Genomic DNA, 115,343 nt, shown 5'->3' with positions numbered 1-115,343 from the left:
CTGCAATATACCGCGCTATTACAGTCATGACATCGCTTTATTACAGCACGATCCGGTACGCCGGGTAGGTTTGCAGGCGATATTCTATACTGTATTCAGCCATCACGGTTCTTCAGCCTCCGGTAACCGCAATGCTCGCAAAAATACCCGGAATACGCTGAATTTCACAGATTACAAAGTCCTCCTCCCCTTTGCTGCATCGGGCGCAGACCCGAACCCGCGGCATGATCAGGTAAAGATCACTGTGTGCACCCTCCGGCAGAATGTGAAATTAAGACAACCCCTCACAGACATCCGGAAGTAAAGAAAATATTGTTTTGTCAGCGAGTTATGTCTAAGACCTCTGATTTAAAAGCTGAAATTTCACTTTCCAACACTAAGGCACATTCATATGATGGACTATCTGCTTCTGGTAATAGCCATACTTCTGGTGATCGTGGCCGGCGTACTTCTGATCTCCTATCTGCGGGATAAAAGTAAAACCACGTTCTCCCGGGGCAATAAACGTCGTTAGTTCGGTAATAACATGAATTCAGAGGCCGTATTCTGCAATCTTAAGTGGATACGGCCTTTTCTGTTGGCTCACAGGATCGGTTATTTCCCGTTCGGGGTTTCCGGGCGAAGTTCATACGCTTTTTGTACCAGCGGATCCCGCTCTGCGCGACCCGTCACTTTTCGCTCCCATATTTCATCCATCTGGCGGCGCGTATCGTCGGTAATCTCTTGCGGAACAACATTCCGGTAATGTGTTTCTTCACCGGTCACGACTTTTACAATCAGTTCAGAGACCTGATGTGGCTGATATTGTTCATGCGGGAAAGCAATTTCTGAATAGTCGAAGACCGTATCTTCTTTGTCTTCCGGCCACCAGTGTTGCCACGCTTCAAACATACGGTCATTAAATCCGGTCAGAATCGGCCCCGGGTTTACCGTTGCCACCTGAACACCAAACTCGCGCAATTCTTTGTGTAACGCTTCGGCAAAGGCCTCCAGCGCATGTTTACTGGCCGAATAAGCACCGGCAAAAGGATCCGTGGTGATCCCCGCGACAGAAGAAACAAACACAATTTTGCCCTCTTTCCTGTCGATAAACTGTCGGGCAAACAACTGGGTCAAAAGTATGCTGCCGAAAACATTCACCTCAAACTGGCGACGTAGTTTTTCTTCGGGGAGATCTACCACCGCCCCGCCTTCGGATATCCCGGCATTATTCAGCAGAATATCGACCGGCCAGGTGGCGGCCAGCAGGCGGTCATTCTCATCAGTGATGTCCAGCTTTTCCACCCGTAACTCCAGTCCCTGCTGCCGGGCTGTCTCTTTCAGCGGCTGGATTTGAGCAACGGTTTCCGTCGCGGCAATGACCTGATAGCCGGCCTTAGCAAGCAGCAGCGCACTTTCTTTGCCGAATCCGCTACCGGCACCGGTAATAAGTACAGTCTTCTGTGGCATAACGTTTTCCTCTGCTGAATCGTGTTGCTTACAGTTCAGTATAGAACATCCTTGTTTTCCGGCAGAGATAACGCCTTTTGCCCGCACGCTCTGAGCCATTATTGCTGACCGGAGGTCTCGCGGTCCCGGAGTTTATCTGCCTGTGAAATGGCCTGTAACTGATGGTTCGCAGTATCAATCGCATTCAGTAGCGGGTAGATCCACAGCACAGCCTGACAATAGCTCAGATGTCCGGCGGTAACGGTACCGGCACGGGTTGCAACAGCGCCGCCGGCAGGGGCTGGCATTGTGCCGGCACGTAAATCTTGTGTGTAGCGGTACAACCGCTGAGCAATAGCATCAGGCACAGGGAGATCACAGGTTTTCTGACGGCGGAGAAGAGTCCGGAATTCATTAATATTTTCCTCATTTTGCGCACTGGCGCGTAAATTCGTTTGCAGAGCTTTTTCAGAAAGTGCGTTCAGTTGCTGCCACTGCCCATTCTGCATTCTTATAATCTGCGCCTGATACTGCTGTTCTTGCTCTGCCTGATGTTGTGCAGCAACAGCACTTTTATAGCGGTAAGCCACCACGGCACTCATCACCACCGTCAGTAACCAGAAGATGCCGATCAGGATGGCCAGAATTGATTTCAGTTTCATTATTTACACCTGCTGCAATGCAGTCAGTGCGGTCTGCAAACGCACAGCCCTGTCAGCGAGACCGTTACTGCCACCGTTGATAATTTCCGTCACTTTCACAAGATCTCCGGAACACGCCAGGCATCCCTGTGAGGCGAAGTACCATGCCGCGGAAAGTGCTGCGGCCGTATCGCTTGCCAGAAGATCCGGGTGGCTGAGCAGTGGCAGGTCAATGCCAGAGGCACAACGACAATAATTATCCCGGCCGGTGACCTGAATCAGCCCCCTTCCACGATAAATCCAGCCTTCCATCGGTGACAGGTTACCCAGCCGCTGCCCATAGAGTCGTTCTGCAATTTGCGGTTGCTGTGCAGGCTGCTCTGCGGTCCGTCCCAGCGCCGTAGCCTGCTGCGGGGTAAAATAAGCCGGAAAGAGTTGCTCTAACGCCTGCGGGGTATAGTTAAAACTTTCTGTCAGGGTGGTAAACCCTTCTGACTCATGAGCGGTCTGAGCAATAAACATGGCCTGATCCATGGGATGAATAATGGAAAAACGTTCCATCGCTTCTGTTACCGGCTCAAGCCAGCGTGATGCCAGTTCCGCGCTGATACCGGCGGCAGCGGCAAATTGTTCTGATTGCATCATCAAAAGACTCCTGCTTCATCGCGACCCTGAGGGGTCAAAAATAAGGTGAGCCCTGACAGTAAATCTCCAGCCAACAGGCCACCAGCGGCGGAAGTTGTGCCCTGTAACAGCCAACAAAATTCTATACATAGCGTCAGAAAAGCGCAGAAAAGGCCCGGAGACGGGCGGAGAGGAGGTGGAAAAGAGCCGTGTCGTGCCAGCTATTCCGTTCTCAGTGGGTTGTGGGTTGTGGGTTGTGGGTTGTGGGTTGCGGGCGATAGTTAGCCTGTGCAGAAAGATCGGAAAGCACCAAAAACATCCGTTCCAGACTGTCCGGCGGTATCAGAAATGACGGGAGTCACAGCTATGCGGTCGTGGTAAAGAGAATCCCGGCCCTGGTGACAGGCAGTGACCGGGAGATAAGCACCTACAGTCGGGGGAACCGTTCCACCCAACCCAGGCCGGAGAGTAATTCCTGCGTGGGGTCAGAGCCCAAGGCTGTCCAGTTCAGGATGGTCAGCAGGCCGCTGAGTGCCGGACCAAAAGAAAAGGCGTTCTCCGGTACTGATAGGTAAATCATTGATACAGGCGAAACGCTTAACCATTAATCCCTGTTCATTAAATTCCCAGTTCTCGTTGCCATAGCTACGAAACCAGTTCCCCGCCTCATCATGCCATTCATAGGCAAAACGCACGGCTATCTTATTGTCCGTCCAGGCCCACAGTTGTTTAATCAGCCGGTAATCCATTTCTTTACGCCACTTTCGCGTTAAGAACTGAACCACTTCCTCGCGACCTCGGACTTCTTCGTTACGGTTGCGCCAGTATGTCTGCGGGCTGTAAACCAGACTTACCCGCAACGGGTCACGACTGTTCCAGGCGTTTTCCGCCATTCTGACCTTTTCTGCCGCCGTCCCGGCCGTAAAAGGCGGTAGCGGATGACATAATTCCATAGGTTCTCCGGTGACATTGCACGGTAAAAAAAGAGGTCGCCGCGTTTCCGCTGAGACCTCTCTGAAATCAACTCTTTCTGCCGGTGGTCATTACCCCCGGTGACATTGCCGGAATGGCTTAGCTGTAAGCCTCTAACGTACGCTGGCACAACTCAGAACGGACACAATCCTGTTTATCGAAGCGGATTAAACCTACCAGGTCATCTTCTTCAAAGCGCTGTAAAGCATCGGCCAGGCCGGAGGTTACCCCCCGGGGTAAATCACACTGAGTAATATCACCGTTAACAATCACCGTCACATTCTCGCCCAGACGGGTAAGAAACATTTTCATCTGAGCCGCAGTAACGTTCTGGGCTTCATCCAGAATCACAAACGCATTCTCGAACGTCCGCCCACGCATATAAGCAAAGGGAGCAATTTCAACTTTACCGATTTCCGGGCGCAGACAATATTGCATAAAAGAGGCCCCCAGACGTTTAACCAGCACATCATAAACCGGCCGGAAATACGGTGCGAATTTTTCAGAAATATCACCGGGCAGGAAGCCCAGGTCCTCGTCTGCCTGCAGCACCGGTCGTGTGACGATAATCCTTTCAACGTCTTTATTGGATAACGCCTCTGCAGCTTTCGCTGCACTGATCCAGGTCTTACCGCAGCCGGCTTCACCGGTGGCAAATATAAGCTGCTTGTGTTCGATGGCTGAAAGATAATTCGCCTGTGCGTCGTTACGTGCTGCAATCACAGAACGGTCACGACTATCGCGGGCCATACCAATCGAATCCATACCGCCCATTTGTACCAGCGAGGTCACCGATTCTTCTTCACGCTGACGATGACTACGGGAATCATTACGGATCACCCGGCGCGCTTCACGGCGCGCTTTAATCACTGCTTTCTGTCTTCCCATGTTGGCACCTTACAGTTGGTTTCATTTTCCGGCCTGAATAACAGGCGCGTATACGTGAACGCTTTAGAGGTTTACAGGCTTCCTTCTGAGCCACGAACAGCCATTGAGAACAGTACACCGCTGAAAAAACGGGTACCGGTTAAAGAGACATGAAGTAATGAATTTAAGCAGAATAAGAAAAGTGAATTTTGAGTATACCGTATTCCCACGTCTGGCGACGTAAGTGAAATGTTTCTGATGTCATACCGACAGTCACAATTCATGTACACTCTCCGGAGAAACTTCGTAATACTGAAACTCTCAGGGAATAACTTGTACCAGCGCCCCGGGGAATGCAACAATATTTTTACTTATCTGGCATAAAAATAGTCATCTCTCTGCCTGACACTAATGAAAGAAAAAACAATTATCCATTTATAACAGTGAGATGGATTATTTGTGGTTATTTTTTACCCACTCACAAATAGTGCGAAAAAAACAGAACTCTCCTCCGGTTTTCCCGGCCTAGCAAAAAGAGGCGGTATTTTTCATCCCCGCCAGCCGGCAGGATTTACTCACTCTCCTCAGGTAACACAAAAAAGAATATCTGCCAGCCGAAAGAAAAATATATCTGATGCAGGGAGGCAGGGATAAATACTCCGGCTGACGTTTGCGATACCACAGATAACCTCATGGTCGTATTTCATTTCCTGCTTAGCGGTTAGGGTATCCATAAAATACCCATCAGGGTGTCGTACTATTAAATGACCTTCCCCGCTATCCGTCCGCATAATTCCGTTGATATACGCTGAGATATTACCGGGCCCTGCCAGGCTCCGGACTGTCCCTAACTATTAAACGACGTCAGAGGCTGACGTGGTGAGCTGAGAAAGTGGCAGCCCCGACAGAAGAGAATATTTACCCACGGTGTGACCTGCGCAGAGATCATCCGGACGGCGGTTTCATCCACTACCGCAGGTCCGCTGGGGTCCGCAGATAAGAAGACCTGTGAACCCTTACTCCGGACCTGGCCGGGAACAGGGATAAAGTTTACCGGGGTGCACAGGGCCAATGGAGGCGGCTGCACCGGTCCGCCAGCCCCACTCCGGACCGGTGCAGAGCCAGGAAAAAGAAAACCCTGTGAGGTTATCTCACAGGGTTCACGGACAACACTTATGCCACAGCAACCTCAGTCGCTGAGAAATTCCTGCCGCGCATTCTCAAAACGCTGCGTCGCCGCCGCGGAAGGTCGTTCACCCACAAAGCTGAAAATCACGATGGCCAGTAAGCCGGCGATAAAACCCGGTATGATTTCGTAAAGCCCGAATAGAGCATACTGTTTCCAGATAATCACCGTTGCCGCTCCGGCAATCATCCCCGCCAGAGCACCATTGCGGGTCATACGCTTCCAGCAAAGACTTAACAGCACCACCGGGCCAAAGGCTGCACCGAAACCTGCCCAGGCATAGCTGACCAGCCCCAGGACTTTATTGTCCGGATCCCGGGCCAGCAGGATGGCAATAACCGCCACCACCAGGACCATCAACCGGCCAACCCAGACGCGTTCCTGTTGCCCGGCATTTTTACGGAAGAATGCCCGATAGAAATCTTCGGTCAGCGCACTTGAACACACCAGTAACTGACAACTCAGGGTCGACATCACCGCGGCCAGAATGGCCGACAGTAAAACCCCGGCAATCCACGGGTTAAACAGAATTTTGGCCAGCTCGATAAAAATCCGCTCGCCATTACTGTTCACCGCCCCTGCCAGCGCAGGATTGTTATCAAAATAAGCAATACCGAAGAAACCGACGGATACGGCACCGGCAAGGCACAGGATCATCCAGGTCATTCCGATACGCCGCGCCGCTTTCATCGAACGGTGTGAATCTGCAGCCATAAATCGTGCCAGAATATGCGGTTGTCCGAAATACCCCAGCCCCCAGCCCAGTAAAGAAACGATGGCAATCACATCCATTTTGTTAAAGATATCGGTAAAGCCGGGGCCATGATGTTCGATAACTATCATCGCTTGCGGAATACCGCCGACGGCAAAAATAACCATCAACGGGGTCAGCAGGAGCGCGAAAATCATCAGGCTGGCCTGCACAGTATCAGTCCAGCTGACCGCCAGAAACCCACCCAGAAACGTATAGACGATGGTCGCAGCAGCACCGGCCCACAACGCCGCTTCATAGCTCATCCCAAAGGTACTCTCGAAAAGCCTTGCCCCTGCCACAATCCCGGAAGCACAATAAATCGTGAAAAACACCAGAATGATCACCGCAGAGATAATCCTTAACAATTTACTGCGGTCTTCAAACCGACTGGTAAAATAGTCCGGCAGGGTTAACGCGTTATTATGATGCTCCGTATGAACCCGAAGCCGGCCGGCAATGATTTTCCAGTTCAGCCAGGCACCGATAATCAGCCCGATGGCAATCCAGCTCTCCGATATGCCGGAAAGAAAAATCGCACCCGGCAGCCCCATCAGCAGCCATCCGCTCATATCCGAAGCTCCGGCAGAAAGCGCTGTGACCAGGCTGCCTAAACTCCGGCCACCGAGGATATAGTCATCAAAATTTTTGGTGGAACGCCAGGCAAAAAAGCCTATCAGAAGCATGCCAAAGATATAAATTACAAAGGTTACTAATAAAGGGGTACTGACGGTCATAGTTATCTCCATTTCCTGTTATTATCAGGCTAAATCCCCGCAAATAGCACGCAATAATCGTGGACAACCCCGTTGTCTGACGGGAAACTGATCATTGCGTCTGATATTCACCCACCCTGATTTTAACAACGAAGTAACATTTTAAGCCCACAGGTGCACCCGGTTTTTTCCAACAACCTGCGACCGATCATGTTTTTTCTGCCGGAATTTATGCACCTCTGACCTACGGAAGTGAATAATTATGGCAAACAGCCCCGGTTAAGCCCCTCATCACTGCACACCAAATTTGTGCCAGCGTTGCGTCGGGTAACACTTTTCGGTTTCATAAGTTTTTCATAGTTGCAACAGGTTGCAACATGATGGATATTGAGGTGCAACCTTTCCTGACAACAACTGACGGAGAACCGTATGGCAACGACCACCACGATGGGTGTCAAACTGGATGAAGAGACGCGGGAGCGCCTGAAAAAGGCCGCTCAGAAGATAGACCGGACCCCGCACTGGCTGATCCGCCAGGCCGTATTTAACCTGCTTGAAGCGATAGAGTCCGGTCATCCCCCGTTTTTTTCTGAACTCTCTGCTCCCGGTAATGAACCGGAAAAAGCGATAGAGGAAGAGGAACCGGTGCAACCTTTCCTGGATTTTGCCGAACAGGTACTCCCTCAGTCAGTGATCCGTGCCGCCATCACGGCGGCCTGGCGCCGCCCGGAAACCGATGCGGTGCCAATGATCCTGGAGCAGGCTCGCCTGACACCCGCATTATCTGAAAAGACCCACCAGCTGGCTCATCAGCTGGCCGAAAAACTGCGCCAGCAAAAAACGACCGGAGGCCGGGCCGGGATGGTTCAGGGGCTGTTACAGGAGTTCTCCCTGTCATCTCAGGAAGGTGTCGCACTGATGTGCCTTGCTGAGGCGTTATTAAGGATCCCCGATAAACCGACACGGGATGCACTGATCCGCGATAAAATCAGCCACGGAAACTGGCAGTCACATCTCGGGCGCAGTGCCTCGTTGTTTGTCAATGCCGCCACCTGGGGCTTACTGGTCACCGGCAAACTGGTCGCAACCCACAACGAAGCCAGCCTGTCCCGATCGCTTAACCGAATCATCAGTAAAAGCGGTGAACCGGTGATCCGCAAAGGGGTGGATATGGCAATGCGCCTGATGGGCGAACAGTTCGTCACCGGCGAAACCATTTCCGAAGCACTGGCCAATGCCCGTCGCCTTGAGGATAAAGGGTTCCGCTACTCCTATGACATGCTGGGTGAAGCGGCTCTGACCCGTAAAGATGCCGAAGCGTATCTCCTCTCGTATCAGCAGGCGATCCATGCCATTGGTAAAGCCTCAAATGGCCGCGGGATCTATGAAGGCCCCGGCATTTCCATCAAGCTCTCGGCCCTGCACCCGCGTTATCAGCGGGCGCAATATGACCGCGTTATGGAAGAGCTTTATCCGGTACTGAAGTCGCTGACCCTGCTGGCCCGGGAATACGATATCGGCATTAATATTGATGCTGAAGAAGCCGACCGGCTGGAGCTGTCACTCGATCTGCTGGAAAAACTCTGTTTTGAACCGGCACTGGAAGGCTGGAACGGTATCGGCTTTGTTATCCAGGCGTATCAGAAACGCTGTCCTTTTGTCGTGGATTCACTGATTGATCTGGCCCGTCGCAGCCATCGTCGGCTGATGATCCGCCTGGTTAAAGGGGCATACTGGGACAGTGAAATTAAACGGGCGCAGACCGAAGGGCTCGAAGGTTATCCGGTTTATACCCGCAAAGTGTATACCGATGTCTCTTACCTGGCGTGCGCCCGTAAATTACTGTCGGTCCCAAATCTGATTTACCCGCAATTCGCGACCCACAATGCACAGAGCCTGGCCGCCATCTATCAGTTAGCCGGCAATAACTATTACCCCGGCCAGTATGAATTTCAGTGCCTGCATGGGATGGGTGAACCGCTCTATGAGCAGGTCGTTGGTCCGTTGTCTGAAGGTAAGCTGAATCGCCCCTGCCGCATTTATGCGCCGGTAGGCACACATGAAACCCTGCTGGCGTATCTGGTTCGCCGGTTACTGGAAAACGGAGCGAATACCTCATTTGTTAACCGTATTGCCGATAAGAACCTGTCGCTGGATGAGTTAATTATCGACCCGGTAATGGCTACCGACACGCTCGCTGCCGAAGAAGGTACCGCTGGCCTGCCACATCCGAAAATTCCGCTACCCCGTGAGTTATACGGTGACACCCGCAAGAACTCTGAAGGACTGGACCTGGCAAACGAACACCGTCTGGCCTCCTTATCCAGTGCCTTACTCAATAGTGCCTCCCGCCACTGGCTGGCTGAGCCACTGATCGATGCGCCATCGGAACCCGGACAGCACCCTGTGCTGCCGGTAGTAAATCCGGCCGCACGCCGGGATGTGGTGGGCAGCGTACGTGAAGCGACCTCACAGGAAGTAACGGCAGCGATTGCTGCCAGCACCCATGCCTGCTCTATCTGGTTTGCAACCCCCCCGCAGGAAAGGGCCGCTATACTGCAGAATGCTGCCGTCCGTATGGAAGGACAGATGCAGGTGCTGATGGGGCTGCTTATCCGTGAAGCCGGAAAGTCTTATCCGAACGCTATTGCCGAAATCCGCGAGGCGGTAGATTTTCTTCGCTATTACGCTGCCGCTGTCCATGAAAGTTTTGACAATGAAACTCATCGTCCACTGGGACCGGTCGTCTGTATCAGCCCATGGAACTTCCCGCTGGCCATTTTTACCGGACAGATTGCGGCGGCATTAGCCGCCGGTAACGCCGTACTGGCAAAACCGGCCGAACAGACGCCATTAATTGCCATGGAGGCCGTACGGATCCTGCACGAAGCCGGCGTTCCGCGCGGTGTATTGCAGTTGTTACCTGGCGCCGGGGAGCGTGTCGGTGCCCAACTGGTCGCAGATAAGGCCATCCGCGGGGTGATTTTCACCGGTTCTACGGCGGTGGCCGCCTTGCTGCAACGTAATCTTGCCGGACGTCTGGATCCATCAGGCCAGCCGGTCCCCCTGATTGCCGAAACCGGCGGCATGAATGCAATGGTCGTCGACTCTTCGGCATTGACTGAACAGGTCGTACTGGATGTGGTGGCTTCTGCCTTCGACAGTGCCGGTCAGCGGTGTTCTGCCCTGCGACTGCTCTGTCTGCAGGAAGATGTGGCTGACCATACCCTGACGATGCTGCGTGGCGCGATGGCAGAGTATCGCACCGGGAATCCGGAATACCTGTCCACCGATATCGGTCCGGTGATCGACGATGATGCCCGCCGGATGATTGAAGAGCACATTTCAGCGATGGCGGAAAAAGGTTTTACCGTGTCGCGTATTACTCATCCCGCATCGGAGAAAGCGGCCCGTCTCAGCCAGGGACACTTTGTTATCCCGGCCTTAATCGAAATCGATTCGCCTGCCGACCTTAAGCAGGAGATCTTCGGTCCGGTATTGCACGTTGTGCGCTATCCCCGTCATGGTCTGGCGAAGGTACTGGAAAGCATTAACAGTTCGGGTTACGGGCTGACCTTTGGGGTACACACCCGTATCGATGAGACGATCCACCAGGTCACTTCGGGGATCCATGCCGGTAACCTGTACGTCAACCGGAATATGGTGGGTGCTGTCGTTGGCGTGCAACCGTTCGGGGGGGAAGGCCTCTCGGGTACCGGGCCGAAAGCCGGCGGCCCTCTGTATCTGTACCGGTTATTATCCTCACGGCCTGACGATGCGATAAAAGTGACCCTGTCACAGTTGCCTTCGCTCCTGCCTGAGTCAGAGATTACCTTACCGGCACCGTTTGTCGCCCTGGCCTCCTATGCCCGGAGCCACGAAAACCCACGCCTGACAGAGCAATGCCAACGTTTTGCGGAGGTAAATCAGAGCCAGCGCGTCAAAATCTTAACCGGCCCGACGGGGGAACGTAACAGCTATACCCTGCTTCCCCGTGAGCGCGTCTTATGCCTGGCGGATACTTCGGAAGATGCACTGTGCCAACTGGCACTCACCCTCTGTACCGGATGCCGGGTGCTGTGGCCTGATGATGAACTCCACCGTCAGTGGCTGAGCGCCTTACCGGCCGGGGTAAGCGGAGAGGTCGATCTCAGTGCATCGGCGATCGAAGACGCCTATGATGCGGTGATTTTCCATGGGGACGCGGATCAATTGAGCCAGCTGTGTCGTCAGGTGGCGCTACGTAACGGCCCTATCGTCTCGGTGCAGGGATTTGCGCGGGGAGAAACGTCTCTGTTAAGTGAGCGACTCTTGATCGAGCGCTCAGTAAGCGTCAATACGGCGGCGGCCGGAGGTAATGCCAGTCTGATGACCATCGGCTGATCGCTGATCTGTGGCCCGGTCACCGGGCCACAGTCATGGTTCCTCCTCCGCCTCCCGCCTGAGCCACTGCCTTTCCCGCCTGTCTGCCAGGCATCGGCTGAATCCGCCCGGCATTGCTTCTGCTGCCCCGGTAATAGCTGCGATGCCAGCCAGAGCCGGTAACGTATTCCGACAGGGTGACGGCGTTTTGCGGTAAAGTCAGCCCCCTTCCGATACCTTCGGTGTGCATCGCTCCGGAGGCAGAGTCATTATCAGACGACAGGAATGGGCGCGTCATGCGCCCTGAAATGCCTGCGGCCCGGGTTAAGCCGGGCCGCGGTCTTCAGAAGGGTCACATACCTTTACGGCTTCAGACAGAGCCCTCTGCTTCATGGGCGGTGTCGCTCAGTTTCTCCGCGTAACAGGCATATTTGGTCAGTGCAATGCGGTAGTTAATCCGGCTTTTATCAGGCAGCAGTCTTTCCCATTGTGACGGGGAACCAAAATCAGGCAGCCGTGCAACTGTCAGCCCCTTTCCGGTCAGTATCTGGTCAAGTCGTCGCATCCGCATCACATATTCCCTGACCGTGGCGAGACACAAGGTATTATCACTGACCAGATGCGCTTTGAACCCTTCAATATCAAACAATGTCGCTTTCCTGCCTGTGCAAATCGTCGAGCAGAAACGGCAGACGGGTTCTAATTGCGCCATAAATTCCTGCCACTCTTCCGGACTTACCGGATGATCCATCGCCATAATATCTTTGTGCGTGATCAGTTTTCCGGAACATAATAAGCGCACCCGGCTCAGTTCATTACCGCAGCTGCTGCACTTATGTTGCGCATATTTATAATCCCGTATATAACGGCTCAGACGCTGATAAGTCATTTTCATAGTTATTACGTGCTCCGGCGTAGAATATTCCGTTAATCGTCCTTCAGACGAGCGCGTAACCGCTTTATCGCCTGGCTATGCAACTGGCTGACGCGTGACTCCCCGACATTCAGAACCGCGCCAATTTCTTTCAGATTCAGTTCATCCTGATAATAAAGACTCAGCACCTGCTTCTCCCGATCTGGCAGCCCGTCAATCGCCTTCAGTACCTGTTCACGTAACTGCCCGTCCTGTAGCTGACGGAAAGGGTCCGCTTCCTCAGAGTGCGGCATGATCCGTTCTGCACTGTCCCCGCTCTCATCACACAGCGTTTCCAGCGAAAACAACTGACTGGTGTTAGTTTCCAGAAGGATCTGCCGGTAATCGGCCAGGCTTATCTTCATCCGGTCGGCAATATCCTGCTCTCTCACCGGCTGAGCAGAAATCTGTTCCAGCGCGGCAATCGCCGATGCAACCTCACGGGCTTGCCGGCGAACGCGGCGGGGAACCCAGTCACGGCTCCTTAGCTCGTCCAGCATCGCCCCGCGAATACGCTGTACCGCGTAAGTGGTAAAGGCGGTGCCCTGACCGGCATCGTAGCGGTCGAGGGCATTCAGTAGCCCGATGCCTCCGGCCTGGATAAGATCATCCAGGTCAACACACGCGGGAAGCCTGACCTGTAAACGCAGAGCTTCATGTCTTACCAGGGGAATATATTGCCGCCAGAGGGTTGGCTTATCCGCTTCACCTTCTGCGGTATATAAGTTCTCCACGGTTACCGTCCTGAATCTGTGAGACCGTGAAGAAATTATCAATCGCAAGACACCGCAGCCATCGATCAAATAACGACTTAAAATTCAGGTTATTAACCGGCTGAGACCCGGGTCTCACCGGCCGGTCATAGCAAAACGCTGGCGGATACTGCGCAGGGACTTCAGCACCTCCTCTTCACCGACAATCGGTTCATCTTTAAGCTGATGTCCGTGCTTTTCGCGGAATTGCATCGCTGCGGCCAGGCAAATCGCACGGAAGCTCGCTTGCCGGCAGATAGTGGACTGATTCATACTCCAGCCCTCATCGCCGAGATAATCTCCGGATGCTTCAATATCAGCGAAGTAGGAATAAGGAGGATGCATACCGGCGCGGATGATGCGCCAGCTATGTTCCACATGCTCCAGCGCATTGTAAAAATCCTCATCCATCAGACCGACATGTTCCAGACACTGCCGGCTGTAGTAGGAAAACGCCCCCACACAACTCGGATACAGAGGTAAGCGTAATGACGGGTAATTCACCTGATAGCGTGGGCGGGGATGGCCTTCTTTATTCACATTGTATTGTCCGTGCAACGCGAAATTAAAATGCTGTATCCCTGTTTCAGCCGCAGCGTTGATATACCGTTCGAAGACCCGCTCATCTTTCAGATAAATGTCATCCTCTATCAGAAAATAATGGTCAATATTCTGCTGCTGCAGATAGCGCAATGCCGTATTTTTACTGCGCCCCACCCCCTGATTTTCGGGGTTTTGCACCAGTTTAACCTCCAGATCATGATAATCTTTTTCCGGCTGGCCATCATTGACCACAATCACAGCCTCCAGCAGGTGTCGTGGTAAGGAGTGGCACAGCTTCAGTAATCCCTCCCGACGATTACAGGTAACGATGCCGACACCAATACGACCGAGAGGTGTTTTCATGATTTTTGCTCCTGATGTTCCAGCCACGCATACTGCCACTCATCCACTGCTGACGGTGTCATTAACCAGTGGCGACGTACCGCCTGCTGAAGCAGGATGCCCTGCCGGTCGAGGGCCTCTTTATCGGCCAGATGCTCCCGTATTGCACGTAACCAGTGGCGGAAGTGATTTTTGACCCGCGTGACCGGTAATGCCCCCCGGTAAGGTTCAATATCACTGCAGATCACCGGAATGCCGCAGGCTCCCAATTCCAGCAGTCGGAGATTACTCTTACATTCATTGAAAAGATTGATTTCCAGCGGCACTAATGCCAGATCCAGTTGCAGGCTGGCCAGCTTTTGCGGGTACCATTCAAATGGGACCCCGGGATGGAATTCACACCTCGCACTCTGCGGTTTCATGCCCATAAATACCCAGTCCACCTCATCCGCCAGTTCACAGATCAGCGGCTGAAGGATCTCAAGATCGCCGGTGTGACTGTTTCCGCCGGCCCAGCCGACGCGGGGTTTTTTCCCACGCCGTCGCGTTGCGGGTAACCCGCCCCATAATTCCGGGTCCAGGCGGTTCAGCGCTACGCGGATATCCGGATGAAATCCGGCATAGGCCTCCGCCAGCGCCGGGGTTGACACCACCAGCCGGTCTGCAAGGCTCACTGTACGGCGCAACTGGCTGACAATATTTTTGGGAAGTTTTCCGCGATGGTGGTTTTTTAACGGCAGATTAATGAAATAGTCGTCATATTCCATGATGATCTTCGGAGAACAATATTGTTTCAGATGCGTGATCCGCTGTTCTATCTGCGGGTCAAAGGGCATCTGCAGCAACACAATATCCGGAGAAACACCCGCCGCATCTATCGCTGCCGGCAGACCATGGATTAACCCGCCTTCGGCGCGCAGTTGCTGCTCCAGCAACCGGTAAGGCTGAATTACGCGATAATGGCCGCAGCCGGTCTCATTGATATGACCGGCCACGATCACCGGTAGCGGGCGTCCGGGTAAGGGTGACTGCAGTCTGTCGGTCACCCGTGAGAGGCTGAACAGCGAGCCGCTCCGGCTAAGATGTCGCTGATACCGGATGTCCTGACATAATCCGGTTTTCCAGCGCGTCCGTAGGGCGGCACGACACCGCTCTGCCGCCTGCGGATCCGGTGTGGAGAGTGCCGCAGATAAACGGGTTGCCCCACCCATATGACTGACGGTCGCCTCAGGGGTCCACAACACCAGGTAGCCGGCCTGCCGCACCCTGAAACATAAATCGACATCCGCCAGATCATAATCGAAATTTTCCGCATCGAAGCCGCCCAGTGTTTCGAATAATGTTCGCCGGACCATCATGCAGGCAGCACTGACCGCTGACACCTCATGGGTGGCCTGCAGACAGTGAAAATAGCCTTCCGCCGTCGTACTCTCACCCTCGTAGATCGCGGTCACTGAATCCTCAGGGCCGGCAATAAACCCTGCATGCTGGAGCCGCCCATCCGGATAACACATTCTGGCCCCTGTGATCCCGACTTCCGGTCGTTGTGCCAGTTCGGTCAGTGCGGTCAGCCAGCCGGATTCCGTCACCTCACAGTCATTATTCAGAAATAAAAGATATTCGCCCTGCGCTTGTGCCGCCGCAAAATTACAGAGGGCAGCGAAGTTAAACGGAGCTGACCAGTGCAGGATACGGAGATTACTCAGCTTAAGTGCCTGTAACTGCCCCAGATACTCACAGGCTCCGGGCTGCGAGGAGCCGTTATCAACGATCAGGATTTCAATACCCCCTTCCGGTGTCAGCCCGGTGACAGAGTCAAGACAGCGCTTTAACAGACTCTGATGATCTTTGGTGGGGATAATGATGCTGACCTGCGGCCTGGCAGACTGCAGGTAGCGGACACGATCCGGCGCGTTGTCCGGACCGGCCGTCACCACCCCGTCAATGCCACAGCGCGCCAGATGCCGGCGAACCTCGTCACGGCGTGCCTCACCGTTATCCGCCGGCGGAGATCGGTCCGGGATCAGTAGCAATGCCTCCGTCAGATGACCCAGGGTGCCCGGCCCGTACGTTTCGATAGCGCGCCACATCAGCTCAGCCATCGGCAGAGGAGAAGAACCGGCAGACTCTGGCAGAAAACGGCTAAGACAGGTACCGGTAACCAGTAATTCCTCTCCGGGATAGTGACAGGCCCGTAACAGATCAATATTACAATCCGGCTTCAGGCTCAGACGGGCATCAGCCATCTCTTCCCCTTCCAGCGTATCACTGTAACAGAGTGAGGTGTGCGGATGTTCCAGCAGGTAAACGGCAAACAGTAGCAGCGTATCCGGCAAACACCTGGTCCCCGGCTGCAGCATCAGCCAGCTATTCGCCGTTGATTGTCCGATGACCTCCAGCAGTTCACGGCGTCCGGCTGAAGCCGGAAGCAGGCGGTCGGTAAGATGACTAAACCCCGCAGAAACCTCATCGGTCACCAACACAACACTCTCCGGCGGCAGGCTCTGTTGCTGCAGGGAGAGTAACGTCCGCTCTGTCGCGCCACTCTGCAACTGCGGGCCGGTGATCATCACCCCGATCCGTCCGGTGCCCGGATGGGCGGCCACCATGGCAGAAAGAACCGCCCGCCGTGTTTCCGACAAACAGCGGTGTTTCAGCCAGCGTTCCAGAGGCTGACGCTTAACGGCCAGACTGGCCAGGACACCCTGGGCCAACCGCCATTCTTCGGCAGCGGCGGTATCCGGCACCCGTAATTCCGGGGCGGGCAGCCTGGCCAGCAACGGAGGTAATAGCGCAGAATAAGACCAGCTTTCACACGCCTCTTCCCGGAAGTCTGCCGCTCGCTGCAGGGCGGCCTGATATCCGCTGATCAGCGCCTCTGCCCACTGCCCGCATTCCATTGGCGGGCAGTCAGCCGCGACGAAAAAGTTATCCGCGGCCGCCAGTAAATCATCGTGTGCAGGATACCCCTGCCAGCCGGCTTTTCCGGTAATGCAGGCAGGGATCCCCAGACAGAGAGCTCTGGCTATCAGCTGATGTTCACCGGCGACCACCTGATAGCGAGTGAGTTGCTGATTCGTCAGTTCCCCCGCGCTTTCCTGACCGCAAATAAAGTCCACGCGGATCCCTCGTCGCGTAAAGTCCCGGCCAAGGGTGTCCTTCTGTGTAGCCGTAAGTTCTCCGGCCCAGAGCACCCGCTGCAGATCCCCCGCCGGCTCCTGCGGTTCGTCATCCGATACGGGGTCGGTGTCATTATAAGCCAGTGGCAATAATGTCAGCGCCGGGGGCGTGATCCCCCCCAGGGCCAGTGATGCATAGTGGAAGGCAGAGTCCGTCAGGGTACGCCATGATAGCGCTTTTTCGGTGGCACACTGATGGTACTGTGGCTTCAGGGGCCAGGAGATATGCTGGAACAGAAATTGTCCGCGCAGACAGCGTTGTTGCAGACTGTGCAGGATCCCGCTGGCGAGATAACCGTTACAAACCCAGACCAGGTCATAGGTTATTTCACCGCTATCGCTGAAGGGTGTCACGCCCTGTTCCGGCGCATCAGTAAAACAACGGACCTTCCCGTGGTCGGAAAGCGCTGACAGACGCTGCTGATACTGACGACTGATGACTCTGGCGCAGACATCCACCGTCCATCCCTGGCGGATAAACCAGCCCGCCAGCCCGAAAACGGTCGCTTCGGCCGCCGTGGCCCTCTGCAACCTGTCGATTGAAAAAAGTATTTTCTGCATGCCTACCCCTGACACTCTGCGCGAACCAAAGACAAAACCCCGCACTGCGGGGTTCCGGGAAAATCTGACAGCGTTGATTAGTTTTGCAGTAAAGAAAGCACAGTCTGCGGGACCTGGTTGGCTTTAGAGAGTACTGAGGTACCTGCCTGTTGCAGAATTTGTGCCCGCGACATACTGGACACTTCGGTCGCATAGTCCGCATCCTGGATACGCGACTGAGAGGCTGACAGGTTGTTGATCGTCGCATTCAGGTTATTGATAGTAGATTCAAAGCGGTTCTGAATTGCACCCAATCCACTACGGGCAGCATCGACAGAAGAGATCCGGGCATCGATGTCGGCCAGACCGGTATCACCGCTCACGCTGAAATCGCTGCCCAGCGTGCTGGCTTTAAAGCCATCATCCGACAGAGAAATCGAGATGACATTCGCGGCAGCGTCGTCACCCGCTCCGACCTGAATGTTGATCGCTGTCCCCTTACTATCAAACAACTCAATGTTGTTAAAGGTAGTGGCACTTCCGATACGTTTGATTTCCGCCAGACGGGCATCGACTTCAGCCTGGATAGAACTGATATCATCGTCACTGTTGGTCCCGTTTTTCGCCTGCACCGTCAGCTCACGAATACGCTGTAAGTTGGAGTTGATTTCGTTCAGCGCACCTTCAGCGGTTTGCGCCAGGGAGATACCATCGTTAGCATTGCGGGCGGCCTGAGTCAGCCCACGGAGACTGGATGTCATACGGTTGGCAATAGCTTCACCTGCGGCATCATCCTTCGAACTGTTAATACGTAAACCGGACGATAAGCGCTCAATGGCGGTACCCAGCGCTGACTGCGCTTTGTTCAGGTTGTTCTGGGTCGTTAACGACATAATATTCGTGTTAATAACAGCCATAATTTATACCCTTCAATAAAAAAATATTCATCGGATAAGCAAAACGGTTGAATCATTTTGCGTTCATGACTGATATCGGAAATGCCGGGGCGAACTTTAGACATCAGGCTAAAAAAAGCATCAGGTACTCCCGGTAAGTCTCCGCCCCTGCTCTCTTTCCCGGGACGAAAAATAAATATTTTTTTCCTCTTGCCGATACTCCGGATATCTCCCCACGACAGGAAATATAAGCATGAATGCAATCAGTAATCTGGATATCGGTTCAGGATTAGACTTGTCAGAGCTGTACAATAATTTGCAGAACGCAGAAATGGCTAAACTGGCGCCCATTACCAGTGAGGCGACCGCCTGTAAGAACAAAATTTCTGCATTTGGCCAGCTTAAAAGTTGCCTGCAAAGTTTACAGAGTGCGATGGAAGCCCTGACAAAGTCCTCATCTTTTAATTCCACGGCAGTCAACAGTACCAATACGGCATTTACCGCCACCACTGGCAGCAACGCCGTGCCCGGCAATTATCAGATCAATGTGGAACAACTCGCCACGGCACAATCGTTGCTCTCCGGTAAAATAAGCAGTCACTCAGAACCTCTCGGTAATACCGACGGAGGCACCCGTACACTGACCCTGAAGACCGGTGACGGCGAACCCGTTGAAATTACGTTATCAGACGATGAAACGTCGCTGGATGGCATCGTCAACGCTATCAATAAAAGTGATGCCGGGGTAACCGCCACCAGTATCCGGGCCAGCGATGGCGAGTATTATCTGTCGCTGACCGCCAAAGATACCGGCGCTGACAATACTATTTCGGTCAGCGTCAGTGGTGATGATACGCTGCAAGGTGTCATTGGCTATTCTGCAGGGGACGACACTTCAGGGATGAAACTGACCGATGCCGGGCAGAATGCGAAACTGACGGTAAATGGTATCGAAGTCGAAAGTAAAAGTAATACAGTGACCAACGCGCCTGATGGCGTCACCCTGAACCTGAAAGCGGTATCAGCTCAGGCTGAGACGCTGGAAATCAGTACCAACAGTGATGACAGCGTAAAAGCGATTAAAGACTGGGTTGCCGCCTATAACAAACTGCAATCACTGATCAGCAGCCTGACCAGTTTCGCTGGCACCGGGGCAGCCACGAACGACACCAGCAGCAACGGACCGCTGATGGGGGATAATACGGTCAGAAACATTCAGTCCCGTCTGCAATCGATGCTGTCAGAATCACAGGGGGGAGCCTTTTCTATCCTCGCCCAATTAGGGATCACTATCGACCCGACGAAACAATCTGACGGTTCGTCCGGTGCGCTGATGGTGGATGATACTCAGCTTGAAAATGCCCTCAAGGATAACCCTCAGGCCGTGGCTGCATTTTTCACCGGCGATGGTAAAACCTCCGGTTTTGCCACTCAAATGAACAATACTCTTAACGACATGCTGAGCGATGCTAACGGTAAAAAAGGAATGCTGGCCAATGCCATCGACTCACTCAACAGTAATTATGATGGCTTAAGTAAGCGCTATGACGCCATGCAGTCCTCTATCGATGCCACTATGGCACGGTATCAGACGCAATTTACTCAACTGAATAAACTGATGTCGCAGATGGATCAGACCCGCCAGTACCTGGCATCTCAGTTTGATGCTTCATCGGATAAATAAGGAACTCCGCATGAAAAGCATGACCGGTGCCAATGCTTACGCAACGATAAGTGTGGAAAGTGCGGTGCTCAGTGCCAGTCAGTCACAACTGACCACCCTGTTATTTGAGGGAGCACTCAATGCACTGGCTCAGGCGCGCCTGTATATCGATGATGGCAACATCAAAGGTAAAGGCCCGGCCCTGTCCCGGGCGATGAATATCATCGAAAATGGCCTGAAAGGGCCATTGCTGGAATGGCGTGAAGATCCGCTGGCAGCGCAACTGATATCGCTGTATGACTATATGGTATTCCGGTTACTGCAGGCCAGTCTGCACAACGATGCCGCAGCAGTCAGTGAAGCAGAACGCTTGCTGAAGGATATCACCAGCGGGTGGAAACAGAGTCTGCAATTACCGAGTGGTCAGGAGGGTTCCCTGTGAGCCCCCGGCGCTGGCTGGTCAGGGTCAGTTCTCTGAACCAGCAGTTACAGCAACTGGCTTCAGAACAACGCTGGCCGGAGATGGAAACACTGGTCAGGGAATACCAGCAACTGGCCATGCATTGTCCGGTGACGGACAATAACGGTGACACGATAAGTCCGGGTGAACAGCAGGTATTGCTGCAGGCCCATGAAGCACTCACCCGCCTTATCGCAGACGCCAGGCACACAACCGGCCTGAACGTTCGGGAAACATGGCAGCAGCAACGGGTGGCTAAAGCCTATTTTTCGGTGTAACTGACCTGCCGTCAGACAACAGGCAGGCCAGGTCACTTAACCGGCAGTGCTGCCATCCGCAAAGTGGTTCTGCATCAGGGTCGGCTGGATATCCTGGATAACCTGTTGTTTAGGATGATCTTTGGATTCGGCCAACGCTTTACGGCACTCGCTGGTCGGCTGTGTGACTTTTTTCAGGCTCAGCCCGTCGTAGTGCATCACCCCGTTTGTTAGCGTGATCGGCATCACCCGTAACTGGCGGTTAATATTGACCAGTTCATCATCAATCTGAGACAACTTTCCGGGTTTAGCAATCACCCGTTGCCACTGGCGACAATCCAGAGTATCTCCCTGCGGACTGATCAGCAGAGAGGCCATCGCCTGAGGGCTGACAAGGGCTGATTGCGGACCATCGCTTTGCCAGACGCCTGCCATTCCTGCCGGTGCAGGCACCTTGACGGCCTGCGGGTAATTATCGATCTGCGCACAGCCAGCTAATGCCAGCAAAGGTAATAACATCCATCTTTTCATATACTTTCTCTGTTGACCCGATACCGGTACCTGTTTCCGATCATTATATAGCGTCCTCGTGCTATTGCAGCCCCTGAACAGCCCCTATCACGCAGTGAATTCCGCGGTATTGCCTGTGTTTACCCTGACATTCGTCCGCAGAGCGGATACAATTGCCGGATGTTTGATCCAATAAAGAATACTATGAAAACGCCCGAACAATATTATGAAATTGCCCGTGACATGTTTTTCGCGGCCCATCCTGACTTTACTCATGCCCTGAACGAAATCTCAGAAGAAGAAGCAAAACAAGCGGGTATGGACCTTGAAACCTATCGTGCGCTTCAGGCCGAACGTATTTATGCCGCGTTTCTGCGTCAGAAAAAACTGGATGGGATGATCTTTTCTATCCAGCTGGCGGAGCCGGATAAAGAAGTGGCAGCCACAGCCATTGAGAATTATCTGAAAAGTCATGCCGAGGCGCTGGGTATGACCTGGGAAGAGTTTCTGATTAAAAATGAACTCTGACCGATAGCTGCCAGATAAGCAGTATGAAAACACAGGGGAAAGCTATCCCCTGTGTTCTGTTGATTGTCTGTTATGATCGCTTCTGATACTGTAAACCTAAGTCTGAAACTGACCGCCGGGAACTCGCTGAATGGCAAATCACCGAAGTAAAAAATACGGGAAAATGGTACTGGTTCTGGTATTTATCTGTCTGGGTCTGCTGATGTTGCGCTGGGCTGCGATGATTTGGGGATAACCCCGGGCCTGCCCCCTGCTGCCACGATTCGGTTATCTGTCAGGCAACATACATCGCCTGCCAGTCTGCACATATCCCCCACAGGTTCTGCAGCGTTGCTCTTATTGCAGAATAATACCCTGGTCACCCCCCTTTTTTACCAGATAAATCTGCCGGAAAAATGCCGGAGATTATTCTGCAGCGTTAAATGATCAAATCCGCTTCTGATATTGGCCCTCCCTGCAGAGATACGGATTATCTTCTGTACGGCGCATTCAATTTCATTTCATGAAATAATGCAGAAAAAAACGATATTCTGTCATGATATTAATTTCAAGCGTTGCCCCCAAGGCCAACGGTTTTCCGGGAGAAACGCCTTTTCCTGAAGGTTAACTATTAGTTGGTATAGCGTATGATATTTGGCCGATATTACTGCCGAAACTACTTCCGCTGGTGATAATAAGCTGAGGAATATTTTAGGGTATTATTCACCGCCCCGCTGGCTGTTTAAAAAGCCCTTCCTGTTTGCGGATATCATGTATTCCTCGGGAAAAATAGAATATTTATCTGCATCGCGGGGTTAAGGTAATTAAATTTGATTTCCGCGCCAGGGATTGTTAGCGTAAATAAGATCTGAACAACAGGAGCCACATGTGAATAAAAAAATAATTCTCCCTGCATTAATATTCTCTCTTTGCGGAACTGCAGCAGCACAGGATCTTCCGGGTAAAGGAATTTCTGTACAGGCGGTAAAAAGTCCGCTGGCGGAGGAATCGTTCCAGACTGAATTAGCGAACCGTGCGTTAGCTAAATTAGGCTATGATGTTAAGCCAACTCAGGAAGTCGACTACAGCGTAGCTTATGCTTCGGTGGCCAGAGGGGATGCCACATTCCTGACCGTCGACTGGGAGCCGTTACAAAGCGATATGTATAATTCCGCCGGGGGGAGTAAAGCCTTCTTTCGTGCCGGCCCTTATATTACCGGTGCAGCCCAGGGTTATCTGATTGATAAAAAGACGGCTGAGAAATATCACATCACCGACATCTCGCAATTAAAAGATCCTAAAATTGCCCGTCTGTTTGATGATACCGGTGACGGTAAAGCCTCGCTGACCGGATGTGAGGCTGGCTGGTCTTGCGGTAAAGTCATCGACGCCCAGATTAAAGCCTACGGCCTGAGTCAAACCGTGGAACAGGATCAGGGCAGCTATTCAGCGATGATTGCCAACGTGATATCCCGCTATAAAGCAGGAAAACCTATCCTGTATTATACCTGGACGCCTTACTGGGTGAGTTATATCCTGAAGCCAGGTAAAGATGTCGTCTGGCTGACAGTACCGTTTTCTGCGGCCCCTGCAGGTCAGCCAAATACAGATACACGTTTACCGAATGGTAAAAATTACGGGTTCAATGTCAACGTCGAAAATATTTTGGTAAATAAAGCCTGGGCTGATAAAAACCCGGCCGCCAAAAAACTCTTTAGCGTCATGAAGATCCCATTACAGGATATCAGCCAGCAAAACATGAGCATGCATAATGGTGAAAATACCAGCGCGGATGTCTCAGCACAGGTTGACGGATGGATCAAAGCACACCAGGCCGAATTTAATTCCTGGATTGCAGCAGCAGAAAAAGCCGCAAAACAGTAATCCTCCGCCCCGGGGAATGGCAGCATCCCCCGCCTCCTGTCGTGAGTCTTCACGGCAGGAGTATTTTCCCGAAGTCCACCGCAGTGACTTACCCCGCCGGCAACGTCAGAATAATAAAAGCATTCCGGCACTGAAGGCGACCGGTAATGTATCGATTTGAGTAATGAAAACAGACACAGACTACTGCTGAATTTTTTCCGACAGAAAGATGAGTGCTCTATTGTTCCACAAAAAGCAGGCAGAAGAATTTAAACGCGGGTTATTCCCGGAGTTGTCCGTCGCTGTCTGCAGACTTTAAGGCAGTAACCGTCGGATGAACACGCTGATTCAAATATATATTTCAGGGGAATCCCTTCCGTTATTTTTATTCCGTCAGTCATCTCGCTAATCGCGCTAGATGTACTCCGATGTCAGCAGTTAACTTAAGGTGTATTCAGTTAACGTTTCCGCTCCCGAACATCATTTCTGAAATCTCGTTAAAATTATAATTCGTTATCACCGGAAGGGGCTGACCTTCGATGAAAATTCGGGTTTTATTACCAAACCCCTCGACCTTCACAACTTTTAATTTATTTATTATCAGTGGTTTACCATGAACATCTTCGAGCTTTAACATTTTTTCCCCAAAAAAAATACCAAAAATCATTCTGATTGCGGTGTGGATAATAAGGAAAAAAACAGATTTAGCAAAGATTAATTCCCCAAAAACCACTCACAAATACTTTAGACAGGAAAGTAAACTAAAAAAGCATCAGAAACTGGTTAATTATTATAACCTCGTGGCAAAATTCATTTCATCCCGTTAAAATTCGTCTCATATTCTGTATTTAATTCTGCGATCAGGATTTCGACGAAATATTGTTCTCTGGCCCGGATATCCGTCGTGATCCGGAAATAGCATCCGGGTTAAATATACACTTGCTCTCGTCTCTCCCTGCTCTTTTGCCAGATAGCATACCGCGCAGTTCAACCGATACATTGTACTGCGGAACCACACTCCGTTTGGGTATGGAACAGACGCCTTATGAAACACACGTTATCAGGCCGATAACTGCTGCAGATATCGGTTATCCCTGTCCGGCACCGTTCACCTGCCCGCTTACCCCGGGACTCACAGGCAGGGACTGCGTTATCCGAACGAAGTCAGCCGGTGAATATATTCTGCTGTTTACATTTGCGCTAAACGATAGCGACTATTTCTTCATTGCAGCCATGAAAGATAAGGCGGACATGTATGCTTCCCCTGGCCTGCCCTCTGCAGACGTTGAAAGCATTTATCCGCTCTTTAAGCCTCAGTCATAGCCTGCGGGCCGGGTACCCGTCGCTGAAGCCGGGATTGCCGGAGCCGTGATCATTTTATCCAGACTTTCGATGGTCTTGAATGTGCATGAGCAATCTATATTCCGGCACTGGTAGTACGTTTCTTTGGTCGTTTCGGTCAGGTAACGGCTGGTTCGCGTATGCGAATTTTGCCGGCAGACAGGGCAGCGCATCATCATTCTCTCCTTCTTTATTCAATTAAAACCCCGCTGGCGGGGGAAGATTCAGACTTCCGGCGGTCGGTCAGTAACAGCAACCTCCGGTAACCGGCCCGCTATCGTGTGACCGGCCATTTATCAGATTCCTTTACGGGGTGATACCCACGGTGGGTGTGGCCGGCATACCTCATACGGGCAGTTGGCCTATGCCGGTCGTTGTTAAAAAAAGACTCCCGGCGGGGAAAATCAGCTCAGTGATGGGATAACTTCACCGTCAGGGTGATGGACGGACAGAACTCCCCGCTGTCAGGCCGACACAGGCATGGATTTACACCCGGCTCAGACCCGGGCTGGTTCACAGGGAGTACTTTATTCAGCACTATGGCGTGCGCAGATAAAAAGTAAGAAAACACAGACAGGCAGAAAAAGCATTTTCGACAGGAAGTGCGTAATTCAGGCCCGGAGAGGACAGACGAAAAAAAACCCCGCCGTAGCGGGGTGGATAATATTAGCAAACCAGATGCACCCGGTAATTCGCTGAATCATGGGGAACATCCCCCGGCAACCCACTCAGTATTTTCTGGGTGTCGTCGCCGGACCCTTATATCTACCCCCCAAAAGCGGGCCGGGTCAACCTTATTAACATGCCAACTTATTGATTTGTTGTATTTAAAGACAATTCGCATCGGAAAATACTTTCCCTGAAAACAAAGAGCTATGAAAGTATTATGCCGCTTATTTTTATCACCAGGATAATCATCAGGCTTAAATAATGTCTGTGAAGGCTAAAGAAGCCTTCTCCGTGGCACTCGCCGGGCAGGGTCAGAGAAGCCCGGACCCGGCGTTGATAGATTTCGCTTTTCAGCGACGCAGGCGGAAGCCGTTGTTAAAGAGCAGATAAATCCTGTAGGTTATCTTTTTATCTTTCCTCCGGGCAGGATCACCAGATGCCGTGCAAACAGAGTCTGCTGACCGGGTCCTCCTGTGATGAGGCTGCGTAATTGTATCAGGCCACCTCATCTTAAGTTTTCTTTAAATGTAAAGATGAAGGAATCTTAAGTCAAGATAATTTAAGATAACTTAATATGAAAAATGAAACCATCGGCATGCGTATCCGTAAGCGCAGAAAAGAGCTCAGGCTCACTCAGGCCGCCCTCGGGAGTAAAATCGGGGTGAAAGGCGGTGCTATCTCACAATGGGAAGATGATAAAACCAGTCCCAAAGGGGAGAATCTGATTGCGCTATCACAGGCAATGGGGTGTGTACCTGAATTTCTGCTCTATGGAGAGAATTCCGCCTCTAACGTCGAGCCTGCGCATGCTGATATCAGACATATTCCTGTGATCAGCTACGTTCAGGCGGGAGAATGGACCCCTGAGTCGTCGATAAGGAGCCTGGAGGGTAACATAGAGTACTTGCAGACGAATCTGGACTTATCGTCATCCGCATTCACCCTGATTATAAAAGGCTGCTCTATGGAGCCTGAATTCAGCGAAGGGGATGCGGTGGTGATTGATCCCAATGTTTTCCCGCTGCCCGGGGATTTTGTTGTTGCAAAAAACGGTGAAGACGAAGCGTTATTCAAAAAATATCGCCCCCGCGGGATCATCGCTGGCAATGAAGTTTTTGAACTGGTTCCGTTGAATGATGATTATCCGGTACTCCGATCCGATTCTTCGGAAATCCGCATTGTCGGCACCATGATGGAGCATCGTAAATACCGGCGACGGAGATAATCTGTCCCGAGTCCGGATCGACCCGCCACTGGCGGGTTTTTTTTTGCGCTGATTTTACGGTTTCTTAAATTAACCGGAACTTTGAATAATTCTTTACTTAAAATAATAGTTGCACCATAACTTAAGATTACTTAAGTTATTCCTGTAACAGGTTTTCGTCGCGGCTGAACTGATCGGATACACCCCATGGCACGGTCTGACTGCAGACGGTGGTCCGGTATCTTCAGCGCTATCCGGCAAAAATTCGCAAATCTGATTTTCAGGAGGTCACAGTGACACGCAAAACCCCTTTTAACGGCTCTGCCGCAGGCAGGCGTCGCCAGCGCCGTGCTGCGCTGCAAAGCGATGCCAGTAACAGTACAGAGCTTTTGCATCGCCCTTCCCCTTCCCTGTCACTGAGCCGCAAAACACGGCCGAATACCGAACGTGCGATAACGCCGGCCGGTTCGGAACAGTTACAATTGTACCGGCAGAAAATGCTGACCTATGCCATGACCTTCGCGCCCCGGACCCGCCCGGTAAGACAGTCACCGCCAGCCTCCGCCGTGATCACCTGTCAGGCACGGGAAAAACGACGGAAAGTGCCGGACTCTGCATAGGATGACTAAGAAGTTAACCGCTTCTTTCCGCAGACTCCGGCACCCTTACATTACAGGGAAAGCGCCAGCGGTAGCGGTGACCTGCCGCCGGGTCATGACAGTCCCGATGTCACCTCCGGGAGAACACATCCGTTCCGGCGAGCCAGCGTCATCTCTCCGTGACTACGGAGTCAGTACCACCGAAGCACAACGGGTAACCGGCTGAAAAGTAGCAATTTTTTCATGATGATACATTTCAACGATCTGTGGATCATCATCAATCGCAAACAGGATCTCGTATCCCCGGGCCCTCAGATCCCGTAAGGCGTGACGTTTAAACTCTGCCGGAGGACGATGATCGTCATTACTGCGATAAATAATCTCAGGAGCCTGGCGTCCGCAGATTCTGCCCTCCAGCCACTGACCGGTCTGCTGACTGAAGTTTTCCTGTCTGCTGGTGATAATAAAAACGGGGAAGGTGCAGAGTAACGCGTTCAGCATGGTGAGACCCGCATTAATTGGTGCATCGTTGACGCATTCCGCCACAAACGGATGCCATGCTTCGTTGCAATGGCGCTGGTCTTCCGGCGGCACCAGATGTGCCCGATGACTGCTATCGCAAATAACTCCATCGAGATCCATAACAATAATTTTCAAATAAGCTCCTGCGCAACAGGCCGGGGTATCTTTATCTTTACCCTTGCCCTGAAACTGTCGTTAACAGGGATATCTACATCATCCTGCAAGCGATGAACAGCATTTTCGCAGCCGTCTCCGGCGGGAACAGCTGGCCTGATGCCATTCACTGAATATCTGTCAGATGCCGCTGCAGCCTGGATTATCCCCTTCTCAGCAGAAGGCTGACCGGCGGGAGATGAACCGAAAGATTAAGAAAAGTTTATTGCCGGCGCGTCAGACGGACAACCGTCAGGGTAAAACGCTGTACCGGAAAACATTTAACAGCAGTTGAGCGACACGCACTCAGGTGCCCGACATCTGACCTGCTGATAAAGGGTTCCCCCTTTGGCAACACAGATTCTGTACAAGCGTTATAAAGTCAGCACCCGGGTTTTTCAGGATAGCGTTCAGCGACCTCCCTGTATCGGGGGAACGCCGCCCTGACTGACGAAAATTATGCATACTTTGTCAGTGACTGCCCGCCCGGAGAAATCCGGCAAGCGATATCATTGCTGCTGTCGTCTGTCAGGAGTCAGGAGTCAGGAGTCAGGAGTCAGGAGTCAGGAGTCAGGAGTCAGGTCAGGGTTTCAGCCAGACGGCAATATTTCGGTGTAAATCCCGACACAGCTGGTTTACGCCCTTTCCCTTCCGGCAGAGCCGGACAGTCAGACTCCCTTTTCAGTCACCACAGATAACCTGCGCATCACCATAACTTAATCAGAAAAGGAAGTTAACCGCCAGACCATGGAGCGATGTACCGGGAGAATGCAGCCCCGGATACTTGTGGCACGCTATCGTACCCCGTCGGCAAAGACCGGCTGTAAGCCGCATCAGCTGTGCGCTCAGGGGCTATGGCCGGGCGATGGAACCGCTTGTCCGGGGATAGCGGCAATGCTATGTTGTGCTCCTCTTTACCCCGGAGTCTGACTGATGTCCCTGCATTCCCGTTTACCGGCCATTACCTTACCGATGGTGATATCCGGCGCTGTTGCCGTACTTATCGGTTATGCCAGTTCGGCCGCCATTATCTTCCAGGCTGCCCGCGCCGCCGGCGCAGATACCGCATTAACCGGTAGCTGGCTGGGTATGCTGGGCGTCGGGATGGGGATCACCTCTTTCGGCCTCTCTCTGCGTTACCGGATGCCAATCCTTACCGCATGGTCTACCCCGGGCGCCGCTATGCTGGCGACCAGCCTGAATGGCGTCAGCCTCTCTGATACTATCGGGCTGTTTGTCTTCACTAATCTGCTGATCGTTATCTGTGGCGTCAGCGGACTGTTTTCAAAACTGATGCGTTATATTCCCGCTTCTATCGCGTCCGGGATGCTGGCGGGGATCCTGTTGCACTTCGGGTTACAGACCTTCAGCGGACTGCAGCAAAATTTACCGCTCTGTCTGGCGATGTGTCTGAGTTTTCTGCTGGCACGCCGCTGGTCCCCCCGTTATGCGGTGTTTTTCACCCTGCTGACCGGCGCATTGGTGATCATCGTTCAGGGACAAACCTCTCTGTCAGGGGTCAGCTGGCATCTGTCGGCACCGGTTTTTATCAGCCCGTCGATCAATATTCCGCTGTTACTGGGTGTCGGTTTGCCCTATTTTCTGGTCAGTATGGCTTCTCAGAATGCCCCCGGCATCGCCACCCTCAATGCTCACGGCTATCCGGTGCCGGTCTCACAGGTCACCACCCTCACCGGCGCGGTTGCCCTGTTACTCTCTCCGTTTGGCGGTTTTTCGGTGTGTATTGCCGCTATTACTGCCGCCATCTGTATGGGCGAAGACGTGCACCCGCAGCGTAACCAGCGCTGGGTGGCGGCGGCGATAGCCGGCCTGTTCTATCTGGTCACCGGGGTGTTTGGCTCAGCGATTGCCGTGCTGTTCAGCACACTTCCTCCGGTCTTTATCCATACCGTGGCCGGCCTGGCCTTACTGACCCCGCTGGCCGGCAGCCTGCACCGTTGCCTGGAGCGCCCGGAACAGCGGGATACAGCGATAGTGACTTTCCTGATCACTGCGTCCGGTGTTTCTCTCGCCGGTGTCGGCCCTGCCTTCTGGGGGATGATTGGCGGCAGCCTGTGCCATATTCTGCTTAGCCGGCGGGTGGTGACTATACATCGTCCGTCCCGGCCCTCCGGTTACCGCTGGCAAAAACCGTTCCGTCGCAACCGCGCCGGACACAGGGTAAAAAAATGATCTCCCGCCTGCGCCCCCCTTGCCGGCACGGCAGGTAATGGTCCGGTAAGGCGGTCAATTTATCGTTTTATGTCACGTTTTGCTGAGTATCCGGCTGCGTAATATCTGCCTGTAATTTTGCTGGCAATTTCTTACACCGCGAAAGGCATTCAATGACATATACATTCCTTACCGGTCACCCCCCCGGGGGCTGCGCCCCGTCCGGACTGCGCGGCCTGCCGGTCACTGAATACAGCGATCAATTCCATGCCTTGTTACAACTGCAGGGAATGCCGGAGATCGCCGCCTGTTTCGCCCTCCCGGTCAAAGGGCCGCACAGTGCGGTCGCTGAGTGGTTTACTCCGCTCGAAGGCCCGGTGATCCCCTGGAAAGAGGCCAATGAAACCCGCCAACAGCAAGCCATTGGTTTGTTACAGTCAGCCTTTACCCGCCTGCAGGCACTCCGTGAGCAGTGCCTGAACTCCGGGTATCCGGCAGGGCTGTTTTATGCCGAATTGCTCGATAAGATTGCCTGCTTTCCGGGGCCTGACTCACTCTGGCTGGCCGGTAACCAGCCGGTGATCACCGGCTGGGGCTTCCGAAGCAGTGATGGCGGAGCGGAGGAGATACTGCAACAACTGGCCATTCAGTTATCACCGCCAGACCTGCCGGTGATCGGGGTGGCTCACGATCTTACGGTTACAGCCCCTCTCCCTGAACAGGTAATGACCCGGCGGACACCGTTGTTCAGACGGTCCCGGCGCCGATACGCGATACCGCTGGTTTCAGGGGTATTGCTGACGCTGCTGGTCGTCTATGGCGTATCCCGACGCTTTGGTCAGTTGCCGCTACCCCCGCAGCCCGGGCCGCCAGCGGCCGTAGTTAAGCCACCGGCCCCGGAGGAGGTGACAACGTCACAAAAGACTTTAATCGCAATCCACCTTCCCCGGACTCCGGCAGTTCTGCAGCCCATCGCGACGGTGCACAAGCCCCCGGTGACACAGCAAAAACCGCCGCCGGAGCGGTTGAAGTTACCGGAGCAGGCGCAGAAAGCGGGCGATATCGGCTTTATGAATGGCCGCTGGTTTGCCCTGCTGAAGAACGGCGGTCAGTCTGTACGGCTCCGCTTTACTTATAAAGATGGTCAGGGAGCAGTCGTGATGTCTCTCAGCAATAACATCCGATGTCAGGCGAAGAGCCAGGCCGGATGGTTACCCTCCGGTAAACTCTCATTGCGCAGCCGTTACCGGGCCACCTGCAGCAACGGTCGCCGGCAGCCCGTACCCGATATACTTTGTACCCGCTCAGGTGACAATGCAGCCTGTACCATTGCAGAGAATAATCAACAGCCCCCCCGCCCGGTTATCCTTTACTCCAGGGAGCCTGAATAATGTCATTAAGCTCCCTGCTGGCTCAGCGGTTCGTCCTGCTGGCGAACAGCGGCATTCAGTTTGCTGATTTTTCCCTGCCGCCTGCCCTGCGCGATCACGACAGATACTTTGTCCGTCAGACGGCAGCCGGCCCCTTAGTTCGTGTTTATCAGTCCGGCCGTCCGGGCCGCTTTGTTCTGCCGGACGGTGATCATCGCGGTGAAGAGATCGTCCGTCCGGAATATCATGCCCGACTGAAGGACAGTCTGCGTCATTACCGGAATGTGTGGTTGCCGTTACCTTTTTTCCGCAGTCTTTCCCCGGGTCACTATGGCCAGGGGCCGGTTAACTGGGTACGGGGGTTTATCACGGCCGGAGAGGATGCGGCAACGGATTGCTGCACGCTTTCCCTGGCCTTTGATACCACGACGGGAGAAGACCCGTTGCTGCAACCGGATAGCAGCGATTGCGATAACCAGCGGACCTTCGGGATTTGCTGGCAGGATACGGAAATCGCCGGTTTTATCCGACAACGCTGGCTGGATAACTGGCTGCGGGCGGTATTCAGGGAGGAAACTGCCGGCCAGACAGAGCCCGCCTCGTCTTTTGACAGAAATAACCGCCGGGATTTTACGCATCAGGCCCACTATCTGAATCTGCTGGAGCTTTTCCACCGCGTGCTGGGAGAAGAGCCGGTCGTGATTTTTCCGGCGCAAACCGCCCGCGACCCTGTCCCCGTTGATCTGATCCTGGATACCGGTAACAACCGCAGTTGCGGGGTCATCAGTGAAGAGCACCCGGGTGAGAATAATGGACTGCAATACAGCCGGGAGCTGAAGATCCGCCAGCTGTCGGCGCCGTCACGCGTTAGCGAAGGATGTTTCAGCAGTGAAATCGCCTTCGCCGTATCCCCGTTTGATCAGGGGGGATTTTCCGCCGCCAGTGGCCGGGCAGATGCCTTTTGCTGGCCTTCGATGGTCAGAACCGGGGATGAAGCGCGGCAACTGACCCGTCCGTTATATTGCGGTGATGGCCGTCAGGGCGTCAGTAACCCCTGCCGGGCGCTGCGGGATGACAGACCGTTGCATAATGGCTGGGAGTATCCGCACCACCAGCCCTTTCATGGCAAAGCCATTTTGTCCCCGTTTACCTGCCTGTTAAATGATCAGGCTGAACTTCTGAGTGACTTACCGCCCGGCACCCGCTTTCCGGTGACGGAGGCCTCTTTTCCGCCCGCCAGTCTGATGATGTTTATGCTGTGTGAACTGCTCAGCCACACGCTGATCCAGATAAACAGTCCGCAGCACCGCCGGCAGATGCCGGACAGTCACCGCTTTCGGGCGATCCGTTCGGTAACGCTGGTGCTGCCGGGGACCACCACGGCCATCGAAAAAGCAAAAATTCAACGGCTCACCGGCCAGGCCCTGGCGCTGGTTCATCAGCGACTGAGCGGCGGTCGGGCCAGTGGACAACAAAACGACGCCATTGATCCGGGCCGGGTGGAGATTATTCTGCGGGATAATAATTACGGGCAGTTGCTCTGGCTGTATCAGCAACTCTGTCTCGCCGCGGATCCCCGCCAGCCCTGTGCCGGTCTGATACGCCAGTGGCAACGCGCTTCCCTGACCGGCACCCCGCAGGAACTCCGCATTGCTACCCTTGATTGCGGGGCAGATTCACTGACGGTTGCTGTTACCCGCTATCGGCTTGCAGAGGTCAGCGGCCCCGGCCTGAGAGGCTTGCAGAGCACTCATAGTTATCGCGGTGCCTATCCTGTGGCCGGCGAATCACTGTTAACGGATATCACGCGATGGTTTTTCCTGCCGGCACTGGAACAACATCTGCAACGGTCAGGGATCGCGCGGCCTGCCGGTGTACTCCGTCAGCTATTCACCCCCGGGGTCAGTTGTGACGGTGATAATGGCTGGCGAAGACAATTTGTGACTCAGTTTCTGCGGCCGCTGTCGATAACACTGCTGCAACGCTACCGGCAGGCGGAGAGATCATTGCCACTGATGGAGGGCAAGGCGACAGAGTATCTGCCGGCCCCCCCCGACCCGCAGGTAGTGAACTATTTTTCCGCCAGGGTGAGTGAATTATCGGCATGCATGCCGGTCTGTGACCCGACAGAGATGCCGCTGACCATTTCTATGGCGGAGGCTGAAACGTTTTTCAGTGCAGAAAACTGCCGACTCAGTCGGCTATTGTCACTCATTTGTGACAACGTCACGGAACACCGTCCGGATATTATCCTCTGTTTCGGCGGCAATGCGACACTCCCCTTTATCCGGCAGCGACTGGAGAGAGGCCTCTCGCTGCCTCCTGAACGGGTGATTACACCAGACAGACTGCCGATCAGCGAGATTGTCCCGTTCTGTCGCGAAGGAAAGTTACCGCACGGGAAATACGGCAGTGTCCTCGGTGCCTTAATACACCGGTTAATCACCCGCAGAAAATTGCTGGCCGGCTGCTTTGCCACCCATACACTTCCCGAGGTCAACCTGCTGCGGGTGACGGGGGTTATGAACGACAACGGGAGGATCCCTGCTTCTGAGGTATTACTTTCGTTACCGGAATTCCCGGATGCCCATGCTACCGCACAACTTGAGATCTTTTTGCAGCACCGGACAGTACTGGGCTTCAGGGGGGCGGACAGTGAAACAGGCCCGGCCATACCTCTGCTGACCCTGCAGCCGGAGACTGCCGGATTGAGTGACGAAGACATCACCCGGGGATTGTGGGTAACATTACACTGGCAGGCGGATGACCAGGGACGGTTCAGCCGTCTGCCGGAGGTGACCCGGGTGACGGTGGCCGGGGGACAGGTTCTGCCAGCGGCAACGGTCAGCATAACACTCAGCCTGCCGGAAGGGTCTGACTGCCCGGATGCCCTTTGCTGGCTGGAGGATGGACGTATTGCAGGCTATCCGCCCTCAGTCTGACGGTGCCGGACGATCCCGCAGACTGACTTCGCCGGCCGGTGCTCCACTCACCAGGGATAACCGGCCGTCCAGCGCCGCGGACGCTTCATGCAGCACCGCCAGCACCGGGGTCAGTTCATCGGTCACACAGGACAGATTCTCCAGCCGGAACACCGCCGGTAGCGTCATTCCACCGGTCAGCCAGTCCCACAGCGCATCCAGATTATTACCGAAGGCCGGAGGGCAATGGCTGTGCTGCACCAGATGGTGATAAAACGCAGTCCGGCTGGTGAGTTCGCGGAAATCGAAGACTATCGTCAGCATTTCAGGGGATCCTTGTAAAAGTCCGATAGTGGTCGGTCGTCAGATAGACCATCCCGTCAGACGAATAAAGCAGACGATCTGCATTACGGTGTCCGCAGCGGTAATTGACATCCGCTTCATACCAGCGCCGCCCCGCGGCATCCGGCAGCCGCCCTTCGCGGTTAGAGAAATGGTCACCACCGATGGCTTTGCCAGGCAGAACGTCACACAGATTAGCCCGGGCAGGATCCCAGCCATCATGACGGGCTTCCCCTTTTCTCACGTAGTAGTCCGGTAACCGATGGTACTGGTGGATCCAGGCCGCCACTGTCTGTGGTGAAGTCGCTTCGGTGATATCACTGGCTGCGCCCGGTTCTGCACTGTGTGTACGCACCGTGGTCGCTGCCGTTGACGGGTTATGTAACGCAGGTTTAATTCCGAGCCAGCTGGCAATCAGGGCGATAACTAATGCGCCCCAAAGTTTCTTAGACATAATCATTCCCTTAAACAGAACGGGATGACTATACCTTTAATCTGTACCGGCTGTCAGCGTTGGTTCTGTATCAGCGTAGTGAAAACCCTGAAACACCCGGCCTGCTGACGAAGGTGCGGCAGATCAGCAGCCCGGATGACCCCTTAGAAGTTTCCCCTCTGCGGCGGTGACAACATATTTTACCTCCGGCGGTACCGGGCCTGGGATAAATCCCCCCTTCAGACCCGCTCACAAAGGATATGCGCAAAGCCCTGGCCGGTGCCGGAAGTCACAGGCATAAATGCAGATATCGGGCCAGGCCACGGAGGAATACAGTTCGTCAGATTTGGTCACGACACGAGGGATATGCGCAAAGCAATGGCAGGCTCAGGAAATCACGGGCATAGATATATGTCTGGTTTGATCGCTGCCGGCAGAGAATAGACAGCCCTCTCAGGCAGACCACGGTACCGGCAACAGACCACCTTAAGGCCCTCCCGTCTCCCCCACTATCGCCTGCCGCTGCCGGATCAGGCTCATAACGAATGACGTTTACCTCACTGGACATACACAGGGAGGAAATGTCAGAGATGAACAGGGGCACGGGAGAGCAGATACCGCCGGCAGGCGTCGCTGACATTATGGTTGCCCTGGTGTGGCGCATAATATGTCAGCGGGAAGCTGCCGGGGAGACGGCGGATGCCGTAACGGATTAATGCAGGTATTGCGGGCTGCTGTGCGTCGAGGAACGACGCCAGGTGCCGGGCGCCATACCAAATTCCCGCTTAAAGCTACGATTGAACGATTGCTGCGAATCAAACCCCATCGAGATAGCTACGGTCAGAATAGGATCATTGGTGGACGTCAGTCGGCAGGCTGATTTTTCCAGCTTTTTCTTACGAATGTATTCACCGAGGGCATAACCCGTGTGTTCTTTAAACATCCGTTGTAAATGCCATTTTGAGTAACCGGCCCGTTCCGCTACCAGATCCAGGTTTAACCGGTTTTCAATGTGATTATCGATCCAGCTGATCAGGTCGTTGAAAAAAGCGCTGTTCATCAGTCTCTCCATCCGGACTTAAAGAAATAGTATCTGTTGCAGTTGCATTTAATGGTGCGCCAATAATCGCTAAAATGCAAACATTATAGTTGCATTAAATGCCTTACAATGGGCGGGGATATTGGGTCAGTACGGGAAAAGTACCGTGACAACAGAAGGATAGCTGCTGTCACGGGGATATTAACTGTCGGGAATTTCGCTGACGTGATTATCTGCAGGGTGATGTTCTGCCGCAGGTGGCTTTGCTTGTGCACGTACGGTGATTTCGGCCAGCGCATCGGCGACCGAGCGTTTCGCCAGCACATTCAGTGATGCCTGTTCTGCTTCTTCGGCCAATGATTTGAAATACCAGCAGACATTGGCACTGACCACGCAGCAGGGTTTCTTCACATCCGGGCGTGAATTCAGCAGCTTCTTCTCATCCGTCACCGACAGATAGATATCGCGCAGCGAAATATCCTCAGCCGGGCGGGCCAGGTGGATAGATCCGGTACGCCCGAGGGTGGTGGCAATAATGCCATCACGGGTTAAGGGCACCATCAGTTTGCGGATCAGGCTGGGGTTCGATTCCATGCCCTGCGCGAGGATAGCACTGGTCGAGCGTTTTCCGTGCTGCTCTGCCATAGCAACACTCAGTACCATCTGTAGTGCTGTAGGAAAGCGATAGTCTAACATTCCGGTTCCTCTGAGAGGTGATACTTATAAAATTACAGTCTGAAACATCATCAAGTTTAACAAACTATCCCTGACGTGAGAAGCAAGCCCCGGCCTGCACCGCACAGAACTTTAAGTCAGCCCCCTCGCCAGTCTGCCGGCGCCCAGTAAACCGCCCTGCTGCTGATACCGGGCTTGTTCGATAATTGCTCCCCGGCAGGGACGTAATATCCTGGCCCTCAGGTCCTCATCCAGCCGGGCCATCAGTTCCGGCACAGAAGCCAGGCCGCCCCCGGCGACGATCCTGTCCGGCCCGAGGGTATTTACCACCACCGCCAGCACTTCACTGACCAGCTGGCTCCAAAGGGTCACCACCTTCAGGGCATCCGCGGAGTGATTCAGCCACTGTTCAATAATGGCCCGGCTGTCTGCGGGGCGTCCCAGCAGATGCTGATACAGGCGCTCCAGCCCTCTGGCCCCGCCCAGCGTATCCAGACAACCGATCTGCCCGCAGCCACAGCGCAAACGAGGCAGATGCAGGATCTGTCCCTGGTAGTCGAACTCTGTCCTCGTGATCGGCCCGTGCCCCCACTCACCGGTCAGCCCGCCGGGACCGCTGATGATTTGCTGATTAATGACCAGCCCCCCGCCAACACCACTGCCGAGGATAATTCCCAGCAGAACAGACTGGCCCTCACCTCGCTCGGCTGAGGCCTCTGCCAGAGTAAAACAGTCAGCATCATTGGCTATCACCACCTGACGCTGTAAAAAGGCACTCAGCTCACGCGCGACGGTTCGTCCGCGAAACGCCGGAATATTTCCGGCCAGTATGGTGTCGGCGCGCGGGTCAACCACACCGGCTGCAGAAATAGCGACCGGTGAATCCTCTGTCAGGTACGGTGCGGCGGCATTCAGTAACTGCTGCAGTGCCCGGCAGAACGCTGGCCAGTCATCGGCCGGCATCGTCACCTTACCGGTCTCTGTTAAGGTGTTATCTCCGTGATACACCGCACTCTTAATAAAACTTCCGCCCACATCGAAACACATGACTGCTTTGTTCATTATCTCTCCCCGTCCGGCCAATTCTCCGGCCGCAGTATAAAGGGAATATTCCGCGGGGGGTATCCGTCATCGCCCTCAGAGGCCGCGATGGCCTGACTGACCACGAAAACCGCACAGACTTGCATTTCTCTGTATCGGCACCGACAATAGTATGTTGTAACTAAACGAACAATTAAACGGAGGAGTGTCTGATGCGCTATACCCTGGTCTCTGAAATGCGACAGTGTATTGATGAAATGGAGCAGCGGCTGGGCGAACTGACCGCCGTGCTGGAAGCCCTGCCCTTGCTGGCCGCTCGTGTGTTCACCCTGCCGGGGGTGAAAAAAGGTGATGAACAACGCCCTCTGGAGACGATTCCGGTTCATCCCTATAGCGGTACTACCGCACGACGGCTGGCGCTGGAACATCTGAAATTACTGTTTATGCAACAGCAGTCCGAAAGCCTGAGTACCCGCTCTGCGGTCAGGCTGCCCGGTGCGCTTTTTTTCCAGGCAGATAAAGCCTGCCTCAGCGCTTTACAGGACCAGACCGGCGAAATAAACCGGCTGAAACAACACCTGGAAAGACTGATCACCCGCGATTCCGGCCTGCCCTCCGAGGCCCGTTTCCCGTTTGTCCACCAGCATTTTCCGGGGCTGATTACCCTGAATGCCTATCGTTCTGTCACTCTGGAACCGGCCCCGGCTTCGGTTCATTTTGGCTGGGCAAATAAGCATATTATTAAAAAAGTGACCCGGGATGATATCTGTCAGCAACTGGAAAAAAGCCTGAAGGCCGGACGGGCACGTGCGCCGTGGACGCGGGAACAGTGGGCCGAAAAAGTCTCACAGGAACTGGAAACCCTGTTATCGTTGCCGGCAGATGCTCCCCTGAAGATCAAGCGTCCGGTGAAAGTTCAGCCCATTGCCCGGTTGCGCGAGGAAGGCAGCCGTAAACAGCGACAACTGCCCTGCCCGACACCGTTATTGTTTTGCAGTGAATCGCGGCGCATCCCCGTGACCGGAGAACTGAATGATTATGATCAGAACAGCATCACTCACCGTCACAAACCTGCAGCCCGTGCGATGACGTTACTCATCCCACGGCTCTGGCTGTGGCTGGATCCGCAGGCGGATGCGCGCTCAGTCTGAATGTGATGCTTTCAGGTTGCCGACCATATCCTGCGGCCTGACCCACTGGTCAAACTCGTCTTCACTCAGGTAACCCAGCTGTAAAGCCGCCGCTTTCAGGGTCAGCCCTTGCTTATGCGCTGTTTTGGCAATGTCAGCGGCTTTATCATAGCCGATATGAGTGTTGAGGGCTGTCACCAGCATCAGGGAGTCATTAAGTAACTGTTCTATGCGTGGCCGGTTAGGTTCAATACCTTCCACACAATGGCGGGTGAAGCTATCGATCCCGTCTGCCAGCAACCTGACCGACTGCAGAAAGTTGTGAATAATCATCGGCCGGTAGACATTCAGTTCAAAATTACCGGAGGCTCCCCCGATATTGATTGCCACATCGTTGCCCATCACCTGACAACACAACATGGTCATCGCTTCACACTGTGTCGGGTTGACTTTACCTGGCATAATAGAACTGCCTGGTTCGTTTTCCGGTATCGAAAGTTCGCCGATCCCGCACCGCGGCCCTGAAGCAAGCCAGCGGACATCATTCGCAATTTTCATCAGCGAAGCGGCCAGCCCTTTCAGTGCGCCGTGGGCATGTACCAGTGCGTCACAGCCAGCCAGTGCTTCAAATTTATTCGGGGCAGTAACAAAAGGCAGCCCGGTAAAGGCCGCCACCTCAGTGGCAACTTTGACCGCATACTGCGGATGCGTGTTTAACCCTGTACCGACGGCCGTGCCGCCCAGAGCCAGCTCGGAAAGATGAGGCAGGCTGTTCTCCAGATGACGCTGATTATGCTGCAGCATCGCGACCCAGCCGGAGATCTCCTGGCCCAGCGTCAGGGGCGTGGCGTCCTGCAGATGTGTGCGGCCGATTTTCACGATATCCGCAAAGGCCCGGGATTTCTGTTGCAGCACCGCTATGATTTTCCCGAGCTGAACACTCAGTGTGTTATGCAGAGCTATCACTGCCGCAATATGCATCGCCGTCGGGAACACATCGTTAGAACTCTGGCTTTTATTCACATCATCATTCGGATGGATCAGGCGTGACATTCCACGCTCACCGCCCAGCAGTTCGCTGGCACGGTTCGCCAGAACCTCATTCATGTTCATGTTGGTCTGGGTGCCGGAGCCGGTTTGCCAGACAGCCAGCGGAAATTCCGTATCATGTTTCCCGGCCAGCACTTCATCGGTGGCGGCGATAATTGCCTGACTTTTTTCGGCCGGCAAAAGCGTCAGCGACTCATTGACGACGGCTGCAGCACGTTTGGTAATGGCCAAGGCGTCGATCAGGGCTTTCGGCATTTTTTCCGAGGATATACGGAAATGCTCCAGAGAACGCTGGGTCTGTGCCCCCCAAAGCTGGCTGGCCGGAACTTCAATTTCACCCATTGAATCTTTTTCAATTCGCTGAACTGCCATGTCACTCTCCTGATTATACGGATAAGAATTTCGGGACGAATTATTTCAGGCACAACGCCGCCGCGTTATAAGGAAACAATTCTTTAACATTATGCACCTGCCCGCCGGCAGGCTTTATCACCGGGTGCGGTTATTTATCTCTAACCGTAGAACATCCTGCTACCTCCGCAACCCCGGCCCCGGGGAAAAGCCAGACCGCCCTTACGCCTCTGGCGTTCAGCTTCTGTTCGGCTTGTGCCTGAAAAAATGCTATCGTTATCACTGAACGACGGAAAATCCGTGAACTATGAGTCTTCTGACGACCGGATATCCCGGCGCCGATCCGGCGGGAAAGCGGGCAGCCCGGGAACAGCAATAGGCGGTATTCACGGGTCAGAGGCTGAAATTTAGAGATAAAAGGACAACTCGGTGATGAAGAAGACAAAAATTGCTCTGGGTGTGGTTATTGCACTGGGTGTGGTTTGGACGGGTACCGCCTGGTACACCGGCAAACAGATAGAAGCTAACATGGGTCAGCTGGTGGATAACGCGAATCAGCAGATTAGCCAATACCTGCCGGACAGTCACCTTGTGCTGACTCAGCAGGATTTCCGTCGCGGTATTTTCAGTTCACATGTACAACTGGTTTTACAGGGTGCTGCTAACGCAAGCCAGGATGATCCTCTGGCCGCTGGTCAGAAAGTGATTTTCAGTGAATCCATCGATCACGGGCCGTTCCCGCTGTCACAGCTGAAACACCTGAACCTGATCCCGGCGGCCGCCTCAGTACATTCTGAACTGGTGAATAATGATACGGTGAAGGGATTGTTCAGCCTGAGTGACGGACATTCGCCGCTCAGTGCAGAAACCCGCCTCGGCTATGATAAATCCAGTGCGACGGCCATCGACGTCACTGCACTGAATTATACCGACAGCACCGGAAAAATTTCAGCACAGCCTTCGGTCTTTAATCTGGCGGCAGACGGTCAGCAGAATAACATCCGTTTCAGCGCCGATGTCGGCGACGTAACAGCACAGTTTAAAAATGACAGCAATCTGCCGGTAGATATGACTATTGCCGGGCTTGATTTCTCCGGTGATACTCACCTCAGCCCGGAAGGCTTGCGACTGGGCAACCAGGCGCTGACCCTGAAATCGCTGTCTACCGCGGTCAATGGTCAGCCGGTGCTCTCGGTGTCCGGCGTCAATATGAACAGCGATTTCGATAACAATGCCGGCAAGACAGGCGGTAAAATCAATTATGTTGTCGATAAAGTGCAGCTGAAGCAGCAAACCCTGGGCAGTGCGGCGTTGACCGTGTCGCTGAATAATTTCGATACCGCCTCGGTAAAACAGTTCTATGACAATTATAACGCCGTGGTGAAACAGAACCTGGCCGATATCGCCAGCGGTAAACAGGACGATCCTCAGGCAATGCAGCAGTCTGTGAATCAGACCATTCTGCAGAATCTGCCGCTGATCCTGAAAGGCGCGCCGGAGCTGTCTGTCGATTCTCTGACGCTGAAAAATGAGAAAGGCGAAAGCCGCTTCTCGCTGAAAGCCGACTTTAATGACCCGTCTACCGTGACCACTGCACCGCAATCGCTGGGCCAGGTCGCCGATGGTTATATGAAAAATCTGAATGTCACCCTGTCAGTGAATAAGCCGATGGCTCAGCAATTACTGACGATCATCGGACAGTCTCAGGGATACAGCATTGAAGATGCCGGTAAACTGGCTGTGCAACAGATTCAGGGGTTATCCGCGATGGGTGAAATGTTCCATCTGGCGACCGTTCAGGGAGACAATATTGTGTCTTCGCTGCAATACAGCCAGGGCGATGTGACGGTGAATAGCCAGAAAATGCCGCTGGAACAGTTTATTCAGCAGTATGTTCCGGCAGGCCCGGCCGCCGGCGAGTGATACGGAAGGTTCAGGCGCTGGCAGACAGCGTCTGAGGTTCTGTCCATAAAAAAACGAATCCCTGTGGATTCGTTTTTTTTAACTCGCGGACTGACAAGTTTCAGTCGTTAGCGGAGATGTTTACAGTGCATCCGTCAGGCGGTCAACCACAATCCTGCCGCTTAAATCACGCTGGGTGATACGGTAATTGGCTGAATAAGAACGCCGGCAATTCAGTTTGTCAGAGAGTGAAACAGTACCCTTTTGTGCACCGTCTTTACCCACGATAATCCATTGATTGACTTCTTCCTGACCACGATTTTTCAGCTTAACAACGTCAGCATGTTCCAGCTGGTCGCCTTCATCAATTTTAAGATAATCTTTTAACATTTTACTGACCCCCGATTGACCTCCATTACTATATTGCGAAACATTTATCTATTCAATCGAATATATTAATCGAAGTAACCATACGATAAATAAGGCCTTTAGGATTATAATGGTCTGTTTTTCAGTCAGATAACCTTAACTATGACCTAAAGAGAAAGTAAATCTCTGGCCTTTTACCCCCGGATATTTTTATAATGTGTCGCACTTTTTTAAACTAATCCGGGTGCACGATGATCGATACCACACTTCCCCTGACAGACCTCCACCGTCACCTCGACGGTAACATCAGAGCCAACACTATCCTTGAGCTGGGCAGAGAATTTAATATTGCCTTACCCGCCAATGATCTTGCCTCTCTGCTGCCCCATGTTCAGGTGATGTCTACTCAACCGGACCTGGTCAGCTTTCTGCAAAAACTCGACTGGGGTGTCAAAGTCTTAGGCAGTCTGGATGCCTGTCGGCGGGTAGCACTGGAAAATGTGGCCGATCTCGCGCAGGCCGGTATCCATTATGCTGAACTCCGTTTTTCACCCGGCTATATGGCGATGAGTCACGGACTGCCGGTAGAAGGTGTGGTGGAAGCCGTCATCGAAGGCGTCCGTCAGGGCTGCCAGCAGTACGGTGTCCAGGTCAGACTGATCGGTATTATGAGCCGGACTTTCGGTGATAGAGCCTGTCTGCAGGAACTGGAAGGGTTACTGGCGCACCGCGACCATATCACCGCCGTCGATCTGGCCGGCGATGAGCTGGGCTTCCCGGGCGATCAGTTCCTGACTCACTTCACCCGCGCCCGTGATGCCGGTTTCCGTGTGACCGTCCATGCCGGCGAATCGGCTGGTCCGGAAAGTATCTGGCAGGCTATCCGCGAGCTGGGTGCAGAACGTATTGGTCACGGGGTTAAAGCCATACAGGACCCGGCACTGATGGATTATCTGGCTGAACATGGGATCGGTATTGAATCCTGCCTGACGTCCAATATACAGACCAGTACCGTCGCGTCACTGGACGTTCATCCGCTAAAACAGTTCCTGCAGCACGGTGTCATGGCCTGTATTAACACCGATGACCCTGCAGTTCAGGGCATTGAATTACCGCATGAATATCAGGTGGCTGCTCCGGCTGCCGGTCTGAATGCCGCCGAAATTCGTCAGGCACAGGAAAACGGCTTGTATATGGCGTTTTTGAGTGCTGACGAAAAACAGGCACTGCGCCGCAAGGTGGCTGCTTAAGTTGCCGTTAACGGCCCTGCTTTCCGGGGCCGTTATCGTTTTCCGCCGGCAGATTGCTGTGTAATTGTTCAATAATTTAATTCTGAGTGCGATACCCCGCGGCAAAAGATTTAACGCGGTTGTTATAGCCAGCCTGATCCCTGATAATACACACCTTTCAAAACCCCATGGCACGACAATGACTGATTATTTATTGCTCTTTATCGGCACAGTGTTAGTGAATAACTTTGTGCTGGTGAAGTTTCTCGGCCTCTGCCCCTTCATGGGTGTTTCCAAAAAACTGGAAACCGCCATCGGGATGGGACTGGCGACGACATTTGTTATTACCCTGGCCTCCATTTGTGCGTGGCTGGTGAATCACCTTATCCTGGTTCCGCTGGACCTGGTCTATCTGCGTACCATGGCGTATATCCTGGTGATTGCGGTCACCGTCCAGTTTACGGAAATTGTAGTGCGTAAGACCAGCCCGTCACTCTACCGTCTGCTGGGGATCTTCCTGCCGTTGATCACCACTAACTGTGCGGTGCTGGGGGTTCCTCTGCTGAGTGTCAACCTGAAGCATACCTTTCTGCAGGCCGCGCTTTATGGTTTCAGCGCTTCGCTCGGTTTCTCTCTGGTGATGGTCCTGTTTGCCGGTATCCGTGAACGTCTGGTACTGGCGAATGTGCCGGCACCGTTCAAAGGTTCTTCTATTGCCCTGATCACTGCCGGCCTGATGGCGCTGGCCTTTATGGGCTTCAGCGGGCTGGTGAAGTTCTGATGAGTGCTATCTGGATTGCGATTATTTCGCTGAGTATCTTAGGTCTGGTATTCGGTGCTCTGCTGGGTTATGCCTCACGCCGTTTTAAAGTGGAAGAAGACCCGATCGTCGAACAGATCGATGAACTGCTGCCGCAGAGTCAGTGTGGTCAGTGCGGTTATCCCGGCTGCCGGCCTTATGCGGATGCGGTCGGCAATCAGGGAGAGATGATTAACAAGTGTGCTCCCGGTGGAGAGCAGACCATGCTCAAACTGGCCGCGTTACTGAACGTTGAACCTCAGCCGGTGGATGGCGGAGAAGAAGCCAAAGCACCTGAACGTAAGGTTGCCTGGATTGACGAAAGTAACTGTATTGGCTGCACCAAGTGTATTCAGGCCTGCCCGGTCGATGCCATTGTGGGAGCCACACGGGCCATGCATACGGTACTGACCGACCTCTGCACCGGGTGTGACTTATGCGTTGCCCCGTGCCCCACCGACTGTATCGAGATGCGTCCGGTTCCCACCACCACTGCTAACTGGAAATGGGATCTGAACGCCATCCCTGTCCGTGTTATTCCGGTAGAACATCATGCTTAATCTGTTTTCTCGTTTTCGTGCCGATAAAATCTGGGACTTCAAAGGGGGCATCCATCCGCCGGAGATGAAAACCCAGTCGAACGGTACACCGTTAGCGGAAATCCCGTTACCGGCACAATTTATCATTCCGCTGAAACAACATATCGGTCAGGAAGGTGAGTTGCTGGTTAAACCCGGCGATCATGTGTTGCGCGGACAACCTCTGACCTTCGGACATGGGCGGATGTTACCGGTACATGCCCCGACATCCGGTACGGTCACGGCCATTGCACCCCATATGACAGCCCACCCTTCCGGTCTGGCTGAGCCTTCGGTATTTATCCGCCCTGACGGTGAAGATCGCTGGATCGATCGTCAGCCCATTGCGAACTACCTGCAGGCGGACCGGCAGGAGATCATTCGCCACATTCATGCGGCCGGTGTCGCCGGATTAGGCGGAGCCGGCTTTCCGACCGCCACAAAACTGAAAGGCGGCCTGAGTGGTGTGAAGGTGCTGATCATCAATGCGGCTGAGTGCGAACCCTATATTACGGCCGATGATCGGCTGATGCAGGACTACGCGGCAGACGTGCTGACCGGTAGCCGCATCCTGCGTCATATTCTGCAGGCTGACCAGGTACTGATTGGCATTGAGGATAATAAACCTGAAGCCATCCGCAGCCTGAAAGCCGCCCTGGGCAGTGATAATGATTTACAGATCCGCGTTATTCCGACCAAATACCCCTCCGGGGGGGCAAAACAGCTGACCAAAATCCTTACCGGGCGTGAAGTGCCGCACGGTGGACGGTCGGCTGATATCGGTGTGCTGATGCAGAACGTGGGAACGGCCTATGCGGTAAAACGCGCGGTAATCGATGGCGAGCCACTGACTGAACGTGTCGTGACTCTGACCGGCGAAGCCTTGAGCCAGCCACGCAACGTCTGGGGCCGGCTCGGTTCACCGGTCAGCCATCTTCTGCAATTTGCGGGCTTTACCCCGGATAATAAGCAGATGGTGATCATGGGTGGGCCGCTGATGGGCTTTACGCTGCCCTCTCTCGATGTGCCGATGGTGAAAATCACTAACTGTCTGCTGGCCCCGTCGGCTACCGAAATGGGTAATAACGAAGAGGAACAGTCCTGCATCCGCTGCAGTGCCTGTGCCGATGCGTGCCCTGCCGGCCTTCTGCCACAACAGCTGTACTGGTATTGCCAGGGCGGTGATCATGACAAAGCCAGAGCTTATCACCTGAATGATTGCATAGAGTGCGGTGCCTGTGCCTATGTCTGCCCGAGCAACATTCCGCTGGTACAGTATTATCGCCAGGAAAAAGCAGAGTTGCTGGAGATTGATCTCGAAGCACGGCGCACCGCTGAAGCGAAGGCCCGTTTCGAAGCCCGTCAGCAACGACTGGAACGGGAAAAAGAGGCCCGTGAAGCCCGTCATGCCGAAGCGAAACGTCGTGTTTCTGCCAGTGAGCAACAGCAAATCGCCGCGGCGCTGGAAAGAGTGAAAAGTAAATCTGCCACGACCGAAGGTGATGTCGTGGTTCAGGCAGGCGCTACACCGGATAATTCTGACGTCATTGCGCAACGTGAAGCCCGTAAAGCGCAGGCCCGTGCCCGTCAGGCAGAAAAAGCCGCAACCGGGACAGATACCGGTGACCGTAAAGATGCCGTCGCTGCGGCGATTGCCCGGGCCAAAGCGAAAAAAGCCGCTCAGACCACGGATGCTGCCGGTGAACCAGTCGTCACTGCCCCGGACGCCGAAACCGCTGCGGAAGACCCGCGAAAAGCGGCCGTCGCTGCGGCGATTGCCCGGGCCAAAGCCAAAAAAGCCGCCCAGGGCGGGGATGCTGCCGGTGAACCGGTCGCTACTGCCCCGGACGCCGAAACCGCTGCGGAAGACCCGCGTAAAGCGGCCGTCGCTGCCGCGATTGCCCGTGCCAAAGCAAAAAAGGCCGCTCAGGCCGTCGCCGGAACCTCAGGTTCCGAATATCAACAGCCCGCGACGTCTGTGTTGCAGAATTCGACCTCCGAGGATTAAATGGCTTTTCGTATTGCAAGTTCCCCGTATACCCATAACCGACGCAGCACTAACCGGATAATGACGCTGGTACTGCTGGCTGCCGTGCCGGGCCTGATGACCCAGTGGTATTACTTCGGCTACGGTAACCTTATTCAGGTCGCTCTGGCCGCCATCACTGCCTGGGTGGCGGAAGGCCTCGTCCTGCGTTTACGCCGTCAACCGGTGTTGCCGGTACTTTGTGATAACTCGGCATTACTCACCGCCCTGCTGCTCGGTGTCAGTTTACCTCCGCTGGCCCCCTGGTGGCTGATTGTGATCGGCACGACCTTCGCTATTATTATCGCGAAACAGCTGTACGGCGGACTGGGTCAGAACCCGTTTAACCCGGCGATGGTCGGTTATGTGGTGCTACTGATCTCATTCCCGGTACAGATGACCAGCTGGCTCCCTCCCGAGACACTGCAGTCGGTCAGACCAGGATTGACAGACTGTCTGAGTATGATTTTTACCGCCCACACTACCGGCGGTCTGTCGATGCAGGCCCTGCAACTGGGGGTTGACGGTATCAGTCAGGCCACTCCTCTGGACGGTTTCAAAACCGGACTGCGGGCCGGGCATACTGCCGCGCAGTTACTGTCTGAACCTATCTTCAAAGGCATCCTGGCCGGTCAGGGCTGGCAATGGGTGAACGTGGCATTTCTGGCCGGTGGCCTGTTTATGCTGGTAAACCGGACTATCCGCTGGCATATCCCGGTCAGTTTTCTGGCTTCGCTGGCTCTCTGTGCCGCACTCGGCTGGTGGTTCTCGCCGGGGCATCTCGCCTCACCGATGATGCACTTATTTTCCGGGGGCACAATGTTGTGTGCTTTCTTTATCGCCACCGACCCGATTTCGGCGTCGACAACCGATAAAGGACGTCTGATTTACGGTGCGCTGATCGGTTTACTGACCTGGCTTATCCGCAGCTTTGGCGGTTACCCTGACGGTGTGGCATTCGCCGTGTTACTGGCAAATATCTGTGTCCCGTTAATTGATTATTACACTCAGCCACGGGTGTATGGCCATCGTAAGGAATAACCGATGCTCGATACTATCCGTAAAAATGGCATCACACTGGCCGTGTTTGCTGCGGTCACTACCGGGATGACAGCAGTCATTAACCTGGTGACCAAGCCGACTGTTGAGCATCAGATGGCGCTGGAACAGAAAACGTTGCTCGACCAGGTGGTACCTCCGTCGCTGTATAACAATAAATTACAGCAGGAGTGCTATATCGTCCGTAACCCGGCACTGGGGAATATGGACCCGCACCACCTCTATCTGGCCAGGAAAGACGGAAAACCCGTCGCGGTAGCACTGGAAACCACCGCCCCCGATGGTTATTCCGGTAATATTCAGATGCTGGTCGGTGCCGATTTCCAGGGTAAAGTGCTGGGCGTGAGGGTGACCGAACAGCATGAAACCCCGGGACTGGGGGATAAAATTGAACTGCGTATTTCTGACTGGATCACCCACTTCTCCGGGGTGGTTTTGCACGGCGCGGATGATAAACATTTTGCGGTGAAAAAAGACGGGGGGGATTTTGACCAGTTTACCGGGGCGACTATCACACCCCGTGCGGTGGTGAATGCAACAAAACGCACTACCCTGTATATTGAAACCCTGCCATCCCAACTTTCATCGCTGCCTGACTGTGGAGGAAACCCATGAGTGAAGCGAAAAAACTACTGGTCGGAGGCCTCTGGAAAAATAACTCGGCTCTGGTGCAGTTACTGGGCCTCTGCCCGTTACTGGCGGTAACGTCAACAGCGACCAATGCCCTCGGCCTGGGCCTGGCAACCACACTGGTACTGACCATCACCAACAGTGCAATTTCATTATCGCGCCGCTGGATGCCTTCGGAAATCCGTATTCCGATTTATGTCATGATTATTGCCTCCGTGGTCAGTTGCGTACAGATGCTGATCAGTGCTTATGCCCACAGCCTGTATCAGTCGTTGGGAATTTTTATTCCGTTGATTGTGACCAACTGTATTGTGGTCGGTCGTGCCGAAGCGGTGGCGTCAAAATCGAATGTTGCCCTGTCGGCACTGGACGGGTTCTCCATCGGGATGGGGGCGACCTGTGCGATGGTTACGCTGGGTTCACTGCGGGAAATTATCGGTAACGGTACGATCTTTAATGGTGCCGACCAGTTGCTTGGCCCGTGGGCAAAAGTGTTACGGGTTCAGGTGGTTCACTTCGATTCACCGATGCTACTGGCGATGTTGCCTCCCGGTGCGTTTATCGGCCTGGGGATGTTACTGGCGGCAAAATACCTGATCGATCAACGCACCCGTGAGCGTGCCGCGCGTAAAGCCGAACAGGCTGCAGGTACAGTGACTGGCCCGGCTGTGACGGCGGCACAGGTATCCGCAGGGAAAGTGTAGTGAATAAAGAGAAACGCTATCAGATACTCAGTCGCTTGCGGGAAAATAATCCCCATCCGACAACGGAACTTAATTTTGCCTCCCCGTTTGAATTGCTGATTGCGGTATTACTTTCTGCGCAGGCAACCGATGTCAGCGTCAATAAGGCAACCGTCGGATTATTCGCCGCCGCCCCCACCCCGCAGAAAATGCTGGAACTGGGTGTGGAGGGTGTCCGGGAGGCCATTAAGACCATCGGATTGTTCAATACTAAAGCGGCCAATGTGATAAAAACCTGCCAGATACTGACAGAAAAACATCAGGGACAGGTGCCTGAAAACCGTGAGGCGCTGGAAGCGCTGCCAGGTGTCGGGCGTAAAACCGCCAATGTGGTGCTGAATACCGCTTTCGGCTGGCCAACCATCGCGGTGGATACGCATATTTTCCGTGTGTCCAACCGCACCGGGTTTGCCCCCGGTAAAAATGTCGACCAGGTGGAAGCCAGGCTGCTGAAAGTCGTTCCTGCTGAATTTAAAGTGGATTGCCACCACTGGCTGATATTGCACGGTCGCTATACCTGTATTGCCCGTAAACCGCGCTGTGGGTCCTGCATTATTGAGGACTTATGTGAGTACCGCGAAAAAACCGAATAGCCCGCCGATCAGAATCAGCCCTGTGTCCATCAGGGCTGATAAATCCTCCCCCGCCCCCATTTTATTCACCTTATTCACCTGCTTATTCACCTGCGCTTATTTTTTATCAGCAAAAAACCGCTCTTGCTGACAAATATTTCTGCCATTGTGGTCACATTTTTGAGAAAAGAAGAACAGAAATATAATCCGGATTTAAGGAGATACATAGCATCTGATATTACACTTAAGTGTTTTGATACTTCTTTATGCTGATTATCAGCCTGAAGGCGGGCTTTGCGTCGGAGAAACATTATTTTGCATTATGCGGGGGAATTTATTATTCTCCTTTTAGGAAAATTCGCCATTTTCCAATATTTAATAACATTGAGTACTGTGTTAACAACTTTAAAATCTACGCAACGTAGTCTGTATGCTATTTCATCATGCTCCTGCTCTGCCTGCTTTTATTGTCACTTTCTAACGCAAGTTTCTCAATACATAACAAAATCATGTGAAAAGTTACGCATGAAAAGCACTTAATTCCTGACGTTAAACAGGGTTAACACACACCGAGGTTAAAGTGTCTGCTGCAAACAAACATAATGAATCCGTCAGCCTGAACGCATTCAGGCAACCGAAAGCGTTCTACCTGATCTTCTCCATCGAACTCTGGGAACGTTTCGGATTTTACGGGCTACAGGCTATTCTGGCCGTGTACCTGGTCAAACAACTGGGCATGTCCGAAGCTGATTCCATTACCCTGTTCTCATCGTTCAGTGCGATGGTGTACGGCATGGTGGCTATTGGTGGCTGGCTGGGAGATAAAGTCCTCGGCACCAAACGCGTGATTACCCTCGGGGTGATTGTGCTGGCTCTGGGCTATGCCTTCATTACCTTCTCCGGCCATAACGTCAGTATGGTTTATGTCGGAATGGCAACCATTGCGGTCGGTAGCGGACTGTTTAAAGCGAACCCGTCTTCTCTGCTGTCCACCTGCTATGAGAAAGGTGATTCCCGTCTCGACGGTGCATTCACGATGTTCTATATGTCCATTAACATCGGTTCACTGTTCTCAATGATGCTGACACCGTGGCTGGCCACGAAATACGGCTGGAGCGTTGCGTTCTCTCTGTCGGTTGTCGGACTGGCGATCACCCTGATTAACTTCCTGAGCATGAAGTCTCTGGTGAAGAACTATGGTTCTGCACCGGATTTTGCGCCGCTGCATTTCGGAAAGCTGATCGCGACCCTGGTCAGCGTGGTAGTACTGGTTGCTATCGCCACTATGCTGCTGCATCACCAGAGCGTTGCCCGTTTGGCACTGCTGGTGATCGCTATCGGTATTCTGCTGGTCTTTGCTAAAGAGACCTTCTCACTGAAAGGTGCGGCGCGCCGCAAAATGATCGTTGCATTTATCATGATGCTGGAAGCGATTGTCTTCTTTGTGCTGTATATGCAGATGCCAACTTCACTGAACTTCTTTGCTATCCGTAACGTTCAGCATGAAATCCTGGGGATCCATTTTGAGCCGGAGCAGTTCCAGGCGCTGAACCCGTTCTGGATCATGGTTGCCAGCCCGCTGCTGGCGGCGGCTTACAACAAGCTGGGTAACAGCCTGCCGATGCCGCTGAAATTCGCAATCGGTATGTTCCTGTGTTCCGCTGCCTTCCTGGTGCTGCCGCTGGGTGCGCAGTATGCCAGTCAGCAAGGGATTGTTTCTGTAAACTGGCTGATCCTGAGCTACGCACTGCAGAGCGTCGGTGAGCTGATGATCTCCGGTCTGGGTCTGGCGATGGTCGCACAGCTGGTTCCTCAGCGTCTGATGGGCTTCATCATGGGCTCATGGTTCCTGACCACTGCCTGCGCCGCAGTAATTTCCGGTAAAGTGGCCGGCCTGATGGCAGTACCTGATAATGTCACCGACCCGCTGATGTCTCTGAGTGTCTACAGCCATGTCTTCAAAGAGATCGGGGTTTGTACCTTAGTGATTGCGGTCGTGATGCTGATTTCAGCACCACTGCTGAATAAAATGATCCGCGACTAAGTTCGTCGGGGCTCTGCCAGGCCAGTCAGCATTGCTGACTGGCTTTTTTTTTATCCGGTGCCCCGGGAATTATTTTGCGGCGGTTTGCCCTGGGGGGCTCCCGGAGCTTGTCCGGTCTATGCTGACCTGGTCGGGGGGTTAGCCGGCAATAAACTGATGCCGCTGAGAGGTCCAGCAGCGATGTATTTGGTCATGCCCCGTGCGGGTCCGCAAACCTGCGATCGAACGACAGGAGTCTGAGCGGTGGCCGTGGAGGTAAGTGTTAATCTCTGCCCTTCTCTGTCAATGCACTCTCTGGTCATTACCGGGGAGTTATAACGGTGTTTTGCGCAGACCCTGTTTAGCATTCACCCTTCTCTGTCGATGCACTTTCTGACCTTTGCCCGGAAGCCGTACCGGTGTTTTGCGCAGACCCTGTTTAGCGTTAATTTCTGCCCGCGTCTGTCAATGCACTCTCTGGCCGTTGCCCGGAAGTCGTCCCGGTGTTTTGCGCAGACCCTGTTTAGCGTTCACCCTGCCATTTTCCCTGACATTGGCCTGACAATGATACCGAAGCCGTATTTTCTGCGTGCCGTGGTCCGTGCACCAGTCAGTCAGTCAGTCAGTGTATTCCTGTAAAATCCCGCTCAGCCAGTCCATAAATACCCGTACCCGTGGAGGAACATTCCTGCGATAAGGATATAGCAGGGACACCGGCATGGGTCTGGCCGGATAGTCTGCAAGCACTTCCTGCAATACGCCCTGAGCCAGCAATACGCTGACACTTCTTGCCGGCACCTGAATGATCCCCAGACCGGCAAGACAGGCCGCCCGGTAGGTTTCTGTACTGTTGACAGTCAGTGCGCCAGGCACCGGGAAATAGTGGCTTTTTTTGCCGTCAAAATATTCAAATCCTGAGCCAGGTTTCCCAAGATACTGTGTGTAATGAACCATGGCATGCTGTGATAACGCTTGCGGTGACAGAGGCAGCCCGAAACGGGCAAGATACCCGGGGCTGGCGCAGTTAATCATCCGGTGATACCCGATATGACGTACCATCATGCCGGAATCGGCCAGTTCTCCCACCCTGACCACACAGTCAAGTCCGTCACGGATCAGGTCAGCCTGGCTGTCGCTGCTGCTCAGTTCCACACATAATTCAGGGTACTGTTGCAGAAATTCCGGTAACCGGGGAAGCACGAATCCGGTCGCCATCGCGACCGACATATCCGCCCTGACCGTCCCGTTAAGCGTGGACGGCTCCTGGCGGAACAGGGTATCCATATCCTCCAGCATACCCAGCAGTTCAAGGCAGCGGTGATAATAGAGTTCCCCGTCACGCGTCAGACGGACACGCCGTGTCGTGCGCTGCAATAAACGGGTGCCGGTATTTTTTTCCAGTGCCTGTATCTGTCTGGAGACACTGCCCTTCGGCATCCCCAGGCTGTCCGAAGCTGCCGTGAAGCTGTTGGTTTCCGCAACGCGGACAAATACCTGCATTGCCTGTATTTTATCCATAACCCCGCCAATTGTTATTCATATTGAAACAGTGATATCTGTTTTAGCGACTTTATCACATCACTGGTGTTCAATATGATGAATTCCGTTAGCCAGTTTATTGCCGGAGAGAAACGATGAAAAACAGCATTGCAGTCATTACCGGGGGCAACCGTGGTCTGGGTAAAAACGGCGCGCTGAAATTGGCCGCCCGTGGCGTCGGAATTATTCTGACCTATCGCTCCCACGCCGAAGAAGCCGGGGCCGTGGTCAGAGAGATCCGCGATCTTGGCGTAAATGCCGTCGCCTTACCCCTGGATGTGGGAGTAACCGCACAGTTTGAGCTTTTTGCTGAGCAACTTCGCCAGGTGTTACAGGAGGTCTGGCAACGTCAGGATTTTGATATCCTGATCAATAATGCAGGACATGGTCACTACCAGTTATTTACTGAAACCCGCGAAGAAGACTTTGATGCGCTGGTCAATGTCCACCTGAAAGGTCCGTATTTTCTCACTCAGAAATTACTGCCCTTACTCCGTGACGGAGGCCGTATTCTTAATATTTCCAGCGGCCTGACGCGCGTCACCTTCCCGGGGTCTGCCACTTATGCGGCGGTCAAAGGTGCCATGGAAGTCCTCACCCGTTATCAGGCCAAAGAGCTGGGTGAACGTCGTATCAGGGTGAATGTGCTGGCCCCGGGGGCGGTGGAAACTGATTTTGGTGGCGGACGGACCCGGGATAATCAGCAGGTCAATGCGGCTATCGCTTCACAAACCGCGCTGGGACGCGTCGGCTTACCTGATGATATTGGCGATGCTATTGCCATGGTGCTGAGCGATGAGAGTCACTGGATTAACGCACAACGGATTGAAGTTTCAGGAGGGTTAGCACTCTGACGGGGTCGCTACTCACCGGTAAGCAAACCGGACACTCTTATTCAGGATAGCGATGCCAGGGTTTGAGAAAGAACGGGCATGAAACGACCGCCGGCCGGACTGACCGGCGGTCTCTGTTAACTGAGTTAACTGATTTTTTCCGCCGGGAAATGCTGTTCAGGGCGGGCAATCTGATCCTGCGCGGCGACCAGCTGCAATTCGTATTCGCCCATCTGATGCGTTTTGAGCATTACTTCGTAGACCGCTGCCGTAACATGTTCCAGGGCTTCCGGTAAGGATTTGCCCTGCAATAAATCCACCAGCAATAGTCCGCTGGTCAGGTCACCGACACCGACCGGCTGACGCACACCAAAGTCCACCAGCGGACGCTGGATGTGCCAGGCTTCACCGGCGGTTACCAGCAGCATTTCGAACTGATCACTGCGACGTCCGGCACGGGATAAGTGTTTCACCAGCACCACACGGGGTCCGCGGGAAATCAGTTCGCGGCAGGCTTCGATACACTCATCGATGGTGTGTAACTGACGCTCACTGAGCATCTCCAGCTCCAGCAGATTCGGCGCGATAATATCGCTGGCAGGCAGTGCATAGCGGCAGTGGAATTCGGCGACACCCGGCGCGACGATACATCCTTTTTCAGGGTGGCCCATGACCGGATCACAAAAATACCAGGCTCCGGGGTTGGCTGCTTTGACTTCCCGGACAATTTCCAGGATCTTTTCGCCCTGTTCAGCCGAACCGAGGTAACCACTCAGCACGGCATCACAGGTTTTCAGGCGATCAATTTCTGCAATACCCTTCACAATGTCGGTCAGATGTGCGGCCGGCATCACCGTTCCCGTCCAGTGACCGTATTGTGTATGGTTGGAAAACTGTACCGTATTTAACGGCCAGACATTGGCGCCCATCCTGCGCATCGGAAACTCAGCGGCCGCATTTCCCGCATGACCGTAGACAACATGTGATTGTATTGCAAGAATATTTTTCATTAGCCGATGACGTCTTATCTTATTGGAAATGTAAAAAAGGCCGGAAACCGGCCTTTATCATAAACGTGTTATTGCCAGTTGATCAGGCAGTAATGTTTTTTACCACGACGCAGGACGGTATAACGACCGAACAGTTTGTCGTCCTCACTGAAACGATACTCCGCATCCGCTTGCTTCTGGCCGTTGATCGCCACCGCATTAGAGGAAATCAGCGTCCGGGCCTGGCCACGGGAAGGGACCAGCTCAGCGGTTACCAGCGCCTGTTGCAGGTCATCGCCCTGTGACAGGGTGATCGCAGGCATACCGTCCTGAGCCAGCTGGGCCAAATCCGCCTCGCTGAGGTCGCTCAGGGTCCCGGCGAACAGACTCGCGGTAATCCGTTTTGCGGCACTCAGGCCTTCTTCACCGTGAACCAGACGGGTAACCTGTTCCGCCAGCACATACTGTGCACGGGGGGCTTTGCCGCTTTGCTCATCTTCTGCCTGCAGGGCATTGATCTCGTCAATGCTCATAAAGGTGAAGAATTTCAGGAAACGATAAACATCGGCATCCGCTGTGTTGATCCAGAACTGGTAAAATTTGTACGGACTGGTTTTCTTCGCGTCCAGCCAGACCGCACCACCTTCGGTTTTACCGAATTTGGTGCCATCCGATTTAGTGATCAGTGGAACCGTCAGGCCGAACACCTGATTCTGATGCAGTCTGCGGGTCAGATCGATACCCGAAGTAATGTTGCCCCACTGGTCAGATCCCCCGATCTGCAGACTGACGCCGTGGCGCTCGTTCAGACAGGCAAAATCATATCCCTGCAGCAGATTGTAAGAGAATTCCGTGAAAGAGATCCCCTGGTCATCACGGTTCAGACGCTGTTTCACCGCTTCTTTGTTAATCATCTGATTAACGGAGAAATGCTTACCGATATCCCGCAGGAAGGTCAGCACATTCATGCTGCCAAACCAGTCGTAGTTATTCGCGGCGATGGCACTGTTGTCACCGCAATCGAAATTCAGAAATGGCGCAACCTGCTGACGGATTTTCTCCACCCACTCGCCCACCGTGTCGGCGGTATTCAGCTTACGCTCACTGGCTTTAAAACTCGGGTCACCGATAAGTCCCGTTGCGCCGCCGACTAATGCCACCGGGGTGTGGCCAGCATCCTGAAAACGTTTCAGGCAAAGTAACGGTACCAGATGGCCCAGATGTAAGCTATCGGCGGTAGGATCAAAGCCGCAATACAGCGCGATCGGCCCTTGTGCCAGTCGCTCTGATAACGCTTGTTCGTCCGTTACCTGGGCGATCAGGCCCCTTTCCTGTAATTGTTGTATCAGGTTACTGCTGGTCATCAACGACTCCAAATTGAACAGACTGCACCTTTGCTGCAACGCAGCTTTCCGCGCAGTCGCGGAAAAAAATCAGGTGCATAGAATAAAACGGTGCGGCGAACTGTTCCAGTATTGAAACAGCTTATTTTACCAAATCAGGGGGCCAGGCGATCAATTTTCCAGCAGTCATCCGTTTTCTGATAGATGAAGCGGTCGTGCAGACGTTTTGCACCGCCCTGCCAGAACTCCATGGTATGAAAACGGACACGGTATCCCCCCCAGAAATCGGGCAGCGGGACTTCACCTCGCATAAATTTCTGGCTGATTTCCAGGAACTTGCCTTCAAGTACCCCACGGGCGGAGATACGGCTGGATTGTCGGGAGACCCAGGCCCCAATCTGGCTGTCACGCGGGCGGCTGTGAAAATACTTTATCACCTCTTTGGCGCTCAGTTTTTCGGCCTCACCCAGTACCATCACCTGACGTTCCAGCATATGCCAGGGAAAGTGTAAGGAGATTTTCGGGTTCCGGCTCAGGTGTTGCGCCTTACGGCTACCGAGATTGGTATAGAAAATCATGCTGTTATCGTCGTACTCTTTCAGTAAGACAATCCGCTGATACGGCTGTCCCTGCTCGTCGACGGTTGCCACACACATGGCCGTCGGGTCCGGCAGTTGCGCTTCACAGGCCTGGCTGAGCCATTGGGTGAACAGGGTCATCGGCGCTTCGGGTAAATCCTTGCGTCTGAGGCCACCACGGGTGTATTCACGTCGCAGATCAGCGATATTGTTTAAAGATTCCTGTTGGATAGTCATTGTTTCTAACTCATCAAAGCACTTCATCACCGACAGTGTTGCTGCAGGCGGCAGCACTGTCCCCTTTTATCTTTTCCCCGGCACGGCACTCCCTCCCGCAGGGGCATAGGCCGGGAAGATGGCCCCCAGGGTGGTGAAATCACGCGCCCCGGTGACGGCAGGCAGATTGCCGGGTAATCCGGAGAGTGTACGGAACGCCAGCCAGGCAAAGGCCAGCCCTTCCATATCGTCACTGCTGATCCCCGCATCATCCGTTTTACCCACGTCGGTACCGGGCATCAGTGCGGAAATTCGCTGCATCAGTAAGCGGTTATGGCTGCCTCCACCGCACACCAGTAACCGGTCACAGTGACCACTTAATTGTATCTGCCGGACGATAGTCATGGCCGTCAGTTCCAATAGCGTGGCCTGAATATCACCGGCATCGAGCCCCGGAAAGCGCTGTAGCTGCTTTTCGATCCAGGACAAATTAAAATATTCACGGCCGGTACTTTTCGGGGCCGGTAAGGCAAACCACGGGTCATCCAGCATCTGTTTCAGCAATACCGGAACGACGTTCCCCTGACCTGCCCACTGACCGTCTTTGTCGAACCGCTGCTGACGCTGTTGCCAGATCCAGGCATCCATCAGGATATTGCCAGGCCCGGTGTCATAACCGCGGATATTCTGGCCGGGAAACAGCAGAGAGATATTCGCAATACCGCCAATATTGAGGACCACGCGCCGTTCCAGCGGGTGCATAAGCACTGCGCGGTGAAAGGCAGGCACCAGCGGTGCGCCCTGACCGCCTATCGCCATATCACGCCGGCGGAAGTCGCCGACTACCGTGACGCCGGTACGGGCCACAATCTGATTATTATCCCCCAGTTGCATGCTGAAAGGCGCTTCCCCTTCCGGTTCATGCCAGACCGTTTGTCCGTGACAGCCGATACCGACAATATCTTCAGCACTCAGGGATTCCCGTTGCATCAGCGTTTCAATCGCTTCGCTGAACAACCGGCCGAGGCGGGTATCCAGGCGCCCTAATTGTGACAGTGTCACGGGCTGACCCTGGCAGACATCCAGGATCATCTGCCGGATCTCCAGCGGCATCGGGTGACAATAACTCGCCTGCCGGGCGACAATATGCTCATCGATCGCCGCCAGCACCACATCCACACCATCCAGGCTGGTTCCCGACATGACTCCGATATAACGTCCCGATTTCATCTTAACCTCAACTCACGGCTCCACAGACCAGCCCTCAGTCTTGCAAATCTTCACGGCTAATACTATGAATAAAATGGTGATCATCGATCAATTTATCGTAAAGGAATGCCGGTCGATTGAATTATTGTTTATCCGGCCGGTCTTAAAATGCCGCATTGTGAGTTTGCAAAAATCACTTCGGTATGCACAATTTGCTTTATACTGGAGAAACAACGTTATAAAGGGTGCGCTTATCGCGCTGATTTTTGAAAGGAGTTTCTGATGATTAAACGTTTAACGACTTTAGCGGTAGCCGCCTGTGTCCTGACCGGATGCGTAAATGATAACTCGCTTTCCGGGGATGTTTATAGCGCCAGCGAAGCTAAACAGGTCCAGAGCGTTACCTACGGGACACTGGTTTCTGTCCGCCCTGTTAAAATTCAGGGGGGCGATAACGACAGTATGCTGGGCGCAATTGGTGGTGCAGTCATCGGGGGCTTCCTCGGTAACACTATCGGTGGTGGCGCAGGCCGTAGCCTGGCGACCGCTGGCGGTGCAGTCCTCGGCGGACTGGCCGGTCAGGGGGTTCAGAGTAACCTGAATGAGTCCAACGGGGTGGAACTGGAAATCCGTAAAGATGACGGCAACACTATTATGGTGGTTCAGAAACAGGCTGCCAGTCGTTACTCTGCCGGGATGCGTGTTGCTTTAGTCTCTAACGGCAGCCAGGTGACCGTTTCACCACGCTAAGCACGCGTCTGCTGCCGTCGGCTTCACCGGGATAGACCGGCGAGTCAGACGGCATGTTGAGGCTACCGCCGCCAGCCCCTTTTTTTACTAACCCGTCCTGATGACGGGTTTTTTTTACCTTATCGCAGGGGCCGGGGAAAATCGCGTGGCGACGAAACAGGCCGCACTACCCCTCTTTTCCTTGCAGTTCGACAATGTTTTTTTCCAGTCTGGCGATTACATTGACCATCAGATCGATTTCTTCGGCGGATATTCCGCTCAGGATATCTTCGCGGCTGCGGTTGATGACCCTTTCCAGTTGTTCGATGACCGGGGCGGCTTCTTCTGTCAGAGTAATACGTTTTGCCCGGCGATCATCTGCACAGGGAGTCCGGCTGATAAGGCCTTTTTGTTCCAGCTGATCCAGTGTTCTGACCAGGGACGGTTGTTCAATACCAATCGCTTTGGCCAACTGGATTTGTGACTGGTCCGGCGGTAACTGATGAATATTGTGCAAAGTGACCCACAGTGTCTGCGTCAGACCAAGAGGTTTCAGTCTGTTATCAATCACTGCACGCCACATACGAACCAGTCTCGCCAGATCAGTGCCCAACGAAGATTCCATATAAGCTCCTTATAATTAGCTTGCTAAGCAATGTCGTCTTTCTTACACTATTTTGCGTTTTTTAAGGAGCAAATACAAATGTCTGATGAAAAGCGCCTTTTTTGCCAGGTTTTTATTTCCGATATCTGTCTCAGAGGATAAGCCACAATGATTTGGACCAGCCCTCCTCCGTTAACCGCACTCACTGAACTGGTGTTCGGAGACTCGCTTTTTTTTCCGCCGATGTTTAAATCGGTATTGTCTGGCTTTTTTCTATGGCTGGTCATCCATCCGTTAATCAGAACGCGTATTTATTCCGGGCGTTTCTGGCATCCGACGCTGATGGATCTTTCCGTATTTATATTGTGTGTCGTTTCCTCCTTTGGGTTACTTAACCTGAGATAATTTTCGATGAAAGTGAATCTTCTGAAGTACTTTTCGACGTTATTTGTCTTTGCTGTTGCACTGATCGCCGGCTGGTGGATGTGGAACTACTATATGCAGTCTCCCTGGACGCGTGACGGAAAAGTGCATGCGGAACGGGTGAATATTACCCCGGAAGTCTCCGGACGGATTGTTTCGGTGGCGGTCAGTGATAACCAGTACGTTCATCAAGGGGAATTGCTGGTAACTCTGGATACCGTTCCGTTTCAGATTGCCATCGATAATGCGGCGGCAGAACTGGCTAAGAGTCAGGCCGACCTGACGAAAGCGCGACATGAAGCAGAACGCAGGGCCAGCCTGCCGCGGAACATTATTTCCGCCGAGGACCTGGACATTGCCCGGCAGACCGCCGATGCCATGCAGGCCACCGTCAAAGCGGCCGCCGCCTCGCTGGATAAAGCGCGCTGGGATCTGCAACAAACCCGAATCTATGCACCGGCAGATGGCTGGGTCACCAACCTGACCTTACGTAGCGGTAACTATGCCAGTGAAGGCACTCCCCTGTTTGCCATGCTGGATAGCCATTCCTGGTACGTGATGGGGTATTTTGAAGAAACCAAACTCCGGCATATCCGTGCCGGCGCCCCGGCAAAAATCATTCTTTACAGTACCGGGACGACCCTTAAAGGCAGCGTACTGAGTATCGGACGTGCCATTTATGATCAGAACGTAGTGGATGACGGTCTGGTGGCGAATATCAAACCCACCGTTCCCTGGGTCCGGCTGGCACAGCGTGTGCCGGTCAGAATTAAGCTGGATGCTTTGCCGCAGGATCTTCTGCTGGTTGCCGGCACCACCTGTACGATTGTGATCAGTGACTGAAGATGAATCTTAACTGGCTGTCATGGCAGCGGCTGCCGTGGATTTGTGCCACCGGCCCGCAGTGGCGTTACGCCCTGCGTAACAGCCTGGCGATGTGTCTGGCGCTTATCTTTGCTTATACCCTGGATCTGGATCAACCCTACTGGGCGATGACCTCCGCCGCGGTGGTCAGCTTCCCGACCGTCGGCGGTGCAATCAGTAAAAGTCTGGGCCGGATCTGTGGCAGCCTGATCGGTGCCACCGTCGCATTAATGATTGCCGGCCACACCCTGAATGACCCCTGGCTTTTCACCTTTACTATCGCGGCGTGGCTGGCGTTCTGTACCTGGATTTCCAGCCATTATCAGAACAATGTGGCCTATGCGTTCTGCCTGTCCGGCTATACCGCGGCCATTATTGCCTTCAGCACGGTTAATGTCACCGAGGTGAACCAGGTCTGGGACATTGCTCAGGCCAGGGTATGTGAGGTGATCACCGGGATACTCTGTGCCGGTCTGATGATGATGATCCTGCCCAGTACGTCCGATGGCGATAATCTGATGCTGTCGCTGCACAAAATGCATCAGGACATCTACCTGCATGCGGTGACGCTGCTCTCCCGCAATAGTACAACCCTGGCCCATACTGCGCATGAACAGGTTATTTCACAAATTCTGACCATGAATTTGTTACGGGTACAGGCATTCTGGAGCCATTATCGCTTCCGGCGGCAAAATAATGTACTGAACTATATTCTTCATCAGCAATTACGGATGACCAGTGTGCTGTCGGGGTTACGGCGCATGCTGCTCAACTGGCCGGAGGCGCCCGAAACGCTCTACCAAGGCATACAGGATATTTTAACGGAACTGTCCAGGCCCGGCGGTGATAAATATGCGATAGCCATGATCCTGCGGCGGATGGTCGCCGAAAATCCGGCCGATTTCCGTCAGCGTGCCGTCTGCGAACGGCTGCGCTATTTTTGCTGGTTATATCTGGATATTAACCGCTGGATCCGCCTGATAGAAGTCGCCGACGCCGATACACGCTTTCAGCCCCCGGCGGTCCCTTCTCTGGCACGCGAAAATGACAGTACCGAAGCCGCACTGAGTGCCTTGCGTACCTTTGTGGCAATCATTGCGGGGGGAACCTTCTGGATCAACAGTCACTGGGAGTCCGGTTCAGAGGCGCTGACATTAACGGCCATCGCCTGTGTTCTTTATTCCTCCTCCCCGTCTCCGGGAGGTACCATCTTCGGTTTGCTGAAAACGCTGCTGTTTCTCTGCTGCCTTAGCCTGGTAATGAAATTCGGTCTGATGATCCAGTTGACCGCACTCTGGCAATTTTTGCTGTTTCTTTTCCCGATGCTTATCACCGCTCAGTTACTGAAACTTCAGCAACCGGCCAATGCCGCCTTCTGGGGACAATCCATCGTTTTTCTGGGGTCGTTTATATCGGTCACCAACCCGCCGGAGTGGGACTATGCCGATTTTCTGAATGCCAATGTCGCCAAGGTCTGTGGCGTATTGCTTGCCTGGCTGGCCTTTCAGATCCTGCAGCCCAGCTCCGATGACCGTAAAAGCCGCCGCCATATCCGCGCGCTCAGGCTGGCCTTCCTGGATCAGTTACGCCGCCACCCGACCCTGAAAGAACATGATTTTGAATCCCGGGTTTACCACCTGGTGAGTCAGTTGAAGAGCAGCAAAAATCAGCAGGCGAAACTCTGGCTGTTACGCTGGGGCGTGGTACTACTGAATTGCTCGCACATCGTCTGGTATCTGCGCAGCTGGACGCCGCAGAATCCGGCATTAATGGCCCTGCGGGATAACTCTTTTCAGTCGTTACAACAGGTCATGAGTCTGCGCGGTGTCAGGCATAACGCGCTGGAGACTACCCTGGACGAACTGCAGCACACCCTGCTGGCGCTACAGACGCAGGATAACGAAGAAGCCCGTGAACTGGCCGGTATCCTCTGGCGATTACAGTGTTCACTGGCCCAGCTTCAGCAGGGCGTACCGGAGCCACCATTGTCCGGACCGCCTGCGCAGGGGTCAGAACAGTGATGGTTGCTCCGGGTCTTCCTCTGCCGGGACTGACGGTGCTTTATGCCAGCGCAGACGGCGTTGCTGGCACAAACGGATGACCGTGCGTTTCTGCGTATCGGTGAATGACATCCACCCGAAACGCTCTTCTCTGCTGCGCAGGCAGCCCACACAATAGCCGCGGTTGTCCGCCTGACAGAGACCGCGGCACGGACTCGGCACAGGGAAAAATTCCAGTTGTTCAGCCATCGGGGTTCTCCCTGACAGGTAACGGGCCTGCAGCCCCATTGTCTGCGGATACCCTAAAGATAAAACAGGGGTGGTTTTTTTGCACTACGCTGATAGCAAGCTTATCAGTGAGTATAGCGGAGGGTTGTCTGTTTGTGCGTTCCTCCGTGAGCGCCCTTGTCAGTCTGCTGAGCGCTATTTACTCTTGCTGAGGTGACTGAAAAATAAACTTTATCTCTTGCCTGCTATGACAGTAAGACGATACCCCACGATCCTCCGGAGATACCTTATGACTGACAGCGTTCTTTTCAAGCCGCTTACCCTTGGCAGCATGACTGTCCCTAACCGGATCTTTATGGCGCCATTAACGCGCTTACGCAGTATCGAACCCGGCGACATTCCGACCCCACTGATGAAGGAATATTATCAGCAACGGGCGACGGCCGGCCTGATCATTACAGAAGCCACTCAGATCTCTTTCCAGTCTAAAGGCTATGCCGGTGCCCCCGGGCTGCATACGCCGGAGCAGATCTCCGCCTGGAGTGAGATCACCCGGGCCGTTCACCAGGCCGGCGGTCATATTGCCGTCCAGCTCTGGCACACCGGGCGTATCTCGCATGCCTCCCTTCAGCCGGGCGGTCAGGCGCCGCTGGCGCCTTCGGCGCTGCCGTCTCATACCCGGACCACACTGAAAGATGCCGCCGGTAACGTTTATCGTGAAGAGACGACCCTGCCCCGGGAGATGACCCAGGCGGAAATCCGGCAGGTGATTGACGATTTCCGCCAGGCGGTCGTGAACTCTGAAACGGCCGGCTTTAACCTGGTAGAAATTCATGGTGCGCATGGTTATCTGCTGCATGAGTTTTTATCACCGGAGTCCAATATCCGTACCGATAAGTACGGTGGCAGCGTCGAAAACCGTGCCCGCTTATTACTGGAAGTGGTCGATGCGGCAATCGCGGTTCGCGGTCCGGAACATATTGCTGTCCGTCTCTCCCCGGTCGGGACCTTCCAGGGGCTGACCAACGGGCCGGATGAAGAAGAAGATGCCCTGACGGTGATCAGAGAACTGGCGGCCAGAAAGATTGCGTACCTGCACTTCTCTGAACCGGACTGGACCGGTGGCGACTCGTACCGTGACGAATTCCGCAAAAAAGTCCGTGAGATCTTCCCGGGCGTTATCATCGGTGCCGGGGGGTATACGAAAGAGAAAGCCGAAGACTTAATCGGCCGTGGCCTGATCGATGCCGTGGCCTTTGGCCGGAATTATATCGCTAACCCGGACTTAGTGCTGCGTCTGGAAACCGACGCGCCGCTGAACCCGCAGCGTCCGGAAAGCTTCTACGGCGGCGGTGCGGAAGGATACACCGATTACCCGTTCCTCGGGCAGAACTGAGATTACCGCCACCCGTTTCCCTGTTACACTGATTACAATGACTGACCGGCCAGCATGATGTCCTGCTGGCCCTTTTTAATTGCTAAGAGGATGATATGCGTTTACTTCATACCATGCTGCGAGTCGGCGATCTGCAACGCTCGCTCGATTTTTACACCCGTGTTTTAGGCATGAAACTGCTGCGTCAGAGCGAGAATACGGAATATAAATATTCCCTGGCCTTCGTGGGCTACACCGACGAAAGCGATGGGGCCGTCATCGAACTGACCTATAACTGGGGGGTTGAAAGCTATGACCACGGCAACGCCTATGGTCATATCGCGCTGGGGGTGGATGATGTTGCCGCAACCTGCGAAAGCATTCGTCAGAGCGGTGGCAATGTCACGCGGGAAGCCGGCCCGGTGAAAGGCGGAACCACCGTGATCGCCTTTGTCGAAGACCCGGATGGCTACAAAATTGAGCTGATTGAGAATAAACATGCCGGTCAGGGGCTGGGACACTGATCACCGGCCCGCCTTCTGACGGCGGGCCTTGCTGGCAAAGCCTGTATGCCACTGCTGCATCACAGGCGTTTTTTTGCGATACTAGCCTCTGCAATTTTCGTCCGATGAGATCCTGATGTCCGAAACTTCTTCCCCTAATGCTTTGAACCAACGTTTCCGTGGTTTCTTTCCCGTCGTCATTGATGTGGAAACCGCGGGTTTTAACGCCGATACTGACGCCTTACTGGAAATTGCTGCGATCAGCTTAAAGATGGATGACGATGGCTGGCTGCAACCCGACCAGACACTGCACTTTAATGTTACGCCGTTCGAAGGCGCTATCCTGCATCCTGAGGCGCTGGCCTTTACCGGTATTAATCCGGCGGACCCGGAAAGAAATGCTGCCAGTGAACATGACGCGTTACATGCTATTTTCAAAATGGTTCGCAAAGGTATGAAAGACAGCGACTGTGCCCGTGCCGTGATCGTTGCGCATAATGCCAATTTTGACCACAGCTTTGTGATGGCCGCAGCACAACGCAGTCACCTGAAACGTAACCCTTTCCACCCTTTTGCGACCTTTGATACTGCAGCGCTCAGCGGACTGGTGCTTGGCCAGACCGTACTGGCGAAAGCCTGTAAGGCCGCAGGCATGGAATTTGACAGCCACCAGGCGCATTCAGCCCTGTACGATACACAGCAAACGGCCACCCTGTTCTGTGAACTGGTTAACCGCTGGAAGCGTTTAGGTGGCTGGCCACTGCCTGTCGCCACCGACGGGAATGAGGCCGGTGCTGAACCGGTATAGGCGTTATCTTATGCCCTGTCCTGCTATGCCAGGACAAAAAAATGCCCGCAGTCATTGCGGGCATCTGAAACGGGGGAAACGTCAGTTTATTCCGCGGCAGGATATTTTTCTGCCGTTTCTTTGATCAGCTGCTGTAATTCACCACGCTGATACATTTCCATAATAATATCGCAGCCACCGACCAGCTCGCCGTCTACCCATAATTGCGGAAACGTCGGCCAGTTGGCATATTTCGGCAGTTCTGCACGAATGTCCGGGTTCTGCAGTATATCCACGTAAGCAAAACGCTGACCACACGCAGAAAGTGCCTGTACCGCCTGGGCCGAAAAACCACAGCTTGGCAGCTTAGGGGAACCTTTCATGTACAGAAGGATCGGGTTTTCTGAAATCTGAGTCTGAATTTTTTCTAACGTGCTCATCATACTTCCTTTGCAACAAAACGACATGTCTGCCCATTGTAAGCGATAACGGCGGATTAATAAAAACGACATTTTATGACGATAACGTTTACATAGTGACTTAAGCACAAGCCGTTAAATGGCCCTTCTGTGACAGCGGTCACGTCTCAGAGGGGGGATTTACGGTAAAACAGATGCGTTAATTGCCTGTTTGCGCTCAATTTTCCGGCAAAAAACTTCTCGTAACAGATTCCGGAAAAAAGACCTTAACATTTGATAAATACCTGGATTAGAATGCATTTGGGGCTGGCTGAAAGGTCAGATGTTATTTTTTAAATATGTTCTCTCTTTCCGGGACATTTAACCTGTAACCTGACAACTATGCGTTTACTTATCACGCTTTTTATTCTTGCTGTTGCACAGCTGTTTTTTAACGTCGCCGAAGCTGCGCCACGTTCTGCTATTAATGTCTCTCATCATAAAGCGACACGGAAAAATGTTACCGAAGATATGCGAAGAAAGCGCAGACCGGTGAAAGCCACCAGCTCACGGCATAAAACGCGTCAGCCCCTTAGCCACCGTGTAAAAGCCTTAGCCAGCCATCGCAAACTCAGAGAACATCCTGCCCGTGAAGAGCAACACCGCACCGCAGAACATCACCGTATTGAAAAGAAAGTTTACGGGCGTCATCGCCCCGTTGCCCGTAAATCGAACGCCCGCCCGTCAGAGAAACTGACCGCTATTCGTATGAGCAGTACGCACCGCATGCGTTATCAGAAAGCCCGTCAAACCGCCATGGTTAAACTGATGGACCAGCTAGGTAAACCCTATCAGTGGGGAGGCTCTTCGCCCCATACCGGTTTCGATTGCAGCGGACTGGTCTATTACGCCTATAAAGATTTGGTGAATTACCGGATCCCGCGTACCGCTAACGAAATGTTCCACCTGCGCGATGCCGCGCCGATCAAACGTAATCAGTTAGAAAAAGGCGACCTGGTGTTCTTCCATATTCATGGCCGTGAAAAAGCCGACCATGTCGGTGTCTACCTGGGTAACGGTAAATTTATTCAGTCCCCGCGTACCGGCAAAGACATACAGATCAGTGCCCTGAGCAACGAATACTGGCAGAGCCACTACATTGGTGCTCGCCGCGTGATGACCCCGACGACGGTGCGCTAATTCAGCACCGGTTACCGGTCCTTCCGACAGAGGAAGCATAAAAAAGCCTGAACACTGTTCAGGCTTTTTTATTTACCGTCGCGGGACAGAAATACCCTCCCCGGGCCGGATGCATCCGTTAATGCATAATCGCAGTAAAACTGAATGCACAAATCATCAGTAATGCGACAACCGTGGTGGTCAGTGCCAGTTTAAGATCAGTATCCATTCGCTCCCCCTTATAAGCACAAAAACTGTGTGGACATTATTATAATTACCATACTGTTGCGCAAAAATCTCGTTTTATTGGCGTGACCTTGCTAGAATTGCCGCCCTTCGTTGCGCAACGATGATGCGTGCTGAAATTTCGAGCGCGATTATCGTCCCGTCACAGGTCAATCGTCCCCCCTACATCACGAACGATTGCCTGAGTTCGGGCAAACGCAAACGATTAACTCGGCCAGCACAGAATAATGATAAACCCGGAGTAAGTATTGAATGGCAACTATTAAAGATGTGGCGAAACGCGCAGGGGTTTCCACCACTACCGTTTCACATGTCATTAATCAGACCCGCTTTGTTGCGGAAGACACCTGCAAGGCTGTCCGGGAGGCAATTAATGAATTGCATTATTCCCCGAGTGCCGTCGCCAGAAGTCTGAAAGTGAATAACACCCGGACCATAGGACTGCTGTCGACGTCCCTGGAAGCCCCCTATTTTGCAGAGATCATCGAAGTTATCGAGAAAAAATGTTTCGAGAACGGTTATACCCTGATCCTCGGAAATGCCGATAATGATCTGAAAAAACAGCGTGCTTACCTGTCGATGATGGCCCAGAAACGGGTGGATGGTCTGCTGGTGATGTGTGCGGAGTATCCGCAGGACTTACTGGATATGCTGGAACAGAGCCGCAATATTCCGATGGTGGTCATGGACTGGGGCGTTTCCCGGGGCGATTTTACCGATACCATTCTGGACAACGCTTTCCAGGGCGGATATATGGCCGGACGCTATCTGATCGAACGGGGTCACCGTGATATCGGCTGTATCCCGGGGCAGATGGAACGCAACACCGGAGGCGGACGCCTGTCTGGCTTCCTGAAAGCATTACAGGAAGCCGGTATCACCCTGCGTGACGAATGGCTGGTACAGGGCGATTTTGAACCGGAGTCCGGCTATCAGGCCATGCAGCAGCTGCTTGCGCAACCCCAACTGCCGACCGCGGTGTTCTGCGGCGGTGATATTATGGCGATGGGTGCCATCTGTGCTGCCGATGAACAGGGATTACGCGTCCCGCAGGATATATCGATCATCGGCTATGATAACGTGCGCAATTCACGTTACTTCACCCCGGCGCTGACCACTATCCATCAGCCGAAAAGCGAACTGGGTGAAAAGGCACTGGATATGTTGCTGGACCGCATCGTCAATAAACGCGAGGAGCCTCAGACCATTGAGGTTAATCCACGGCTGATTGAGCGCCGTTCGGTGACGGATGGGCCTTTTGTCGATTATCGTCGCTAAGCGCCACGTTTATTCCCTCAGCCACTCCTGATTCAGTGTGTCAGTATCCCCGAGGTAGTCGAGGATCCAGCGTAAGGCCGGTGAGCTACGTTCACCGGCCCAACTGACGCAACAGGGGCTTTCCGGAAACGGGGCGGGTAACTGTAATTCTCTGGCCTCGCCGCGGGATAGCAATGGTCTGGCCAGATGGCCCGGCACCATGGCGACGCATAACCCGGCCCTGACGCAATCGAGACCGGTTTGCCAGTCCGGCACCGGCATACGCCGCTGATTGTCCAGTGACCAGGTGGTACGCCGGGGTAATGCCCTGGACGTATCTTCCAGCATCAGTGAGGGCCAGGCACGCAGTTTCTCTTCTCCCGGCGGCTCCCCCGTCGCCAGAGGGTGGCCGGCACTGACAATACAACGCCAGTTCAGGTGCCCCATATCCCGGAAGTCAAACCGTCCGGTCACCGGCACGGCACGGGTTGCACCGATAGCCATATCCACCCTGCCATCGGCCAGCGCATCCCATACACCATTAAACACTTCTTCACTGATGTGCAGTTCAATATCCGGAAAATGGCGATAAAAGTCAGTCACCAGTTGCTGCATACGTTGCGGTTTAACAATCCTGTCCACGGCGATACTGACCTGTCCACGCCAGCCGTTCGCCAGTTGCTGACACTGACGACGGGTAGATTGCATTTTTTTGATAACCCCCCGGCTTTCACGGATAAAATGTTCCCCGGCCGGGGTGAGGATCACATCCCGGTGATGACGCTCAAATAAGGGAACCGCCAGCCATTCCTCAAGCTGCCTGACCGTGTAGCTAATGGCCGACGGCACGCGATGCAGCTCTCTTGCCGCCGCACTGAAGCTGCCATTCCTTGATACCGCATCCACCACTTCAAGTGCATATTCAGACCACATAATGACCTTTCAAAATTTTTAAACGTTAATCGCAAATATTACCGATTCACAACAGGCAATGCACCCTTTTACACTTTGCGCGAAATTTTTATCAGAGGAGATGTCATGAGGCATCCGGTGTTATTTTTAATTTATCTGGCATTACTCAGTATGCTGGGCTTTCTGGCCACAGACATGTATTTACCGGCCTTTGGTGCAATGAAACAGGACCTGGGTACCAGTGCCGGGGTGATCAGCGCCAGCCTGAGCCTGTTTCTGGCCGGTTTCGCCTGCGGCCAGCTACTGTGGGGGCCCCTGTCTGATGTGATCGGCCGTAAACCGGTACTGTTGTGCGGACTGGGAATTTTTGCCGCCAGTTGTCTGGCCATGCTATGGGTAACCTCGCCGGTGATGTTACTCGCCCTGCGTTTTATCCAGGCTATCGGCGTCTGTGCCGCGGCTGTCAGCTGGCAATCACTGGTACTGGACCACTATCCGGCCTCACGCAGTCAGAAGATTTTTGCCACCATCATGCCTCTGGTCGCGCTTTCACCGGCACTCGCCCCGTTACTCGGCGCCTGGCTGCTCGCACATTTCCACTGGCGTTCGGTTTTTCTGGTACTGACGATGGTAACCGTTGCACTGATGGCTTCAACGCTGTTTTTGCCGGCCGCCTCACGTGAACCTGACCGTGCTGCGGCAAAAAAGCCAGTGAAAGTCCGCTTTACCGATCTGCTGGCCGATCGCGCCTACCGTGGCAATGTACTGATCTATTCGGCCTGCTCCGCCAGTTTTTTTGCATGGCTGACCGGTTCCCCCTTTATTTTATCGGCACTGGGCCTGACACCGGCCGACATCGGGCTGAGTTATATTCCGCAAACAGTGACATTTCTCATCGGCGGATTCGGCTGCCGGTTACTGATGAACCATTTCAATGCCGCACGCCTGCTTCCCTGGTTGCTGGCGCTGTATGCCGTGAGCATTATTGCGACGATGGCGGCCGCCTATTCCGGACAGGCATCATTACTGACATTACTGTTACCCTTCTGCGGCATGGCGATGGCGAACGGCGCTATTTATCCTGTCGTGGTGTCAGCGGCTCTGCAGCAGTTCCCGTCCGCCAGTGGCAAGGCTGCGGCACTGCAAAACACCTTACAACTGGGCCTTTGTTTTGTGTTCAGCCTGATTGTCTCCGGACATCCTGAGCAACCGCTTATGACCACGGTGACCGCGATGGGGGTGACCGTCATACTGGCCCTGGCCGGTTACTTGCAGCAAAAACGCACCTGATCCCCCGCACTCCCCCTCTGTGACGGTCTGCTAAGGATAAAATTTATTTCATCCTTAGCAGACTAATCCTGATCATTGAACATTCTGTTCGCACGGCATATAATCACCCTGGTGACAAAATATTAAAATAAGTCACTACATTTATAATAAAATTTAATGTGCTCTCACGGCATATGCGCATTTTTCGATATTTACACTATCCTCTGCTTTGTCTTTAATTATAAATACACGTTTTTGTGAGTTTACTCACGGACCGGTGAAAGTTGGCTATTCTTTCTTCAGGTTCAAACAGAACAGGTGATAATAAGCGTATGAGTTCATCATGTGTAGCAGAAGTGGGCCTCAAGGAAAATCATTGGTATCGTATCGCCACTGAGATGCTGGCGATGGCGGATATCACCATTAACGGTGACCGGCCCTGGGATATCCGGGTAAAAAACCCTGATTTTTTTAAGCGGGTTTTACAGGAAGGTTCTCTCGGGTTGGGCGAAAGCTATATGGATGGATGGTGGGAATGTGAAAGACTCGACCAGTTCTTCTACCGGGTATTAAAAAACAAACTCGATAAGCAATTACCTCACCATTTTAAAGACACCCTGCGCATCGCTACCGCCCGCCTTAAAAATCTGCAGTCTAAAAAACGTGCCTGGATTGTCGGAAAAGAGCACTACGACCTGGGGAATGACTTATTCAGTCTGATGCTCGACCCGTATATGCAGTATTCCTGTGGTTACTGGAAAGAGGCAACCACCCTGGAAGCCGCGCAGGAAGCGAAACTGGATATGATCTGCCGCAAACTGGAACTGAAACCCGGCATGACCCTGCTGGATATCGGTTGTGGCTGGGGCGGGTTGTCTGAGTTTGCCGCCCGCCATTACGGCGTCAGCGTCCACGGAGTGACGATTTCGGCAGAACAGCAGAAAATGGCCCAGGAGCGCTGTAAAGATCTGGACGTGACTATCCTGCTTCAGGATTATCGTGACCTGAACCTTTCTTTTGATCGCATTGTTTCGGTCGGCATGTTTGAACACGTTGGGCCTAAAAATTATGCCACCTATTTCGATGTTGTCGCCCGTAACCTGAAACCGGATGGTATCTTCTTATTGCATACCATCGGTTCAAACCATACTGACCTGAACGTTGACCCGTGGATTGATAAGTATATCTTCCCGAACGGTTGCCTGCCTTCGGTGATGCATATTGCACAGACCAGCGAACCGCATTTCGTGATGGAAGACTGGCATAACTTCGGCGTGGATTATGACACCACCCTGATGGCCTGGTACGAACGTTTTCTGGAAAGCTGGCCACAGCTGGAAGGCAATTATGACGAACGTTTCAAACGGATGTTCACCTATTATCTGAATGCCTGTGCCGGTGCTTTCCGCTCACGTGATATTCAGCTATGGCAGGTCGTATTCAGCCGCGGGATCGATGGGGGGTTACGCGTCGCACGTTAATCTGTGTAAGCGTCAAAGAAAAATGCAGCCTGCCAAGGCTGCATTTTTTTTAGCTTAATGGCAGAACGTTGTCCGTCAATTCTCTGGCCGCCAGAACCCGCTCGACGGTGTCCACAATGGCCTGAGTATTCGGATCTATTTCAATGTTGACGCGGCTGCCGATCTTCTTCACCCCCAGCAGAGTGCGCTGCAGAGTTTCCGGGATCAGGTGTACACAGAACTTATTACCGACGACATCCCCGAGGGTCAGGCTGCAGCCATCGATACCGATAAACCCTTTGTGTAATACATATTTACTGAGGGAGGCGTCCTGCAGTTTAAACCAGACTTCTTTGTTGTTTTCTGAACTGATAATTTTAACGATCTCTGCGGTCGTCATGATATGACCGGACATCAGATGGCCGCCAATCTCATCAGAAAACTTTGCGGCCCGCTCAATATTGACCAGGCTGCCGACCGTGACGTCATTAAGGTTAGTGACGCGCAGGGTCTCTTTAATCAGATCAAAACTGACCCGCTCTCCGTCAATCGCCGTCACGGTGAGACAGCATCCGTTATGCGCCACCGAAGCCCCCGTTTCCAGACCGTCTAACCATTCCGGCGGAAACCTGAGTGTATGGGTGCGGAACAGAGGTTTCTCTTCCACGGCAACGACTTCAGCCATCCCCTGAACAATACCGGTAAACATATAAGATCTCCCTTAGAATTTTATTCAGAGTATCACAGAGGTTTGCTGCTGTTTATGGGTAAATGCGGCGTTAGCATTATCCACGTCCCCCGTTTCTCCGGTTGCTAAGTTTTCATACACCGTTACACTAAGCGTCGAAAAGGATGTTCTCTTCCATTGCTTCAATTCTTTAACAGGTGTATTCGTGCAGAAGTATTTTACAGAAGCGCGCCAGTTGCTGGGGCTCGCGATCCCCGTGATCCTGGCTCAGGTCGCACAAACCGCGATGGGGTTTGTGGATACCATCATGGCAGGCTCGGTCAGTGCCACCGATATGGCGGCCGTCGCCATCGGGACGTCCATCTGGCTGCCGGTGATCCTCTTTGGCCAGGGATTACTGCTGGCACTGACGCCGACGGTTGCTCATCTCAACGGGTCCGGACGACGCAACAAAATTATCTTTCAGGTACATCAGGCTATCTGGCTGGCCGTATTTTTGTCGATTCTGACTATCATTATTCTGTGGAATGCCGGTCTGCTGCTTCGTCACCTGTCGGATATAGACCCGCAACTGGCCGACAAAGCGGCCCGCTATCTGCATGCACTGATGTGGGGTGCACCGGGGTATCTGTTATTTCAGGTATTACGTAATCAGTGTGAAGGACTTTCCCGAACCAAACCCGGGATGGTGCTCGGTTTTATCGGGCTGCTGTTTAACATTCCGCTGAACTATATCTTTATCTACGGTCACTTCGGCATGCCGGCACTGGGAGGTGTGGGATGCGGAGTCGCGACGGCCTCGGTCTACTGGGTGATGTTCCTGGTGATGCGTTATTGGGTAAAACGTATGCCTGCCCTGAAGGATGTGAATCATCTCGAGGTTCGCTCTGCCCCGGACCGCAAAATCCTGATGCGTCTGTTCTGGTTAGGGTTACCTGTCGCGCTGGCACTGTTCTTTGAGGTGACATTGTTTGCGGTGGTGGCTTTACTGGTCTCGCCGCTGGGGATCGTCGATGTGGCAGGTCACCAGATAGCCCTGAACTTCAGCTCACTGATGTTTGTACTGCCGATGTCCATGGGGGTCGCGGCGACGATCCGTGTCGGTTACCGGCTGGGCCAGGGTGATGCCGCAGAAGCAAAGGTTGCCGCCTGGACGGCTCAGGGGGTGGGGATTTGTCTGGCCTGTGTCACCGCCTTTTTCACTATTATTTTCCGCCACGACATTGCGCTTTTATATAACGATGACCCACCGGTCGTGTTATTAGCCGCACATCTGATGTTGCTGGCCGGCATCTATCAGTTTTCCGACAGCGTCCAGGTGATCGGCAGCGGTATTCTGCGCGGCTACAAAGACACCCGCGCCATCTTTTTTATTACCCTGGTGGCCTACTGGGTGCTCGGCTTGCCTGGCGGGTATCTGCTTGCGCTGACCGATGTGGTGGTCCCGCGCATGGGACCGGCCGGTTTCTGGTGTGGCTTTATTATCGGGCTGACGGCAGCAGCCATCATGATGATCTGGCGGATAACGCGGATCCAGCGTTTACCGGCGTCGGTCATTTTGCATCGCTCGGCTAAATAATCGCTTCCGGGGCTGTATTTTCAGGCCCCGGGTGATTAAAAACAGTCCGTATAGCACAGTTGCTGCACAGTCAGCATGAAAAATCAGTTTTTCCGCTTGCCAGCAACCCCGAGTGCCGCTAATATTCGTCCCCGCTGTCAGGCAGATTGATAGCAAAAGCGTTCTTAGCTCAGTTGGTTAGAGCACCACCTTGACATGGTGGGGGTCGGTGGTTCGAGTCCACTAGAACGCACCAGTGCGTCCGTAGCTCAGTTGGTTAGAGCACCACCTTGACATGGTGGGGGTCGGTGGTTCGAGTCCACTCGGACGCACCATACTTTTTCTCCTCTGTTTCTGATTTACATCACTGTAATCCACCGTTATTCCCCCCCGATTGTTCTGCGTTTCAGTTACTATACGTTCTCCTGCATCATGCTCTCTCAGTGTTTACACCGACAGCTTATGGAAACCTCTTTATGCCGAAACGACTGACTATAAAAGATATCGCCCGTCTCAGTGGCACCGGAAAATCCACGGTTTCCAGGGTGTTAAACCAGCAGGGTGACGTCCATCCCGAGACACGTAAGCGTATCGAAGCGGTCATTGAGCAATACCAGTTTATTCCGTCACGTCCGGCCCGTTCGATGCGGGTGAAAGAAAGCCGGGTGATTGGCATCATTGTGGCAAGGCTTGATTCCGCCGCAGAAAATCAGGCCGTCAGTGCGATGCTGCCTCTGCTCTATCAACATGGCTATGATGTGCTTATTCTGGAAAGCCGCTTTAGTACCGATAAAGTCGTTGAACATTTAAAGGTACTGACACAACGTGAAGTGGATGGAGCCATCCTGTTCAGTTTTACCGGGCTGACGGCGGCGATGATCGCCGGCTGGGAAAGCCATATCGTTCTGATGGTCCATCCCTGCGAGGGGTTTTCATCCGTCTGTTATGACGATGCCGGGGCAGTTCAGATGCTCGCCGATCATCTTTTTCAGCAGGGGCACCGCCGGATAAGTTACCTGGGGGTGAATGAAAGCGATAAAACGACCGGTGAAGACCGCTACCGGGCCTATCTCGCGGCCTGCGAACGACTCTCCCTCCCCCCGCTCGCCTCTCTTGGCACACTGGAATACCACAGTGGCTATACCCTGGCCGGTGAGGTGTGCCGCGACGGAACGAGCGCGGTGATCTGTGCCACGGACTCGCTGGCGCTGGGGATTTATAAATATCTCGGTGAACATCCCGAACACAAGATTACCGTCGCCGCTATCGGTAATACGCCGCTGTTAGGGTTCCTTTTTCCGGCGGTGATCACGCTGGAATTTGGCTATGCCAATGCCGGCGAACTGGCGGCCAGACAACTGCTCGCCCACCTCACCCACACTGCCCCTGCCCGCACTTACCTGTTGACTGGTCAGCTGAATACGGATATTGCCGGTTAATTACACATATTTTGTGATCATGACTCCATTTCCGGGAACGTTCCCAACACAGCCACTGACAAATTGATTATGCTCTGCTCCGGGATAAGTTATACCCCCTCACGTGTGACTTTCAGGGACAACCCCAAGGACTTCCCATGAAAAATACAGATAAGCAGGTCATTGATAATCTTATTAAATATTTAGGTGGTCGCGGGAATATTCTTAGCGTGACGCACTGTATTACCCGCCTGAGACTGGTGTTAGGTGATACCCGGTTGGCCAGTGTGACCGACCTGGAAAATCTGCCGATGGTCAAAGGCTGTTTTACCAATGCCGGGCAGTTCCAGGTGGTCATTGGCCCGGAAGTCGGCGATTACTATCAGGCGTTGATCACCACCCTCGGACGACAGGGAGACGACCGGGAAAGTCAGCGGGAAGCCGCACGTAATAATATGTCTTTTGGCGAAAAAGCCCTTTCTCATATCGCCGATATCTTTTTTCCGCTGTTACCCGCGCTGATAAGCGGCGGACTGATCCTCGGCTTTCGTAATGTCATCGGAGATATTCCTTTTGCTGACGGCAGAACGCTGGCGCAGACCTCTGTCGTCTGGCAGACCCTTTATGACCTGCTGTGGCTACCCGGTGAGGCCATTTTTATGTTCTTACCGGTCGCCGTCTGCTGGTCTACGGTGGTCAAAATGGGTGGGACGCCGGTGCTCGGTATCGTGCTCGGGATCACCCTGGTTTCACCGCAACTGATGAACGCTTATCAGCTGGGGCAGCAACTGCCGGAAGTCTGGGATTTTGGCTGGTTTTCCGTGCAAAAGATCGGTTATCAGGCACAGGTCATCCCGTCGGTCCTCGCCGGTATGGCACTGGCATTGATAGAGCGTCAGTTACGTAAAATCGTCCCGGCAGCGCTCAATATGGTGATCATTCCGGTCGTTTCTCTGCTGGTCGCGATCCCTCTGGCCCACGGCCTTATCGGCCCATTCGGCCGTATGCTGGGCGATGGCGTTGCCTGGGCTGTGAGTCTGGTGATGACCGGCAGTTTTGCACCGGTGGGCTCAGCCATTTTCGGCTTCCTGTATGCCCCGCTGGTGATCACCGGGATCCATCAGACCACCCTGGCCATTGATATGCAGATGATCCAGAAACTGGGCGGTACCCCGGTATGGCCACTGATTGCGCTATCCAATATCGCGCAGGCCTCTGCGGTACTGGCCATCATACTGATCCGCCGGACGCCGAAAGAACGGGGTATCGCCATCCCGGCCGCGGTGGCTGCCTATCTCGGTGTCACTGAACCGGCGATGTACGGGGTCAATATCAAATACCGCTATCCGATGCTCTGCGCCATGATTGGCTCTGCGCTGGCCAGTCTGCTGTGTGGCCTGAATCATGTGCTGGCCAACGGGATTGGGGTGGGTGGACTGCCGGGCATTCTCTCTGTGAAGCCTGAGTTCTGGCCGGTCTATTCCGTAGCCATTCTGATAGCCATCGTCGTGCCGCTGGTCCTGACCCTGATCCTGGCACGTTATTTTACCCATAAAGCTCTCGCTGCCCGCCCCGCTGCTGTCGCGACATCTGTCACTGAATAATATTGATCAACGAAGGTTGCCGGAATGGAACAAACATGGACGCAGGACAAGGTTGTTTATCAGATTTACCCGAAGAGTTTTCAGGACACCACCGGTAACGGTACCGGTGACTTGCAGGGCATTATTTCCCATCTCGATTACCTGCATTTTCTGGGGGTTGATATCCTGTGGCTGACCCCGGTCTACCCTTCCCCGCAGGTAGACAATGGCTATGACGTGGCTGATTATTGTGCTATTGACCCGCGCTACGGCACGATGGCCGATTTTGATCAACTGGTCGCGGAAGCGCACCAGCGTAACCTGAAGGTGATGATGGATATGGTGTTTAACCATACCTCCACGCAACATCCGTGGTTTATTCAGGCCTGTGACCCGCAAAGCCCTTATCATCTTTACTATATCTGGCGGGATTCCCCGCCGGATGTTCCCCCCACAAACTGGCAGTCGAAATTCGGCGGCCCGGCCTGGCAATGGCAACCGGAATGTGGTCAGCACTATCTGCATTTATTCAGTAAGGAGCAGGCCGACCTTAACTGGGAATATCCGCCGGTCCGGGAAGCCCTGAAAGATGTCTGCCGCTTCTGGGCGGCCAGAGGAGTAGATGCCCTGCGGCTGGATGTCGTGAACCTGATCTCAAAACCGGAACAGTTTGGGGACGACCCGGGCGGCGACGGGCGACGTTTTTATACCGATGGTCCGCGGGCCCATGAGTTTTTACAGGAAATGAACCGGGAGGTTTTCCGGCCATTAAATCTGATCACCGTCGGTGAGATGTCCTCCACCAGCCTGCAACACTGCCAGCAATATGCCTCCTGTGATAATACTGAGCTTTCGATGGTATTTAATTTCCACCATCTCAAAATCGATTACGCTAACGGTGATAAATGGACGCGGATGGCACCCGATTTTATTGCCCTTAAGCGGATTTTCGCCCACTGGCAATCGGGGATGCATCAGCGTGCTAACGGTGCCCTTTTCTGGTGTAACCATGATCAGCCCCGCGTGGTCTCAAGATTAGGCGATGAGGGCACCTGCCGTGAAGTCTCGGCGAAAATGCTGGCGATGGTGCTGTATGGTATGCAGGGCACGCCTTACCTGTACCAGGGCGAAGAGATTGGGATGACCAATGCCGGTTTCACCGACCTGCGACAGTACCGTGATGTGGAAAGCCTGAATATCGCCGGGATACTCCGTCGTCAGGGCCACAGTCAGGAAGAGATCCTCGCCATTCTTGGTGCGAAGTCGCGGGATAACAGTCGTACACCGATGCAGTGGGACGATACTCCGCAGGCCGGCTTTACGACAGGCACCCCCTGGCTGGACTGTAATGTTAATTACCGGCAGATCAATGTGGCGGCCGCACTAAGAGACCCGAACTCCGTGTTGTACTGCTATCGTTCATTGATCCGGTTGCGTAAGCAACTGCCCCTTCTGCAGTACGGTGACTATCATGACCTCGCCCCGGACCGCCCGGATATCTGGTGCTATTGCCGCTGCTGGCAGGGATACCTGCTGCTGGTGGTGGCCAACCTCACTAACAAGCCGTGCGACTGGCAGCCGCCCGTATTTGACCAGCAAGGGACTTATTCGCTGATCATCAGTAATGCACCGGAGACTCCCCGAACGCCCCGGCCCGGGCCGTTAAGTCCCTATCAGGCTGCCTGGTGGCTGTTCACCCCGGGCCCGCCTGCCGGACACTGAAAGGATAACCCACCCCCGCGGGCTGGCCGGGGTCCGGCCCGCGTTACTACGGCATGATGCTGTACATTAACAGGAGATCCATTATGACTACTCAAGGAAGAGTCGCAGCAACACTGACGTTGCTGGCTGTCGTCTCTGTACCCTCCGCCTACGCTCTTGATTTCCATGGATATGCCCGCTCCGGTATTGGCTGGAGTACCCGCGGCGGTGAACAGCAATGTTCTGCTGTGACCGGCGGCGGAAGCAAATACCGCCTGGGCAACGAATGTGAAACCTACGCCGAACTGAAACTGGGCCAGCAGGTCTGGCAGCAAGGCACCTCCGGCTTTTATTTTGATACTAACCTGGCGTATGCCGTTTCTCAGCAGGCTGATTTTGAAGCCGTGTCTCCGGCGTTACGGGAAGTCAATATTCAGGGGGATAACCTTATCGGCGCCTTACCGGGGGCAAAACTCTGGGCCGGGAAGCGATTTTATCAGCGCCATGATGTGCATATGATCGATTTCTATTACTGGGATATTTCCGGCCCCGGTGCCGGACTCGAAAATATCGACACCGGCTGGGGTAAAGTCTCTCTCGCCGCCACCCGTAACAGTGAAGCGGGCGGTGCGCAAGGTTATATAGATAATGAACATAAGGTTAAAGACGCCATCACAGATACGTTCGATCTTCGTCTGGCCGGGATCCCCCTCGGGAAAGCGGGGACCCTGGAGCTGGGGGTGGATTACGGCCGGGCCACTGCCAGTGACGGGTATCATTTATCCCCGGACGCCAGTAAACAAGGCTGGATGACGACCGCTGAGCATACTCTGGAAACCGGCGGAGGCTACAATAAGCTGGTGCTGCAATATGCGACCGATGCCATGACGTCATTAAGAAATGGTCGTGGAGAAGGTGCTTCCGCGGAGAATAATGGCCGGATGGTCAGGATAATCGACCATGGGGCCTATGACCTGCAAGGCAACTGGCGGATGATGTACGTCGCCATGTTGCAGGATACCCGGCGGGATAATGGTAATGGCTCACGCTGGTTCACCGCCGGTATCCGCCCGATGTATCAGTGGACTCCGGTAATGAGCACCCTGTTTGAAGCCGGCTATGACCAGGTCAAATCCCAGCGTACCGGACAGCAAAACCGTCAGATAAAACTCACCCTGGCTCAGCAGTGGCAGGCCGGAAGCAGCATCTGGTCCCGTCCGGCGCTGCGTTTCTATGCCACCTATGCCAGCTGGCGTGAAAAATGGGGATATGCGCCGGAAGACATGCCGGGAAGGGTCAGCGGGCTGGCTTACAACGATACCGGCGCCCTTAAATTCAGCCGTGGCAGTAATGATGAAGTGAGCGTCGGAGCACAGATGGAAATCTGGTGGTAATACCTTTCCGGTAAGGACGCGTTCAGCGGAAAAGCCCCGGTTTTCACCGCTGAACGCCCGATAATACCGCAGTCGGCGTTGTAATGACCGGTGTCTGTCAGGAAAATACCCGGGGTCAGGTCAGAAGTTGTGCAAACCCGATTATCTGTTGCGCAATATCATTATATTGCCGGTACGTCATGGGCGGGAACCGAATTATGTTTGGTTTCCGTTCACTTAGTGACTATACTGATCCTGTTGTCCACTTGAATGGTTTCCGCGAATAACGTGATAAGAATCCTGACTTACAGAGTTTGCGCAACATCCCAATCCGGCCCTGATATGCGTCGTCAGGTTAGCGACGTCAACGATGGCGTCTGCCCTTCTTATCTCCGTTATCGCCCCGGTAACGCATTATTATCTGAGTTACAAAATTATCTGAATCACAAATTCCCGTCATCGGCAGAGATATCCGGTGGCCCGTGTTTCCTAAATTCATTACAACTTGTAGATAACCCGTCATGAAAAAAACCAAAATCGTCTGTACTATCGGTCCTAAAACTGAATCCGAAGAGATGCTGAAAAGCCTGCTTGATGCGGGTATGAATGTGATGCGTCTTAATTTTTCTCATGGTGATTATGCCGAACATGGCCAGCGTATCGCGAATCTGCGCGCAGTGGTGGGTAAGACCCGGCACAATGCCGCTATTCTGCTGGATACTAAAGGCCCTGAAATCCGCACTATGAAGCTTGAAGGCGGAAACGATGTTTCACTGCAGGCGGGACAGACGTTTACCTTCACAACCGACCAGTCGGTCATCGGTAACAATCAGCAGGTCGCCGTGACTTATGCCGGCTTTGCCGCTGACCTGGCTATCGGTAACACCGTACTGGTCGATGATGGCCTTCTCGGTATGGAAGTGGTTGAAGTGACGGAAAACACCGTCGTCTGTAAAGTGCTGAACAACGGCGACCTCGGTGAGAACAAGGGGGTTAATCTGCCAGGCGTTTCTATTCAACTGCCGGCACTGGCCGAAAAAGACAAACGCGACCTGATTTTTGGTTGTGAGCAGGGTGTCGATTTTGTCGCGGCCTCCTTTATCCGTAAACGTTCCGATGTGCTGGAAATCCGCGAGCATCTGAAACAACACGGTGGCGAAAATATTCAGATCATCTCCAAAATCGAAAACCAGGAAGGCCTGAATAACTTCGATGAGATCCTGGAAGCTTCAGACGGGATCATGGTTGCCCGTGGTGACCTCGGTGTTGAGATTCCGGTCGAGGAAGTTATCTTCGCTCAGAAGATGATGATCAAAAAATGTAACAAAGCCCGCAAACTGGTGATCACCGCGACTCAGATGCTGGACTCAATGATCAAGAACCCGCGCCCTACCCGTGCAGAAGCCGGTGATGTGGCCAACGCCATCATCGACGGCACCGATGCGGTGATGCTGTCCGGTGAGAGTGCGAAAGGAAAATATCCTCTGGAAGCCGTTACCATTATGGCCACCATCTGTGAACGTACGGATCGCGTGATGGGAAGCCGTATTGATGAGCTGAAAGAGAGTCATAAGTTACGCATTACCGAAGCGGTGTGCCGTGGCGCGGTAGATACCGCAGAAAAACTGCAATCATCGCTGATCATCGTCGCGACCCAGGGCGGTAAATCTGCGAAATCTATCCGTAAGTACTTCCCGGGTGCGACCATTCTGGCGTTAACCAACAACGAAACCACTGCCCGTCAGTTGCTGGCGACTAAAGGTGTGGAAACGCATCTGGTGGAGAAAATTAACTCGACGGATGACTTCTACCGCATCGGAAAAGAGATTGCATTAAGCGCCGGTTATGCCCAAACCGGGGATGTGGTGGTGATGGTTTCCGGGGCTTTAGTCCCGAGCGGAACCACAAACACGGCGTCAGTCCACGTTATTTAATCAATAACTTTATCAAGGCACCTTCTCCGGTGCCTTTTTTTATTCCTTTTTATTTTAAATAAGAACTTAAAAAAATAAAAAACGACTAAAAAACCTAATTTAAATTAAGGTAAATCCGATTAAATTCCTGTATTTCTGTTAAAAATTTTATCAAGGAATATTAATCGCTGTTTCTTTGAGCGAATAGGTGAATTTAAGCATCTTCTCATAAAAAATATATTCTCAACACAAAAAACTTTGTGTAATACTTACCGGGCTACATGGAGATTAACTCAATCTAGAGGGTAAAATAATGAATCGTACTAAACTGGTACTGGGCGCGGTAATTCTGGGTTCAACTCTGCTGGCTGGTTGTTCTAGCAACGCTAAAATCGACCAACTGTCAAGCGATGTTCAGACTCTGAACACCAAAGTTGACCAGCTGAGCAACGACGTGAACGCGGTGCGTTCTGACGTTCAGGCTGCTAAAGACGACGCAGCTCGCGCTAACCAGCGTCTGGATAACCAGGCTCACGCATACCGTAAGTAAGCGTTCTGGTAATGAAAATGGTGCCCCCGGGGCACCATTTTTTTTGTCATTTCGTTAGCCGCACGTCTGCGCCGGGCTTTCCGTGGCTCATGCCAGGCAACTCCATGCTTCATGCCACTGTCGATTAGACAGCTAAAAGCGGCTCTTTCTCCCACTTGTCTGCCCCCCGCTGCTCCCCCGGCCCAGCCTGAGGGTTACCGTTATCATTTTTGACTAAGCTCTCGCGGTTGCAACGGTCAGAGGCTGTTACAAATCGTGTTTACTCAACCTCTCGCGCCCCGTTCAACCAATGATCACTCCCGTATCGCTGTTCCGGTAAATACCGGTAACCCTTATGCCTGCCGGTTCTCTCCGCGGAGGCCTGTGCCCGTTACCGCTTATCTGAGTTATCAACGGCTCTGCAAACCATCCCCTTTGCTATCACCGTTCTGTCCTGCTAATACCGGTAACCCTTAAACCCGCCGGTTCTCCCGGGGAAGCCTTTGCATGTTACCGCTTATGGAGTTATCAACGGCTCTGCATAATCATCCCCTTTGCTGTCACCGTTCTGTCTCGGTAATACCGGTAACCTCTATCCACGCCGGTTCTCTCCGCGAAGCCCTGTGACTATCACGGTTTATCTGAGTTAACACCGGCTCTGCATAACCATCCCCTTTGCTATCACCGTTCTGTCCTGCTAATACCGGTAACCCTTATGCCCGCAGGCTCTCTCCGGGGAGGCCTTTGCCTGTTCCCGCCGATTCTCCCGGGGAAGCCTGTACCGGTTACGGTTTATCAGAGTTATCAACGGCTCTGCGGCAAGGGTTTTCGCCGGTCTTTCGGTCCGGCGATGGCGGGTTGCTCCGAAAGCCGTGCCCCGGAAGGGGTAACGTACTTCCCCCTGGCTCTGCTCCGCCGCTACCCCCGGTAACCACTATCGCCGGAAAGAGAGAGTGATGGGATACCGGTCTGCGGCCTCTTTTACCCATCGTTTTTCGTTAATGAACAGTTTTTGTTAAAAAACCACTTTCCCTCTTGCCTTCCCACCGCTATAGGTATGATAATGATTATCATTACTAATAAAGGAGCCCGGTATGATCTCATTTTCAGGCTGGCTGGAACTGCACCTTGAGGAATATCACCAGGCACTGAATACCATGTGCACAGAGTTCCACCTCAGTAAATCTGCACTGAAGCATTCAGACAGTTCGCCGACAAGGCTGCGGGAATTTAATGATCTCTGCCTGAGTATGGCCGACAGGTGCCATCAGCAGGGAGATGATGAAAGGTATGTTGCTCTGTTACTGGAACTGCACCAGCAGCTGATCAGCGAAATGGCTGATGAACAACGTGAGACAATGTTTCGTTTACAGGCGCTGCAACTGGCACGTGAGTCTCTCGGCCGGTTGAGTCATGTCCTGATGCAGGAAGGTGAATGGGAACAGTTTTGTGGTCTTCAGGAGCAGTTTTTCTGTTATGCAGAGCTTTTACCCTGACCGGGAGCAGAGGAACCCTATGTTCCTCTGCCCGTGACCGGTTTAACTGACGATATCCAGCAATGCCTGTAAAGGATGACGCACCGCCTGCCCCTCGACACGCTTTACCTGGCTGCGGCAGGAATAGCCGGTGGCCAGACAGCGCTGAGGCGCCCGTTTTTGCAAATGCGGTTGCCAGGACAGCGCGTAGATCCCCAGTGAGTTATCCAGATTTTTGGTTTCATGGCCATAAGTCCCGGCCATACCACAACACCCGGCATTAACTGGCTGCAGTTCAGCCCCGAAACGACTGAATATGGTTTTCCAGCGTGCCGGAGACTGTGGCAGCGCGGTACTTTCCGTACAGTGCGGGAACAGATACCAGGCCTCTCCGTGGGTTTGTTGCTCTGCCCTGTCGGACGTCACCTGGTCGAGCCATTCGTGGGCAAGCAGTACGTTAAAGTCACCCCGTTTCTCCCCGAGGATCTGACGGTATTCGTCGCGGTAGCAGAGCACCAGTGCGGGGTCTGTACCGATCATCGGGATCCCCAGACGGGCTATATCATTCAGGATATCCGCGCTTTTCTGTGCCGTTCTGGCAAACCTTTGCAGGAAGCCTTTAACATGCTGAGCTTTACCGTTTGGCGTAAAGGGCAGCAGTACCGGCTTATAGCCCAATTTACCGATAAGCCGGATGAGGTCAGTGATCAGGCTGGCTTCATAATAACTGGTGAAAGGATCCTGCACGACCAGGACATATTCCCTGCGTTCGGCTTCCGTCATGCCGCGTAAGTCATCTACCGTCGTGGTCAGCGCCCGATGCCCGGCCAACTGATGCCTGAGCCCCGGTGATGACAGAGCCGGCAGGTCTGCCATGCCGATATGCTTTTTGCTTAACGCCTGAATACGGGGATGCGTCAGAAAAAAGTTAAAAAACTGCGGTGCCTTCGCCATCAGCGGCGTGTAGCTTTCTACCGAGGCAACCAGATGATCGCTGAGCGGACGCAGATAACGGCTGTGATAGAGTTGCAGAAATCGCGAACGAAACGACGGGACATCGATTTTAATCGGGCACTGAGTAGAACAGGCTTTACAGGCCAGGCATCCCGACATTGCTTCTTTAACTTCATGAGAAAAATCATACTCACCTCTGGCCGCCTGGCGGGTATTTTTCAGCTTACTGATAAACCCGCGCAGACTCAGCGAATTCTGTGGCACCGCACGTTCCAGCTGTTGGGGATCCACCCCCTGATCGGCCAGCAAGCGTAACCATTCACGGGTCAGTGTTGCCCGGCCTTTCGGCGAGTGCAGGCGGTTACGGGTGATTTTCATTGACGGGCACATCGGGCTGTTAACATCAAAGTTAAAGCATAGCCCGTTGCCATTACACTCCATGGCGCCGCGCCATTCGTCTCTGATGGTCACCGGGATTTGCCGGTCAAAACTGCCCCGGGTCGGGCTTTCTATCGGCAGCAACTCTGCATCACTGCCGGCAGGGGTACAGATCTTCCCCGGGTTAAGGCGGTTTGCCGGGTCGAAAGCCCCCTTAATACGCCGTAATTCGCCGAACAGCGCCGGGCCGAAGAAGTTTTCAGTGTAAGCTCCCCGATAGCCTTTTCCATGCTCACCCCATAGCAGCCCGCCATAGCTGGCCGTTAACGCCACCACCTGATCGGAGATCTGTTTCATCAGCATTTCCTGCTGAGGATCACACATATCCAGGGCCGGGCGCACATGTAACACCCCCGCATCCACGTGACCGAACATACCGTAATTCAGGCCATGACTGTCCAGTAACGCGCGGAAATCGGCGATATAGTCCGCCAGATGCTCCGGCGGAACCGCGGTATCTTCCACAAAGGGGATCGGCTTAGCATGCCCTTTTGCATTTCCCAGCAAGCCTACCGCTTTTTTGCGCATCGCATAGATCCGCTCGACTTCATCAAGCTGCGTACATCGCTGATAGCCGATGATACCGGCTTCTCTGGCAGCCATCAGTTCATCCAGCCGGTGGCAGAGGTCACTGACCTGTTTTTCCGCCAGTTCACGGTCATTCCCCGCAAATTCCACCAGATTCAATCCCAGCATCGTTTCGCCCGGGATATCGGTGATCAGTTCGCTGACCGAATGCCAGACGATATCTTCCCGCGCCAGATTAAGCACCGTTGAGTCGACGGTTTCCACAGACAGCGCTCTGGCCTCGACCAGAAACGGGGCATTCCGCAGGGCAGAATCAAAACTGTCATACTTAATATTGACCAGCTGGCGAACTTTCGGGATGGGCGTAATATTCAGCCTGGCCTCGGCAATAAAGGCCAGGGTCCCTTCAGAACCGCACAGGATACGGGTCAGGTCGAAAGTCTGCAGATCGTCACTGAGCACATGACGCATGTCATAACCGGTCAGAAAGCGATTAAGTTTCGGGAAATTATCGATCACACTCTGCCGGTTATCACGACAGCTGCTAAGCACCTGCTGATAGATATGCCCTTCCGTCGTCTTTTCAGCGGCAATCTGCTCCGCCAGGGAGAGCGGCATCGCCCGGGTGTCAATGATGTCCCCGTTAACCAGAACCGCCCGCAGTCCCAGCACGTGATCTGAGGTTTTACCATAGACCAGCGACCCCTGACCGGACGCATCGGTATTAATCATTCCCCCCAGCGTCGCACGGTTACTGGTGGATAATTCAGGCGCAAAGAAAAAACCATAAGGTTTCAGCCACTGGTTAAGCTGATCCTTCACCACACCCGCTTCCACCCTGACCCAGCCTTCCTCACTGTTGATTTCCAGGATCCGGTTCATATAACGGGACATATCGACAATCACACCGTGATTCAGCGACTGGCCATTAGTCCCGGTACCGCCGCCACGGGCCGTAAAGGTCAGACCGGAAAACGCTTCATCGTCTGCGATGCGGCTTATCAGCGCAACGTCCGCCACCGAACGGGGAAAGAGGATGGCATCCGGCAGACACTGATAGATACTGTTATCTACCGACATACTGAGCCGTGAACCATAATCGGTGGCGAGATCACCGGTAAAACCTTGTCTCGTCAATGTTTCAATATACGAAAGCACCTGCGGGCTGAGTCCCGGGGCCTGCTGAATCTTTGGGATCATGTGATAAAAACCAGGATGTCGTGTCATTTTAATTTTCAGGAATATTTTGTTTTACCATATTTTCTGAGATGTCGCTTTTGTTACTGCATGAAAAAGTTTGCTTTTATTTACTGTCGTAATTGCCGGAAATACCGCATCATTATCGGGAACCCTCTCATCGGGTAAATTCAAAGAGGTAAAAAGGTGTTATGAAAGCACGGTCAGAAAACAGGGATCTCCCTCAGAAGCTATTTACACTGATGTTTTTTGTATTAATGACGGTCGCCTGTTTCTGGGTGGTTCAGCCATTTATCCTCGGCTTTGCCTGGGCCGGGATGGTGGTTATCGCGACCTGGGGACTGATGCTGCGTATACAAAAAATTCTCTGGGGCCGCCGTTCACTGGCGGTTCTGGCGATGACACTGATTTTGTTACTGGTGTTTATCATTCCGATTGCCCTGCTGATCAGCAGTGTGCTGGATAACAGCGGGCCGGTCATCGCCTGGTTATCCTCCGGTCATATTCAGATACCGAAACTGGAGTGGCTCAGCAATATTCCGTATATCGGCAGCAAACTGGCGGTCTACTATCAGAAAATGATCGCCGGGGGTGGCAGTGCGGTCATCACCAGCGTCCAGCCCTATATCGGTCGTACCACCAGCTTTTTTGTCGCCCAGGCGGGCCACTTTGGCCGGCTGATGGTGCATCTGACACTGATGTTACTGTTCAGTGTTTTGCTCTACTGGCGGGGGGAACGCGTGGGTCAGGGAATACGCCATTTTGCCTACCGGCTGGCTTCCCGCCGCGGTGACGCGGTGGTATTACTGGCAGGTCAGGCGATTCGTGCCGTGGCGCTGGGCGTGGTCGTTACCGCATTACTGCAGGGTGTCATCGGGGGCATTGGCTTAGCCCTCTGCGGTATCCCTTATGCCACTATCCTGACCGTGGTCATGATCCTCTGTTGCCTGATCCAGCTCGGCCCTCTGCTGGTACTGATCCCGGCGATAATCTGGCTGTACTGGAGCGGAGACACAACCTGGGGGACCGTCTTGCTGGTCTGGAGCTGTGTTGTCGGCACTATGGACAGCTTTGTCCGTCCGATGCTGATCCGGCTGGGGGCCGATTTACCGATGCTGATTATCCTTTCCGGGGTGATCGGCGGTCTGGTGGCTTTCGGAATGATCGGCCTGTTTATTGGTCCGGTGGTGCTGGCGGTTTCATACCGTCTGGTTTCCGTCTGGATGCATGAAGCCCCGGAGCCACATGATGATCCGGATTTGGTGGTCGAGGAATTACTGGAAGATGCCCGTAAAACGGCCGAAGAAGAACGTAATGCCCTTCAGGCCCAGGCACCTGTAAAATAAGCATCCTTTATCTTTCTCCCCTGGCGGCGTCAGGGGAGCTTCCCCCCCGGTACTTTCCCCTGCCGTCCCGAATGGGATGATTCTTACAGATTCAATACAAATTTAACTTTACGATAACCCTAAGTATTGCTGTTGCGGCATCTCATTGCCACCCCTCTATTGCTGTGTGTAGTCTTTGCCCTTCTACGGACGGGCATTTTTTTATTCTGAATTCCGCACGTTTTCCTGCTGTTTTACCTGTTCTGTGGTTGTAATCACATGCTATTCGGCTATTGTTGAGGCCATATCTTGCCGGCATTTTGCCGGTAAGCAGCATGACTTCGAGACTATCATGAATAAAACCGATGAATTAAGAACGTCGCCGGTGGCATGCCTGGTGACGCCGGACCAGCTGGCACGGCAATATCCGGTTTCAGAAGATATCAGCACCAATATTCTGGCCACCCGGCAGCGTATCAGCCAGATACTGCAGCAGAATGACCGCCGTTTACTGGTGGTGATAGGCCCGTGTTCATTGCATGACCCGCAATCGGCCCTCGACTATGCACAGCGCCTGAATGTGCTGCGTCAGCGTTACCAGGGCCCGCTGGAAATTGTGATGCGGACCTATTTCGAAAAACCCCGCACAGTCACCGGCTGGAAAGGCCTGATCAACGACCCCTGGCTGGATGGCAGTTATCATATTAATGAGGGGCTGGCGATCGCCCGTAAATTACTGCTGGATATCAATGCGCTGGGTATGCCGACGGCCACCGAGTTTCTGGATATGGTGACCGGACAGTTTATTGCCGATTTAATCAGCTGGGGCGCTATCGGCGCACGGACCACCGAAAGTCAGATCCATCGGGAGATGGCTTCGGCGCTTTCCTGTCCTGTCGGCTTCAAGAACGGCACCGACGGCAATATTCGTATCGCTATTGATGCTATACGTGCCGCACGGGCCGGTCATATGTTTCTCTCCCCCGATAAACAGGGACAGATGACCATTTATCAGACGCAGGGCAATCCGGACGGACACATCATTTTACGGGGTGGCCGCACGCCGAATTATTCCACTGAGCATGTGGCCGAAAGTCGCAGCTTACTGGAAGAGTTCCGGTTACCGGCGCGGCTGGTGATCGACTTCAGTCACGGAAACTGTCTGAAGCAACATCAGCGGCAAATGCGGGTGGCGGAGGATGTGGCCGGACAACTGCGTAATGGCGAAACCGCCATCGCCGGGGTGATGATCGAGAGTTTCCTTGAACCGGGCCGCCAGGACGTTACCCCCGGACAGCCACTGGTTTATGGTCAGTCCATCACCGACCCGTGCCTCAGTTGGGGAGACACAGAAAAAGTGCTTGAAAACCTGGCAGAAGCGGTCTCCACCCGCTGACGCTGGCCGGAGATCAGCTCGAGCAGCTGATCTCCAGGGATTTGCCCCACTCCGGCGGCCGGTTAAACAGCGCCTGCTGTCCGGATGCCAACTGATAAGGGTTTTGCAGGGCGCTATGCAGAGCAGCCAGCTGCTCCGTGCCGCCTTTTTCTGTTTCAGCGATCACCTGTTGTGCCAGATAATTTCTTAATACCAGCGCCGGATTGGCTGCCTGCATCATCTCCCTGCGCCGGGCGTCACTGTACTGCTCGTCCAGCAGGCGCTGGCGGTACTGACTGAACCAGTGATCGAAGGCTGCACGATCAATAAATTCATCCCTGAGCGGTGACTGGCTCTGTTGCTGTTCTGTTTCGCTCAGCAGCCGGAAGGTCCGGGTATAGTCACTGCCTTCGGCTGCCATCAGGGCCAGTAACCCGCTCAGCAGGTCATTATCATTCTGCTGCGCCGTAAACAGCCCCAGTTTTCGCCGCATCTGTTGTCCCCAGACACTCATCAGCTCATCTTCATAGCCTGCAAGCGCCTGCTTAAGTTGCGGCATGGATAACAGCGGGGATAACGCGTGGGCCAGCCGGTTAAGGTTCCATAGCCCTGCGGTCGGCTGGTTTTCGAAGCTATATCGCCCCTGATAGTCACTATGGTTGCAGATAAAGCCCGGATTGTAGTCGTCCATAAAGCCGTACGGCCCGTAATCCAGGGTCAGACCCAGCAATGACATATTATCGGTATTCATCACTCCGTGAGAAAAACCGACGCTCTGCCAGAGCGCTATCAGCCGGGCCGTGCGTTTCACCACATCGGTAAACCATAACAGATAACGGTCCGGGGCATCCGTCAGCTCCGGCCAGTGATGGCGGATGGCATAATCTGCCAGCGCTCTGACCTGATCCGGCTGATGGCGGTAAAAGAAGTGTTCAAAGTGACCAAAACGCAGATGGCTTTCGGCAATACGTATCAGCATTGCGCCCTGCTCGGTCTGCTCACGCTGCACCGGTTCTTCACTGACCGCCAGGCTCAGTGCACGGGTGGTCGGGATCCCCAGACCATGCAACGCTTCTGAGGCCAGAAACTCTCTGACCGTCGAACGTACCACCGCCCGTCCGTCGCCCATCCGTGAATAAGGGGTCAGTCCGGCCCCTTTCAGATGCCAGTCATATTTTCTGCCATCCGGCAGTAACTGTTCACCCAATAATAAACCCCGGCCATCGCCCAGCTGACCGGCCCAGACGCCAAACTGATGGCCACTGTACACCTGAGCGAGCGGTGCCATCCCGGGCAGCACATCGCCGCCATAAAACACCGGATGCCCCGCACCGGCAAAGAGTGATTCGTCGAGCTGTAACTCGCGGCATAAAGGCCGGTTAGGGTAAAGCAGACGCCCCTGCTTAAGCGGGGTGGGTGTCACCGGGCTGTAAAAACCGGGCAGCTCTTCACACCAAGTATTCGTAAACTGCATAAGGACTCCGCAGGTGGGTACTGTGTCAGACAAGTATCTTATAAGAGGATAAGACGGCAGTGTAACCTGACCGCAGGGAGGATAACAGTCATCGCAGGGACTGGCGGGCCGGATGTGTCAGGAAACCCCGAAAAATCTCCCCGGGTTAACCACTAAATGCGCCGGGCCTGCCAGAAGACTTTGCGCCAGTAGACATTATTCAGTGAAGAGCGCATCACACCACGGCTGGTCGATGCATGAATAAACTGATTATTTTTGTCATAGATACCGACATGCAGGCCATCGCCCCCCCAGCCGGTTTTAAAAAACACCAGGTCACCGGGCATCAGTTCACTTTTCCGGATGCGGGTACCAATGTCACTCTGCCCGCGGGTCGTTCGCGGTAAACGGATATCAAAACGATCCCGGAATGTCAGATAGACGAAACCGGAACAATCGATGCCACGACGGCTCAGGCCACCAAAACGGTATGGCGTCCCCCGCCACTGAGATAACTGCTGGTTCAGCTCTGCTCTGACCACCGCAGGATCCGCAAGGTTCGCATTGGGTGCAGGCGCATGTGAGCTGCATCCTGCCAGTAACACTATCAAAAAGACAATTGCTATCCGTACCATACGCCAGCTCCGTAAACTGCCATCCGTCATAACGTTTATTGTTACAGCGCAACTGATATCCGGGTTTGTCTGCATCAGCGAGGAAAACTGCCGGGAAATGAGATCAGGAAACAGAATTGTTGCCATAAGTCACCAGGTTTGGCAACCCGTAACTTCCGTTCCTGTGTGGCTCCGCACTCTGCCGGTTCCGTCCGGTCTGCGATGAGCGGGTCAACGGATAAAAAAAAGGCCGCAGATGCGGCCTTTTTCACGGTGCACGATCAGAATGCTTAGCTTTGCTTCGGAGCAGCATTCTCGACACGGCTTTTCAATTTCTGTCCCGGGCGGAAAGTCACAACACGGCGAGCCGTAATCGGGATATCTTCCCCCGTTTTCGGGTTACGTCCCGGCCGTTGATTCTTATCGCGTAGGTCAAAATTGCCAAACCCTGACAGTTTTACCTGCTCACCATTTTCCAGCGCCCTACGGACTTCTTCAAAAAACAGTTCAACGAGATCCTTCGCGTCACGCTTGCTAAGACCCAGTTTTTCAAACAGATACTCTGACATTTCAGCTTTTGTAAGCGCCATAGGTTCAATCCCTCAAGGTTGCCTGGAATCGCTCTTTTAATGCCGCAACACAGTTAGCTACAGTCGCGGCAATTTCCTCTTCTTCGAGTGTCCGGCTGGTATCCTGCAAAATCAGGCTGATCGCAAGGCTCTTATAACCCTCACTCACACCCTTACCGCGGTACACGTCAAATAAGTTTACGCCAACTATCTGATTTACGCCAACTTTCTTACACTCTGCGATAATATCTGCTGAAGGGACGTTTTCGGCAACCACCACAGCAATGTCACGACGGTTTGCCGGGAAGCGTGAAACCTCTTTAGCAGCAGGCAGCAAGCGGTCTGCAACCTTATCCCATAGCAATTCAAATACCACTGTCCGGCCATTCAGGTCAAGTTTGCGTTCCAGTTCCGGGTGAACAACGCCGATAAAACCAATGTACTGGTCCTGCAAATAAATGCCGGCACTCTGACCCGGATGCAGTGCGGAATGCTCTGTCGCGCGGAATTCAATCGATGCCGCTTTTCCGGTCAGGTCCAGAACCGACTCCAGATCACCTTTCAGGTCGAAATAATCGACAGTCGCACGTTCCTGATCCCAGTGCTCTTCAAAACGCGGTCCGGTGATCACACCCGCCAGCATCAGTTCCTGACGGATCCCCAGCTCAGCACCGGTGTCCGGGACAAAACGTAATCCGCTTTCGAACAGACGAACACGGCTCTGCTGGCGGTTCTGGTTATAGACCACCGCACCCAGCAAACCGGTCAGCAGGGACAGGCGCATCGCTGACATATCGACAGAAATCGGATTAGGCAGCAGCAAGGCTTCTTCGCCCGGGTGAACCAGGTTCTGCAGCTCAGGATCCACAAAGCTGTAGGTAATCGCTTCCTGGTAACCTTTATCCACCAGCATCGCTTTCACGCGTGACAGCGGCAGGTGAGCTTCACGGTGCGGAGGCATCACCAGGTCAGCCCGGACCGGGACATCAGGGATATTGTTATATCCGTAAATACGTGCGACTTCTTCGACCAGGTCTTCTTCGATAGCCATATCGAAACGCCAGGCCGGTGCCGTGGCTGTCCACTGTCCTTCCGCGGTAACCACTTGGCAGCCCAGACGTTGCAGGATATCGGTCACCTGCGCATCAGCAATGTGATGGCCGATCAGGCGATCCAGTTTTTCACGACGCAGGATAATGGTCGCCGGTACCGGCAGTGTGTCCTGGTGGCTGCGGTCAATCACAGGACCCGCTTCTCCACCGCAGATTTCCAGCAACAGCGCCGTTGCACGCTCGATGGCACGGTACTGCAGTGTGGAATCAACACCGCGCTCGTAACGGTGCGAGGCATCGGTATGCAGACCATAACGACGGGCACGACCGGTGATCGCTAACGGGTCAAAATACGCGCTTTCGAACAGGATGTTAGTGGTGTTTTCATTCACCCCGGAGTCTGCCCCGCCAAAGATCCCGGCCATCGCCAGTGCTTTTTGCTGGTCAGCAATCACCAGTGTTTCTGCGCTCAGCGTGACTTCATTACCGTCCAGCAGCGTCAGCTTCTCACCTTCCACGGCCTGACGAACCACAATGCCGCCCTGCAGACGGTCGAGGTCGAAGGCATGCATTGGCTGCCCCAGTTCCATCAGGACATAGTTAGTGATATCCACTACCGCATCCACCGAACGGATGCCGCAACGGCGTAATTTTTCTTTCATCCACAGCGGACTTTCCACGCTGACATCAATACCGGTGATCACACGGCCCAGATAGCGCGGACAGGCATCGGTAGCCTGAACCTCAACCGGGAAGGTTTTATCGGTCGAAGGCGTGACCGCTGCCACTTCCGGCTCAGTCAGTGGCAGACCGTTCAACACCGCAACATCACGGGCAACGCCCATAATGCTCAGGCAGTCAGCACGGTTTGGCGTGACGCTGATTTCAATGGTGTTGTCATCCAGTTTCAGGAACTGACGGAAGTCAGTGCCTGGTACCGCATCTGCCGGTAATTCCATAATACCGTCAGATTCAACATTAATACCCAGTTCAGAGTAGGAACAGAGCATCCCTTCTGACGGCTCACCGCGCAGTTTTGCGGCTTTAATTTTAAAATCACCCGGCAGCACGGCGCCCACGGTCGCTACCGCGACTTTCAGCCCCTGGCGGCAGTTTGGCGCACCACAGACGATATCCAGCAGGCGTGAACCACCGACATTAACTTTGGTGACACGCAATTTATCGGCATTCGGGTGCTGCCCGCATTCGACCACTTCACCGACCACTACGCCATGGAATGCTCCGGCAACTGCGGTCACATCGTCCACTTCCAGGCCGGCCATGGTAATTTGTCCGGAAAGTTCTTCACTGTTCAGGGCCGGATTTACCCATTCACGTAACCAGAGTTCACTGAATTTCATTGGATAACCTGCCCTTATTTAAACTGTTTCAGGAAACGAAGATCATTTTCAAAAAATGCACGAAGATCGGTCACGCCATAACGTAACATCGTCAGACGTTCCATCCCCATACCGAAGGCGAAGCCGGAGTAGACTTCCGGGTCAATGCCGACATTACGCAAGACGTTCGGGTGCACCATACCGCAGCCCAGCACTTCCAGCCATTTACCGTTTTTACCCATGACATCCACTTCTGCAGAAGGCTCGGTGAACGGGAAGTAAGACGGACGGAAACGTACCTGCAGATCTTCTTCGAAGAAGTTATTCAGGAAATCATGCAGCGTTCCTTTCAGGTTGGTGAAGCTGATGTCTTTATCGACAATCAGGCCTTCCATCTGATGGAACATCGGCGTGTGTGTCTGGTCGTAATCGTTACGATACACACGTCCCGGCACGATAACGCGGATAGGCGGTGCGCTGTTTTCCATGGTACGGATCTGGACCCCGGAGGTCTGGGTGCGCAGTAAGCGTTTGGCATCAAACCAGAAGGTATCGTGGTCGGCACGGGCAGGATGGTGTCCCGGAATATTCAGCGCATCGAAGTTATAGTACGCATCTTCAATTTCCGGACCATTAGCCACGCAGAAGCCCAGCTCACCGAAGAAGTTTTCAATCCGGTTGATGGTGCGGGTGACCGGGTGCAGGCCACCGTTTTCGATACGACGCCCTGGCAGCGAAACATCGATGGTTTCTTCGGCCAGTCGTGCGTTCAGTGCAGCAGACTCCAGCGTCTGTTTGCGTTCGTTTAAGTGTTCCTGAACCTGCTGCTTAGCTTCATTGATCACCGCACCGGCCGCCGGACGCTCTTCGGCCGGTAATTCGCGCAATGTCATCATCTGCAGAGTCAGATGGCCTTTTTTACCCAGATATTCGACGCGAACTGCATCCAGGGTGGCGATATCCGTCGCCTCGTCTATAGCAGCCCGGGCGCGGGCAACTAATTCTGCGAGTTGGGACATGTTTTCCTCTTCTTCCGGTTAGTCTGGTATTTGTTTCACTCCGGGGGCTCTCCCGGGGCTCTATCGCCAAAAAGAAAAAAGCCTCCACCAGGGAGGCTTTTAGCGCGATTTTTCGTTTCTTTTCTGCTGCGCAAAAGCCCCTGAGATCAGGTGCTAAAGTAAAAAAAGAAACGGAAAATAGCAGCATTCATACTTGCGTTACCTTAATGGCTGAGAAAAACAGATTACTATAATAACAGATTAAAGTCAGGGAGTTAGCTTTTCTTTGCCGGAATAAAAAAGGGAGCAAGCTCCCTTTTCTAACTGACTTATGCCAGTACTGATTTCGCTTTTTCGACCAGAGCAGTAAATGCTACTTTATCGAAAACGGCGATGTCAGCCAGGATCTTACGGTCGATTTCAATAGAGGCTTTTTTCAGGCCATTAATGAAACGGCTGTAAGACATGCCATTCTGACGGGCTGCTGCGTTGATACGAGCAATCCACAGCTGACGGAACTGACGCTTACGTTGACGACGGTCGCGGTAGGCGTACTGGCCAGCTTTGATGACAGCCTGGAAGGCAACGCGGTAAACACGTGAACGTGCACCGTAGTAGCCTTTAGCTTGTTTTAAGATTTTTTTGTGACGAGCGCGGGCAATTACACCACGTTTTACACGAGCCATATTAGCTCTCCTGTTTTATATTCTGTGAAAAAAAAAGTTAACTTATGCGTACGGCAGGCAGGCAATAACCAGACCCAGATCGCCTTTAGAAACCATGCCTTTAGGGCGCAGGTGACGTTTACGCTTAGTAGACTTTTTAGTCAGAATATGACGCAGGTTAGCGTGTTTACGCTTGAAGCCGCCAGAAGCGGTCTTCTTGAAGCGTTTGGCCGCTCCACGTACAGTTTTAATCTTTGGCATTTTAAAAAATATCCACTTCGCATTGTTAATAAAATGAACCAGCAGGCGAATAAAACCGCTCAGCCGTAAACGACAGAGCGGCAGTATTACTTGAAGGCCTGCTACTTCTTCTTAGGTGCGAGCACCATGATCATCTGGCGTCCTTCAATCCTTGATGGGAAGGATTCAACAACGGCCAGTTCAGACAGATCTTCTTTCACGCGGTTAAGCACTTCCATACCAATCTGCTGGTGCGCCATCTCACGACCACGGAAACGCAGCGTGATTTTGGCTTTATCGCCCTCTTCCAGAAAACGAATCAGGTTGCGTAGTTTGACCTGATAGTCGCCTTCATCTGTACCAGGACGGAATTTAATTTCCTTAACCTGGACAATTTTTTGCTTTTTCTTCTGTTCCTTAGAAGATTTGCTTTTTTCATAGAGGAATTTGCCGTAATCCATAATTCGGCAAACCGGCGGCTCGGCGTTAGGGCTGATTTCAACTAAATCCACGCCTGCTTCTTCAGATTTTTCTAAAGCTTCGCGCAGGCTAACAATGCCTAGCTGCTCACCGTCAACACCCGTCAGACGTACCTCTGTTGCACGGATTTCACCATTGATACGGTTCGGACGTGTTGGTTGTACTCTTTTTCCGCCTTTAATACCTTACTCCTCCAATTGATTAAGATTTCTGCTGCGAATTTCCTGCTGCAGATTATCTATAAATACGTCGACATCAATAGATCCTAAATCTTTACCACGGCGGGTACGCACGGCAACTTTACCGGCCTCCACTTCTTTTTCACCGCAGACAAGCATATAAGGGACACGACGTAATGTGTGTTCACGAATTTTAAAGCCAATCTTCTCGTTTCTCAAGTCTGCTTTTACACGAATACCCGCTTTTTGTAATTTCCGGGTCAATTCGTTGACATAATCCGCCTGATTATCGGTGATATTCATCACGACAACCTGTAACGGAGCCAGCCAGCTTGGGAAGAAACCTGCATATTCTTCGGTCAGAATACCGATAAAGCGCTCCATTGAGCCAAGAATAGCACGGTGGATCATTACCGGGGTCTGGCGTTCGTTGTTTTCGCCGACATAGGTAGCGTCCAGTCGTCCCGGTAATGAGAAATCGAGCTGTACTGTACCACACTGCCACGCACGATCCAGACAATCATACAAAGTAAATTCAATTTTAGGGCCATAAAATGCCCCTTCACCCGGCTGATACTCGAATTCGATGTCGTTTTCTTTCAGTGCTTCGGCCAGATTCTGCTCCGCACGGTCCCACAACTCGTCGCTGCCGATACGTTTTTCCGGACGTGTAGACAGCTTAACGACGATTTTTTCAAAGCCGAAGGTGCCGTACATATCGTAGATCATCCGGATACAGCTGTTCACTTCATCCAGAATCTGATCTTCGGTACAGAAAATATGTGCATCATCCTGGGTAAACCCGCGGACACGCATCAGACCGTGTAACGCACCTGATGGCTCGTTACGGTGGCAGCTACCAAATTCCGCCATACGTAATGGCAGGTCACGGTAGGATTTTAGTCCCTGATTGAAGATTTGCACGTGGCCCGGGCAGTTCATGGGCTTAATGCAGTATTCACGGTTCTCTGAAGAGGTGGTGAACATCGCCTCTTTGTAGTTTTCCCAGTGACCTGTTTTTTCCCATAACACCCGGTCCATCATGAACGGACCTTTCACTTCCTGGTACTGATACTCTTTCAGCTTGGTACGGACAAAGACTTCCAGCTCGCGGAAAATAGTCCAGCCGTCATTATGCCAGAACACCATCCCCGGGGCTTCTTCCTGCATATGATACAGGTCAAGCTGTTTACCGATTTTGCGGTGGTCACGCTTTGCGGCTTCTTCCAGACGTTTCAGGTAGGCTGCCAGCTGTTTTTTATCCGCCCAGGCCGTACCGTAGATACGCTGCAGCATTTTGTTATTGCTGTCGCCGCGCCAGTAAGCACCGGAAATCTTCTGTAATTTGAAATGATGACAGAAACGCATATTCGGTACGTGCGGACCGCGGCACATATCGATATATTCTTCATGATGGTACAGGCCGGGACGGTCATCATGGCTGATGTTCTCGTCCAGGATCGCCATCTTGTAGCTTTCACCACGTGACTCGAAGGTATCCCGCGCTTCCTGCCAGCTAACGTTCTTTTTAATGACGTTATAATTGGTTTCAGCCAGCTCATGCATACGCTTTTCGAGCCGCTCGATGTCTTCCTGGGTCAGGGTATGATCCATATCCACATCATAGTAGAAACCATTATCAATCACCGGACCGATAGCCATTTTGGTATCCGGCCACAGTTGCTTGATAGCATGCCCCAACAGGTGAGCACAGGAGTGGCGAAGAATTTCAAGACCGGCTTCATCTTTCGCGGTAATGATTGAAACATCAGAATCTTCGGTAATAGGATCAACCGCATCCACCAGCTCACCGTTGACACGACCCGCGATACAGGCTTTCGCCAGCCCCGGGCCGATATCCTGAGCAATATCCATCACACTGACCGCATGGTCAAAAGAACGCTGACTTCCATCAGGAAGAGTAATAACAGGCATTTCATATCCTTAATTGCAGTGGTAACCCACACGAAAGGCTACATGCAAATATTGATTTTTATTTGAATTCAGTATCTTAAGTTACACGTCACCCGGAAAACATCCGGCAAGGTACACACATTGGTACACATCGGGAAACCTTTGCCCTCTTCCGGCTGAAGCTACCTGCCCAATGTTACATGTTAATGGGGGGGACGGAAAGAATAGGATGAACATCAAGGAGATTTTATCAGTAGCTTCCTCAACACCGGGGCAAAATCACCGCAGCACCGCGTCCGCCTTCCACCGGATAACGGTGTTGGAACAACGCAGGTCGATGGCGGCGCAACAGGAATGAACTGATGAGGTGACTGGCCGTCCCGGTTCACGGGCAGGAATCAGATACGGCTTCGGCCCGCCCGGGAGCGCTGTGCCGTTACCGATCACTGTCCGTTGACGGCGCAGGCGCACTCAGGGCCTCTTCGTCAGCCCACCGCAAGACTGTCAGCCGCCGGTCAATCGTTACAAAGTTACTGTTCTGAAACAATTTCATGCTGAAATTAATAAATTAGTCCATCGCGGTTTTACTGAGGAATGCTATGCTGATCGGGCAATAACAGGAGAGTATTCACATGAAGAAAAGTATTTCCGCACTGGCACTGGCCGGTACGTTACTGCTGTCGCAGACAGCGATGGCAGCAGGTTGCATCAAAGGCGCCGTTGCCGGGGGTGTTGCTGGTCATATGGCTCATCACCACGCGGTTGCCGGTGCAGTCGCCGGTTGTTTTGTTGGCCATCACATGGCTAAAAAATCTGCCCAACGCGCAGCCGCTGAAAAACAGCAGCAAGCGCAGCAAGCCCATCAGTAATGATGTATCTGCAGCCTCCGGGATCGCCGGGGGCTGTTTTTATCCCCCTGTCCGGGTATTATCCCGACCCTCTCCGGCATCATCACGCTTAGTACCGGCTTTACCGACGTAACTTTCCATTTGCCTCTGAATCTTGTCCCGTCTCTGAGGGTAATCCCCGCCACTGACTTCTGCCTGTCGCACAGGACAGAAAGAATACTCACCCGCTTTTCCGCTTTAAGAGTTATCCCCCAAGAGCTCTGTCAGAACTCCCGCCTCTCTCCGGCATCATCATTCTTAGCACCGGCTTTACAGACGTAACTTTCCATTTGCCTCTGAATCTTGTCCCGTCTCTGAGGGTAATCCCCGCCACTGAGTTCTGACTGTCGCACAGGACAGAAAGAATATTCACCCGCTTCTCAGATTTAAGAGTTATCCCGCAAAAGCTTTGTCAGAATTCCTGCCTCTCTCCGGCATCATCATGCTTAGTACCGGCTTTACCGACATAACTTCAGGAACACACCTTCCTTTTTCGTGTGCTGATAATACGTGGCTACGTTCGCACCGTCCGGTGAGGTAACGCCCCGATGAGTGACACCGCCACTCAAAATTTAACGGCCATGGATACGCCCGTCACGACATGGCTCCAGCCTTCAGCGCAAAAGAGGCTTCTTTCGGTGGTGAGGGCTAAATAAAAGGCCTGTGACACCGCTGACTGATGTCAGCCACAGCAACAACAGTAATACAGACTGAACCTGTCGAATTTTCGGTGCAGAGTGACCGGAACCGTCACATCACGCCCGGTCGGCCTCCGGGCTTTTCACCGCCCTAAGTCCCCGGGTCAGAAAGACCTGCTGCAGATATCGCACGGTGATACCCACCGTTTAACCTCCGCAGGCGCAGAGAATGGACTATTAATAACAATATTGCTGCGGATAGCGGACCGGGCATGTAACCGGCAGATATCGCAGGATGATACCTGCCGTGCATTTTTCGCAGATTCAGTGGATGAGCGGCTAACAAGCAATTGCTGAGGATAGCAGGCCTGAGCCGGAAAGCGGCAGATATCGCAGGATGATAACCACCGTTTAACATCCTCAGGCGCAGAGAATGGGCTGCTCATAACAATATTGCTGCGGATAGCGGCCCGGGCCTGTAACCGGCAGATATCGCAGGATGATACCTGTCGTGCATTTTTCGCAGGTTCAGCGGATGAGCGGCTAACAAGCGATTGCTGCGGATAGCAGGCCTGAGCCGGAAAGCAGCAGATATCACAGGGTGATAAATACCGGTCAGTATCTGCAGGGGGAGGTTTAGCGTTAAACTGACTTTCTTTTATCGCGAATACCCTGCGGGATAAAGCATGACTGCCCTCTTTTCCTGAACATCCGGGGCGGAGACTGTCAGCACAGAAAGCTCCTGCCGGGCGCACGGCAATTTCTGCAACGCCCCCGGCAACGACATGATAACGATTCAGACCCTTTTCAGTGAGGCGGAACGCAACGGCGTTTTTCCTGATTTTTCCGCCGGCCGGTTATCCGGCTTTTTTCCTGAAGACAGGTCACACTCTTTCGGCAACAGGAAGGTAATGGCTCCGGCCAGTAACAGCGAGACTGCCAGTGCGCACACCGCCACGTTCTGTCCATACAGGTAAATCATTATCCCTACCAGATAAGGTCCGCAGAACCCGCCCAGATTACCGAGTCCGTTGATTACCCCACGGGCACTCCCGGCCACTTCCGGAGACGAAATCCGCCCGGGAATCGACCAGAAAGGACTGGTCGCCGCTTTCAGGAAGAAACCGCAAATAACCAGCGCAATATAGGCCGCGACCACGTGGTCCCGCAGGATCACGGACGCCACCAGCGCTGCAGCAAAGCTGAAAAGTGACACCCGAACCCACAGGCGACGTTTACCTGTCCGGTCGCTGAGCATAGAAATCACATAAATTCCCGCCAGCGTCGCTAAGAAAGGCAGCACCGCCAGCAACCCGACACTGGCCATATTTCCTCCGGTCAGGTTCTTCAGAATACTGGGTAGCCACAGGGTGTAACCATAATCCCCGGTCTGGTAAAAGAAGTTTAATGCCACCAGTTGCATCAGCCCTTTATTACGTAATACCGCTTTTAACGGGGCTTTGTTGACCGGGGCCAGTTCTTCACGCGCTTTACGTTCACGTCCCAGCACGGTCAGCAGATATTCCCGTTCTTTTTCCGGCAGCCAGCGGGCTTCCTCCGGACGGTCGCTGATCACCAGCCACCAGATGGCCAGTACCACCACCGACAGCAGGCCTTCGATGAAAAACAACCAGCGCCAGTCGAGCGCGGCAATAATCGCCCCCGAGACCGGCGCGGTCAGCATGCCTCCCAGCGGAGCAAACATCATGACAAATGCGTTGGCGCGGCCCAGTTCTTTTTCAGGAAACCAGTTACTGACCATGGTGAGAACAACCGGCAACATCCCCCCTTCGGCAACACCGAGAAAAAAACGCAGCGCCAGTAACTGATATTCATGGGTGACAAACCCGGTCGCCACCGAGACGACGGCCCAGGCCGCCAGCGACCAGGCAATAAAGCGCTTACCGCTACCGTAAACGGCAATACGGCCGCCGGGTATTTGCAGAAACAGATAACCGATAAAAAATATTCCGCTGGCGACACCGGCCATCTGGCTGGTGATCCCTAAATCTTTTTCCATTCCGCCAGGCAAGGCGAAACTGATATTGACCCGATCCATAAATGACATAATACAGGCGATGAGGATCGGTGCGATAACCCGCACCCAGCGGGTTCCTGGTATTTTATCGTTCATAATAATGTCCTGGTTACATCAGCGACCTCCGGAGACAGACGGGTAGCGGCTGATCATCAATGAAAAAGGCATGTTCCCTCGTACTACCGGTACTCTTTTTTTATTGAATTAATCCCGGGATCTCCCGGCCTGAGAAGTAAGCTGCCAGATTGTCCGCCACCGACTGGCTCATGGCCTGGCGGGTTTCCACCGTGGCACTGGCCACATGGGGTTGCAGCAATACATTATCGAGAGCGAAGAAAGCCTCCGGCACGTGCGGTTCGTGCTCAAACACATCCAGTGCCGCCCCGCCAATCACTTTTTCCTGTAATGCCCGCAACAATGCAGGTTCATCTGTCAGACTGCCGCGCGCGACATTGATAAGCCAGGCATGTGGCGGCATCGCCTCCAGCACGGCGGCATTAATGATGCCGGTATTTTCGGGATTCCCCGACGCGGCAATCACCAGGAAGTCGCTCTGACTGGCCAGGCTGTGCAGGTCCTCACACCAGTGGTAACCGGGGGCGTCCTTACGCTGACGGCTGTGATAAAGAATGGTCATATCAAACCCTTTCGCCCGCCGGGCGATAGCCTGACCAATGTTGCCCATTCCCAGGATACCGAGACGTTTTTTGCTGACTTTGGTCGCCAATGGCGGCGCTGTCTTTTCCCACTGACCGGACCGCACGAACTGATCTCCCTGACGCAGGCGGCGGCTGGCAGCCAGCAGCAATCCCATCGCCAGGTCAGCAACGTCATCGGTCAGCACTCCGGCCGTGATCCCGACACGGATGCCGCGTTCGCGGGTATAACTGAGGTCGATTGCATCGGTTCCGACGCCGAACACGGCGATCATGCCGGCACGGGGTAACTGTTCAAGGATCTCACGGCTGACGCCAACGTCCCCCCGGGTAACGACAGCCTGAACGTCCTCCCCGTGCCGGCGAAGAAAGTCGGCGGTATCGGTTTGCTCGTAAAGACGGAATACCCGGTAACTGGCGTCCAGAGAAGTCTGTAAGACGTCCATCACCGGCGCGATGAGCAGAACAACGGGTTGAGTATCTGTATGCATAGCAACGGTCCTGTCTGATAAGCCTGTAGCGTGTCTTATGTATCAAACGGGTTTTTGCTGCTGAATGTTGCGATCTCCGTCACGCCAGATAATGTTAAAAATTTGTGTTACTTCTGGCGTGATCTGGCAGGCATTTTACGGTTATTTAACAGGAGGAGATCAGGGGTCAACAGGTTCAGGAGGGAACAGAAAGGTGTCAGGCCGCCGGTCAGATGGTTTCTCCCATCGACAACCGGTAATGTAAATCTACCCGTTCTATCGTGGGTAATCCCTGAATTTTTTTAATCAGAATCTCTGTGGCAACCTTGCCCATTTCAAAACGTGGCGTCAGCACACTGGCGAGTTTCGGGGTTGTCACCTGGCCGATCTCCAGACCGTGGAAGCCGGCAATGGCCAGTTGCTCCGGCACACGGATGTCGCTGGCGATGCATTCGCGTAGCACACCCACCGCCAGATCATCATTGGTGCACAGAATGCCGTCCATCTCAGGATACATCTGGCGTGCAAGGGTCATCATGCCTGCGCCGATAGTCACAGAAGAGACCTTACCCGGAGTAATACGTCCGGGCGGCAGGCCGGCCTCCGCCATCGCCTGACAGTAACCGGCATAACGTTGTTCATCCCTGAGGTCAGCCATCGACCCGAAATAAATAATCCGTGTTTTTCCGCTGGCCAGCAGCATACGTGTCATGTCCAGACCGGCGCGCTGGTTATCAAAGCCGACATTAATCCGTCCGCTGTTTTCTGTCAGCCCCATCACTTCCGCCACAGGGATTTTTGCCGACCGTAAATACTTTTCTGCGCGCACGCTGTGCACGCTCTCCGTCAGTAACAGAGCTTTAACATTAAAAGCCAGTACGGTCGCTATCTGTTCTTCTTCTTTCTGGCTGTTGTAATCGTAATTGACCACCAGGGTCTGGTAACCCCTGGCGGCAGCCGCGGTTTCGACCCCTGCCAGCACGTCTGCAAAAATCTGGTTATGAAATGACGGAACCAGCACCCCGATCCGCCCGATGGCATTACTGTTAATCGCCGCATTGTCCGGGTCAGGCTGATAGCCCACTTCCTCAATAACGCTGGCGATACGCTCTGCGGTTTCCGGTTTGACTTTTTCGGGCGTACGCAAATACCGGCTGACGGTCATCTTTGTTACACCCGCGAGGGTCGCAATATCATTCAATGTGATGCGCTGCAATTTCATTGTTTCTGCCAGTCAGTACCGGAATCGGTAATCCATTATGCCTGCCCGACACCGAAATGAACATCTTCGCTTCGGGTCGTCGATGGCAGGGTGTCGGGCTGATTTTATGCCATCGATCACAGCGCCAGTAACGTTGTTTTGTAACATCATTTTTAGTGATCAGCGTCACAGTTTAACCGCCGCGAAAAACGTGAGATAGAACCTGTGACCGGCGGCACCGTTGTCAGTGGCCTACCGGATAATACCGCCTCCCGGGCCGGGCCACCGGATAATGTGCCTGCCCTGAAGACAGTCACGCCAGAGGCTCTGCCCCGGCAGACGTAAACCCGACGATTGCGGTCATCGTGCCGCCAAAGGCGACTGCGGGCCGTCTCTGAGTAATAAACCGCAACCCGTGAATAACCTGAGGAGTGATTATGGCAGGCCAGTGCATTATCGTGATGGGCGTATCCGGGACCGGAAAATCTACGGTAGGCCAGGCGCTTTCGCACGCCCTGAACGCCAAATTTATTGACGGGGATGATCTGCACCCCCGACGGAACATCGACAAAATGGCGGCCGGTCAGGCGCTGGATGATGCCGACAGGCAACCCTGGCTGTGCCGGCTGGCCGATGTGATCTACAGCCTGGAACAGAAAAACGAAACCGGTGTGCTGGTCTGTTCCGCGCTTAAAAAGTCTTACCGGGATCAGTTACGCGCTGGCAGCCCGCATGTGCGTTTTTTATGGTTACAGGGGGATTTCGAGCAGGTAATGAGCCGTATGCGTCAACGCAGAGGTCATTTTATGCCGGAGACTCTGCTGCGTAGCCAGTTTTCTAACCTGGAAATACCGGGTCACGATGAGCCGGACGTCATGGCGGTGAGTATCGTGCCGCCGGTGGACAATATTGTCAGCCAGTATATGACCTGTTTGCGGTAATACACCGCCCCACAACCGGGATGAATATTATGATTATTGATGCCTTAGCCACCGCGGCTGAAAATACCTTCTATCCTGCCGCCATTCGTCAAATGCTGGCAACGATCATCGAAAGTGACCCCTATAGCCTGCCGGCAGGCCACTATCAGGTGCAGGGCAAACAGATGTTTTTCAATGTCGCTGAGGGGGAAACCCGGCCGCTGGAAAGCCAGAAACCGGAATTTCATCGCCAGTATCTGGATATTCATATTGTGCTGGAAGGTAATGAAGTCATTGGCGCCGGTGTCCGCGGCCTGCCGCTCGACCTCAGTGAACCCTTTAATGATGCACACGACCTCGGGTTCTGTGCTGCCATACCGGGGGAGACACTGATCCATCTGCAACCCGGTGAGCTGGCCATTATATTCCCGCAGGAACTTCACCGCCCGATGAGCACCTGTACTACCCCGGCCGCTCTGCGCAAGATTGTGGCAAAAATTGACTGTGCACTGCTCTGAGCCTCCCGTTCCTGGCACGCACCCACACATAAGCGGGTCCGGTCAACACGGCCCGCGTCTTTCCATTTCGGGCAGGACGCAGACGGGTGACAACAACGGTGGGACACCCACGGCTCCCCTATCGCAGCTGAGGCCTGTTTGTCGGTTATTTCGCCTTTTTCACCCTGCTCAACAACAGTGGTTTTGAAGGATAGAGAATAATCCCGGTGGGTGCGCTTGCTCTCTGCGATACTCACGCGCTGCGGAATAAGATCAGGAGCCTGTCGACGCAATTCAGGACATTTCAGTATCGCTGCCGGGCCTGTTTACAGGTCATCTCACCTTTTTTGACCTGCTCAACAACAGTGGTTTTGAAGGATAGAGGATAATCGCGTTGGGTGCGTTTGCTCTCTGCGATACTCACGCACTGCGGAATAAGATAAGGAACCTGTCAACACTATTCAGGACGGGTCAAAGGACAAAAAAAAGCCCGCTTAGCGGGCCTTTTTGTCTCTTCTGTTGGCTTACATGGAGTAAGACAGCAGTACAGAGGTTTTACTGTCGGTACGATCCGGCGCAGATGACGGCGGATTGTTATTCCAGGTCAGGTCGTAGGCCAGTTTCAGAGAGAAGTGAGAATTGATCGCTACCTGTAAACCGGTTTCGGAGTTCAGAGTCGTATCATTCCCCAGTGTACTCAGTACGGACACACCCTGAATAAACTTCGTGGTATCCGTCAGCTGCCACTGGTAACTCAGTGCACCGTAAGCCAGTGCTTTCGTCTGGTGACCACCATCATGATAATCATCATAACGAACACCCGGACCCAATTCAGCACGCAGTGAATGCACCGGCCCGTTAAGGATCTGACGACCGTAACCGGCAGTCATCGTATCGCGGCTGTCGTAACCATTGAAACGGTCACTTAACCAGCTTGCCTGACCGAACAGATAGTCGCTGCTGTTCAGGTTATAACGTGAACGGCCACCCACGGTATAGGTTTCAGAAGAACGTTCATCGTTGGATGAGGTGTTCGACGCATTGCCCCACAGGCTGTATGCCATTGATTCCTGGTACCAGGTCATGTTGGTCTGGGCTGTCAGAGAAGAACTGGTGGTGTTACCACTCTGTGCCAGATAACCTGCAGAAGCCGAACCTTCAAAAGGCTTTTTTGCGGTAGAAGGATCATCCATCGAGGTAAATACTGAGTTATCAGCATATGCCTGCTGGGCGAACACACCGGCGGTAAGCAGCAGTGCTGCTGAGATTTTATTGAACGCTTTCATTGAAAAGACCTGTACTGACGACGTTGTTAATAGCTAAGTCTGAAAACTTTTAAATAGCGTTGAATGCCATTTACCCGAGTTTTGTAAAAAAGCATGTATTCGCTTTCCTTGTCAAAAAAAAGTGACAGGCCTTAGCGTGATTCAGATTGATCTGAACAGTAGCGGGTAATGATAGACGTGAATAAAAAAATAGAAAGCAAAATCACATAAAATGCCGGACGGAATGTATCAAAAGATGACGTTACTAACGTCCAGGTTAATGGCAGTAAATAAACTTAACGCTATCGTGGATAGTCTAAGTTTGCGGCCAGACAGAAAAAAGATCCCGGGTTGAGATCCCGCGGCTGGAAACTTCGACGAAATGCGGGTTACAATCTGAACACGCAGCGAAATTGAGGACAACACTATGTGGTCAGCCATTCATCGACTGTTAGAAGAGCAGCAAAGCGATTTTGCAGGAATATCTCATTATCATCAATGCCACGGGGGTGAGGTTAATCAGTCCTGGCAGATGGTGAGCGGCGATAAACACTATTTTATCAAATCCAATCATCGTGAGATGTTGCCCCGCTTTATCGAGGAAGCGGACCAACTGGCTTTGCTGGCCAGGACCGGATGTGTCAGAGTACCGGCAGTGTATGGCAGCGGAACCTCGCGGCATCATAGCTTTCTGATCCTTGAATATCTTCCCCCGGCACCGTTGAGTAAAGCTTCTGCTGCGTTACTGGGTGAGCAGCTCGCCAGACTCCATCAATGGAGTGAACAACCTAAGTTTGGTCTTGATTTTGATAATTCAGTGACACTGTCACCACAACCCAATAACTGGCAGAACCGCTGGTCCTCCTTCTTTCCGGAACAACGTATCGGCTGGCAGTTACAAATAGCCGCTGAGAAAAAGTTAACCTTTGGCGATACCGAACAGATTATTGCCAGTGTCGCCCGCTGTCTGGAAAATCACCACCCCGCACCGTCCTTATTGCATGGGGATCTCTGGCCCGGGCATTGTGCTGAAGCACATAATTCGCCCTGGCTGTTTAATCCGGCATGTTACTGGGGGGACAGAGAATGTGATCTGGCACTGTGGCAACCGGACAATGTATTAACCACCCCGCTGATTCAGGCTTATGAGAAAATCAGTCCCTTACCGGCAGGCTATGCAGACCGCCAGCCGGCTTACCGGCTGTACTATTTGCTGAATCGCGCCTGTGCATTCGGGGAACACTGGGTGGAAGAAGCGCAACAAGTCATTGATACCCTGTTGCGCGATTATCGTTGAGAGCGGGAATTCAGAAAAAGCCGGTGAGTCGCAGAGCAAAATAGCCGATAACAATCACAATCACCGGCAGAATGTACAATTGGAAGTACTGCCTGAAAATGGAGTGATTGTTCGTCTGTAACTTTTCGGTCAGTTGCTCACGGGTCAGCCCCCCGCTGTCTTTAGCGCGTTCCAGAATGAGCTGGTCATCGATGCTCTCTTTCATAAAGCGCGACTGTCGCCACATACGATCGCCCGAGGCCTGTAACGCCAGACCGACAAAGATCACAATATAAATAATCCAGAACAGGACATCAGCCTGAGTACCGAAGTCCGGTACCGGTGAGTTCTGCCATAAAAAGTTCAGGAACGGCGTGTTAAACTTAACCATGTTGATCATGACATGAATGAAATCAGTCAATACAGCATCAATGCCGGGTTGATTATCACTGTGGATGTACAAATAGTTCATGAGTGATACCAGTGTGGATATCACCGCGGGGATAAACAACAGCCAGCCGGCAACTTTTTTGCCGATGGCGATCCTGCCCGTTTGTTGGTAATTCATGCTCTCTCCTGCAGCGTGTTTTGTGATACAAGTCTACCTGCGCCCCGGCTATTTTTCCTGTTTTATACAGCTAAAATCATTATTCAGAAGATATTTCATACAACCGGACGCATAATTTTCATACTCCGGTTATTTTTTTGCAAAGTTTTAACCATTCACGGAGGGTTTTATGGCCTATCATCGCCCGGTCAAAGCAGCAATATTTGATATGGACGGATTGCTGATCAACTCTGAACCGTTCTGGCATCAGGCTGAACTGGATGTCTTCTCACGCGCAGGCATCGATATCAGCCTGCGTGACGCCTTACCTGAAACCACCGGATTACGTATCGACCAGGTGGTGAGGCTGTGGTTTGATGCAGGTAATATCCGCCATCTGGATGCTGAAGAGATGACACGGCTGATTATCGCCAGGGTGGCAGAGAAAATAGATCAGCAGCGCCCGCTGATGCCGGGTGTCCACGAAGCTCTGGAGATGTGTCGGGAGTGTGGGTTTAAAATCGGCCTCGCGTCTGCCTCCCCGCTGAGTTTAATTCAGAGCGTGCTTGAACTATTCTCTCTGCAGCCTTATTTCGACGCGGTCGCTTCCGCAGGCGAACTTCCCTACAGTAAACCCCATCCGCAGGTGTATCTGAATGCCGCCGCCGCGCTGGCGACAGATCCGTTACATTGTGTCGCCCTGGAGGACTCGCTGAACGGTATGATCGCTGCCAAAGCCGCCAGAATGCGCACGCTGGTCGTTCCTGCCACGGAAGAAGCTCATCTTCCGGTCTGGAGTCTGGCTCATGCCCGTCTTGACTCGCTGAATGATTTAACGCCGGATCTGCTGGGCTATCTGCCCGCTTCCCGCTAAGCCCGCGGCGGGGAGCCTCTGCTCCCCGCTGTCAGCACGGCTGAGGGTATCAATATCGCCTTGCACGGCTATCCGGGGGTGCTTCTGCCTCTCCGGACGAAGTTACCCGCATTCAGACCATTCCCGCCACTCAGGCCACTGACTCAGCCGATGTCTGAGCTAACGGATTTTCTGCCGGTTCCCTTGCAGCAATTTCTTCACGCGGCAGAGAGCCTCTGCTCCCCGCTGTCAGCCCGGCTGAGGGTATCAATATCGCCCTGCACGTCTATCCGGGGGGTGCTTCTGCCTCTCCGGACGAAGTTACCCGCATTCATACAATCTCCGCCACTCAGGCCACTGACTCAGCCGATGTCTGAGCTAAGGGATTTTCTGCCGGTTCCCTGACTCAATTTCTTTCCGCTAAGCCAGAGCGCCTATGGCTTTTTCCTGCTCTATGCACCGGGAGGACGAGAGTTTTCTTTGCCTGTGTCAATATCATTTATTATTTGTTACAGCGTCACATATACCTTTTCGCTGTATAAATCCCTATACTGTATACATTGACAGTTAATCAGGAAGTTGCAGGATATCTCATGACGGCCGAAGGCCATATTCTTTTCGCTGTTGCCAGCGCCATCATTGCAAAACGCAGCGATCTGACCCCCGTTATTGCCCACGCAGACTGGTGGCATTTACTGCCGGCAACATTACTTACGTGTCTGCTGCCGGACATTGATCACCCGTCCTCCCTGCTCGGCAGACGTTTACGCTGGATTTCAGTCCCGGTTTCCCGTGCATTCGGTCACCGGGGATTTACCCATAGCCTGATCGCTATCGTGGCAGGGTTATGGCTGTTACACCTGAAGTTACCGGAAGCTATGTGGCTGCCTGCCGACGTGATGCAGGGAATGGTGCTGGGGTATCTGAGCCACATTGTCGCCGATATGCTGACGCCTGCCGGAGTACCTCTGCTATGGCCCTGCCGCTGGCGGTTTCGCTTTCCGGTGTTGCAACCGCAAAAGAGTAATCTGCTGGAACGCTGGTTCTGTATCACATTGGTCGCCGGTGCCGTATTACTGCCGGGCCCTCTGACAAAACAGGTCGTCAGCACGACCGGCAGGCAGATTTATTCGACCGCTATCGACTGGCAAAAACAACTGACGCAGTCCCTGCATTAACCCCGGTGCGGCGGTAACGGGAAGGTAAAGTAAAGAAGTGCCAGCCCTCACCGGAAGGCCCGTTAAGAAAGCGTTAAATAGTGTAATGGAAGGCAAAATCCGGACAGTAACGCTTGAGTTTTCGGGTATCCGCACAGATCATCTGATCAGTTATTGTCGGAGATAGAATATGAAAAAAGTTATCCCATCTCTGCTGGCGTTAACCCTGATTATGCCGGGTATCGCGCTGGCTTACCCGCATGGTCCCGGCCCGGGCTTCGGTGGCCCGGGCCCTGATTTTGGCGGACCCGGATGGCGGGGTGGCCCGGGCCCGGGTGGCGGCGGTTTTCTGCCGGATTTAGCGACCGGAGTCCTGATAGGCGGCCTCACCTACTATCTGCTCAACGGTATTTATTATCAGCGTCAGGGGAATGACTATGTGGTGGTCAACCCGCCGCCACAGAGTACCCCGCAGCAACTGCAGGCGCTGGATTATAATGGTAAGCGTTATTACGTGCAGTCAGGCCATTATTATCAGCGTAATATTGACGGTGAGTATATCGAGGTTCCGCGACCTGACGGTTTGTAACCCAAAAGCATCAGGCCAATAAAAGGCCAGTCATCGGGCTATACTTCCCGTCAGTTAAGACAGGCATGATGGGGTAAACTCCCCCTGGCTGTGTTAAAAACCGTAATCATCCCTTAATAATTACGGTTTTTTTTATACTGCTCAGCCAGGCCACTGATGCTGCGCTTAATTTTTCACCGTAAGGATTTGCTGTTCTTTCTTGCCTGCGGTCCCCTGAAATTATTAGTCAATGCCTGGCTGATACCGGCATTGTGACATTGCAAACCGACCCCACTCCCTGGAAATGAGGGTCTGGTTCGTGACCGGCATCACAGTGTTCCACTCATTATCCGTAAACCCGTCACAGAGGCTGGGGTGTTACCCGGTTACGTTTAAAAAGACACGCAGCCTCTCTGCCTCATGGCTACCTGCAGGAACACAAGCATTGCCGGGTTGGCTTATGTTAATCGGCGATCATCTGCCACAACATTTTTTGAATTTCTTACCGCTGCCACACAAGCAAGGGGAATTCCTGGCGGTGTTATCACCGGGTCGTATTTCCCCGGCCAGAATCTGCATTAAAGCCTGTGCCGGGTAACCCATAGCCAGTAAGTCCTGCAACAGATTCATATCTCGCGTGATGTGCCGGAAGAAATGTTTATAGCCCGCACACAGGTAGTTATGGCCTGGTTTCCCTGACGGAGAGACGGAAAATCGGTGTTTAGGGCACCCCCCATGACAGACAAAACGGTAGTCGCATTGCTGACAATCACGGGTCAGTGTCTCTCTCTTTGCCAGTCCGAAAGCCATCGCCTGTTCACAGTGGTTAAGTACCCGGAGGTCCTGATGGTTAATATTTCCCAGCAAGTGCTCCGGATAGACAAAATGATCACAGTTATAAAGGTCACCATTGGATTCTAAAGCAAAGGCATGACCGCAGGTTTCGGCATGCACAC

The 115,343-nt window shown here is 53.3% G+C and carries 104 protein-coding genes, 2 tRNA genes and 1 other annotated feature (1 of these 107 only partly in view); of the genes, 56 read left to right on the top strand and 50 right to left on the bottom strand.

Annotation, left to right across the window (positions count from 1 at the left end; translation table 11 throughout):
• Window positions 1-391: 391 nt before the first annotated feature.
• Window positions 392-514 carry a hypothetical protein gene (locus tag JK223_RS17010; protein WP_256437040.1) on the top strand — a complete coding sequence of 41 codons (123 nt, stop codon included), beginning with the start codon at window positions 392-394 and terminating at the stop codon, window positions 512-514.
• Between the two features lie 80 nt (window positions 515-594).
• Here the strand turns inward: JK223_RS17010 and JK223_RS01850 are convergent, their stop codons facing one another.
• From JK223_RS01850 to putP, 6 genes are all read right to left on the bottom strand, one after another.
• Window positions 595-1,449 carry an SDR family oxidoreductase gene (locus JK223_RS01850; protein ID WP_212712505.1) on the bottom strand — a complete coding sequence of 285 codons (855 nt, stop codon included), beginning with the start codon at window positions 1,447-1,449 and terminating at the stop codon, window positions 595-597.
• Between the two features lie 98 nt (window positions 1,450-1,547).
• Window positions 1,548-2,090: a hypothetical protein gene (locus JK223_RS01845; RefSeq protein ID WP_212712504.1), complete on the bottom strand. Its 543-nt coding sequence runs from the start codon at window positions 2,088-2,090 to the stop codon at window positions 1,548-1,550.
• A 3-nt stretch (window positions 2,091-2,093) separates the two neighbouring features.
• Complete coding sequence (locus JK223_RS01840; RefSeq protein WP_212712643.1) at window positions 2,094-2,711, bottom strand: glycoside hydrolase family 19 protein; 618 nt, start codon at window positions 2,709-2,711, stop codon at window positions 2,094-2,096.
• A gap of 467 nt (window positions 2,712-3,178) precedes the next feature.
• Entirely contained in the window at window positions 3,179-3,646 is a 468-nt protein-coding gene (locus JK223_RS01835) for a nuclear transport factor 2 family protein (protein WP_212712503.1), read from the bottom strand.
• 118 nt (window positions 3,647-3,764) lie between these two features.
• Window positions 3,765-4,553, bottom strand: coding sequence for a phosphate starvation-inducible protein PhoH (gene phoH, locus JK223_RS01830; RefSeq protein WP_212712502.1), 789 nt, complete (start codon window positions 4,551-4,553; stop codon window positions 3,765-3,767).
• A 1,168-nt stretch (window positions 4,554-5,721) separates the two neighbouring features.
• Window positions 5,722-7,206, bottom strand: a complete 1,485-nt coding sequence (gene putP, locus JK223_RS01825) for a sodium/proline symporter PutP (RefSeq protein WP_212712501.1) — start codon at window positions 7,204-7,206, stop codon at window positions 5,722-5,724.
• A gap of 408 nt (window positions 7,207-7,614) precedes the next feature.
• Between putP and putA the strand changes: the two genes are divergently transcribed.
• On the top strand, window positions 7,615-11,568 hold the full coding sequence (gene putA / locus JK223_RS01820; protein WP_212712500.1) for a trifunctional transcriptional regulator/proline dehydrogenase/L-glutamate gamma-semialdehyde dehydrogenase: 3,954 nt from the start codon (window positions 7,615-7,617) through the stop codon (window positions 11,566-11,568).
• Window positions 11,569-11,587: 19 nt separating this feature from the next.
• Here putA and JK223_RS01815 read toward each other — a convergent pair whose 3' ends face one another.
• The 6 genes from JK223_RS01815 to JK223_RS01790 all read right to left on the bottom strand — a co-directional run bounded on the left by JK223_RS01815 (window position 11,588) and on the right by JK223_RS01790 (window position 18,733).
• Window positions 11,588-11,845: a hypothetical protein gene (locus tag JK223_RS01815; RefSeq protein ID WP_212712499.1), complete on the bottom strand. Its 258-nt coding sequence runs from the start codon at window positions 11,843-11,845 to the stop codon at window positions 11,588-11,590.
• A 72-nt stretch (window positions 11,846-11,917) separates the two neighbouring features.
• Window positions 11,918-12,442, bottom strand: coding sequence for a flagella biosynthesis regulatory protein FliZ (locus JK223_RS01810; RefSeq protein ID WP_212712498.1), 525 nt, complete (start codon window positions 12,440-12,442; stop codon window positions 11,918-11,920).
• A 32-nt stretch (window positions 12,443-12,474) separates the two neighbouring features.
• The gene (locus JK223_RS01805) at window positions 12,475-13,194 is read right to left on the bottom strand and encodes an RNA polymerase sigma factor FliA (protein WP_212712497.1); all 720 of its coding nucleotides are present in this window, start codon (window positions 13,192-13,194) and stop codon (window positions 12,475-12,477) included.
• A 114-nt stretch (window positions 13,195-13,308) separates the two neighbouring features.
• The gene (locus JK223_RS01800; protein WP_212712496.1) at window positions 13,309-14,118 is read right to left on the bottom strand and encodes a glycosyltransferase family 2 protein; all 810 of its coding nucleotides are present in this window, start codon (window positions 14,116-14,118) and stop codon (window positions 13,309-13,311) included.
• Window positions 14,115-17,837 carry a glycosyltransferase gene (locus tag JK223_RS01795; protein ID WP_212712495.1) on the bottom strand — a complete coding sequence of 1,241 codons (3,723 nt, stop codon included), beginning with the start codon at window positions 17,835-17,837 and terminating at the stop codon, window positions 14,115-14,117. Before JK223_RS01795 ends, JK223_RS01800 begins: the two co-directional genes overlap by 4 nt.
• A gap of 77 nt (window positions 17,838-17,914) precedes the next feature.
• The gene (locus tag JK223_RS01790; RefSeq protein ID WP_249213401.1) at window positions 17,915-18,733 is read right to left on the bottom strand and encodes a flagellin; all 819 of its coding nucleotides are present in this window, start codon (window positions 18,731-18,733) and stop codon (window positions 17,915-17,917) included.
• 232 nt (window positions 18,734-18,965) lie between these two features.
• Between JK223_RS01790 and fliD the strand changes: the two genes are divergently transcribed.
• From fliD to JK223_RS01775, 3 genes are read left to right on the top strand one after another with little or no spacing between them, the layout of a single operon-like run.
• Entirely contained in the window at window positions 18,966-20,396 is a 1,431-nt protein-coding gene (fliD, locus tag JK223_RS01785; protein ID WP_212712494.1) for a flagellar filament capping protein FliD, read from the top strand.
• 10 nt (window positions 20,397-20,406) lie between these two features.
• Window positions 20,407-20,817 (top strand): flagellar export chaperone FliS, encoded by a 411-nt coding sequence (gene fliS / locus JK223_RS01780; RefSeq protein WP_212712493.1) that lies wholly within the window; start codon window positions 20,407-20,409, stop codon window positions 20,815-20,817.
• Entirely contained in the window at window positions 20,814-21,113 is a 300-nt protein-coding gene (locus JK223_RS01775; protein WP_212712492.1) for a hypothetical protein, read from the top strand. The genes fliS and JK223_RS01775 overlap by 4 nt, the downstream gene beginning before the upstream one ends.
• A gap of 36 nt (window positions 21,114-21,149) precedes the next feature.
• Here the strand turns inward: JK223_RS01775 and yedD are convergent, their stop codons facing one another.
• The gene (gene yedD, locus JK223_RS01770; RefSeq protein WP_212712491.1) at window positions 21,150-21,623 is read right to left on the bottom strand and encodes a lipoprotein YedD; all 474 of its coding nucleotides are present in this window, start codon (window positions 21,621-21,623) and stop codon (window positions 21,150-21,152) included.
• Between the two features lie 183 nt (window positions 21,624-21,806).
• Here yedD and JK223_RS01765 point away from each other — a divergent pair, with 183 nt between their 5' ends.
• The 4 genes from JK223_RS01765 (at window position 21,807) to JK223_RS01755 (ending at window position 24,153) form a co-directional block, all read left to right on the top strand.
• Window positions 21,807-22,130 carry a DUF6388 family protein gene (locus JK223_RS01765; protein ID WP_212712490.1) on the top strand — a complete coding sequence of 108 codons (324 nt, stop codon included), beginning with the start codon at window positions 21,807-21,809 and terminating at the stop codon, window positions 22,128-22,130.
• Window positions 22,131-22,260: 130 nt separating this feature from the next.
• A complete protein-coding gene (gene yniD, locus JK223_RS16835; RefSeq protein ID WP_249213400.1) occupies window positions 22,261-22,365 on the top strand; it encodes a small membrane protein YniD in 105 nt (34 codons plus the stop codon).
• A 632-nt stretch (window positions 22,366-22,997) separates the two neighbouring features.
• A complete protein-coding gene (proX, locus tag JK223_RS01760) occupies window positions 22,998-23,993 on the top strand; it encodes a glycine betaine/L-proline ABC transporter substrate-binding protein ProX (protein WP_212712489.1) in 996 nt (331 codons plus the stop codon).
• A gap of 16 nt (window positions 23,994-24,009) precedes the next feature.
• Entirely contained in the window at window positions 24,010-24,153 is a 144-nt protein-coding gene (locus JK223_RS01755) for a hypothetical protein (protein ID WP_212712488.1), read from the top strand.
• Between the two features lie 1,132 nt (window positions 24,154-25,285).
• On the opposite strand, the gene JK223_RS01750 is transcribed toward JK223_RS01755, so the two are convergent.
• Complete coding sequence (locus JK223_RS01750; RefSeq protein ID WP_212712641.1) at window positions 25,286-25,489, bottom strand: ogr/Delta-like zinc finger family protein; 204 nt, start codon at window positions 25,487-25,489, stop codon at window positions 25,286-25,288.
• Between the two features lie 1,067 nt (window positions 25,490-26,556).
• Between JK223_RS01750 and JK223_RS01745 the strand changes: the two genes are divergently transcribed.
• Both JK223_RS01745 and JK223_RS01740 read left to right on the top strand, forming a co-directional pair.
• Window positions 26,557-27,207 (top strand): LexA family transcriptional regulator, encoded by a 651-nt coding sequence (locus JK223_RS01745; RefSeq protein ID WP_212712487.1) that lies wholly within the window; start codon window positions 26,557-26,559, stop codon window positions 27,205-27,207.
• Between the two features lie 272 nt (window positions 27,208-27,479).
• On the top strand, window positions 27,480-27,806 hold the full coding sequence (locus JK223_RS01740) for a hypothetical protein (protein ID WP_212712486.1): 327 nt from the start codon (window positions 27,480-27,482) through the stop codon (window positions 27,804-27,806).
• 162 nt (window positions 27,807-27,968) lie between these two features.
• On the opposite strand, the gene JK223_RS01735 is transcribed toward JK223_RS01740, so the two are convergent.
• Window positions 27,969-28,442, bottom strand: coding sequence for a hypothetical protein (locus JK223_RS01735; protein WP_212712485.1), 474 nt, complete (start codon window positions 28,440-28,442; stop codon window positions 27,969-27,971).
• A gap of 951 nt (window positions 28,443-29,393) precedes the next feature.
• Between JK223_RS01735 and JK223_RS01730 the strand changes: the two genes are divergently transcribed.
• The 3 genes from JK223_RS01730 to JK223_RS01720 all read left to right on the top strand — a co-directional run bounded on the left by JK223_RS01730 (window position 29,394) and on the right by JK223_RS01720 (window position 34,944).
• Window positions 29,394-30,653 carry a benzoate/H(+) symporter BenE family transporter gene (locus tag JK223_RS01730; RefSeq protein WP_212712484.1) on the top strand — a complete coding sequence of 420 codons (1,260 nt, stop codon included), beginning with the start codon at window positions 29,394-29,396 and terminating at the stop codon, window positions 30,651-30,653.
• Window positions 30,654-30,805: 152 nt separating this feature from the next.
• A complete protein-coding gene (locus tag JK223_RS01725) occupies window positions 30,806-32,023 on the top strand; it encodes an SrfA family protein (RefSeq protein WP_212712483.1) in 1,218 nt (405 codons plus the stop codon).
• On the top strand, window positions 32,023-34,944 hold the full coding sequence (locus JK223_RS01720) for a virulence factor SrfB (RefSeq protein WP_212712482.1): 2,922 nt from the start codon (window positions 32,023-32,025) through the stop codon (window positions 34,942-34,944). The genes JK223_RS01725 and JK223_RS01720 overlap by 1 nt, the downstream gene beginning before the upstream one ends.
• Here the strand turns inward: JK223_RS01720 and JK223_RS01715 are convergent.
• The 5 genes from JK223_RS01715 to JK223_RS01695 all read right to left on the bottom strand — a co-directional run bounded on the left by JK223_RS01715 (window position 34,936) and on the right by JK223_RS01695 (window position 38,474).
• Window positions 34,936-35,247, bottom strand: a complete 312-nt coding sequence (locus tag JK223_RS01715; RefSeq protein WP_212712481.1) for a barstar family protein — start codon at window positions 35,245-35,247, stop codon at window positions 34,936-34,938. The two genes, JK223_RS01720 and JK223_RS01715, sit on opposite strands and share 9 nt — an antisense overlap.
• Window position 35,248: 1 nt before the next feature.
• Complete coding sequence (locus JK223_RS01710; protein ID WP_212712480.1) at window positions 35,249-35,719, bottom strand: ribonuclease domain-containing protein; 471 nt, start codon at window positions 35,717-35,719, stop codon at window positions 35,249-35,251.
• A 691-nt stretch (window positions 35,720-36,410) separates the two neighbouring features.
• Window positions 36,411-36,761: a helix-turn-helix domain-containing protein gene (locus tag JK223_RS01705; RefSeq protein WP_212712640.1), complete on the bottom strand. Its 351-nt coding sequence runs from the start codon at window positions 36,759-36,761 to the stop codon at window positions 36,411-36,413.
• A gap of 177 nt (window positions 36,762-36,938) precedes the next feature.
• On the bottom strand, window positions 36,939-37,433 hold the full coding sequence (locus JK223_RS01700; RefSeq protein ID WP_212712479.1) for an Rrf2 family transcriptional regulator: 495 nt from the start codon (window positions 37,431-37,433) through the stop codon (window positions 36,939-36,941).
• A gap of 111 nt (window positions 37,434-37,544) precedes the next feature.
• Window positions 37,545-38,474 carry an ROK family protein gene (locus JK223_RS01695; protein ID WP_212712478.1) on the bottom strand — a complete coding sequence of 310 codons (930 nt, stop codon included), beginning with the start codon at window positions 38,472-38,474 and terminating at the stop codon, window positions 37,545-37,547.
• Window positions 38,475-38,662: 188 nt separating this feature from the next.
• Between JK223_RS01695 and tus the strand changes: the two genes are divergently transcribed.
• Entirely contained in the window at window positions 38,663-39,604 is a 942-nt protein-coding gene (gene tus / locus JK223_RS01690) for a DNA replication terminus site-binding protein (RefSeq protein WP_212712639.1), read from the top strand.
• On the opposite strand, the gene fumC is transcribed toward tus, so the two are convergent.
• The gene (gene fumC, locus JK223_RS01685) at window positions 39,596-41,005 is read right to left on the bottom strand and encodes a class II fumarate hydratase (protein WP_212712477.1); all 1,410 of its coding nucleotides are present in this window, start codon (window positions 41,003-41,005) and stop codon (window positions 39,596-39,598) included. The genes tus and fumC overlap by 9 nt on opposite strands.
• Window positions 41,006-41,416: 411 nt before the next feature.
• On the opposite strand from fumC, the gene JK223_RS01680 reads away from it, so the two are divergent.
• Window positions 41,417-42,907 carry a YdgA family protein gene (locus JK223_RS01680; RefSeq protein ID WP_212712476.1) on the top strand — a complete coding sequence of 497 codons (1,491 nt, stop codon included), beginning with the start codon at window positions 41,417-41,419 and terminating at the stop codon, window positions 42,905-42,907.
• A 120-nt stretch (window positions 42,908-43,027) separates the two neighbouring features.
• Here the strand turns inward: JK223_RS01680 and JK223_RS01675 are convergent, their stop codons facing one another.
• Complete coding sequence (locus JK223_RS01675; protein ID WP_212712475.1) at window positions 43,028-43,276, bottom strand: hypothetical protein; 249 nt, start codon at window positions 43,274-43,276, stop codon at window positions 43,028-43,030.
• 230 nt (window positions 43,277-43,506) lie between these two features.
• Between JK223_RS01675 and add the strand changes: the two genes are divergently transcribed.
• The 9 genes from add to dtpA all read left to right on the top strand — a co-directional run bounded on the left by add (window position 43,507) and on the right by dtpA (window position 52,935).
• The gene (gene add, locus JK223_RS01670) at window positions 43,507-44,505 is read left to right on the top strand and encodes an adenosine deaminase (RefSeq protein WP_212712474.1); all 999 of its coding nucleotides are present in this window, start codon (window positions 43,507-43,509) and stop codon (window positions 44,503-44,505) included.
• A gap of 178 nt (window positions 44,506-44,683) precedes the next feature.
• Entirely contained in the window at window positions 44,684-45,265 is a 582-nt protein-coding gene (rsxA, locus tag JK223_RS01665) for an electron transport complex subunit RsxA (protein ID WP_025901956.1), read from the top strand.
• The gene (gene rsxB / locus JK223_RS01660; RefSeq protein WP_212712473.1) at window positions 45,265-45,843 is read left to right on the top strand and encodes an electron transport complex subunit RsxB; all 579 of its coding nucleotides are present in this window, start codon (window positions 45,265-45,267) and stop codon (window positions 45,841-45,843) included. The genes rsxA and rsxB overlap by 1 nt, the downstream gene beginning before the upstream one ends.
• Window positions 45,836-47,869: an electron transport complex subunit RsxC gene (gene rsxC, locus JK223_RS01655; RefSeq protein ID WP_212712472.1), complete on the top strand. Its 2,034-nt coding sequence runs from the start codon at window positions 45,836-45,838 to the stop codon at window positions 47,867-47,869. The genes rsxB and rsxC overlap by 8 nt, the downstream gene beginning before the upstream one ends.
• The gene (gene rsxD / locus JK223_RS01650; protein WP_212712471.1) at window positions 47,870-48,928 is read left to right on the top strand and encodes an electron transport complex subunit RsxD; all 1,059 of its coding nucleotides are present in this window, start codon (window positions 47,870-47,872) and stop codon (window positions 48,926-48,928) included.
• A 3-nt stretch (window positions 48,929-48,931) separates the two neighbouring features.
• Complete coding sequence (rsxG, locus tag JK223_RS01645) at window positions 48,932-49,561, top strand: electron transport complex subunit RsxG (RefSeq protein WP_212712470.1); 630 nt, start codon at window positions 48,932-48,934, stop codon at window positions 49,559-49,561.
• The gene (locus JK223_RS01640) at window positions 49,558-50,280 is read left to right on the top strand and encodes an electron transport complex subunit E (RefSeq protein ID WP_212712469.1); all 723 of its coding nucleotides are present in this window, start codon (window positions 49,558-49,560) and stop codon (window positions 50,278-50,280) included. Before rsxG ends, JK223_RS01640 begins: the two co-directional genes overlap by 4 nt.
• On the top strand, window positions 50,280-50,912 hold the full coding sequence (gene nth, locus JK223_RS01635) for an endonuclease III (protein ID WP_212712468.1): 633 nt from the start codon (window positions 50,280-50,282) through the stop codon (window positions 50,910-50,912). The genes JK223_RS01640 and nth overlap by 1 nt, the downstream gene beginning before the upstream one ends.
• Before the next feature lie 559 nt (window positions 50,913-51,471).
• A complete protein-coding gene (gene dtpA, locus JK223_RS01630; RefSeq protein ID WP_212712467.1) occupies window positions 51,472-52,935 on the top strand; it encodes a dipeptide/tripeptide permease DtpA in 1,464 nt (487 codons plus the stop codon).
• 597 nt (window positions 52,936-53,532) lie between these two features.
• Here the strand turns inward: dtpA and JK223_RS01625 are convergent.
• On the bottom strand, window positions 53,533-54,432 hold the full coding sequence (locus tag JK223_RS01625) for a LysR family transcriptional regulator (protein ID WP_212712466.1): 900 nt from the start codon (window positions 54,430-54,432) through the stop codon (window positions 53,533-53,535).
• 116 nt (window positions 54,433-54,548) lie between these two features.
• Between JK223_RS01625 and JK223_RS01620 the strand changes: the two genes are divergently transcribed.
• Window positions 54,549-55,307 (top strand): SDR family NAD(P)-dependent oxidoreductase, encoded by a 759-nt coding sequence (locus JK223_RS01620; protein ID WP_212712465.1) that lies wholly within the window; start codon window positions 54,549-54,551, stop codon window positions 55,305-55,307.
• Window positions 55,308-55,432: 125 nt separating this feature from the next.
• Here the strand turns inward: JK223_RS01620 and pdxY are convergent, their stop codons facing one another.
• The 4 genes from pdxY to anmK all read right to left on the bottom strand — a co-directional run bounded on the left by pdxY (window position 55,433) and on the right by anmK (window position 59,642).
• Window positions 55,433-56,296, bottom strand: a complete 864-nt coding sequence (gene pdxY / locus JK223_RS01615) for a pyridoxal kinase PdxY (RefSeq protein WP_212712464.1) — start codon at window positions 56,294-56,296, stop codon at window positions 55,433-55,435.
• Window positions 56,297-56,364: 68 nt separating this feature from the next.
• A complete protein-coding gene (gene tyrS, locus JK223_RS01610; RefSeq protein WP_212712463.1) occupies window positions 56,365-57,639 on the bottom strand; it encodes a tyrosine--tRNA ligase in 1,275 nt (424 codons plus the stop codon).
• Window positions 57,640-57,773: 134 nt separating this feature from the next.
• Window positions 57,774-58,433: a pyridoxamine 5'-phosphate oxidase gene (gene pdxH, locus JK223_RS01605; protein WP_212712462.1), complete on the bottom strand. Its 660-nt coding sequence runs from the start codon at window positions 58,431-58,433 to the stop codon at window positions 57,774-57,776.
• A 66-nt stretch (window positions 58,434-58,499) separates the two neighbouring features.
• The gene (gene anmK, locus JK223_RS01600; RefSeq protein WP_212712461.1) at window positions 58,500-59,642 is read right to left on the bottom strand and encodes an anhydro-N-acetylmuramic acid kinase; all 1,143 of its coding nucleotides are present in this window, start codon (window positions 59,640-59,642) and stop codon (window positions 58,500-58,502) included.
• Window positions 59,643-59,903: 261 nt separating this feature from the next.
• On the opposite strand from anmK, the gene JK223_RS01595 reads away from it, so the two are divergent.
• Entirely contained in the window at window positions 59,904-60,371 is a 468-nt protein-coding gene (locus JK223_RS01595) for a glycine zipper 2TM domain-containing protein (RefSeq protein ID WP_212712460.1), read from the top strand.
• 166 nt (window positions 60,372-60,537) lie between these two features.
• On the opposite strand, the gene slyA is transcribed toward JK223_RS01595, so the two are convergent.
• Window positions 60,538-60,975, bottom strand: coding sequence for a transcriptional regulator SlyA (slyA, locus tag JK223_RS01590; protein ID WP_212712459.1), 438 nt, complete (start codon window positions 60,973-60,975; stop codon window positions 60,538-60,540).
• Between the two features lie 147 nt (window positions 60,976-61,122).
• Between slyA and JK223_RS01585 the strand changes: the two genes are divergently transcribed.
• From JK223_RS01585 to JK223_RS01575, 3 genes are read left to right on the top strand one after another with little or no spacing between them, the layout of a single operon-like run.
• Window positions 61,123-61,359 carry a DUF1656 domain-containing protein gene (locus JK223_RS01585; RefSeq protein WP_212712458.1) on the top strand — a complete coding sequence of 79 codons (237 nt, stop codon included), beginning with the start codon at window positions 61,123-61,125 and terminating at the stop codon, window positions 61,357-61,359.
• A 6-nt stretch (window positions 61,360-61,365) separates the two neighbouring features.
• Window positions 61,366-62,220, top strand: coding sequence for an HlyD family secretion protein (locus JK223_RS01580; protein ID WP_212712457.1), 855 nt, complete (start codon window positions 61,366-61,368; stop codon window positions 62,218-62,220).
• A gap of 2 nt (window positions 62,221-62,222) precedes the next feature.
• On the top strand, window positions 62,223-64,262 hold the full coding sequence (locus tag JK223_RS01575; RefSeq protein WP_212712456.1) for an FUSC family protein: 2,040 nt from the start codon (window positions 62,223-62,225) through the stop codon (window positions 64,260-64,262).
• Here the strand turns inward: JK223_RS01575 and JK223_RS01570 are convergent.
• Window positions 64,251-64,490 carry a DUF1289 domain-containing protein gene (locus tag JK223_RS01570; RefSeq protein WP_212712455.1) on the bottom strand — a complete coding sequence of 80 codons (240 nt, stop codon included), beginning with the start codon at window positions 64,488-64,490 and terminating at the stop codon, window positions 64,251-64,253. The genes JK223_RS01575 and JK223_RS01570 overlap by 12 nt on opposite strands.
• A gap of 268 nt (window positions 64,491-64,758) precedes the next feature.
• Between JK223_RS01570 and JK223_RS01565 the strand changes: the two genes are divergently transcribed.
• The 3 genes from JK223_RS01565 to rnt all read left to right on the top strand — a co-directional run bounded on the left by JK223_RS01565 (window position 64,759) and on the right by rnt (window position 67,155).
• Window positions 64,759-65,865, top strand: a complete 1,107-nt coding sequence (locus tag JK223_RS01565; RefSeq protein ID WP_212712454.1) for an alkene reductase — start codon at window positions 64,759-64,761, stop codon at window positions 65,863-65,865.
• Between the two features lie 95 nt (window positions 65,866-65,960).
• Window positions 65,961-66,368, top strand: coding sequence for a lactoylglutathione lyase (gene gloA, locus JK223_RS01560; protein WP_212712453.1), 408 nt, complete (start codon window positions 65,961-65,963; stop codon window positions 66,366-66,368).
• A gap of 115 nt (window positions 66,369-66,483) precedes the next feature.
• Entirely contained in the window at window positions 66,484-67,155 is a 672-nt protein-coding gene (gene rnt, locus JK223_RS01555; RefSeq protein ID WP_212712452.1) for a ribonuclease T, read from the top strand.
• An 86-nt stretch (window positions 67,156-67,241) separates the two neighbouring features.
• Here rnt and JK223_RS01550 read toward each other — a convergent pair whose 3' ends face one another.
• Window positions 67,242-67,577, bottom strand: coding sequence for a Grx4 family monothiol glutaredoxin (locus JK223_RS01550; RefSeq protein WP_212712451.1), 336 nt, complete (start codon window positions 67,575-67,577; stop codon window positions 67,242-67,244).
• Window positions 67,578-67,934: 357 nt separating this feature from the next.
• Between JK223_RS01550 and JK223_RS01545 the strand changes: the two genes are divergently transcribed.
• Window positions 67,935-68,732: a C40 family peptidase gene (locus tag JK223_RS01545; protein ID WP_212712450.1), complete on the top strand. Its 798-nt coding sequence runs from the start codon at window positions 67,935-67,937 to the stop codon at window positions 68,730-68,732.
• Between the two features lie 118 nt (window positions 68,733-68,850).
• Here the strand turns inward: JK223_RS01545 and JK223_RS01540 are convergent, their stop codons facing one another.
• A complete protein-coding gene (locus tag JK223_RS01540) occupies window positions 68,851-68,940 on the bottom strand; it encodes a YnhF family membrane protein (RefSeq protein ID WP_212712449.1) in 90 nt (29 codons plus the stop codon).
• Between the two features lie 269 nt (window positions 68,941-69,209).
• On the opposite strand from JK223_RS01540, the gene purR reads away from it, so the two are divergent.
• Window positions 69,210-70,235 (top strand): HTH-type transcriptional repressor PurR, encoded by a 1,026-nt coding sequence (purR, locus tag JK223_RS01535; RefSeq protein ID WP_212712448.1) that lies wholly within the window; start codon window positions 69,210-69,212, stop codon window positions 70,233-70,235.
• Window positions 70,236-70,244: 9 nt separating this feature from the next.
• Here the strand turns inward: purR and punR are convergent, their stop codons facing one another.
• Window positions 70,245-71,147: a DNA-binding transcriptional activator PunR gene (gene punR / locus JK223_RS01530; protein WP_212712447.1), complete on the bottom strand. Its 903-nt coding sequence runs from the start codon at window positions 71,145-71,147 to the stop codon at window positions 70,245-70,247.
• A 105-nt stretch (window positions 71,148-71,252) separates the two neighbouring features.
• Between punR and punC the strand changes: the two genes are divergently transcribed.
• Together punC and cfa are read left to right on the top strand one after the other, a co-directional pair.
• Window positions 71,253-72,416 (top strand): purine nucleoside transporter PunC, encoded by a 1,164-nt coding sequence (punC, locus tag JK223_RS01525; RefSeq protein ID WP_212712446.1) that lies wholly within the window; start codon window positions 71,253-71,255, stop codon window positions 72,414-72,416.
• Between the two features lie 311 nt (window positions 72,417-72,727).
• Window positions 72,728-73,876 carry a cyclopropane fatty acyl phospholipid synthase gene (cfa, locus tag JK223_RS01520; protein WP_212712445.1) on the top strand — a complete coding sequence of 383 codons (1,149 nt, stop codon included), beginning with the start codon at window positions 72,728-72,730 and terminating at the stop codon, window positions 73,874-73,876.
• Window positions 73,877-73,925: 49 nt separating this feature from the next.
• On the opposite strand, the gene JK223_RS01515 is transcribed toward cfa, so the two are convergent.
• The gene (locus tag JK223_RS01515; protein WP_212712444.1) at window positions 73,926-74,564 is read right to left on the bottom strand and encodes a riboflavin synthase subunit alpha; all 639 of its coding nucleotides are present in this window, start codon (window positions 74,562-74,564) and stop codon (window positions 73,926-73,928) included.
• 184 nt (window positions 74,565-74,748) lie between these two features.
• On the opposite strand from JK223_RS01515, the gene JK223_RS01510 reads away from it, so the two are divergent.
• The 10 genes from JK223_RS01510 to JK223_RS01465 all read left to right on the top strand — a co-directional run bounded on the left by JK223_RS01510 (window position 74,749) and on the right by JK223_RS01465 (window position 86,114).
• A complete protein-coding gene (locus JK223_RS01510; RefSeq protein ID WP_212712443.1) occupies window positions 74,749-76,122 on the top strand; it encodes an MATE family efflux transporter in 1,374 nt (457 codons plus the stop codon).
• A gap of 158 nt (window positions 76,123-76,280) precedes the next feature.
• Window positions 76,281-76,357: transfer RNA gene (locus JK223_RS01505), tRNA-Val, on the top strand.
• Window positions 76,358-76,359: 2 nt separating this feature from the next.
• Window positions 76,360-76,436 (top strand) — tRNA-Val (locus JK223_RS01500).
• A gap of 141 nt (window positions 76,437-76,577) precedes the next feature.
• A complete protein-coding gene (gene treR / locus JK223_RS01495) occupies window positions 76,578-77,540 on the top strand; it encodes a trehalose operon repressor TreR (protein ID WP_212712442.1) in 963 nt (320 codons plus the stop codon).
• A 137-nt stretch (window positions 77,541-77,677) separates the two neighbouring features.
• A complete protein-coding gene (gene treB / locus JK223_RS01490; protein ID WP_212712441.1) occupies window positions 77,678-79,123 on the top strand; it encodes a PTS trehalose transporter subunit IIBC in 1,446 nt (481 codons plus the stop codon).
• Window positions 79,124-79,147: 24 nt separating this feature from the next.
• A complete protein-coding gene (locus JK223_RS01485) occupies window positions 79,148-80,824 on the top strand; it encodes an alpha,alpha-phosphotrehalase (protein WP_212712440.1) in 1,677 nt (558 codons plus the stop codon).
• Between the two features lie 83 nt (window positions 80,825-80,907).
• Window positions 80,908-82,197 (top strand): maltoporin, encoded by a 1,290-nt coding sequence (locus tag JK223_RS01480; RefSeq protein ID WP_212712439.1) that lies wholly within the window; start codon window positions 80,908-80,910, stop codon window positions 82,195-82,197.
• A gap of 500 nt (window positions 82,198-82,697) precedes the next feature.
• On the top strand, window positions 82,698-84,110 hold the full coding sequence (pykF, locus tag JK223_RS01475) for a pyruvate kinase PykF (RefSeq protein ID WP_212712438.1): 1,413 nt from the start codon (window positions 82,698-82,700) through the stop codon (window positions 84,108-84,110).
• Between the two features lie 292 nt (window positions 84,111-84,402).
• Window positions 84,403-84,639 carry a major outer membrane lipoprotein gene (locus JK223_RS01470; RefSeq protein WP_025901922.1) on the top strand — a complete coding sequence of 79 codons (237 nt, stop codon included), beginning with the start codon at window positions 84,403-84,405 and terminating at the stop codon, window positions 84,637-84,639.
• A 1,073-nt stretch (window positions 84,640-85,712) separates the two neighbouring features.
• On the top strand, window positions 85,713-86,114 hold the full coding sequence (locus JK223_RS01465) for a hypothetical protein (RefSeq protein WP_212712437.1): 402 nt from the start codon (window positions 85,713-85,715) through the stop codon (window positions 86,112-86,114).
• Window positions 86,115-86,156: 42 nt separating this feature from the next.
• On the opposite strand, the gene JK223_RS01460 is transcribed toward JK223_RS01465, so the two are convergent.
• Window positions 86,157-89,213 carry an FAD-binding and (Fe-S)-binding domain-containing protein gene (locus tag JK223_RS01460; protein ID WP_212712436.1) on the bottom strand — a complete coding sequence of 1,019 codons (3,057 nt, stop codon included), beginning with the start codon at window positions 89,211-89,213 and terminating at the stop codon, window positions 86,157-86,159.
• 188 nt (window positions 89,214-89,401) lie between these two features.
• Between JK223_RS01460 and ydiK the strand changes: the two genes are divergently transcribed.
• Window positions 89,402-90,556 (top strand): AI-2E family transporter YdiK, encoded by a 1,155-nt coding sequence (gene ydiK, locus JK223_RS01455; protein WP_212712435.1) that lies wholly within the window; start codon window positions 89,402-89,404, stop codon window positions 90,554-90,556.
• 331 nt (window positions 90,557-90,887) lie between these two features.
• On the top strand, window positions 90,888-91,931 hold the full coding sequence (locus JK223_RS01450) for a 3-deoxy-7-phosphoheptulonate synthase (RefSeq protein ID WP_212712434.1): 1,044 nt from the start codon (window positions 90,888-90,890) through the stop codon (window positions 91,929-91,931).
• A gap of 13 nt (window positions 91,932-91,944) precedes the next feature.
• Here JK223_RS01450 and JK223_RS01445 read toward each other — a convergent pair whose 3' ends face one another.
• The 10 genes from JK223_RS01445 to thrS all read right to left on the bottom strand — a co-directional run bounded on the left by JK223_RS01445 (window position 91,945) and on the right by thrS (window position 101,435).
• Window positions 91,945-93,384, bottom strand: a complete 1,440-nt coding sequence (locus JK223_RS01445; protein ID WP_212712433.1) for a YdiU family protein — start codon at window positions 93,382-93,384, stop codon at window positions 91,945-91,947.
• Window positions 93,385-93,536: 152 nt separating this feature from the next.
• Window positions 93,537-93,998 carry an NlpC/P60 family protein gene (locus JK223_RS01440; protein ID WP_212712432.1) on the bottom strand — a complete coding sequence of 154 codons (462 nt, stop codon included), beginning with the start codon at window positions 93,996-93,998 and terminating at the stop codon, window positions 93,537-93,539.
• Window positions 93,999-94,267: 269 nt separating this feature from the next.
• On the bottom strand, window positions 94,268-94,567 hold the full coding sequence (gene ihfA / locus JK223_RS01435) for an integration host factor subunit alpha (protein ID WP_025901915.1): 300 nt from the start codon (window positions 94,565-94,567) through the stop codon (window positions 94,268-94,270).
• Window positions 94,568-94,571: 4 nt separating this feature from the next.
• Window positions 94,572-96,959, bottom strand: coding sequence for a phenylalanine--tRNA ligase subunit beta (gene pheT / locus JK223_RS01430; protein ID WP_212712431.1), 2,388 nt, complete (start codon window positions 96,957-96,959; stop codon window positions 94,572-94,574).
• A gap of 14 nt (window positions 96,960-96,973) precedes the next feature.
• Entirely contained in the window at window positions 96,974-97,957 is a 984-nt protein-coding gene (gene pheS, locus JK223_RS01425; RefSeq protein ID WP_212712430.1) for a phenylalanine--tRNA ligase subunit alpha, read from the bottom strand.
• A gap of 71 nt (window positions 97,958-98,028) precedes the next feature.
• Window positions 98,029-98,153 (bottom strand) — a sequence feature (Phe leader region).
• Window positions 98,104-98,148 (bottom strand): pheST operon leader peptide PheM, encoded by a 45-nt coding sequence (pheM, locus tag JK223_RS01420; protein ID WP_001386830.1) that lies wholly within the window; start codon window positions 98,146-98,148, stop codon window positions 98,104-98,106. Its footprint overlaps the feature before it by 45 nt.
• 112 nt (window positions 98,154-98,265) lie before the next feature.
• The gene (gene rplT, locus JK223_RS01415; protein WP_025901912.1) at window positions 98,266-98,622 is read right to left on the bottom strand and encodes a 50S ribosomal protein L20; all 357 of its coding nucleotides are present in this window, start codon (window positions 98,620-98,622) and stop codon (window positions 98,266-98,268) included.
• Window positions 98,623-98,664: 42 nt separating this feature from the next.
• Entirely contained in the window at window positions 98,665-98,862 is a 198-nt protein-coding gene (rpmI, locus tag JK223_RS01410) for a 50S ribosomal protein L35 (RefSeq protein WP_004157374.1), read from the bottom strand.
• A gap of 101 nt (window positions 98,863-98,963) precedes the next feature.
• Complete coding sequence (infC, locus tag JK223_RS01405) at window positions 98,964-99,503, bottom strand: translation initiation factor IF-3 (protein WP_212712638.1); 540 nt, start codon at window positions 99,501-99,503, stop codon at window positions 98,964-98,966.
• 3 nt (window positions 99,504-99,506) lie between these two features.
• Window positions 99,507-101,435, bottom strand: coding sequence for a threonine--tRNA ligase (gene thrS / locus JK223_RS01400; protein WP_212712429.1), 1,929 nt, complete (start codon window positions 101,433-101,435; stop codon window positions 99,507-99,509).
• Window positions 101,436-102,046: 611 nt separating this feature from the next.
• On the opposite strand from thrS, the gene JK223_RS01395 reads away from it, so the two are divergent.
• Window positions 102,047-102,283 (top strand): hypothetical protein, encoded by a 237-nt coding sequence (locus JK223_RS01395; RefSeq protein WP_212712428.1) that lies wholly within the window; start codon window positions 102,047-102,049, stop codon window positions 102,281-102,283.
• A 1,452-nt stretch (window positions 102,284-103,735) separates the two neighbouring features.
• On the opposite strand, the gene JK223_RS01390 is transcribed toward JK223_RS01395, so the two are convergent.
• The 3 genes from JK223_RS01390 to JK223_RS01380 form a co-directional block, all read right to left on the bottom strand.
• Window positions 103,736-105,073: an MFS transporter gene (locus JK223_RS01390; RefSeq protein ID WP_212712427.1), complete on the bottom strand. Its 1,338-nt coding sequence runs from the start codon at window positions 105,071-105,073 to the stop codon at window positions 103,736-103,738.
• A gap of 100 nt (window positions 105,074-105,173) precedes the next feature.
• On the bottom strand, window positions 105,174-106,124 hold the full coding sequence (locus tag JK223_RS01385; RefSeq protein ID WP_212712426.1) for a 2-hydroxyacid dehydrogenase: 951 nt from the start codon (window positions 106,122-106,124) through the stop codon (window positions 105,174-105,176).
• A 208-nt stretch (window positions 106,125-106,332) separates the two neighbouring features.
• On the bottom strand, window positions 106,333-107,325 hold the full coding sequence (locus tag JK223_RS01380) for a LacI family DNA-binding transcriptional regulator (protein ID WP_212712425.1): 993 nt from the start codon (window positions 107,323-107,325) through the stop codon (window positions 106,333-106,335).
• Window positions 107,326-107,741: 416 nt separating this feature from the next.
• On the opposite strand from JK223_RS01380, the gene JK223_RS01375 reads away from it, so the two are divergent.
• Window positions 107,742-108,245: a gluconokinase gene (locus JK223_RS01375; protein ID WP_212712424.1), complete on the top strand. Its 504-nt coding sequence runs from the start codon at window positions 107,742-107,744 to the stop codon at window positions 108,243-108,245.
• Between the two features lie 29 nt (window positions 108,246-108,274).
• Window positions 108,275-108,742 carry a YhcH/YjgK/YiaL family protein gene (locus JK223_RS01370; RefSeq protein ID WP_212712423.1) on the top strand — a complete coding sequence of 156 codons (468 nt, stop codon included), beginning with the start codon at window positions 108,275-108,277 and terminating at the stop codon, window positions 108,740-108,742.
• A gap of 503 nt (window positions 108,743-109,245) precedes the next feature.
• Here the strand turns inward: JK223_RS01370 and JK223_RS01365 are convergent.
• Complete coding sequence (locus JK223_RS01365; RefSeq protein ID WP_212712422.1) at window positions 109,246-110,007, bottom strand: YdiY family protein; 762 nt, start codon at window positions 110,005-110,007, stop codon at window positions 109,246-109,248.
• Between the two features lie 406 nt (window positions 110,008-110,413).
• Between JK223_RS01365 and JK223_RS01360 the strand changes: the two genes are divergently transcribed.
• On the top strand, window positions 110,414-111,283 hold the full coding sequence (locus JK223_RS01360) for a fructosamine kinase family protein (protein WP_212712421.1): 870 nt from the start codon (window positions 110,414-110,416) through the stop codon (window positions 111,281-111,283).
• A 10-nt stretch (window positions 111,284-111,293) separates the two neighbouring features.
• Here the strand turns inward: JK223_RS01360 and JK223_RS01355 are convergent, their stop codons facing one another.
• Entirely contained in the window at window positions 111,294-111,830 is a 537-nt protein-coding gene (locus JK223_RS01355; protein WP_212712420.1) for a YniB family protein, read from the bottom strand.
• Between the two features lie 169 nt (window positions 111,831-111,999).
• Here JK223_RS01355 and hxpB point away from each other — a divergent pair, with 169 nt between their 5' ends.
• The 3 genes from hxpB (at window position 112,000) to JK223_RS01340 (ending at window position 114,408) form a co-directional block, all read left to right on the top strand.
• On the top strand, window positions 112,000-112,683 hold the full coding sequence (hxpB, locus tag JK223_RS01350; protein WP_212712419.1) for a hexitol phosphatase HxpB: 684 nt from the start codon (window positions 112,000-112,002) through the stop codon (window positions 112,681-112,683).
• A 572-nt stretch (window positions 112,684-113,255) separates the two neighbouring features.
• A complete protein-coding gene (locus JK223_RS01345; protein WP_212712418.1) occupies window positions 113,256-113,840 on the top strand; it encodes a metal-dependent hydrolase in 585 nt (194 codons plus the stop codon).
• Between the two features lie 169 nt (window positions 113,841-114,009).
• The gene (locus JK223_RS01340; RefSeq protein ID WP_212712417.1) at window positions 114,010-114,408 is read left to right on the top strand and encodes a DUF6515 family protein; all 399 of its coding nucleotides are present in this window, start codon (window positions 114,010-114,012) and stop codon (window positions 114,406-114,408) included.
• Between the two features lie 453 nt (window positions 114,409-114,861).
• Here the strand turns inward: JK223_RS01340 and JK223_RS01335 are convergent, their stop codons facing one another.
• Window positions 114,862-115,343, bottom strand: the 3' portion of a protein-coding gene (locus tag JK223_RS01335) for an anaerobic sulfatase maturase (RefSeq protein ID WP_212712416.1). The gene runs 808 nt beyond the window's last position; 482 of the gene's 1,290 nt are visible here — the last part of the coding sequence; the start codon falls outside the window, past its right edge — the gene reads right to left on this strand; the stop codon is at window positions 114,862-114,864.

It is taken from the genome of Tatumella sp. JGM118 (genome assembly GCF_018257515.1).
Taxonomy (GTDB): Bacteria; Pseudomonadota; Gammaproteobacteria; order Enterobacterales; family Enterobacteriaceae; genus Tatumella; species Tatumella terrea.
This window is presented reverse-complemented; position numbering and strand designations above follow the sequence as displayed.

Excerpts from the sequence above, each read along its gene's own strand:
- JK223_RS17010 (WP_256437040.1), top strand. The coding sequence starts at position 392 with ATGATGGACTATCTGCTTCTGGTAATAGCCATACTTCTGGTGATCGTG.
- JK223_RS01850 (WP_212712505.1), bottom strand. The coding sequence starts at position 1,449 with ATGCCACAGAAGACTGTACTTATTACCGGTGCCGGTAGCGGATTCGGC.
- JK223_RS01845 (WP_212712504.1), bottom strand. The coding sequence starts at position 2,090 with ATGAAACTGAAATCAATTCTGGCCATCCTGATCGGCATCTTCTGGTTA.
- JK223_RS01840 (WP_212712643.1), bottom strand. The coding sequence starts at position 2,711 with ATGCAATCAGAACAATTTGCCGCTGCCGCCGGTATCAGCGCGGAACTG.
- JK223_RS01835 (WP_212712503.1), bottom strand. The coding sequence starts at position 3,646 with ATGGAATTATGTCATCCGCTACCGCCTTTTACGGCCGGGACGGCGGCA.
- phoH (WP_212712502.1), bottom strand. The coding sequence starts at position 4,553 with ATGGGAAGACAGAAAGCAGTGATTAAAGCGCGCCGTGAAGCGCGCCGG.
- putP (WP_212712501.1), bottom strand. The coding sequence starts at position 7,206 with ATGACCGTCAGTACCCCTTTATTAGTAACCTTTGTAATTTATATCTTT.
- putA (WP_212712500.1), top strand. The coding sequence starts at position 7,615 with ATGGCAACGACCACCACGATGGGTGTCAAACTGGATGAAGAGACGCGG.
- JK223_RS01815 (WP_212712499.1), bottom strand. The coding sequence starts at position 11,845 with ATGACGCGCCCATTCCTGTCGTCTGATAATGACTCTGCCTCCGGAGCG.
- JK223_RS01810 (WP_212712498.1), bottom strand. The coding sequence starts at position 12,442 with ATGAAAATGACTTATCAGCGTCTGAGCCGTTATATACGGGATTATAAA.
- JK223_RS01800 (WP_212712496.1), bottom strand. The coding sequence starts at position 14,118 with ATGAAAACACCTCTCGGTCGTATTGGTGTCGGCATCGTTACCTGTAAT.
- JK223_RS01795 (WP_212712495.1), bottom strand. The coding sequence starts at position 17,837 with ATGCAGAAAATACTTTTTTCAATCGACAGGTTGCAGAGGGCCACGGCG.
- JK223_RS01790 (WP_249213401.1), bottom strand. The coding sequence starts at position 18,733 with ATGGCTGTTATTAACACGAATATTATGTCGTTAACGACCCAGAACAAC.
- fliD (WP_212712494.1), top strand. The coding sequence starts at position 18,966 with ATGAATGCAATCAGTAATCTGGATATCGGTTCAGGATTAGACTTGTCA.
- fliS (WP_212712493.1), top strand. The coding sequence starts at position 20,407 with ATGAAAAGCATGACCGGTGCCAATGCTTACGCAACGATAAGTGTGGAA.
- yedD (WP_212712491.1), bottom strand. The coding sequence starts at position 21,623 with ATGAAAAGATGGATGTTATTACCTTTGCTGGCATTAGCTGGCTGTGCG.
- JK223_RS01765 (WP_212712490.1), top strand. The coding sequence starts at position 21,807 with ATGAAAACGCCCGAACAATATTATGAAATTGCCCGTGACATGTTTTTC.
- yniD (WP_249213400.1), top strand. The coding sequence starts at position 22,261 with ATGGCAAATCACCGAAGTAAAAAATACGGGAAAATGGTACTGGTTCTG.
- JK223_RS01755 (WP_212712488.1), top strand. The coding sequence starts at position 24,010 with ATGGCAGCATCCCCCGCCTCCTGTCGTGAGTCTTCACGGCAGGAGTAT.
- JK223_RS01750 (WP_212712641.1), bottom strand. The coding sequence starts at position 25,489 with ATGATGCGCTGCCCTGTCTGCCGGCAAAATTCGCATACGCGAACCAGC.
- JK223_RS01745 (WP_212712487.1), top strand. The coding sequence starts at position 26,557 with ATGAAAAATGAAACCATCGGCATGCGTATCCGTAAGCGCAGAAAAGAG.
- JK223_RS01730 (WP_212712484.1), top strand. The coding sequence starts at position 29,394 with ATGTCCCTGCATTCCCGTTTACCGGCCATTACCTTACCGATGGTGATA.
- JK223_RS01725 (WP_212712483.1), top strand. The coding sequence starts at position 30,806 with ATGACATATACATTCCTTACCGGTCACCCCCCCGGGGGCTGCGCCCCG.
- JK223_RS01720 (WP_212712482.1), top strand. The coding sequence starts at position 32,023 with ATGTCATTAAGCTCCCTGCTGGCTCAGCGGTTCGTCCTGCTGGCGAAC.
- JK223_RS01715 (WP_212712481.1), bottom strand. The coding sequence starts at position 35,247 with ATGCTGACGATAGTCTTCGATTTCCGCGAACTCACCAGCCGGACTGCG.
- JK223_RS01710 (WP_212712480.1), bottom strand. The coding sequence starts at position 35,719 with ATGTCTAAGAAACTTTGGGGCGCATTAGTTATCGCCCTGATTGCCAGC.
- JK223_RS01700 (WP_212712479.1), bottom strand. The coding sequence starts at position 37,433 with ATGTTAGACTATCGCTTTCCTACAGCACTACAGATGGTACTGAGTGTT.
- JK223_RS01695 (WP_212712478.1), bottom strand. The coding sequence starts at position 38,474 with ATGAACAAAGCAGTCATGTGTTTCGATGTGGGCGGAAGTTTTATTAAG.
- fumC (WP_212712477.1), bottom strand. The coding sequence starts at position 41,005 with ATGGCAGTTCAGCGAATTGAAAAAGATTCAATGGGTGAAATTGAAGTT.
- JK223_RS01680 (WP_212712476.1), top strand. The coding sequence starts at position 41,417 with ATGAAGAAGACAAAAATTGCTCTGGGTGTGGTTATTGCACTGGGTGTG.
- JK223_RS01675 (WP_212712475.1), bottom strand. The coding sequence starts at position 43,276 with ATGTTAAAAGATTATCTTAAAATTGATGAAGGCGACCAGCTGGAACAT.
- add (WP_212712474.1), top strand. The coding sequence starts at position 43,507 with ATGATCGATACCACACTTCCCCTGACAGACCTCCACCGTCACCTCGAC.
- rsxA (WP_025901956.1), top strand. The coding sequence starts at position 44,684 with ATGACTGATTATTTATTGCTCTTTATCGGCACAGTGTTAGTGAATAAC.
- rsxB (WP_212712473.1), top strand. The coding sequence starts at position 45,265 with ATGAGTGCTATCTGGATTGCGATTATTTCGCTGAGTATCTTAGGTCTG.
- rsxC (WP_212712472.1), top strand. The coding sequence starts at position 45,836 with ATGCTTAATCTGTTTTCTCGTTTTCGTGCCGATAAAATCTGGGACTTC.
- rsxD (WP_212712471.1), top strand. The coding sequence starts at position 47,870 with ATGGCTTTTCGTATTGCAAGTTCCCCGTATACCCATAACCGACGCAGC.
- rsxG (WP_212712470.1), top strand. The coding sequence starts at position 48,932 with ATGCTCGATACTATCCGTAAAAATGGCATCACACTGGCCGTGTTTGCT.
- JK223_RS01640 (WP_212712469.1), top strand. The coding sequence starts at position 49,558 with ATGAGTGAAGCGAAAAAACTACTGGTCGGAGGCCTCTGGAAAAATAAC.
- JK223_RS01625 (WP_212712466.1), bottom strand. The coding sequence starts at position 54,432 with ATGGATAAAATACAGGCAATGCAGGTATTTGTCCGCGTTGCGGAAACC.
- JK223_RS01620 (WP_212712465.1), top strand. The coding sequence starts at position 54,549 with ATGAAAAACAGCATTGCAGTCATTACCGGGGGCAACCGTGGTCTGGGT.
- pdxY (WP_212712464.1), bottom strand. The coding sequence starts at position 56,296 with ATGAAAAATATTCTTGCAATACAATCACATGTTGTCTACGGTCATGCG.
- tyrS (WP_212712463.1), bottom strand. The coding sequence starts at position 57,639 with ATGACCAGCAGTAACCTGATACAACAATTACAGGAAAGGGGCCTGATC.
- pdxH (WP_212712462.1), bottom strand. The coding sequence starts at position 58,433 with ATGACTATCCAACAGGAATCTTTAAACAATATCGCTGATCTGCGACGT.
- anmK (WP_212712461.1), bottom strand. The coding sequence starts at position 59,642 with ATGAAATCGGGACGTTATATCGGAGTCATGTCGGGAACCAGCCTGGAT.
- JK223_RS01595 (WP_212712460.1), top strand. The coding sequence starts at position 59,904 with ATGATTAAACGTTTAACGACTTTAGCGGTAGCCGCCTGTGTCCTGACC.
- slyA (WP_212712459.1), bottom strand. The coding sequence starts at position 60,975 with ATGGAATCTTCGTTGGGCACTGATCTGGCGAGACTGGTTCGTATGTGG.
- JK223_RS01585 (WP_212712458.1), top strand. The coding sequence starts at position 61,123 with ATGATTTGGACCAGCCCTCCTCCGTTAACCGCACTCACTGAACTGGTG.
- JK223_RS01580 (WP_212712457.1), top strand. The coding sequence starts at position 61,366 with ATGAAAGTGAATCTTCTGAAGTACTTTTCGACGTTATTTGTCTTTGCT.
- JK223_RS01575 (WP_212712456.1), top strand. The coding sequence starts at position 62,223 with ATGAATCTTAACTGGCTGTCATGGCAGCGGCTGCCGTGGATTTGTGCC.
- JK223_RS01570 (WP_212712455.1), bottom strand. The coding sequence starts at position 64,490 with ATGGCTGAACAACTGGAATTTTTCCCTGTGCCGAGTCCGTGCCGCGGT.
- JK223_RS01565 (WP_212712454.1), top strand. The coding sequence starts at position 64,759 with ATGACTGACAGCGTTCTTTTCAAGCCGCTTACCCTTGGCAGCATGACT.
- gloA (WP_212712453.1), top strand. The coding sequence starts at position 65,961 with ATGCGTTTACTTCATACCATGCTGCGAGTCGGCGATCTGCAACGCTCG.
- rnt (WP_212712452.1), top strand. The coding sequence starts at position 66,484 with ATGTCCGAAACTTCTTCCCCTAATGCTTTGAACCAACGTTTCCGTGGT.
- JK223_RS01550 (WP_212712451.1), bottom strand. The coding sequence starts at position 67,577 with ATGATGAGCACGTTAGAAAAAATTCAGACTCAGATTTCAGAAAACCCG.
- JK223_RS01545 (WP_212712450.1), top strand. The coding sequence starts at position 67,935 with ATGCGTTTACTTATCACGCTTTTTATTCTTGCTGTTGCACAGCTGTTT.
- JK223_RS01540 (WP_212712449.1), bottom strand. The coding sequence starts at position 68,940 with ATGGATACTGATCTTAAACTGGCACTGACCACCACGGTTGTCGCATTA.
- purR (WP_212712448.1), top strand. The coding sequence starts at position 69,210 with ATGGCAACTATTAAAGATGTGGCGAAACGCGCAGGGGTTTCCACCACT.
- punR (WP_212712447.1), bottom strand. The coding sequence starts at position 71,147 with ATGTGGTCTGAATATGCACTTGAAGTGGTGGATGCGGTATCAAGGAAT.
- punC (WP_212712446.1), top strand. The coding sequence starts at position 71,253 with ATGAGGCATCCGGTGTTATTTTTAATTTATCTGGCATTACTCAGTATG.
- cfa (WP_212712445.1), top strand. The coding sequence starts at position 72,728 with ATGAGTTCATCATGTGTAGCAGAAGTGGGCCTCAAGGAAAATCATTGG.
- JK223_RS01515 (WP_212712444.1), bottom strand. The coding sequence starts at position 74,564 with ATGTTTACCGGTATTGTTCAGGGGATGGCTGAAGTCGTTGCCGTGGAA.
- treR (WP_212712442.1), top strand. The coding sequence starts at position 76,578 with ATGCCGAAACGACTGACTATAAAAGATATCGCCCGTCTCAGTGGCACC.
- treB (WP_212712441.1), top strand. The coding sequence starts at position 77,678 with ATGAAAAATACAGATAAGCAGGTCATTGATAATCTTATTAAATATTTA.
- JK223_RS01485 (WP_212712440.1), top strand. The coding sequence starts at position 79,148 with ATGGAACAAACATGGACGCAGGACAAGGTTGTTTATCAGATTTACCCG.
- JK223_RS01480 (WP_212712439.1), top strand. The coding sequence starts at position 80,908 with ATGACTACTCAAGGAAGAGTCGCAGCAACACTGACGTTGCTGGCTGTC.
- pykF (WP_212712438.1), top strand. The coding sequence starts at position 82,698 with ATGAAAAAAACCAAAATCGTCTGTACTATCGGTCCTAAAACTGAATCC.
- JK223_RS01470 (WP_025901922.1), top strand. The coding sequence starts at position 84,403 with ATGAATCGTACTAAACTGGTACTGGGCGCGGTAATTCTGGGTTCAACT.
- JK223_RS01465 (WP_212712437.1), top strand. The coding sequence starts at position 85,713 with ATGATCTCATTTTCAGGCTGGCTGGAACTGCACCTTGAGGAATATCAC.
- JK223_RS01460 (WP_212712436.1), bottom strand. The coding sequence starts at position 89,213 with ATGATCCCAAAGATTCAGCAGGCCCCGGGACTCAGCCCGCAGGTGCTT.
- ydiK (WP_212712435.1), top strand. The coding sequence starts at position 89,402 with ATGAAAGCACGGTCAGAAAACAGGGATCTCCCTCAGAAGCTATTTACA.
- JK223_RS01450 (WP_212712434.1), top strand. The coding sequence starts at position 90,888 with ATGAATAAAACCGATGAATTAAGAACGTCGCCGGTGGCATGCCTGGTG.
- JK223_RS01445 (WP_212712433.1), bottom strand. The coding sequence starts at position 93,384 with ATGCAGTTTACGAATACTTGGTGTGAAGAGCTGCCCGGTTTTTACAGC.
- JK223_RS01440 (WP_212712432.1), bottom strand. The coding sequence starts at position 93,998 with ATGGTACGGATAGCAATTGTCTTTTTGATAGTGTTACTGGCAGGATGC.
- ihfA (WP_025901915.1), bottom strand. The coding sequence starts at position 94,567 with ATGGCGCTTACAAAAGCTGAAATGTCAGAGTATCTGTTTGAAAAACTG.
- pheT (WP_212712431.1), bottom strand. The coding sequence starts at position 96,959 with ATGAAATTCAGTGAACTCTGGTTACGTGAATGGGTAAATCCGGCCCTG.
- pheS (WP_212712430.1), bottom strand. The coding sequence starts at position 97,957 with ATGTCCCAACTCGCAGAATTAGTTGCCCGCGCCCGGGCTGCTATAGAC.
- rplT (WP_025901912.1), bottom strand. The coding sequence starts at position 98,622 with ATGGCTCGTGTAAAACGTGGTGTAATTGCCCGCGCTCGTCACAAAAAA.
- rpmI (WP_004157374.1), bottom strand. The coding sequence starts at position 98,862 with ATGCCAAAGATTAAAACTGTACGTGGAGCGGCCAAACGCTTCAAGAAG.
- thrS (WP_212712429.1), bottom strand. The coding sequence starts at position 101,435 with ATGCCTGTTATTACTCTTCCTGATGGAAGTCAGCGTTCTTTTGACCAT.
- JK223_RS01395 (WP_212712428.1), top strand. The coding sequence starts at position 102,047 with ATGAAGAAAAGTATTTCCGCACTGGCACTGGCCGGTACGTTACTGCTG.
- JK223_RS01390 (WP_212712427.1), bottom strand. The coding sequence starts at position 105,073 with ATGAACGATAAAATACCAGGAACCCGCTGGGTGCGGGTTATCGCACCG.
- JK223_RS01385 (WP_212712426.1), bottom strand. The coding sequence starts at position 106,124 with ATGCATACAGATACTCAACCCGTTGTTCTGCTCATCGCGCCGGTGATG.
- JK223_RS01380 (WP_212712425.1), bottom strand. The coding sequence starts at position 107,325 with ATGAAATTGCAGCGCATCACATTGAATGATATTGCGACCCTCGCGGGT.
- JK223_RS01375 (WP_212712424.1), top strand. The coding sequence starts at position 107,742 with ATGGCAGGCCAGTGCATTATCGTGATGGGCGTATCCGGGACCGGAAAA.
- JK223_RS01370 (WP_212712423.1), top strand. The coding sequence starts at position 108,275 with ATGATTATTGATGCCTTAGCCACCGCGGCTGAAAATACCTTCTATCCT.
- JK223_RS01365 (WP_212712422.1), bottom strand. The coding sequence starts at position 110,007 with ATGAAAGCGTTCAATAAAATCTCAGCAGCACTGCTGCTTACCGCCGGT.
- JK223_RS01360 (WP_212712421.1), top strand. The coding sequence starts at position 110,414 with ATGTGGTCAGCCATTCATCGACTGTTAGAAGAGCAGCAAAGCGATTTT.
- JK223_RS01355 (WP_212712420.1), bottom strand. The coding sequence starts at position 111,830 with ATGAATTACCAACAAACGGGCAGGATCGCCATCGGCAAAAAAGTTGCC.
- hxpB (WP_212712419.1), top strand. The coding sequence starts at position 112,000 with ATGGCCTATCATCGCCCGGTCAAAGCAGCAATATTTGATATGGACGGA.
- JK223_RS01345 (WP_212712418.1), top strand. The coding sequence starts at position 113,256 with ATGACGGCCGAAGGCCATATTCTTTTCGCTGTTGCCAGCGCCATCATT.
- JK223_RS01340 (WP_212712417.1), top strand. The coding sequence starts at position 114,010 with ATGAAAAAAGTTATCCCATCTCTGCTGGCGTTAACCCTGATTATGCCG.